Source organism: Actinophytocola algeriensis, from assembly GCF_014203735.1.
In the GTDB taxonomy this organism is placed as follows: Bacteria; Actinomycetota; Actinomycetes; order Mycobacteriales; family Pseudonocardiaceae; genus Actinophytocola; species Actinophytocola algeriensis.
In genome coordinates this window covers 545,033-660,375 of the sequence record NZ_JACHJQ010000006.1, presented here as the reverse complement: position 1 = coordinate 660,375, position 115,343 = coordinate 545,033, and the positions used below count along the sequence as shown (strand labels likewise).

At 71.7% G+C, this 115,343-nt stretch carries 103 protein-coding genes (2 of these 103 running past the window's edge); 55 read left to right on the top strand and 48 right to left on the bottom strand.

Features of this window, described 5'->3' with window-relative positions; translation table 11 throughout:
* Window positions 1-306: the 3' portion of a M23 family metallopeptidase gene (locus FHR82_RS29940; RefSeq protein WP_184813900.1), read on the top strand. It extends 225 nt beyond the left edge of the window; the window shows 306 of its 531 coding nt (coding positions 226-531); its start codon lies off the left edge, out of view; it ends in the stop codon at window positions 304-306.
* A gap of 32 nt (window positions 307-338) precedes the next feature.
* Here the strand turns inward: FHR82_RS29940 and FHR82_RS29935 are convergent, their stop codons facing one another.
* The 5 genes from FHR82_RS29935 to FHR82_RS29915 are packed head-to-tail and all read right to left on the bottom strand — an operon-like array spanning window position 339 to window position 7,340.
* On the bottom strand, window positions 339-3,017 hold the full coding sequence (locus FHR82_RS29935) for an AfsR/SARP family transcriptional regulator (protein ID WP_184813899.1): 2,679 nt from the start codon (window positions 3,015-3,017) through the stop codon (window positions 339-341).
* A gap of 48 nt (window positions 3,018-3,065) precedes the next feature.
* Window positions 3,066-4,490, bottom strand: a complete 1,425-nt coding sequence (locus tag FHR82_RS29930) for a CocE/NonD family hydrolase (RefSeq protein ID WP_184813898.1) — start codon at window positions 4,488-4,490, stop codon at window positions 3,066-3,068.
* Entirely contained in the window at window positions 4,487-4,789 is a 303-nt protein-coding gene (locus FHR82_RS29925) for an AtuA-related protein (protein WP_184813897.1), read from the bottom strand. The genes FHR82_RS29930 and FHR82_RS29925 overlap by 4 nt, the downstream gene beginning before the upstream one ends.
* The gene (locus FHR82_RS29920) at window positions 4,776-6,047 is read right to left on the bottom strand and encodes an acyclic terpene utilization AtuA family protein (protein WP_184813896.1); all 1,272 of its coding nucleotides are present in this window, start codon (window positions 6,045-6,047) and stop codon (window positions 4,776-4,778) included. The genes FHR82_RS29925 and FHR82_RS29920 overlap by 14 nt, the downstream gene beginning before the upstream one ends.
* A gap of 9 nt (window positions 6,048-6,056) precedes the next feature.
* A complete protein-coding gene (locus FHR82_RS29915) occupies window positions 6,057-7,340 on the bottom strand; it encodes a CitMHS family transporter (protein WP_184813895.1) in 1,284 nt (427 codons plus the stop codon).
* A gap of 89 nt (window positions 7,341-7,429) precedes the next feature.
* On the opposite strand from FHR82_RS29915, the gene FHR82_RS29910 reads away from it, so the two are divergent.
* The 11 genes from FHR82_RS29910 (at window position 7,430) to FHR82_RS29860 (ending at window position 20,958) form a co-directional block, all read left to right on the top strand.
* Window positions 7,430-8,380 carry a LysR family transcriptional regulator gene (locus FHR82_RS29910; protein ID WP_184813894.1) on the top strand — a complete coding sequence of 317 codons (951 nt, stop codon included), beginning with the start codon at window positions 7,430-7,432 and terminating at the stop codon, window positions 8,378-8,380.
* 95 nt (window positions 8,381-8,475) lie between these two features.
* Window positions 8,476-10,521 carry a molybdopterin oxidoreductase family protein gene (locus FHR82_RS29905; protein WP_376706451.1) on the top strand — a complete coding sequence of 682 codons (2,046 nt, stop codon included), beginning with the start codon at window positions 8,476-8,478 and terminating at the stop codon, window positions 10,519-10,521.
* On the top strand, window positions 10,518-11,960 hold the full coding sequence (locus FHR82_RS29900) for an FAD-dependent oxidoreductase (RefSeq protein WP_184813892.1): 1,443 nt from the start codon (window positions 10,518-10,520) through the stop codon (window positions 11,958-11,960). Before FHR82_RS29905 ends, FHR82_RS29900 begins: the two co-directional genes overlap by 4 nt.
* Window positions 11,961-11,982: 22 nt before the next feature.
* Entirely contained in the window at window positions 11,983-13,506 is a 1,524-nt protein-coding gene (locus tag FHR82_RS29895; RefSeq protein WP_225943920.1) for an MFS transporter, read from the top strand.
* A gap of 3 nt (window positions 13,507-13,509) precedes the next feature.
* The gene (gene nirB, locus FHR82_RS29890) at window positions 13,510-16,020 is read left to right on the top strand and encodes a nitrite reductase large subunit NirB (RefSeq protein ID WP_184813890.1); all 2,511 of its coding nucleotides are present in this window, start codon (window positions 13,510-13,512) and stop codon (window positions 16,018-16,020) included.
* Window positions 16,017-16,355, top strand: a complete 339-nt coding sequence (gene nirD / locus FHR82_RS29885) for a nitrite reductase small subunit NirD (RefSeq protein ID WP_184813889.1) — start codon at window positions 16,017-16,019, stop codon at window positions 16,353-16,355. Before nirB ends, nirD begins: the two co-directional genes overlap by 4 nt.
* A complete protein-coding gene (locus tag FHR82_RS29880) occupies window positions 16,352-17,470 on the top strand; it encodes a uroporphyrinogen-III synthase (RefSeq protein ID WP_184813888.1) in 1,119 nt (372 codons plus the stop codon). Before nirD ends, FHR82_RS29880 begins: the two co-directional genes overlap by 4 nt.
* Window positions 17,467-18,147, top strand: coding sequence for a sirohydrochlorin chelatase (locus tag FHR82_RS29875; RefSeq protein WP_184813887.1), 681 nt, complete (start codon window positions 17,467-17,469; stop codon window positions 18,145-18,147). The genes FHR82_RS29880 and FHR82_RS29875 overlap by 4 nt, the downstream gene beginning before the upstream one ends.
* 62 nt (window positions 18,148-18,209) lie before the next feature.
* On the top strand, window positions 18,210-19,421 hold the full coding sequence (locus tag FHR82_RS47685) for a CDP-glycerol glycerophosphotransferase family protein (RefSeq protein ID WP_184813886.1): 1,212 nt from the start codon (window positions 18,210-18,212) through the stop codon (window positions 19,419-19,421).
* The gene (locus FHR82_RS29865; RefSeq protein WP_184813885.1) at window positions 19,418-20,125 is read left to right on the top strand and encodes a phosphocholine cytidylyltransferase family protein; all 708 of its coding nucleotides are present in this window, start codon (window positions 19,418-19,420) and stop codon (window positions 20,123-20,125) included. The genes FHR82_RS47685 and FHR82_RS29865 overlap by 4 nt, the downstream gene beginning before the upstream one ends.
* Before the next feature lie 110 nt (window positions 20,126-20,235).
* Window positions 20,236-20,958, top strand: coding sequence for a glycerophosphodiester phosphodiesterase (locus tag FHR82_RS29860; RefSeq protein WP_184813884.1), 723 nt, complete (start codon window positions 20,236-20,238; stop codon window positions 20,956-20,958).
* Window positions 20,959-20,960: 2 nt separating this feature from the next.
* On the opposite strand, the gene FHR82_RS29855 is transcribed toward FHR82_RS29860, so the two are convergent.
* A complete protein-coding gene (locus tag FHR82_RS29855) occupies window positions 20,961-21,491 on the bottom strand; it encodes a hypothetical protein (protein ID WP_184813883.1) in 531 nt (176 codons plus the stop codon).
* Window positions 21,492-21,579: 88 nt separating this feature from the next.
* Window positions 21,580-23,127, bottom strand: coding sequence for a cellulose binding domain-containing protein (locus tag FHR82_RS29850; RefSeq protein WP_184813882.1), 1,548 nt, complete (start codon window positions 23,125-23,127; stop codon window positions 21,580-21,582).
* A gap of 172 nt (window positions 23,128-23,299) precedes the next feature.
* On the opposite strand from FHR82_RS29850, the gene FHR82_RS29845 reads away from it, so the two are divergent.
* Both FHR82_RS29845 and ddaH read left to right on the top strand, forming a co-directional pair.
* Complete coding sequence (locus FHR82_RS29845) at window positions 23,300-23,776, top strand: SRPBCC family protein (RefSeq protein ID WP_184813881.1); 477 nt, start codon at window positions 23,300-23,302, stop codon at window positions 23,774-23,776.
* Between the two features lie 620 nt (window positions 23,777-24,396).
* The gene (ddaH, locus tag FHR82_RS29840) at window positions 24,397-25,164 is read left to right on the top strand and encodes a dimethylargininase (RefSeq protein ID WP_184813880.1); all 768 of its coding nucleotides are present in this window, start codon (window positions 24,397-24,399) and stop codon (window positions 25,162-25,164) included.
* Here the strand turns inward: ddaH and FHR82_RS29835 are convergent.
* Complete coding sequence (locus FHR82_RS29835) at window positions 25,118-26,284, bottom strand: aminoglycoside phosphotransferase family protein (RefSeq protein WP_184813879.1); 1,167 nt, start codon at window positions 26,282-26,284, stop codon at window positions 25,118-25,120. The two genes, ddaH and FHR82_RS29835, sit on opposite strands and share 47 nt — an antisense overlap.
* Before the next feature lie 64 nt (window positions 26,285-26,348).
* Between FHR82_RS29835 and FHR82_RS29830 the strand changes: the two genes are divergently transcribed.
* Window positions 26,349-27,434, top strand: coding sequence for a trans-sulfuration enzyme family protein (locus tag FHR82_RS29830; protein ID WP_311771338.1), 1,086 nt, complete (start codon window positions 26,349-26,351; stop codon window positions 27,432-27,434).
* Between the two features lie 261 nt (window positions 27,435-27,695).
* Here the strand turns inward: FHR82_RS29830 and FHR82_RS29825 are convergent, their stop codons facing one another.
* The 4 genes from FHR82_RS29825 to FHR82_RS29810 form a co-directional block, all read right to left on the bottom strand.
* Window positions 27,696-28,748 (bottom strand): DUF2332 domain-containing protein, encoded by a 1,053-nt coding sequence (locus tag FHR82_RS29825; RefSeq protein WP_184813878.1) that lies wholly within the window; start codon window positions 28,746-28,748, stop codon window positions 27,696-27,698.
* Window positions 28,745-29,434 (bottom strand): DNA alkylation repair protein, encoded by a 690-nt coding sequence (locus FHR82_RS29820; RefSeq protein ID WP_184813877.1) that lies wholly within the window; start codon window positions 29,432-29,434, stop codon window positions 28,745-28,747. The genes FHR82_RS29825 and FHR82_RS29820 overlap by 4 nt, the downstream gene beginning before the upstream one ends.
* Window positions 29,431-30,072: a TetR/AcrR family transcriptional regulator gene (locus tag FHR82_RS29815; protein ID WP_184813876.1), complete on the bottom strand. Its 642-nt coding sequence runs from the start codon at window positions 30,070-30,072 to the stop codon at window positions 29,431-29,433. Before FHR82_RS29815 ends, FHR82_RS29820 begins: the two co-directional genes overlap by 4 nt.
* Window positions 30,073-30,134: 62 nt before the next feature.
* Entirely contained in the window at window positions 30,135-31,559 is a 1,425-nt protein-coding gene (locus FHR82_RS29810) for an MFS transporter (protein ID WP_184813875.1), read from the bottom strand.
* Between the two features lie 167 nt (window positions 31,560-31,726).
* Here FHR82_RS29810 and FHR82_RS29805 point away from each other — a divergent pair, with 167 nt between their 5' ends.
* From FHR82_RS29805 to FHR82_RS29770, 8 genes are all read left to right on the top strand, one after another.
* The gene (locus FHR82_RS29805; protein WP_184813874.1) at window positions 31,727-32,101 is read left to right on the top strand and encodes a hypothetical protein; all 375 of its coding nucleotides are present in this window, start codon (window positions 31,727-31,729) and stop codon (window positions 32,099-32,101) included.
* Window positions 32,102-32,517: 416 nt separating this feature from the next.
* Complete coding sequence (locus FHR82_RS29800) at window positions 32,518-34,248, top strand: non-ribosomal peptide synthetase (protein ID WP_184813873.1); 1,731 nt, start codon at window positions 32,518-32,520, stop codon at window positions 34,246-34,248.
* The gene (locus tag FHR82_RS29795) at window positions 34,245-35,003 is read left to right on the top strand and encodes a thioesterase II family protein (protein WP_184813872.1); all 759 of its coding nucleotides are present in this window, start codon (window positions 34,245-34,247) and stop codon (window positions 35,001-35,003) included. Before FHR82_RS29800 ends, FHR82_RS29795 begins: the two co-directional genes overlap by 4 nt.
* Window positions 35,004-35,005: 2 nt before the next feature.
* Window positions 35,006-36,211 carry a cytochrome P450 gene (locus FHR82_RS29790; RefSeq protein WP_311771337.1) on the top strand — a complete coding sequence of 402 codons (1,206 nt, stop codon included), beginning with the start codon at window positions 35,006-35,008 and terminating at the stop codon, window positions 36,209-36,211.
* A 100-nt stretch (window positions 36,212-36,311) separates the two neighbouring features.
* Window positions 36,312-36,722, top strand: coding sequence for a DUF6098 family protein (locus tag FHR82_RS29785; RefSeq protein WP_184813870.1), 411 nt, complete (start codon window positions 36,312-36,314; stop codon window positions 36,720-36,722).
* Window positions 36,723-36,759: 37 nt separating this feature from the next.
* Window positions 36,760-37,692, top strand: coding sequence for a TIGR03557 family F420-dependent LLM class oxidoreductase (locus FHR82_RS29780; protein ID WP_225943918.1), 933 nt, complete (start codon window positions 36,760-36,762; stop codon window positions 37,690-37,692).
* Complete coding sequence (locus FHR82_RS29775) at window positions 37,689-38,768, top strand: carboxylate-amine ligase (RefSeq protein WP_184813868.1); 1,080 nt, start codon at window positions 37,689-37,691, stop codon at window positions 38,766-38,768. Before FHR82_RS29780 ends, FHR82_RS29775 begins: the two co-directional genes overlap by 4 nt.
* Window positions 38,758-39,759, top strand: a complete 1,002-nt coding sequence (locus FHR82_RS29770) for an iron-containing redox enzyme family protein (protein WP_184813867.1) — start codon at window positions 38,758-38,760, stop codon at window positions 39,757-39,759. Before FHR82_RS29775 ends, FHR82_RS29770 begins: the two co-directional genes overlap by 11 nt.
* Here the strand turns inward: FHR82_RS29770 and FHR82_RS29765 are convergent.
* Window positions 39,756-39,959 carry a CDGSH iron-sulfur domain-containing protein gene (locus FHR82_RS29765; RefSeq protein ID WP_184813866.1) on the bottom strand — a complete coding sequence of 68 codons (204 nt, stop codon included), beginning with the start codon at window positions 39,957-39,959 and terminating at the stop codon, window positions 39,756-39,758. The genes FHR82_RS29770 and FHR82_RS29765 overlap by 4 nt on opposite strands.
* Complete coding sequence (locus FHR82_RS29760) at window positions 39,937-40,593, bottom strand: HemK2/MTQ2 family protein methyltransferase (protein ID WP_184813865.1); 657 nt, start codon at window positions 40,591-40,593, stop codon at window positions 39,937-39,939. The genes FHR82_RS29765 and FHR82_RS29760 overlap by 23 nt, the downstream gene beginning before the upstream one ends.
* 139 nt (window positions 40,594-40,732) lie before the next feature.
* On the opposite strand from FHR82_RS29760, the gene FHR82_RS29755 reads away from it, so the two are divergent.
* On the top strand, window positions 40,733-41,581 hold the full coding sequence (locus FHR82_RS29755) for a DUF2382 domain-containing protein (protein ID WP_184813864.1): 849 nt from the start codon (window positions 40,733-40,735) through the stop codon (window positions 41,579-41,581).
* Between the two features lie 49 nt (window positions 41,582-41,630).
* Here FHR82_RS29755 and FHR82_RS29750 read toward each other — a convergent pair whose 3' ends face one another.
* From FHR82_RS29750 to FHR82_RS29730, 5 genes are all read right to left on the bottom strand, one after another.
* Entirely contained in the window at window positions 41,631-42,029 is a 399-nt protein-coding gene (locus tag FHR82_RS29750) for an STAS domain-containing protein (protein ID WP_184813863.1), read from the bottom strand.
* 199 nt (window positions 42,030-42,228) lie between these two features.
* Window positions 42,229-42,624: a response regulator transcription factor gene (locus FHR82_RS29745; protein WP_184813862.1), complete on the bottom strand. Its 396-nt coding sequence runs from the start codon at window positions 42,622-42,624 to the stop codon at window positions 42,229-42,231.
* Window positions 42,621-44,039, bottom strand: coding sequence for a PAS domain-containing sensor histidine kinase (locus tag FHR82_RS29740; RefSeq protein ID WP_184813861.1), 1,419 nt, complete (start codon window positions 44,037-44,039; stop codon window positions 42,621-42,623). Before FHR82_RS29740 ends, FHR82_RS29745 begins: the two co-directional genes overlap by 4 nt.
* A 37-nt stretch (window positions 44,040-44,076) precedes the next feature.
* Entirely contained in the window at window positions 44,077-44,475 is a 399-nt protein-coding gene (locus FHR82_RS29735) for an ATP-binding protein (protein WP_184813860.1), read from the bottom strand.
* Between the two features lie 111 nt (window positions 44,476-44,586).
* Entirely contained in the window at window positions 44,587-45,186 is a 600-nt protein-coding gene (locus tag FHR82_RS29730) for a response regulator transcription factor (protein WP_311771336.1), read from the bottom strand.
* Window positions 45,187-45,363: 177 nt separating this feature from the next.
* Between FHR82_RS29730 and FHR82_RS29725 the strand changes: the two genes are divergently transcribed.
* The 6 genes from FHR82_RS29725 to FHR82_RS29700 all read left to right on the top strand — a co-directional run bounded on the left by FHR82_RS29725 (window position 45,364) and on the right by FHR82_RS29700 (window position 50,929).
* On the top strand, window positions 45,364-46,836 hold the full coding sequence (locus FHR82_RS29725) for an FAD-dependent oxidoreductase (protein ID WP_184813859.1): 1,473 nt from the start codon (window positions 45,364-45,366) through the stop codon (window positions 46,834-46,836).
* Window positions 46,833-46,994, top strand: a complete 162-nt coding sequence (locus FHR82_RS47680; RefSeq protein ID WP_184813858.1) for a hypothetical protein — start codon at window positions 46,833-46,835, stop codon at window positions 46,992-46,994. The genes FHR82_RS29725 and FHR82_RS47680 overlap by 4 nt, the downstream gene beginning before the upstream one ends.
* A gap of 98 nt (window positions 46,995-47,092) precedes the next feature.
* Window positions 47,093-48,499 (top strand): sensor histidine kinase, encoded by a 1,407-nt coding sequence (locus tag FHR82_RS29715; RefSeq protein WP_184813857.1) that lies wholly within the window; start codon window positions 47,093-47,095, stop codon window positions 48,497-48,499.
* Window positions 48,496-49,143 (top strand): response regulator, encoded by a 648-nt coding sequence (locus FHR82_RS29710; RefSeq protein WP_184813856.1) that lies wholly within the window; start codon window positions 48,496-48,498, stop codon window positions 49,141-49,143. The genes FHR82_RS29715 and FHR82_RS29710 overlap by 4 nt, the downstream gene beginning before the upstream one ends.
* 68 nt (window positions 49,144-49,211) lie before the next feature.
* Window positions 49,212-50,273 (top strand): alpha/beta hydrolase family protein, encoded by a 1,062-nt coding sequence (locus FHR82_RS29705; RefSeq protein ID WP_184813855.1) that lies wholly within the window; start codon window positions 49,212-49,214, stop codon window positions 50,271-50,273.
* Window positions 50,270-50,929 carry a DedA family protein gene (locus tag FHR82_RS29700; RefSeq protein WP_184813854.1) on the top strand — a complete coding sequence of 220 codons (660 nt, stop codon included), beginning with the start codon at window positions 50,270-50,272 and terminating at the stop codon, window positions 50,927-50,929. The genes FHR82_RS29705 and FHR82_RS29700 overlap by 4 nt, the downstream gene beginning before the upstream one ends.
* Window positions 50,930-51,144: 215 nt before the next feature.
* Here FHR82_RS29700 and FHR82_RS29695 read toward each other — a convergent pair whose 3' ends face one another.
* A complete protein-coding gene (locus FHR82_RS29695) occupies window positions 51,145-52,344 on the bottom strand; it encodes a D-arabinono-1,4-lactone oxidase (RefSeq protein ID WP_184813853.1) in 1,200 nt (399 codons plus the stop codon).
* On the bottom strand, window positions 52,345-55,017 hold the full coding sequence (locus FHR82_RS47675; protein WP_184813852.1) for an ATP-binding protein: 2,673 nt from the start codon (window positions 55,015-55,017) through the stop codon (window positions 52,345-52,347).
* 163 nt (window positions 55,018-55,180) lie between these two features.
* Between FHR82_RS47675 and FHR82_RS29685 the strand changes: the two genes are divergently transcribed.
* The 3 genes from FHR82_RS29685 (at window position 55,181) to FHR82_RS29675 (ending at window position 58,308) form a co-directional block, all read left to right on the top strand.
* A complete protein-coding gene (locus FHR82_RS29685) occupies window positions 55,181-56,050 on the top strand; it encodes a LysR family transcriptional regulator (protein ID WP_184813851.1) in 870 nt (289 codons plus the stop codon).
* Window positions 56,051-56,134: 84 nt separating this feature from the next.
* Window positions 56,135-57,202, top strand: coding sequence for a tartrate dehydrogenase (locus FHR82_RS29680; RefSeq protein ID WP_184813850.1), 1,068 nt, complete (start codon window positions 56,135-56,137; stop codon window positions 57,200-57,202).
* 137 nt (window positions 57,203-57,339) lie between these two features.
* Window positions 57,340-58,308, top strand: a complete 969-nt coding sequence (locus tag FHR82_RS29675; RefSeq protein WP_184813849.1) for a cation diffusion facilitator family transporter — start codon at window positions 57,340-57,342, stop codon at window positions 58,306-58,308.
* Between the two features lie 131 nt (window positions 58,309-58,439).
* Here FHR82_RS29675 and ligD (FHR82_RS29670) read toward each other — a convergent pair whose 3' ends face one another.
* The 5 genes from ligD (FHR82_RS29670) to sigJ are packed head-to-tail and all read right to left on the bottom strand — an operon-like array spanning window position 58,440 to window position 62,867.
* Window positions 58,440-59,315 (bottom strand): non-homologous end-joining DNA ligase, encoded by an 876-nt coding sequence (gene ligD, locus FHR82_RS29670; RefSeq protein ID WP_184813848.1) that lies wholly within the window; start codon window positions 59,313-59,315, stop codon window positions 58,440-58,442.
* Entirely contained in the window at window positions 59,312-60,229 is a 918-nt protein-coding gene (ligD, locus tag FHR82_RS29665; protein ID WP_184814152.1) for a non-homologous end-joining DNA ligase, read from the bottom strand. Before ligD (FHR82_RS29665) ends, ligD (FHR82_RS29670) begins: the two co-directional genes overlap by 4 nt.
* 14 nt (window positions 60,230-60,243) lie before the next feature.
* Entirely contained in the window at window positions 60,244-60,822 is a 579-nt protein-coding gene (locus FHR82_RS29660) for a DNA polymerase ligase N-terminal domain-containing protein (protein ID WP_184813847.1), read from the bottom strand.
* Complete coding sequence (locus FHR82_RS29655; protein WP_184813846.1) at window positions 60,819-61,928, bottom strand: Rv2629 family ribosome hibernation factor; 1,110 nt, start codon at window positions 61,926-61,928, stop codon at window positions 60,819-60,821. The genes FHR82_RS29660 and FHR82_RS29655 overlap by 4 nt, the downstream gene beginning before the upstream one ends.
* Window positions 61,929-61,988: 60 nt before the next feature.
* Window positions 61,989-62,867: an RNA polymerase sigma factor SigJ gene (gene sigJ / locus FHR82_RS29650; RefSeq protein ID WP_184813845.1), complete on the bottom strand. Its 879-nt coding sequence runs from the start codon at window positions 62,865-62,867 to the stop codon at window positions 61,989-61,991.
* Between the two features lie 590 nt (window positions 62,868-63,457).
* On the opposite strand from sigJ, the gene FHR82_RS29645 reads away from it, so the two are divergent.
* From FHR82_RS29645 to FHR82_RS29585, 13 genes are all read left to right on the top strand, one after another.
* On the top strand, window positions 63,458-63,916 hold the full coding sequence (locus FHR82_RS29645) for a carboxymuconolactone decarboxylase family protein (protein WP_184813844.1): 459 nt from the start codon (window positions 63,458-63,460) through the stop codon (window positions 63,914-63,916).
* Window positions 63,917-63,919: 3 nt separating this feature from the next.
* Window positions 63,920-64,522 carry a hemerythrin domain-containing protein gene (locus FHR82_RS29640; RefSeq protein WP_184813843.1) on the top strand — a complete coding sequence of 201 codons (603 nt, stop codon included), beginning with the start codon at window positions 63,920-63,922 and terminating at the stop codon, window positions 64,520-64,522.
* Window positions 64,523-64,595: 73 nt separating this feature from the next.
* Window positions 64,596-66,236, top strand: a complete 1,641-nt coding sequence (locus FHR82_RS29635) for a glycoside hydrolase family 84 protein (RefSeq protein WP_184813842.1) — start codon at window positions 64,596-64,598, stop codon at window positions 66,234-66,236.
* Between the two features lie 24 nt (window positions 66,237-66,260).
* The gene (locus FHR82_RS29630; RefSeq protein ID WP_184813841.1) at window positions 66,261-68,072 is read left to right on the top strand and encodes an MBL fold metallo-hydrolase; all 1,812 of its coding nucleotides are present in this window, start codon (window positions 66,261-66,263) and stop codon (window positions 68,070-68,072) included.
* Window positions 68,069-69,712 (top strand): hypothetical protein, encoded by a 1,644-nt coding sequence (locus FHR82_RS29625; protein ID WP_184813840.1) that lies wholly within the window; start codon window positions 68,069-68,071, stop codon window positions 69,710-69,712. Before FHR82_RS29630 ends, FHR82_RS29625 begins: the two co-directional genes overlap by 4 nt.
* Before the next feature lie 89 nt (window positions 69,713-69,801).
* On the top strand, window positions 69,802-71,127 hold the full coding sequence (locus FHR82_RS29620) for an extracellular solute-binding protein (RefSeq protein ID WP_311771335.1): 1,326 nt from the start codon (window positions 69,802-69,804) through the stop codon (window positions 71,125-71,127).
* Between the two features lie 14 nt (window positions 71,128-71,141).
* Complete coding sequence (locus tag FHR82_RS29615; RefSeq protein ID WP_184813838.1) at window positions 71,142-72,080, top strand: carbohydrate ABC transporter permease; 939 nt, start codon at window positions 71,142-71,144, stop codon at window positions 72,078-72,080.
* Entirely contained in the window at window positions 72,080-72,973 is an 894-nt protein-coding gene (locus FHR82_RS29610) for a carbohydrate ABC transporter permease (RefSeq protein ID WP_184813837.1), read from the top strand. Before FHR82_RS29615 ends, FHR82_RS29610 begins: the two co-directional genes overlap by 1 nt.
* Window positions 72,970-73,965: an ROK family protein gene (locus tag FHR82_RS29605; RefSeq protein ID WP_184813836.1), complete on the top strand. Its 996-nt coding sequence runs from the start codon at window positions 72,970-72,972 to the stop codon at window positions 73,963-73,965. The genes FHR82_RS29610 and FHR82_RS29605 overlap by 4 nt, the downstream gene beginning before the upstream one ends.
* Window positions 73,962-74,531, top strand: coding sequence for a D-sedoheptulose-7-phosphate isomerase (locus tag FHR82_RS29600; protein WP_184813835.1), 570 nt, complete (start codon window positions 73,962-73,964; stop codon window positions 74,529-74,531). The genes FHR82_RS29605 and FHR82_RS29600 overlap by 4 nt, the downstream gene beginning before the upstream one ends.
* Window positions 74,531-76,945, top strand: a complete 2,415-nt coding sequence (locus FHR82_RS29595) for an alpha-mannosidase (RefSeq protein ID WP_184813834.1) — start codon at window positions 74,531-74,533, stop codon at window positions 76,943-76,945. The genes FHR82_RS29600 and FHR82_RS29595 overlap by 1 nt, the downstream gene beginning before the upstream one ends.
* Complete coding sequence (locus tag FHR82_RS29590) at window positions 76,942-78,771, top strand: YyaL domain-containing protein (RefSeq protein ID WP_184813833.1); 1,830 nt, start codon at window positions 76,942-76,944, stop codon at window positions 78,769-78,771. Before FHR82_RS29595 ends, FHR82_RS29590 begins: the two co-directional genes overlap by 4 nt.
* Window positions 78,764-80,164, top strand: a complete 1,401-nt coding sequence (locus FHR82_RS29585) for an FAD-dependent oxidoreductase (protein ID WP_184813832.1) — start codon at window positions 78,764-78,766, stop codon at window positions 80,162-80,164. Before FHR82_RS29590 ends, FHR82_RS29585 begins: the two co-directional genes overlap by 8 nt.
* 3 nt (window positions 80,165-80,167) lie before the next feature.
* Here FHR82_RS29585 and FHR82_RS29580 read toward each other — a convergent pair whose 3' ends face one another.
* The 4 genes from FHR82_RS29580 to FHR82_RS29565 all read right to left on the bottom strand — a co-directional run bounded on the left by FHR82_RS29580 (window position 80,168) and on the right by FHR82_RS29565 (window position 84,086).
* Window positions 80,168-81,196 carry a LacI family DNA-binding transcriptional regulator gene (locus tag FHR82_RS29580; RefSeq protein ID WP_184813831.1) on the bottom strand — a complete coding sequence of 343 codons (1,029 nt, stop codon included), beginning with the start codon at window positions 81,194-81,196 and terminating at the stop codon, window positions 80,168-80,170.
* 22 nt (window positions 81,197-81,218) lie between these two features.
* Window positions 81,219-82,088: a hypothetical protein gene (locus tag FHR82_RS29575; RefSeq protein WP_184813830.1), complete on the bottom strand. Its 870-nt coding sequence runs from the start codon at window positions 82,086-82,088 to the stop codon at window positions 81,219-81,221.
* The gene (locus FHR82_RS29570) at window positions 82,085-83,470 is read right to left on the bottom strand and encodes an FGGY-family carbohydrate kinase (RefSeq protein WP_184813829.1); all 1,386 of its coding nucleotides are present in this window, start codon (window positions 83,468-83,470) and stop codon (window positions 82,085-82,087) included. Before FHR82_RS29570 ends, FHR82_RS29575 begins: the two co-directional genes overlap by 4 nt.
* Before the next feature lie 79 nt (window positions 83,471-83,549).
* Complete coding sequence (locus tag FHR82_RS29565) at window positions 83,550-84,086, bottom strand: MarR family winged helix-turn-helix transcriptional regulator (RefSeq protein ID WP_184813828.1); 537 nt, start codon at window positions 84,084-84,086, stop codon at window positions 83,550-83,552.
* Between the two features lie 511 nt (window positions 84,087-84,597).
* On the opposite strand from FHR82_RS29565, the gene FHR82_RS29560 reads away from it, so the two are divergent.
* Both FHR82_RS29560 and FHR82_RS29555 read left to right on the top strand, forming a co-directional pair.
* Window positions 84,598-87,561, top strand: coding sequence for an AfsR/SARP family transcriptional regulator (locus FHR82_RS29560; protein ID WP_184813827.1), 2,964 nt, complete (start codon window positions 84,598-84,600; stop codon window positions 87,559-87,561).
* A 194-nt stretch (window positions 87,562-87,755) separates the two neighbouring features.
* Window positions 87,756-87,932 carry a hypothetical protein gene (locus FHR82_RS29555; protein WP_184813826.1) on the top strand — a complete coding sequence of 59 codons (177 nt, stop codon included), beginning with the start codon at window positions 87,756-87,758 and terminating at the stop codon, window positions 87,930-87,932.
* Here the strand turns inward: FHR82_RS29555 and FHR82_RS29550 are convergent.
* From FHR82_RS29550 to FHR82_RS29525, 6 genes are all read right to left on the bottom strand, one after another.
* Entirely contained in the window at window positions 87,929-88,435 is a 507-nt protein-coding gene (locus tag FHR82_RS29550) for a helix-turn-helix domain-containing protein (RefSeq protein WP_184813825.1), read from the bottom strand. The genes FHR82_RS29555 and FHR82_RS29550 overlap by 4 nt on opposite strands.
* Before the next feature lie 601 nt (window positions 88,436-89,036).
* The gene (locus FHR82_RS29545; RefSeq protein ID WP_184813824.1) at window positions 89,037-90,359 is read right to left on the bottom strand and encodes an ABC transporter substrate-binding protein; all 1,323 of its coding nucleotides are present in this window, start codon (window positions 90,357-90,359) and stop codon (window positions 89,037-89,039) included.
* Entirely contained in the window at window positions 90,356-91,363 is a 1,008-nt protein-coding gene (locus tag FHR82_RS29540; RefSeq protein ID WP_184813823.1) for a branched-chain amino acid ABC transporter permease, read from the bottom strand. The genes FHR82_RS29545 and FHR82_RS29540 overlap by 4 nt, the downstream gene beginning before the upstream one ends.
* A gap of 1 nt (window position 91,364) precedes the next feature.
* Window positions 91,365-92,243: a branched-chain amino acid ABC transporter permease gene (locus FHR82_RS29535; protein WP_184813822.1), complete on the bottom strand. Its 879-nt coding sequence runs from the start codon at window positions 92,241-92,243 to the stop codon at window positions 91,365-91,367.
* A gap of 11 nt (window positions 92,244-92,254) precedes the next feature.
* Window positions 92,255-92,959 carry an ABC transporter ATP-binding protein gene (locus FHR82_RS29530; protein WP_184813821.1) on the bottom strand — a complete coding sequence of 235 codons (705 nt, stop codon included), beginning with the start codon at window positions 92,957-92,959 and terminating at the stop codon, window positions 92,255-92,257.
* A complete protein-coding gene (locus tag FHR82_RS29525) occupies window positions 92,943-93,707 on the bottom strand; it encodes an ABC transporter ATP-binding protein (protein ID WP_221464489.1) in 765 nt (254 codons plus the stop codon). The genes FHR82_RS29530 and FHR82_RS29525 overlap by 17 nt, the downstream gene beginning before the upstream one ends.
* Before the next feature lie 174 nt (window positions 93,708-93,881).
* On the opposite strand from FHR82_RS29525, the gene FHR82_RS29520 reads away from it, so the two are divergent.
* Window positions 93,882-95,105 (top strand): PucR family transcriptional regulator, encoded by a 1,224-nt coding sequence (locus FHR82_RS29520; RefSeq protein ID WP_184813819.1) that lies wholly within the window; start codon window positions 93,882-93,884, stop codon window positions 95,103-95,105.
* Window positions 95,106-95,531: 426 nt separating this feature from the next.
* On the opposite strand, the gene FHR82_RS29515 is transcribed toward FHR82_RS29520, so the two are convergent.
* Complete coding sequence (locus FHR82_RS29515) at window positions 95,532-96,389, bottom strand: alpha/beta hydrolase family protein (protein WP_184813818.1); 858 nt, start codon at window positions 96,387-96,389, stop codon at window positions 95,532-95,534.
* 137 nt (window positions 96,390-96,526) lie between these two features.
* Here FHR82_RS29515 and FHR82_RS29510 point away from each other — a divergent pair, with 137 nt between their 5' ends.
* The 3 genes from FHR82_RS29510 to FHR82_RS29500 are packed head-to-tail and all read left to right on the top strand — an operon-like array spanning window position 96,527 to window position 101,132.
* Entirely contained in the window at window positions 96,527-97,123 is a 597-nt protein-coding gene (locus FHR82_RS29510) for a QsdR family transcriptional regulator (RefSeq protein ID WP_184813817.1), read from the top strand.
* A 47-nt stretch (window positions 97,124-97,170) separates the two neighbouring features.
* A complete protein-coding gene (locus FHR82_RS29505; protein ID WP_184813816.1) occupies window positions 97,171-98,736 on the top strand; it encodes a class I adenylate-forming enzyme family protein in 1,566 nt (521 codons plus the stop codon).
* Entirely contained in the window at window positions 98,733-101,132 is a 2,400-nt protein-coding gene (locus FHR82_RS29500) for a helix-turn-helix transcriptional regulator (RefSeq protein ID WP_184813815.1), read from the top strand. The genes FHR82_RS29505 and FHR82_RS29500 overlap by 4 nt, the downstream gene beginning before the upstream one ends.
* Here FHR82_RS29500 and FHR82_RS29495 read toward each other — a convergent pair.
* The 7 genes from FHR82_RS29495 to FHR82_RS29465 all read right to left on the bottom strand — a co-directional run bounded on the left by FHR82_RS29495 (window position 101,104) and on the right by FHR82_RS29465 (window position 107,604).
* Window positions 101,104-102,288 carry an acyl-CoA dehydrogenase family protein gene (locus FHR82_RS29495; RefSeq protein ID WP_184813814.1) on the bottom strand — a complete coding sequence of 395 codons (1,185 nt, stop codon included), beginning with the start codon at window positions 102,286-102,288 and terminating at the stop codon, window positions 101,104-101,106. The two genes, FHR82_RS29500 and FHR82_RS29495, sit on opposite strands and share 29 nt — an antisense overlap.
* Window positions 102,285-103,325 (bottom strand): zinc-binding dehydrogenase, encoded by a 1,041-nt coding sequence (locus FHR82_RS29490; protein WP_184814151.1) that lies wholly within the window; start codon window positions 103,323-103,325, stop codon window positions 102,285-102,287. Before FHR82_RS29490 ends, FHR82_RS29495 begins: the two co-directional genes overlap by 4 nt.
* Before the next feature lie 95 nt (window positions 103,326-103,420).
* Window positions 103,421-103,960, bottom strand: coding sequence for an ATP-binding protein (locus FHR82_RS29485; protein WP_221464421.1), 540 nt, complete (start codon window positions 103,958-103,960; stop codon window positions 103,421-103,423).
* Between the two features lie 233 nt (window positions 103,961-104,193).
* Entirely contained in the window at window positions 104,194-104,826 is a 633-nt protein-coding gene (locus FHR82_RS29480; protein ID WP_184813812.1) for a response regulator transcription factor, read from the bottom strand.
* A 15-nt stretch (window positions 104,827-104,841) separates the two neighbouring features.
* On the bottom strand, window positions 104,842-105,411 hold the full coding sequence (locus tag FHR82_RS29475; protein ID WP_184813811.1) for a sortase domain-containing protein: 570 nt from the start codon (window positions 105,409-105,411) through the stop codon (window positions 104,842-104,844).
* The gene (locus FHR82_RS29470; RefSeq protein WP_184813810.1) at window positions 105,411-105,932 is read right to left on the bottom strand and encodes a hypothetical protein; all 522 of its coding nucleotides are present in this window, start codon (window positions 105,930-105,932) and stop codon (window positions 105,411-105,413) included. The genes FHR82_RS29475 and FHR82_RS29470 overlap by 1 nt, the downstream gene beginning before the upstream one ends.
* 214 nt (window positions 105,933-106,146) lie before the next feature.
* Window positions 106,147-107,604, bottom strand: a complete 1,458-nt coding sequence (locus FHR82_RS29465) for an RNA polymerase sigma factor (protein WP_184813809.1) — start codon at window positions 107,602-107,604, stop codon at window positions 106,147-106,149.
* A 137-nt stretch (window positions 107,605-107,741) separates the two neighbouring features.
* On the opposite strand from FHR82_RS29465, the gene FHR82_RS29460 reads away from it, so the two are divergent.
* From FHR82_RS29460 to FHR82_RS29450, 3 genes are all read left to right on the top strand, one after another.
* Window positions 107,742-108,470: an enoyl-CoA hydratase/isomerase family protein gene (locus FHR82_RS29460; protein WP_311771334.1), complete on the top strand. Its 729-nt coding sequence runs from the start codon at window positions 107,742-107,744 to the stop codon at window positions 108,468-108,470.
* Between the two features lie 117 nt (window positions 108,471-108,587).
* Window positions 108,588-109,358 (top strand): putative protein N(5)-glutamine methyltransferase, encoded by a 771-nt coding sequence (locus FHR82_RS29455; RefSeq protein WP_184813807.1) that lies wholly within the window; start codon window positions 108,588-108,590, stop codon window positions 109,356-109,358.
* Window positions 109,355-109,870, top strand: a complete 516-nt coding sequence (locus tag FHR82_RS29450; RefSeq protein ID WP_184813806.1) for a hypothetical protein — start codon at window positions 109,355-109,357, stop codon at window positions 109,868-109,870. The genes FHR82_RS29455 and FHR82_RS29450 overlap by 4 nt, the downstream gene beginning before the upstream one ends.
* On the opposite strand, the gene nrfD is transcribed toward FHR82_RS29450, so the two are convergent.
* The 4 genes from nrfD to FHR82_RS29430 form a co-directional block, all read right to left on the bottom strand.
* Window positions 109,857-110,846 (bottom strand): NrfD/PsrC family molybdoenzyme membrane anchor subunit, encoded by a 990-nt coding sequence (gene nrfD / locus FHR82_RS29445; protein ID WP_184813805.1) that lies wholly within the window; start codon window positions 110,844-110,846, stop codon window positions 109,857-109,859. The two genes, FHR82_RS29450 and nrfD, sit on opposite strands and share 14 nt — an antisense overlap.
* Window positions 110,843-111,706 carry a 4Fe-4S dicluster domain-containing protein gene (locus tag FHR82_RS29440; protein ID WP_184813804.1) on the bottom strand — a complete coding sequence of 288 codons (864 nt, stop codon included), beginning with the start codon at window positions 111,704-111,706 and terminating at the stop codon, window positions 110,843-110,845. Before FHR82_RS29440 ends, nrfD begins: the two co-directional genes overlap by 4 nt.
* Window positions 111,707-111,710: 4 nt before the next feature.
* Window positions 111,711-114,962 carry a formate dehydrogenase gene (gene fdh, locus FHR82_RS29435; RefSeq protein ID WP_184813803.1) on the bottom strand — a complete coding sequence of 1,084 codons (3,252 nt, stop codon included), beginning with the start codon at window positions 114,960-114,962 and terminating at the stop codon, window positions 111,711-111,713.
* Between the two features lie 75 nt (window positions 114,963-115,037).
* Window positions 115,038-115,343, bottom strand: the 3' portion of a protein-coding gene (locus FHR82_RS29430) for an asparagine synthetase B family protein (RefSeq protein WP_221464420.1). It continues 1,452 nt past the right edge of the window; 306 of the gene's 1,758 nt are visible here — the last part of the coding sequence; its start codon lies beyond the right edge, outside the window; the stop codon is at window positions 115,038-115,040.

Here is a 115,343-nt window from a genome sequence, read left to right as displayed (position 1 = left end):
AGTGCCGCCGGTGTCGTCGAGACCAGGCGCGACCTCGGGAACACCAGTTACGGCAAGTACATCGTCGTGCGGCACGCCGAGGGCTGGAAGACCCTGTACGCGCACCTCTACTCGTTCAACGTGTCCGTCGGGCAGAACGTCAACACCGGCACGATCATCGGCAAGGTCGGCAGCACGGGCGGATCGACCGGCCCCCACCTGCACTACGAGCAGCGCCTCAACGGCGTCGTGCAGCGGGTCGTGCTGAACGGCGTGCGCATCACGTACTACGGCAACACCACCATCACCAGCTCGACCGGCTGCTAGCGCGGGCGGGCGCGCGGCGTCCCGAGGCTTCGTCAGGACACCGTGCCGGTCAGCAGCGACGCGCGGATCGCGGTTGCGCGGTCCGCGTGTCGCCGCGCCGCGACCCGGTCACCCCTGGTCTCGTGCAGGCGGGCCAAGAGCTCCGCGACGTCGGCCTCGGACCGGCGGTCGCCGTTGCGGTGGTGCAGGTCCAGCGCGGTCGCGAGGAGCCGGTCGGCGTCCGCGAGGTCACCGCCCGCGAGGCACAGCTCGCCGAGGCTCTGGTTGGTGTAGCCGACGCAGTGCTCGTCGTCGAGCTCGCGGAAGATCGCGAGTGCCCTGGCGACGTGTTCCCGCGCGGCGTCCAGGTCGCCGCGTTGCTGGTGCAGTGACGCGATCCGCTTCAGCGCGTGGGCCTCGCGGTGCCGGTCGCCGATCGCCGCGCACAGCTCGTAGGCGTCGGTGAACCAGCGCTCGGCGGCCGCGAGACAGCCGAGCGCGAGCCACACCGAGCCCGCCGCGAGGCGGGCGACCGCCTCGCCGTGCTGGTCACCGACCTGCGCGAACAGCTCGAGCGCGGCGTGGCAGTGGTCAAGGGCCTGTTCGTGCTCGCCGAGCACCCGCAGCACCGTGCCCAGCCCCGCGCGGGCGACCGCGGCTCCCTGCGAGTCGCCGACCTGGGCGAACAGCTCGTGCGCTGCGGTGAACGCGGACCTGGCGTCGGCGTACCCGTCGCGGTACAGCGCGACCTGGCCCAGGTTGCGCAGCACGATCGCCTCCCCGCGCCGGTCCCCGGCCCGGCGGGCGGCGGCGAGCGCGATCCGGTGCGTGCGCAGCCAGTCGTCCTGGTTGCCGCGCAGGTCGAAGTACGGTGCGAGCGTGGTCGCGAGCCGCCACGTGAGGTCGTCGGCGCCCCACGCCTCGGCGAGCGACACCATCGCGACGCACGCGTGCCGTTCGGCGTCGAACCACTTCGTGGGGGCGGGCGTCGCCGGTGCTTTCTCCGGCAGCACACCGAAGTACGGCATCCCGGCCGCCGCGGCCGCCGCCCGCCCGAGGTACCCGTCGAGCACCCGGCCGACCGCCGCGCTGTCCTTCTCGGACAGCTCGGCCGCGTAGCAGCGCAGCAGGTCGTGCAGCCGGTACCGGGGCGCGCCGGTGTCGTCGGACCCCACCAACTCGACGAGGTGGTTGTCCACCAACAGGTCCAGCACCGGGTCGTACTCGTCGTACTCCTCGTTGCCCAGCAGCGCGCCGACCACCCAGCCCGGCCAGCGCACCGGGCCGAGCAGCCCGAGCAACCGGAACGCGCGCGCCGCGTCGGGTGGCAGCGACGCGTAGGTGAGGCCGACGCTGGCGCGGACCGCGAGATCGCCGACGGCCAGCTCGTCGAGGCGGCGCCGCTCGTCCCGCAACCGTTCGGCGAGCGTGCGCAGCGTCCAGCCGCGCCGGTGGGCGAGGCGGGTGCCCGCGACCCGGATCGCGAGCGGCAGGTGGCCGCAGAACCGCAGGATCGCCGCCGCGCTGTCGGGTTCCGCGCGGGTGCGGGCGGCGCCGACGATGCCGTCGAGCAGCCGCACGGCCTCCGCGTCGGGCAGCACGTCCAGCTCGACCGGCCGCGCGCCGACGAGGTCCGGCAGCATGACCCGGCTCGTGACCAGCACCGCGGACCCGCCCGCACCGGGCAGGAGCGGCGCGACCTGGGCGGCGTTCGCGGCGTCGTCGAGCACGAGCAGCACCCGGCGGGCGGCGAGCGCGGACCGCAGCATCGCGGCCCGTTCGGCGACGCCGCGGGGGAACTCGTTGTGGCCAAGCGCTCGCAGCAGCTCGGCGAGCACGTCGGCGGGCCTGCGCGGGGACGCGGACGTGCCCGCGAGGTCGAGGTGCAGCTGACCGTCCGGGAAGGACGCGCGCACCAGGTGGGCCACCCGCACCGCCACGGCCGACTTGCCGACCCCGGGCGGTCCGGACAGGACGACGACGGTGGGCCGGTCGCGGTTGCGGACCTGCTGGACGAGGTCGTGGACGAGATCATCCCGACCGGTGAAGTCCGGCAGGTCGAGCGGCAGCTGGCAGACCGGGGAGAGCGCGGCGAGCAGCGCGGCACCGGGTGCGGCGTCCAGCTCGTCGCGGAGGATCTGCTCGGCCTCGGTGTAGGCCTGGATGGCGTCGGCGCGGCGGCCCGCGGCGGTGAGCGCGTGGATGAGGAGCTGCCACAGCTCTTCGCGCAGCGGGTGGTCGCGCAGCATGCCGCGCAGCTCGGCGGCCGCGGCGTCGTGCTCGCCCCGGTCGATCCGCTCCCGCAGCCGGTTCTCGCGGGCGGAGAGCCACAGCTCGGTGAGCCGGGCGGCGGTCGCGCCGAACACGTGGCTCTCCGGCAGGTCAGCCAGGAACCGGCCGCGCCACAGGTCCGGGTCGCGGGTCTCCTCGAACCGGCAGAGGTCGATCTCGCCGGGCTCGGCCCGCAGCAGGTACCCACCGGGCCGGTGCTCGATGCGGTTGTCGAGCAGGCGGCGCAGGCTGTGCACGTAGGTCCGCACGTTGGCGGCCGCCGAGCGGGGCGGCGCCTCCGGCCAGAGCACGTCGACCAGCACGTCCGTGCTCACGGCGGTGTTCGGTCGCATCAGGAGGGTGGCCAGCAGGAGCCGGGGCTTGGGTCCGCCGAGCGCGACAGGACGCCCCTCGACTTCGGCTTCGAGAGGCCCGAGCACCCGGAACACGACCCTCGCCATCGAGGGGGATCGTATGCCGGGATTCCGCGGAACGGAACAGTCCGTGCGCTATCGCTTCCGCAGCGTGGCGATCTCGAGTGTGCCGCGCGTGATCTTGACCTGGCCGGGAGGGGCGTCGGAGTCGATCTCCGGGTGGTCGTCGCTCGCCACGGTGATCTCCAGGTGGTGGCCCTCCGCGAGGCGGTGGTGGACCGGCCACAGGTGGACCTCCAGGTCGTACGGCCTGCCGGGGCGGACGGGGACCGGGTGTTCGTGGCCGTGGCGGTGGCTCGCCTTCAGCCAGCCGTTCGTGATGCGGGTGCTCGTGCCGTCCGGGGCCACGTCGGACACGATCACCGCCACGTTGCCGTCGGCGGCCGGGAAGGTGGCGCGGATCGTCGCGTTCACCTCGCCTGCCAGCACCAGGTCCTCGCGTACCGGCCGCATGCGGAAGACGAGGCTCTCGCCAGGGTCGCGGGGGCCGGGGTCGGTGTTGACCGTGTACGCGCCGCCGGGAGTCAGGGGCAGGTGCCGGGTGCGGCCGGCGGGCCAGTCGTCGTACTGGTGCCAGCCGCCGTGCGGGGTTTCGAACGACGTCACCTTCTTCGCGGGCAGCGGGGCGTCGCGGCCGGCGAGCCAGTGGTCCCACCACGCGAGGAACGCGCCCGTGCCGATGTCGGCGTACTGACCGGCAGGCATGCCGTGCTCCCACGGGCCCGCCACCAGCCACACGTTGTCCTGGCGTGCCTGGAAGTTCTGCACCATGCCGTCGCGGTACCGGTCGTACCAGCCCGCGATCTCCAGGGTCGGCACGTCCAGGTCGGACCAGCGTGCCTTGACGCTGCGTTCGCGCCAGAAGTCGTCGTAGGCCGGGTGCCGCGCGTACGTGACGAGCGTGTCCGGGGCCGTGTTCTGCTGCCACTCGCGGATCCGCGCCGAGTAGATGCCGCCGCGGTAGATGGTGTTCTCGTACCAGTCGCTGATGCCGTCGACCGGGATGATCGCCGCCAGGTGCGGTGGTTTGTTCACCGCCACCAGCAGCGACGAGTGGCCGCCGTAGCTCACGCCCATCTGCCCGACGCGGCCGGTGGACCACGGCTGGACGGCAAGCCACTCGATGAGGTCGTGGTTGTCGCGCTGTTCCTGTGCGCTGAACGGGTCGAGCCGGCCGGGGGAGTCGCCGGAACCACGCACGTTGCACACCGCCGCGACGTAGCCGCGGGTCACGTAGAACCGCGCCGCCTCACCGAGCGCCGCGAGCTGGTCGTAGGCGTTGAAGTCGTACACGATCACCGGGAACCGGCCCGGTGCGGCGGGGCGGTGGAGGTCGCAGGCCAGGTGGCTGCCGTCGCGGAGCGGGACCTCGGTGCGTTCCGTGTGGACGGTGTAGGTGGCTGGGCGGTCGTAGGCGAAGAACGGGTCGTCGGGCAGCGGCGGGGCGGTGTCCACAGGGGACAGCAGGGTCGCCGCGAGTGCCAGCGCGAGTGTCTTCATCGGATCTCCAGTGCGAGCAGCCGTGAGCTGAGTGACTTGCCGTGCGTGTCCAGCGCGAGCGAGGTGGTGACGCCACCGTCGACGATCTGGTGGCACACGAAGTGCAGCGCGGGCAGGTTCGGCAGCTCGTGCCGCACGACCTCGCCCGCGATGTACTCCGCCAGGTGCGCGCGGACCCGTTCGGCGGTCACCACACGAGCCAGCCGGGCGTAGTCGGCGTCGTCGCGCGGGAAGACCGACAGGGTCGCCGTGTTGCCCTTGTCGCCCGCGCGGCAGTGGGCCAGCTCATGCAGTAGCACCGGGTACCTCCAGGAACGTGACGGACGGCCGGACCGCTTCGCGGGGGATCGTGGTGGACGCGATGCCGATGACCTCGGTGACGTGCGCGCGGAACCCGCCCCCACCCGCGGGACCGTTGGTGTACAAGGACTCCACCTCGTCACCGACCCGGTCCAGCAGGGCCGCGTCGTGGCTGATCGCCGCGACCCGGACGCGGCAGTCCGTCTCACCGCCCAGCACCTCCGCGCGAACCGGCACCCCGGTCAGGCGGCGGGTGACGATCTCGGCCGCCAGCGCACCGCGTGCCGCCGCGTTCGGGCCCGCGTAGGAGATCTCGGCCTCCACCTTGGACCCGGCACGGTAGCCGACGCTCACCTTCAACGTCTCCGGGCGCGACGTGCCCCGGGCGCCGGAAATCCTTGTGTCGTCGGTGATCCGCACGCCACGCACGTCGAGCGTCACATCCGGGGTCAGGTAGGCGGCCGGATCCGTGATCTCGTACAGCAACTGCTCGCGCACGGTCTGCCGGTTCAGCAGGCCGCCCGTGCCGGGGAGCTTGCCCAGTGCCGCGGTGCCGTCGAAAGACACGTCCGCGTACGGGAAACCGAGCGCGTGCAGGTCCGGCACGTCCTGGTAGCCGGGGTCGGCGAAGTAGCCGCCGGTCAGCTGGCCGGCGCACTCCAGCAGGTGGCCGACCAGCGTGCCGGCGGCAATCGACGGCACGTCGTCGAGGTCCCAGCCCAGCCGGTCCGCCAGCGGCGCGACGAACAGCGACGGGTCGGCGACCCGGCCCGTGATCACCACGTCGGCGACCAGCGCGGGCAGCACCGCGTCCGCGCCGAGGTAGGCGTTGGCGGACACGATCTCCCCGTGCTCCCGCAGTGGGCGGCCGGTCTCCCAGGCGGGCGCGTCGAGGTCCACTTCGGACAGCACGTCGTCGCCGGTGACGACCGCGACCCGGCCGGACAGGCCCAGGGTGGACATGATGGACGCCGTGACCCGGCCCGCGGCCAGCGGGTTCGCCGCGCCCATGTTGGTGATCACCCGTACGCCGTGGGAGAAGGCGAGCGGCAGCAGCCGGGTGAACCGGGCCGGGAGGCGGCGTTCGTAGCCCAGCGCCGGATCCGCGAGCCTGCGCTGCTGTGCCTGCGCGACCGTGCGTTCCCCGAGGCACTCGAGCACGAGGTCGGCGAGCGCGCCGCGGCGCAGCAGGTCCCCGGCCGGTTCGATCCGGTCGCCGGAGAACCCCGCCCCGCAGCCGATCCTGGTGGTGTGCAAGCGAATCCCCTAGAAAGAAATGGCGCCGGTGACGAGCGCGACGACCGTCATCACCAGCGTCGTGCCGAACGCCCACTTGAAGATGAACCGCTGGTGCGCGCCCAGCTCCACGCCGCTCATGCCGAGCAGGATGAACGTGGACGCGGTCAGCGGCGAGAGCGGGAACCCTGTGGTCATCTGCCCGAGGATGGCCGCGGTGCCGACCTCGGCCGCGCTGCCGCCGAACGCCGTCGCGGTCTCCGCGAGCACCGGCAGCACCCCGAAGTAGTACGCGTCCGGTGTGAACACGAGCGACAGCGGCATGCCCGTGACGGCGACGAGGACCGGCAGCGCGCCACCCGCGCCGTCCGGGATCACACCGACGAGCCAGGTCGCCATCGCCTCGATCATCCCGGTGCCGCCGAGGACACCGGTGAACACGCCTGCCGCGAAGATCATCGTCGTGACGAGCACGACGTTGTTGCCGTGCCTGGCGAACAGCTCCTGCTGCCGCTCCCACGACGGCACGTTCACGATCACCGCGATCACGAACGCCAGCACGAACACGACCTCGAGGTCCATCAGCTGCGCCAGCAGCACGCCGACCAGCGCGAGCGTCAGCACCACGTTGAACCAGAACCGGAACCGGTCGAGCCCCGTGCGCGGCCGCGCCTCCGGCACGACCTCGTCCAGTTCGAGCACGCCCAGCCGCCTGCGTTCCGACCGTCCGATGAGGAACGCCGCGACCAGCACCCACAGGATGCCCCCGACCATCGCGGGGATCGCGGGCACGAACACGTCGGCGGAGGAGAGGTTCAGCGCCGCCATCGCGCGTGCGGTCGGCCCGCCCCACGGCACCATGTTCATCACGCCCGCGCCGAGGCAGATCACCCCCGCGAGCACGACCCTGCGCATGCCGAGCCGTTTGTAGATCGGCAGCATGGCCGACACGGTGATCAGGAACGTGGACGCGCCGTCGCCGTCGAGTGCCACCAGCAGCGTCAGCACCGCCGTGCCGACGGTGATCTTCAGCGGGTCGCCCTTGGCCCACCGCAGCACCCGCGCGACGGCCGGGTCGAACAGCCCCCGGTCGACCATCAGGCTGAAGTACAGCACCGCGAACGTGATCATGATCGCGACCGGGGCGACCTTCAGCAGGCCGTCGGCGATCAGGGTGCCGAGCTGCCCGCCGTGGCCGGTGACCAGCGCGACCAGGACCGGCAGCGCGGTGAGCGCGATGAGCACGGACACCCGGCGGGACAGCACAGCCACCAGGAACAGTGCGATCGTGACGAAACCACTCGCGGCGAGCATCGTTGACCTCCTGCGATCGTGACCACACCATCCCGGCATCGCCTATCGCGATCAAGCATCAGTATTCGATAGATTGATGCATTGTGCGCATGGATCTGACCGTCCAGCAGCTGCGCGTCGTGGTCGCGGTGCACGACGCGGGCAGCTTCACGACCGCAGCCGGAGCGCTGCTGGTCGCGCAGTCGTCGCTGTCGCGGACGGTTCTCGAGGTCGAGCGCAGGCTCGGCGTCGCGTTGTTCGACCGCACCACGCGCAGGCTCGAACCGACCGCGGAGGGCCGGGAGTTCGTCGCGATCGCACGGTCCACCGTGGCCACGTTCGACGCGAACCTGCGGCACTTCGCCGGGTTCCTCGACGGGCAGCGCGGTCGGGTGCGGGTCGCCACGCTGCCGTCGCTCGCCGCGATCCTGCTGCCCGCGATCGTGTCCGCCTACCAGCGCGAGCACCCGGACGTGCTGCTGTCCATCGAGGACGCACTCGCCGTCGAGGTGCTCGACCGGGTGCGGTCGGGTGTCGTCGACTTCGCCGTCACCGTGGTGTCCGCGACCACCGACCCGATCGACGACCTGCACGTCACGCCGGTCGCGACCGACCGGTTCTGCTGCGTGTTCCCGCCAGGGCACGCGTTCGCCGACTGCACCGAGGTCTCGTGGGCGCAGCTGGCGGGGGAGGCGTTCATCGCGTTCGACCGCACGACGAGCATCCGCCAGCACCTGGACCGCGCGCTCGGACAGTCCGGCCGACGACCGCACAACGCGATCGAGGCGCGCAACATCAGCGCCGTCGCCGGGTTGGTCGCGGCGGGACTCGGGGTGTCGGCGGTGCCGGGGCTGGTGCTGCCGCTCGTCGGGTTCGCCGGGCTGGACCACCGGCCGCTCGGCGACCCGAGGACCGAACGCCGCATCGCGGTGGTCCGGGTGCCGCACCGGCCGCTGTCACCAGCCGCGACGGCGTTCCGCGACGCCATCACCGAGGCCAGCCGGTCGGGCGTGGCGCTCCCACCGGAAACCGCGTGGACCTCACCGCCTCCGGGCTCCTGAGGCTGGCGCAATGTCGCACGCCTGAAACATTCGCGAACGTGGGAGTAACACGGGCTGCCTAGCGTCCTCCTCAGCCGATGCGAGGAGGACAGCGCGTGACGACTGTGGCGGCCACGATCGGCACCACCGACACACACTGCCCGTACTGCGCTCTCCAGTGCGGTATGCGTCTCACCGGGACCGTCGTCGCTCCCCGTGACTTCCCCACCAACCGAGGCGGTCTCTGCCAGAAGGGCTGGACCGCGGCCACACTGCTGGACTCACCGTCCCGTCTCACCACGCCACTGGTCAGGGTGGACGGTGAGCTGCGGCCCGCGAGCTGGGACCGTGCCCTGGACCTGGTCGCGAACCGGATCATCGACCTGCAGGCCGGCCACGGCCGGGACGCCGTCGCGGTGTTCGGCGGCGGTGGGCTCACCAACGAGAAGGCCTACCTGCTCGGCAAGTTCGCCCGCGTCGCCCTCGGCACCTCGCAGATCGACTACAACGGACGGTTCTGCATGTCCTCGGCCGCGGCCGCCGGGACGAGAGCGTTCGGGATGGACCGCGGCCTGCCGTTCCCGGTCGAGGACCTGCGGAACGCGAACGCCGTGCTGCTGGTCGGCGGCAACCCGGCCGAGACCATGCCGCCGTTCGTGCAGCACCTCCGCGGCGCCGAGCTGATCGTGGTCGACCCGCGCCGGTCGGCCACCGCCGAGCTGGCCACGCTGCACCTGCAGCCCGCGCCGGGCACGGATCTCGCGCTGGCGCTGGGCATCCTGCACGCGGTGGTCGCCGACGGCCACCTGCGCCACGACTACCTCGCCACCCGCACCACCGGCTTCGACGACGTGTGGCGGATCGCGGCGGCGTGGTGGCCGGAGCGGGCCGAACGGGTGACCGGGGTCGCCGCCGCGGACCAGCGGGCCGCCGCCGCGATGCTGGCCGCGGCCGGCGACGCGTACGTGCTGACCGCACGGGGGACCGAGCAGCACGCACGTGGCGCCGACATGGTCAGCGCCTGGATCAACCTCGCGCTCGCGCTGGGACTGCCCGGCACACCGGGGTCGGGGTTCGGCTGCCTGACCGGGCAGGGCAACGGGCAGGGCGGCCGCGAGCACGGGCAGAAGGCCGACCAGCTCCCCGGCTACCGCAAGCTCGACGACCCGGCCGCTCGCGCGCACGTGGCCGCTGTGTGGGGTGTCGACCCGGACGACCTGCCCGGTCCCGGCCGGTCCGCGTACGAACTGCTCGACTCCGCGCCGAAGGGCCTGCTGGTGTTCGGCAGCAACGTGGTCGTGTCCGCGCCGCACGCCTCGCGGATCGCCGCCCGGCTGTCCGACGTGGACCTGCTGGTGGTGGCGGACGTGGTCATGTCCGAGACCGCCGCCATCGCGGACGTGGTTCTGCCGGTCACGCAGTGGGCCGAGGAGGACGGCACCATGACCAACCTGGAGGGCCGGGTCCTGTTGCGGCGCAAGGCGGTGACCGCGCCCGCCGGGGTGCGCACCGACCTGGAGGTGCTGCGTGGTCTCGCGTTCCGGCTCGGGCAGCCGGAGGAGCGGTTCCCGGTCGAGGCGGAGCAGGTGTTCGACGAGCTGCGGCTGGCGTCGGCGGGTGGGATCGCCGACTACGCAGGCGTGTCCTACGACCGGCTGCGGGCAGGGGAGGCACTGCACTGGCCCGTGCCCTCGACCGACCACCCGGGGACGCCGCGTGCCTTCCTCGACGGGTTCGCCTTCCCGGACGGGCGGGCGCGGTTCGCCACGGTCGACCACAGTGGACCCGCCGAGCCGCCGGACGACGAGTTCCCGTTGCAGGCCACCACGGGCCGGGTGCTGCAGCACTACCAGTCCGGCGCGCAGACCCGCCTCGTGCCGGAGCTGATGGCGGCCGTGCCCGAGCTGTACGTGGAGGTGCACCCCGACACCGCGGCGCGGGCCGGGGTCGTCGACGGCGACCTCGCCGACGTCACCTCCCGGCGCGGCACGGTCCGGGCACGGGTGCGGTGCGTGCCCACGATCCGCGTCGACCTCGTGTTCCTGCCGTTCCACTTCCCCGGCGACGCGCGGGCGAACCTGCTCACCAACCCAGCGCTGGACCCGACCAGCCGCATGCCCGAGTTCAAGGTGTGCGCCGTGCGACTGGAGGCCACGTCATGAGGCGCATCGTCATCGTCGGGTACGGCATGGCCGGGGCCCGGCTCGCGGAGGAGATCCGCAGACGCGACACCGAGAACGTCGCGGTGACCGTGCTGGGTGCCGAGCGGCACCCCGCGTACAACCGCATCCTGCTGTCCAGTGTGGTCGGTGGCGGCATGACCCCGGAGATGGTCCGGCTCCACGACGACGACTGGGCCGCCAAACACGACATCGACCTGCGCCTGGGCACCGCGGTCACCGGCGTCGACCGCGCGGCGCGGCGGGTTGCCGTCGACGACGGGTCCACTGTGGACTACGACGCGCTGGTGCTCGCCACCGGCAGCCGCCCGTGGCTCCCGCCGACCGAGGGTCTCGTCGTCGACGGCGTGCCCGCGCCGGGCGCGGTCGCGTTCCGCACCCTCGACGACTGCGAGCAGATCGTCGCCGCGTCCCGGCCCGGTGCGCCGGTCGCGGTCGTCGGTGGCGGGCTGCTGGGGCTCGAGGCCGCCAGGGGACTGGCGAGCCGCGGCAACCTCGTCACCGTCGTGCACCCGGTCGGCCACCTGATGGAACGCCAGCTCGACCGCGGCGCGGGCGCGGTGCTCGCGGCCCGGCTCGCGACGCTCGGCATCGAGGTGCGGCTGAACGTGAAGGCCGCCCGGTTCGTGCCCGGCGACGGGCTCAAGCTCGACGACGGCACCCACGTGCCCGCCGACCTCGTCGTCGTGTCCGCGGGCGTGCTCCCGGAGACCACGCTCGCGCAGGACGCGGGCCTGGCCGTCGAGCGCGGCATCGTCGTCGACGACCTGTTGCGCACGAACGATCCCCGCGTCCACGCCATCGGTGACTGCGCGCAGCACCCCGGCACGATCTCCGGGCTCGTGCAGCCCGCGTGGGAGCAGGCCGCCGTGCTCGCCGACCTGCTCACCGGCGCCCGCCCGGCCGCCCGCTACCGCGGCACGCCGGTCGTGACCCGGTTGAAGGCCAAGGACGTCGACCTCGCCGCGCTCGGCGACGTGCACGCCGACGTGGACAGTCCGGACGCCGAGGTCCTGTGCCTGTCCGACCCGGCAGGTGGCCGGTACGCGAAGCTCGTCCTGCGGGACGACCGCGTGTCCGGCGCCATCCTGCTCGGCGCGCCCGACGCGGCCGCCGCGATCACACAGCTGTACGACCGGGGGATCCCCGCGCCGTCCGACCGGCTCGCGCTCCTGCTCGGCCGCGCGCTTCCACCCGGTGCGTCGGCCGCGCACAGCCCGGCAGACCTACCGGCGGCGACAACGGTGTGCCGCTGCAACACCGTCAGCAAGAGCCAGCTGGTGAAGGCCTGGCGCGGCGGTGCCCGCGGCGTGGCAGGCCTCGCCCAGTCGACCCGCGCGACCACGGGCTGCGGCGGCTGCCGCGACACCGTCACCGCCATCGCCGACTGGCTCGCCACCGCCGATGAAGGCACGGCCTGAAACCTCCCGAGGAGACCGCGACTTGACCGCCACGATCGAATCGACGCCAGCTGTCACCCGCCGCAGGGGCCGCTGGATCGACGACTGGAACCCCGACGACGAGGCGTTCTGGGAAGCCACCGGCAAACGGATCGCCCGCAAGAACCTGATCTTCTCCATCTTCGCCGAGCACCTCGGCTTCGCCATCTGGGTGCTGTGGTCGGTGGTCGTGATCAACCTGGCGAACGCCGGGCTGCCCATGACCCTGTCGGAGACGTTCTGGCTGACCGCCATGCCGAACCTGATCGGGTCCGCGTTGCGGATCCCGTACACGTTCGCGGTGCCGCGCTTCGGCGGTCGCCTGTGGACGGTGGTCAGCGCGAGCCTGCTGCTGATCCCGGCGCTGCTGCTGGCGGTGCTCGTGCCGAGCGGGTGGCTCGCGAGCCAGGCACACGACACGCAGTTCTGGGTGCTGCTGGCCTGCGCGGCCACCGCGGGTGTCGGCGGCGGGAACTTCTCCTCGTCGATGGCCAACATCTCGTTCTTCTACCCCGAGCGCAAGAAGGGTTTCGCGCTCGGTCTCAACGCCGCCGGTGGCAACCTCGGGGTCGCCGTCGTGCAGCTGGTCGTGCCGCTCGTGGTGATCATCGGAGTTCCGGCCGCCGCGGCGAAGCTGCCGCAGCACGAGGTGCACCTCGCCTACGCCGGGCTGATCTGGATACCGTTCGTGGTGGTCGCCGCGCTGTGCGCGTGGTTCTTCATGGACAGCATCACCCACGCGCGCGCGGACGCGAAGTCCTATGTGTCCGCGTTGCGGCACGGGCAGACCTGGATCATGTCGATCCTCTACATCGGCACGTTCGGCTCGTTCATCGGCTACTCGTTCGCGCTGCCGCTCGTCATCAAGAACACCTTCCCGGAGTTCCTGGCGCAGAACCCGTTCATCGCCACCTACCTGGCGGGTCTCGGGTTCGTCGGCGCGCTGATCGGCTCGGTCGCGCGCCCGTTCGGTGGCTGGCTGTCCGACCGGATCGGCGGCGCGCGGGTGACGCTGTGGTGCTTCATCGGCATGGGTGTGTTCACCGCGCTCGCGATCGTCGGCGTCAACGCGCACAGCTTCGCGTTGTTCTTCGGTTCCTACATGGTGATCTTCATGCTGTCCGGTGCGGGCAACGGGTCCACGTACCGGATGATCCCGGTGATCTTCGGTGAGCTGGGCCGCAAGGAGGTCGCCGAGAAGGGCACCGACAAGGCCGCGACCGCGTTGAAGTTCAAGCGGGAGGCCGCCGCGGTGATCGGCATCGCCGGTGCGATCGGCGCGTTCGGCGGCTTCCTCATCCAGGTGATCTTCCGGCAGGCGAGCCTCGGTGTCACCGCGAAGGTGACGGCCGCGGAGACCCTCGCCGAGAAGCAGGCGGTGGCGGCTGCGGGCGACGACTGGTCGACCTCCGCGCTGTACGTGTTCCTCGCCGCCTACGTCGTGTTCGCGTTCATGACCTGGTTCTACTACCTGCGCAGGAGCTTCGCGGTCACCCGCGTCCCGAGCCTCGCGCACGCGGGGGTGTAGCACATGAGAACACTGGTGGTGGCCGGCAACGGGCCCGTCGGGCACCGGCTCGTCGAGTCGTTGCGTGAGAAGGACCTGACCGGTGAGTGGCGGGTGGCGGTGTTCGCCGAGGAGTCCCGGCCCGCCTACGACCGCGTCGCCTTGACGTCCTATGTGGACACCTGGGACCCCGTGGCGCTCCAGCTCGACGGCGCCACCTACGATGGCGACGACCTGGTCGACCTCCACCTCGGCGACCCGGTCGTGTCGATCGACCGGGAAGCGCGGCAGGTCCTCACCCGCGGCGGGGCGTGCGTGGACTACGACGCGCTCGTGCTCGCCACCGGCTCCTACCCGTTCGTGCCGCCGGTACCCGGCCACGACCTGCCCGGCTGCCACGTCTACCGGACCATCGAGGACCTCGACGCGATCCGCGCCTCTGTCCGGGCCGCCGCCGAGAAGGCCGGTCAGGGACGGCGTGCCGCGCTGGTCGTCGGCGGTGGCCTGCTCGGCCTGGAGGCGGCGAAGGCCTTGCGGGACATGGGACTCTCGCCACACGTCGTCGAGCTGGCGCCGCGGCTGATGCCGCTGCAGGTCGACGACGGCGGTGGCGGGCTGCTCCGCATGCTGATCGAACGGCTCGACGTGACGGTGCACCCCGGCACCGGCACCCAGTCCATCGAGGCCGACCGCGGCAGGCTGCTCGCCAAGCTCGGCAACGGCACCGAGCTGGACGTCGACCTCGTCGTGTTCTCCGCCGGGGTGCGGCCCCGCGACGAGCTGGCCCGCACGGCCGGGCTCGCGGTCGGGCAGCGCGGCGGTGTCGCCGTGGGCACCGACTGCGTCACCAGCGACCCGGACATCTACGCGATCGGCGAGTGCGCGTGCGTCGACGGCACCGTGTACGGGCTCGTCGCGCCGGGCAATGCGATGGCCGAGGTGGTCGCCGACCGGCTCCTCGGTGGGCAGGCCACGTTCGCGAGCGGTGACACGTCGACGAAGCTGAAGCTGCTCGGGGTGGACGTCGCGAGCTTCGGTGACGCGCACGCGAGCACGGAAGGCGCCCTCGAGGTCGTGTTCAACGACGCCGTCGCGGGCACCTACAAGAAGCTCGTGGTCTCCGACGACGCGAAGACGCTGCTCGGCGGTGTGCTCGTCGGTGACGCCGCGCAGTACCCGCTGCTGCGCCCGCTCGTCGGCCGCGACCTGCCGGGCGACCCGGCCGCCATGATCGCCCCGTCGGGCGGGGCGGCCGCGGTCGGCATCGGTGCGCTGCCGGACGAGGCGCAGGTCTGCTCCTGCAACGCCGTCACGAAGGGCGCGATCAACGGCGCGATCACCGAAGGCTGCACGGACGTGCCGGGGCTGAAAGCATGCACCAAGGCGGGCACCACGTGCGGTTCGTGTGTGCCGATGCTCAAGCAGCTCCTGTCGGCGGCCGGTGTCGAGCAGTCCAACGCGCTGTGCGAGCACTTCCCGCAGAAGCGCGCCGAGCTGTTCGAGATCCTGCGGTCCACCGGCATCCACACGTTCAGCGAGCTGGTTTCCCGGTACGGCACCGGAAGCGGCTGCGACATCTGCAAGCCCGCGGTCGCGTCGATGCTCGCGTCGCTGGGCAACGGGCACGTGCTCGACGGCGAACAGGCCGCACTGCAGGACACCAACGACCACTTCCTCGCGAACATCCAGCGCAACGGCACCTACTCGGTCGTCCCGCGCATCCCCGGCGGCGAGATCACGCCAGAGAAGCTGATGGTGATCGCCCAGGTCGCCCAGGACTTCGGGCTGTACACCAAGATCACCGGCGGGCAGCGGATCGACCTGTTCGGCGCGACCGTCGACCAGCTGCCGGAGATCTGGCGGCGGCTCGTCGACGCCGGGTTCGAGTCCGGGCACGCGTACGGGAAGGCGCTCCGCACGGTGAAATCGTGCGTCGGCGACACGTGGTGCCGCTACGGCGTGCAGGACTCGGTGCGGCTCGCGATCGAGCTGGAGCTGCGGTACCGGGGCCTGCGGGCGCCGCACAAGATCAAGTCGGCGGTGTCCGGGTGTGCGCGCGAGTGCGCGGAGGCCAGGTCGAAGGACTTCGGCGTGATCGCGACCGAGCACGGCTGGAACCTGTACGTCGGCGGCAACGGCGGCTTCACGCCAAGGCACGCGGAGCTGTTCGTGTCCGACGTGACCACCGAGGAACTCTTCCGCTACATCGACCGGTTCCTCATGTTCTACGTGCGCACGGCCGACCGGCTGCAGCGCACCGCCGCCTGGGTCGAGTCCCTGGACGGCGGCATCGACCACCTGCGGGCGGTGATCGTGGACGACAGCCTCGGCATCTGCGAGGACCTCGACGCGGCGATGGCCAAGCACGTCGAGTCGTACGCGGACGAGTGGGCCGGCGTGCTCGACGACCCGGCGAAGCTGGCGCGGTTCACGTCGTTCGTGAACGCGCCGGGCACCCCGGACCCGACGATCTCCTTCCGCGAGGAGCGGGGCCAGCCGGTGCCGCTCGGCATGCCGACGGCGGTGACCCGGTGACCGCGCTGGAGGTGTGGACGCCGGTCTGTGCGCTGACCGCGCTGATCCCCGGCCGAGGGGTGGCCGCGCTGCTGGCGCACGGCGAGCAGGTGGCGATCTTCCTGACCGCGGACGGCACCGTGCACGCACTGTCCAACGTGGACCCGTTCAGCGGCGCCGCGGTGCTGTCCCGCGGACTGGTCGGCGACCTCGGCGGCGTGCCGGTCGTGGCGTCACCCATGCACAAACAGCACTTCGACCTGACCACCGGGTCCTGTGTGGACGATCCGGCGGTGTCGGTCGCGGTGTACCCGGTGCGGATCGAGGACGGCACCATCCTGGTCGGCGGGCCATGACCGCCCCGCTGGCCGGCTACACGGTGGGCGTCACCGCGGCCCGCCGCGCCGACGAGCTGGGCGCTCTGCTCGCGCGCCGGGGCGCGAGCGTCCAGTTCGGGCCGGCGATCCAGCTCATCCCGCTGGCCGACGACGAGGACCTGCTGCGCCAGACGCAGGCCGTGATCGACGTGCCGCCGGACGTCGTGGTCGCCACCACCGGCATCGGGTTCCGCGGCTGGGTGGAGGCCGCCGAGGGCTGGGGACTCGGCGACAGCCTCCTGGCCGCGCTCGGCACGGCGACGGTACTGACCCGCGGCCCGAAGGCGAAGGGCGCGGTGCGCGCGGCGGGGTTGGTCGAGGCGTGGGCGCCGGTGTCGGAGGGCAGTGCGGAGCTGCTGGAGCACCTGCTGGCGGCCGGGGTCGCGGGTAAGCGGATCGCGGTGCAGCTGCACGGGGAACCGTTGCGGGACTTCGTCGAGGCGCTGCGGCGCGCGGGCGCCGAGGTGGTGGAGGTGCCGGTGTACCGGTGGACCGGGCCCGCCGACCCGGCACCGCTGTCGCGGCTCCTGGACGGGCTCGTCTCCGGTCAGGTCGACGCGCTGACCTTCACCAGCGCTCCCGCGGCGGCGAGCGTGCTGCGGACGGCCGCCGAGGAGGACCGGCTCGAGCAGGTGCTGGACGCGCTGCGGTACCGGGTGCTCGTGGTGTGCGTCGGCCCGATCACGGCGAGCCCGCTCGCGCGTGTCGGGGTGCCGGTGATCCAGCCGTCGCGGGCCAGGATCGGTGCACTGGTGCGGGAGCTGGCGGTGGCGCTGCCCGCGCGCGCGACGCGGGTGAAGGTCGGGGAGTGTTCGCTCGAACTGCGTGGCCAGGCGGTGCTGGTGGACGACGAACCGCGGCCGGTGCCACCCGCGCCGATGGCGGTGCTGCGCGCGCTGGCGGAGGACCCGGGGCGGGTCCTGTCACGACGGGTGCTCGCCGGTGTGCTCCGCAAGCACTCGGGCCGGGAGGACACAGTGGACGCGCACGCGGTGGAGACCGCGGTCGGCCGGCTGCGTGCCGCGCTGGGCGCCCCGAACCTGGTGACGACGGTCGTGAAGCGCGGCTACCGGCTGGCGGTGGAGCACTCGTGACGTGCGTGCTCGTCGCCCATGGCACCCGGGACCCGGCTGGGGCCGCGGTGGTGGAGTCGCTCGCCGCGCTGGTCCGGCGGCACCTGCCCGACGTGCGGGTCGCGTTCGCCGACGTCCGGGGGCCGTCCGTCACGACCGTGCTCCGCGACTGCCCTGGCCCCTCGGTCGTCGTGCCCGCCTTCCTCTCCGCCGGGTACCACGTCCGCGCCGACATCCCGGAGCAGATCGCCGCGTCCGGCACCCCGGCCGTGCTCACCCCGCACCTCGGCCTCGACCTCGTGTCCGTCGCGCGGCACCGGCTGGTCCAGGCCGGGTGGGTGCCGGGGCAGCCGGTGGTGCTCGCCGCGTCCGGGTCGTCCGATCCCCGTGCCCGCGCCGAGGTGTACGACGCCGCCTGGCGGCTCGGGGCCGCGCGGGTCGGGTTCGTCGCCACCTCGTCGCCCGCGCTCGACGAGGTGCTCGAACCCGGGGTGGCCGTCGCGAGCTGGTTCCTCGCGCCCGGTCTCTTCCACCGGCGGGCGGTCGCGGCGGGTGCGGAGGTGACCGCGGCCCCGCTCGGTGCCCACCCGGCGGTGGCCGAGGCGGTCGTCCGCCGGTACCGGCACGCAACGATTCGTGAACGTTGGGTTTCCCGCACAGGTACAGGACTTGGACATCGGGCGTCGCAGCCCTCATGATGTAGGTGGCCGGAGGAGTCTTGGCCACCCCCATCGCCACACACTCTCTTGGAGTCCTGCCCGTGGGCTTTTTCGGCATCCGCAAAAAGGCCGGTGACGTTCGCCGCCTGCTCGACACCCCAACGGGGCCCATGCCCGCCGGCTATGAGCCGGGCACGGCTGTGCCCGGGGCCGTCGCCGTGTACTTCGCCGATGATCCGCGGAAGGTCTACCAGCTCAAACAGTGGCTGCCGGTGTTGGAGCGGCTGGACCGCGAGCACCCGGTCACGATCATCACGCGGAACCGGAAGACCTACGAGGAACTCGACACCCCGCTGCGGACCGTCCTCGCGCCCACGTTCCCCGACCTCGTGCAGCTCTACGAGGCCAGCGACTTCAAGGTCGCCGTGTACGTGAACAACTCCGTGCACAACTTCCACTCGCTCATGCAGCGGCACATCGTGCACGTGCACGTGAACCACGGCGAGAGCGACAAGGTCTGCATGGTCTCCAACCAGGTCAAGGCCTACGACCGGGTGTTCATCGCCGGTGAGGCGGCCCGGCGGCGGCACCGCGTGGCGCTGATGGAGTTCGACGAGTCGAAGCTCGTGCCCGTCGGCCGCCCGCAGCTCGACCTGCGCCCGGCGCCCGTGCTGCCGCCGAGTACACAGAGGACTGTCCTGTACGCACCGACGTGGGAGGGGGAGAACGCCTCCAACAACTACACGTCCGTCGACGTGTTCGGTCCCGCGATCGTCGAGTCGGTGCTCGCCGTGCCGGACGTCCGGCTCGTCTACAAGCCGCACCCGCGGGTCGCGGTCAGCCCCATCCCGGACATCGCGGCCGGGCACCGGGAGATCGTCCGCCGGATCGCCCGCGCCGGTGGTGAGCACGTCGTGGCCGAGCAGGGTGACATCCTCGCCGTGTTCCCCGGCTGCGACCTCATGATCACCGACGTGTCGTCGGTCGGGCTGGACTTCCTCTACCTGCGGCAGGACCAGCCGATGTTCATCGCCGACCGGTACGACGACCGGGAGAAGCTGCACACCGACGCACCCATCAGCCGTTGCGCCGACGTGATCGACTCGGCCACCATCGGCAGGCTCACCGAGACGGTCGCCCAGCGCCTGGCCCACGACGAGTACCGGGAGGCCCGCGCCGCCGTGCGCGAGCTGTACTTCGGCGACCTCGCCCCGGGGGAGAGCACGACCCGGTTCCTCGCCGCGATCGACGACGCGGTCCGCGCCCGCGACGCACACGTTTCACAGACCACTCTCGTGGAGGTGCCCGCATGAACGTCGTGATCCTGGCCGCCGGGATGGGCACCCGGCTCGGCATGCCCCACCCCAAGCCGCTGACGCCGCTCGCCGACGGGCGCAGCATCATGCGCCAGCAGTTGGACAACCTGTCCGCCGGGCTCACCGACCCCGAGGTCACGATCGTCGTCGGGTTCCACGCCGAGGAGATCATGCGGGCGGCACCGGACGCCCGGTTCGTCTACAACGAGCGGTACGAGCACACCAACACGTCGAAAAGCCTGCTGAGGGCGCTGCGGCTGTGCCGCCCGGGCGGTGTGCTGTGGCTCAACGGCGACGTCGTGTTCGACCCGAAGCTCCTGGCGCCGGTGGCGGCGGCGATCGCGGCGGACCGGAGCTTCGTGTGTGTCAACACGGAAGCTTGCGGTGAAGAAGAAGTGAAGTACACCGCTTCGGTCGACGGACTCATCCAGAAGCTGTCAAAATCGGTGGTTGGCGGCTTCGGAGAGGCTGTCGGCATCAACTACATCGCGTCGGCCGACCGGGCGACGCTGGTCGAGCACCTGGAGGGCTGCACCGACACCGACTACTTCGAACGCGGCATCGAGTCCGCGATCGAGACGGCCGGCATGCCGGTGCTGGCGTTGGACATCTCCGAGTTCTTCGTGGTGGAGGTGGACTTCGCCGGGGACCTCGAACGTGCCAACGTGGAGGTGGGCAAGTCCGTCACCTCGGCGGCCTGAGCGGTTCCGGAGCGGAGCGACCCGTTCCACGCCGCGGGCGCGCCGGGTTTCGGCGCGCTATGGACGGCAGACTCTTCGGTCCCGGGCCGGTGCTCCTGGGACATCGTGGTTTGGGCAGGGGCACGGTCGACGGCATCCGCGAGAACACGCTCGAGTCGTTCCTCGCCGCCGCGGCACTCGGCATCGACTGGGTGGAGGTGGATGTCCGGCGCACGTCGGACGACCGCCTGGTCGTGGCACACAACCCGGCGAACGCCGACGGCGTGTTCTACGCGGACATCACCGGCACCGAAGCCACCGGCGACGGCGCCCTGGACCTGCACGAACTGCTGGCGGCGCTGCCCGGCGGGGTCGGCATCGACTTCGACGTGAAGACGTCGATGGAGGACGCCACGCGTGACCGCGCCGCCACCACCATGGCCCAGCTGGCCGTGGTCGCCCGCCGGGAGGCCCGGCGGCGCCCGACGCTGATCAGCTCGTTCGACGCGGGCGCGCTCGACATCGCCCGCGAGCTCGCGCCCGGCGTGGCACGTGGCCTGCTGACGTGGGTCGAGTTCCCGATCGGCCAGGCGGTCGCCATGGCCGCGCACCTGGACGTGCAGGTCCTCGCCCCGCACTGGGGCTCACTGCGACCCAACGAGCGGGAACCGATGGAGCTGCAGCGGCCGCTCGACTACGTGGTGGACGTCGTGCACACCAGCGGCCGGGAGTTCCTGGCGTGGTGCCCGACGGTGGCCTTCGCCCAGCGGCTGCTGGATGCCGGGGTCGACGCGCTGTGCGTCAACAACGTGCCGAAGGCCATCGCCGCGCTGCGGGAGCTCGCGACGGTGTGACGTCAGCGGGTCGCCCACTGGTGCAGGCGGTGGGCGATCTGCTCGACGGGCTCGGCCGAGCGTTTGCCGTCGACGACGAACGCCGTGCCGCAGCGGCGGCGCAGCGACCGGACCCGCCAGTGCGGGCGGGCGGGGAAGAGGGTCTCGCCCTGGCTGCTCATGATCCGCACGACCGGGCCCTTGGCGGTGTCGATCCCGTCGACGGCCTGCCACGGCAGGAACACGGTCTCGGGGTGGCGGCCCAGACCGGTCCTGATCCACAGGCCGGTGTGGTCGGCGGCGAGCTGCGGGCCCAGCAGACCCTGGTACTCGCGCACGATCAGGACGGTGAAGTAGAGCTGGAGCAGCAGCGGCGCCGCGATGACCGCGAGCAAGGGCGAGCCGAGGATGATCGTGAACGCCGAGATCGCCACGATCAGCGCCACCAGCAGCGCGACCGCCACCAGCAGCATCGCGTACAGCCCGGTGGTCGCCGAGTTCGAGCGCACCACCACGGGTGCGTTGCGGGGGACTTCTCTCGTGAAAGTGACCACGCCGGCTTCGACGCGGGCCGCGACCTGCTGGTTTCCTCCCGGGTAGGAACGGGGGCGGCCGGGTCGCGGCCGCCCCCGTCCCGCCTCCTCAGAACCCCGCGGTGATGCGCGTGAAGTCCCAGTTGTTCTGGGCGATCCCGCTGCAGTTGCTCACCACGCCGCCACCGGGACATGGCCGGTCGCGGTTGACGGACCAGAACGCCAGCCTGCCGAGGCCGCGCGACTTGGCCCAGTCGCGGATCGAGGTCCAGGTGCCCACCGACGTCATCTCCTGCTGGTCGGACAGGCCGTTCATGCCGGAGATGCCCATGTGGCTGTACGCCTGGGCGTCGGTCCAGCCGAAGGAGGACTTGAGCTTGTTCTTCAGGCCCTCCGCCGCGTTGATCGTGTCGGTGCCGATGTTCCCGCTGCCGAAGTCGAACGGCATGATCGTGAACACGTCGATGCCCGCGTTGATCGCCGCCGCGCGCTCGATCAGCTGGTTGCCGTAGTAGTTCGGGCCGGTGGTCGTCGTGCCGAACGTGACGATCGTCTGGATGCCGGGGTTGTTCTGCTTGACGATCTTCAGCGCGTCGAGGATCCGGTTGCGCACGGTGTCGTTCTCGAACTCGTCGGAGTTCTCGATGTCGATGTCGATCGCCTTGAGGTTGTAGGCGTTGATCACCTGCTGGTACGCGCCCGCGAGTGCCTGCGCGGTCGAGCAGTTCGGGCCGAGCTTGTTGCCGCTCCAGCCACCGAACGACGGCACGATGTCACCGCCCGCGGCACGGATCGCGTTGATCGCCTGCTGGTCCACCCCGCCGGTCAGCGGGCGGGTCGAGTCCCAGGCCGGCGTGCAGCCGCCGCCGGAGAGCACGAACGCCATGGTGAACCACTTGACGCCGGTCGCGGACATGACCGTGGCCGGTGCGGGCGGGTCGCCCCAGCCCATGTACAGGTACGGCGCGCCGCGGCCGCCCGTCGGTTGGGTGCAGCCGGTGGTCGTCGCGCTGACCGGACCGCTCTTGCCCGACTCGCCCGCGCCGTTGTACGCGGCGACCGTGTAGGTGTGCGAGGTGCAGGAGCCGAGGCCGGAGATGGTGGCCGACGTGCCGGTCACGGTCGCGCGCACGGTCGTGCCCTCGTAGACGCGGTAACCGGTGACGGTGCCGGACGAGCCACCCCACGACAGGGAGATCGCGGAGTTGGTGGTCCCGGTGACCGACGGCGTGCCTGGGGTCGACGGAGCGCCGGGGTTCCCGCCGCCGCCGTCACACGGGTCGCCGTTGAAGCGGCAGTTCTGGATGCCGGGGAAGTTGCCGGGGCTGCCGTTGAAGCCGAAGCTGGTGGTGGCGCCCGCGCCGAGGGTGGGGGCCCAGGACGGGTTGCGGAACGTGTGGTGCTGTCCGCTCGCGGTGTGCACGGCGTCCCAGACGCTCGGGATCGAGTAGCCGCTCGGGACGTCGAACTCGATGGTCCAGCCGTTGATCGCGGCGCTGGACGAGTTCTTGACGGTGACCTTTCCTTCGAACCCGGTGCCCCAGTCGGACACCTTGGTGAACGTGGCCGTCAGCCCGGGCGCGGCGCTCGCGGGCGCCGCCGTGACCAGGCCGAGTACCAGAGTGGCCGTAGCCAGACCGGTGAGCCATCTTCGCATCGTGGACTCCTTCGCGCAGGTACGAAGAGCACCCCGTGGATCTCCCGCACCCAGTGTGGTCTAGACCATGCGGTAACATCAAGGTCTGGACCAATACAGCGGGACAAAGCGGACTTCTCCCGACGTGCGGAGTGGCTTGCCGGGCCCGCGAACCGCGTGCGACCGTGGCTTCGTGGAGCCCACTATCTCGCGGAGCGTCGAACTGGCCGTCGACCCGGAGGTCGCATGGGCCATCGTCACGGACCTGCCCAGCATGGGTGAGCTGAGCCCGGAGAACGTCGGTGGCCGCTGGGTGGGCGGTGCGACCGGCCCCGCGGTCGGCGCCCGCTTCCGCGGTGTCAACCGCGGCCCCGGCAAGGAGTGGTGGACCCGGGTGCGGGTGATGGAGTGCGAGCCACCGCGCTGGTTCCTGTTCGACGTCCGCTCGTCCTTCGGCATGCGGGTGTCCCGCTGGGCCTACGAGATCACCCCGACCGCGAACGGCTGCCGCCTCACCGAGCACTGGTACCGCGTCGGCAACAAGTTCGTCCAGCGCTACCTGGGCCCGATCGTCACGGGGAAGCCGGACCGCCCTGGCTACAACGCCTACTCGATGGAACAAACCCTCGCCGCGGTGGCACGGAAGATCGAGGCACGCACCCCGAGTTAGCCCCAAGACGCGAGGTCAGCTGTCCAGAGAGGCTGTCTGGTGGTGTGCCCTCCGGGGGCTCCTCGCCGGAGGGGCAGGTCTCTGGGATGGCTTGGGGTTTCGTTGTTTGGCTGCGGTTGGGTGCGGGTCTGCCTGCCATCCCGTCGACCTCCCTACGGGCTATCACACCGGCTCAAGGGGGCGGTTCCAGCGTTTGCCGCCGGTTGGGTTGTTTGGTGCCCCCTTGAGCCGGTGTGATCGGGCTTCGCCAGGTCGACGGGATGGCAGGGAGCCCCTTGTGGCGGGCTTCCGCCCGTGCTCGGTTGGCCTTCGTGCCGTGAAAGGCGCTTTCAGGGCGTGGCCCGGTGTCATGAAGGGGCCCTTCGTCACATCGGGCGTGATGAAGGGGTCCTTCATCACGGTGAGCGCAACGAAGGGGTCCTTCATCACGCCGGGTGTGCGAAGGGGTCCTTCATCACGGTGAGCGCAACGAAGGGGCCCTTCATCACACCGGACGTTACGAAGGGGTCCTTCATCGCGCCGGACGTTACGAAGGGGTCCTTCATCACGTTGAGCGTCCCGAAAGGGGACTTTCGCGGCTGACGGGCGGCGGGTCGGGGCGGGTGGCTAACCTGGACCGCATGTCCATCACGGTCTTGGTGCGGCGGCCCGGCCCACGGCTCGCCGAGGGCCTCATCTCGCACATCGAACGGCTCCCCGTCGACCCGGCGCTGGCGTCGCGGCAGTGGGAGTCCTATGTGGAAGCGCTCGAAGCGGAAGGCTGGCACGTGGTCGAGGTCGAACCGGCCGACGACTGCCCCGACGCGGTCTTCGTCGAAGACCCCGTTGTCGTGTATGGGAAGACCGCCGTCCTCGCCCGGTCCGGTGCGCCGGAACGACGAGGGGAGACCGACGGCGTGGCGGCGGCCCTCGACGGCTACGACATCCGGCGGATCGAGGCCCCGGGCACGCTCGACGGCGGCGACGTCCTCAAGATCGGCGAGACGATCTACGTGGGCCGCGGTGACCGCACCAACGACGAGGGCATCCGGCAACTCGCCGCGCACCTCCCCGAGGCGACCGTCGTCCCGGTGCCCGTCACCAAGGTGCTGCACCTGAAGTCAGCCGTCACCGCGCTGCCGGACGGCACCGTGATCGGCTACCCGCCGCTCGTGGACGACCCGACCGTGTTCGACCGGTTCGAGCCCGTCCCCGAGGAAGGCGGCTCGCACGTGGTCCTCCTCGGCGGCAACCGGGTCCTCATGGCCGCGAGCGCGCCCGAGTCCGCCGCGTTGTTCCGCGCCAGGGGCCTCGAGCCGGTCGTCGTCGACATCAGCGAGTTCGAGAAGCTCGAGGGCTGCGTCACGTGCCTGTCGGTGCGGCTGCGTGACACCGCAGCGCTTCCCTGACGCACGAGGCCGGGTCGCCTTCGTGGTAGATCCGCTCGGACGTCTCGATCCCGTCGAGGAACTCCTGGTACCGCACCGCGAAGTACAGCCGGGACAACGGTTCCCCGACCGCGAGCGCGCGGGCCGGGTCGCTGTCCGGGCACGCGGTGCGCCACGCCGCCACCCACGCCGCGTGGGCGGCCGGGGTCCGCGCCGGGTCCCCGAACTCGGTGACCCGCAGCCCGTCGAGCACCGGGGTGCCCGCGTGCGCGTCGGCGAAGTCGAGCACCGAGGGCGGGCCGCCGTCCTCGCTGCGCCAGTTCCCCGAGTGGAAGTCGCCGTGCACGATCGTCGTCGGCAGGCCGCAGTCGGCCAGCTCCGCCCACCCCGGCCGCATGGCCCGCGCGGCGGCGACCTCGTCGGCGGTCAGGCCGAGATCGCGGTCGAGCAGGGCGTCGATCTCGGTGGCGTAGTCGCGGTGCTGGAGCCAGGCAGGCGGCGTCAGCGCCGCCTGGGCGGCGACGTACCGGTGGATGCCCGCGGCCAGCACCGCGTCGGGTGCGTGCCAGCAGTCCTCGCCGGGCAGGTGCGCGAGCAGCAGCCGTCCTTCCGCCGCGCCGAGGACCTCCGGCACCAGCGTCGCGTCGACGGTGGCGAACTCCGCCATCACCACGGCCTCGTCCGCGGCGAACGCGGGCAGTGCCTTGCACCACACCGGACCGCGGTCGGTCGGCAGCCGGAAGAGCGCCGCCAGGTTCCACGTCTTCCGCTGTGCGATCGGGCCGGTCACCGCGATCCCTTGCCCCGCAAGGGTGTCGCGCGCCCACGTGAACAGCGCGCGCAGACCGTCGGCGGTCGCGTAGTGCGCCCGCAGCGGGTCGTCGCCGTCGAGGTCGGCCGGCGGCAGTGACGCGGTCGTGCCGGGTGCCTCCACGTGGTAGGTCACATGCCCGCCCTTCGGCACACGACCGCCATCGACCCGCATGAGCCGCAGCACGTACGCGGGCACCCCGAGCACCACGCCCAGATGCGTGGTGACCGTCTCGACCTCAGCCCACCACGGAGCGTCCACAGCGAACGGTCCCACCGCCCCCACGGGTGCGCCGCCGGACGTGACCACGGCGGTGACGGATTTCCCCACGGCACGCAGTGTCCCGGCGCAAACCACGCGCCGCGACCGAGTTTCGGGTTCTACATTGGCACCCGTGACCACACCACGAACGGAGACCGTCTGCGTCGGCGCCGGCCGCGCGGACCAGCCCGGCGCGCCGCTGAACGTGCCGCCGGTGTTCGCGTCGAGCTTCCGCGCCGGCGGCGAGTACGACTACGCCCGCAACGAGGGCACCCCGACCTGGGACGCGCTGGAGCAGGTCGTCGGGCGGCTGGAGGGCGGGACGGCGACGGCGTACGCGTCGGGCATGGGTGCGGTGGCGGCCGTCGTGGACCTGCTGCCCGCCGCGTCGCGGGTGGTCGTGCCCGCCGACTCCTACACCGCCGTCCGCGCGCTGGTGGCGGCCCGCGGTCACACCGTCGACCTGCGGGACATCACCGACACCGACGCCGTGCTCGCCGCCGCGGAGGGCGCCGCGCTGCTGTGGCTGGAGTCGCCGACCAACCCGCTGATGGACGTCGCCGACCTGCCCGCGCTGTGTGCCGGCGCGCGGGCCGCAGGGGTGCCGGTCGCGGTCGACAACACGTTCGCCACGCCGCTGCTGCAGAACCCGCTCGCCCTGGGTGCGGACATCGTGATGCACAGCGGCTCCAAGTACATCGGCGGCCACGCCGACCTGCTGATCGGCCTGACCGTCGCCGCGGACGAGGAACTGGCCGCGCGCCTGCGCACCAACCGCGTGCTCGCGGGCGCCACCCCCGGCGGGATGGAGGCGTTCCTCGCCGTGCGCGGCGTGCGGACCCTCGCGCTGCGCGTCCGGCAGGCCCAGGAGTCGGCCGGGGTGCTCGCGGAGCGGCTGGAGCAGCACCCGAAGGTCAGCCGTGTCCGGTACCCGGGGCTGCCGTCCGACCCCGGCCACAAGCGGGCGGCGGCGCAGATGTCGGGGTTCGGCGCGATGCTGTCGTTCGAGGTCGCAGGCGGCGCCGCCGAGGCCGACGCGGTGTGCGCGGCCCTGCGCGTGGTCAACGCGGCGACCAGTCTCGGCGGCGTGGAGTCGACGGTCGAGCGGCGCGCGAAGCTCGCGGGCCAGGAGCACGTGCCGCCGTCGCTGCTGCGGCTGTCCGTGGGCTGCGAGCACGTCGAGGACCTGTGGGCGGACCTCGATACCGCGCTCGGGTGACGCCGCGCCTCGTCGTCGTGCTGTTCGACGGGGCGTCCTCGGCCCGCGCGCCGGGCACGCGGCCGGGCTGCGCTACGTGACTGGCGGCCGGGGTGAGCCGCTGGTGCTGCTGCCCGGCTGGCCGCAGACCTGGTGATCGCGGTCGACCTGCCAAGGAACACGGGGGAGCGACGAGCGCGTGGTGAACTTCCCGTCCTCCGGTCACTTCGTGCCGGAGGAGGACCCGGACGCGGTCGTCGGCGCCCTCACCGACCTGATCGGCTAGGAGTCCGCCAGCCACGCCAGCAAGCGGCCCCGCGACCAGCAGCGGCCGACGGCCTCGGCTCGCAGGGCAGGCCCGTCGGACACCGCCAGACCGATGATGCTGTGACCGGAGGCGGGGCGGTCGCCGAGTGTCGGGATCGTCGGCGCGACACCGACACCCTCGGCGGACACCCACGCCACCGGCCGGTCTGCCGCCGCCTCCTCGATGCGGCGCAGGAAGCGCGGCCGGCTCTCGGGCGCGACGTGCGACAGCGCCCACGTGGTGATGACGACAGGCAGGGCGTCCTCGGGAACCTGGGCGAAGGCGTCAGGCAGCATCTCGACGGCGGTACCGCGCAGCAGCAGCGGCGGGCTCGTCGCCGCCAGCGCCAGCTCCGCGTCGAGCCGTGCGATCCGCGCGGGCTGGTCCGGGGGCAGGCAGGCTCGCAACCACCGGGCGTCGTCCGCGTCGGTCACGTCGACCGGATCGGGGTCGATGCCGATCCTGGCGACGACCTCGGGTACCGCCGCCGCCGGAACGGGCCGGTCGCCGACGACCGAGGCCGACACCCGCACCGGAGATGAGAGTTCGCCCAGCGACTGTCCGTTGTCGTAGGTGATGCCGACGCGGTCGACGGTGAGGTTGAGCCCGGCCGAACAACCCACGTCGATCAGCCCGACCGCGTTCGCGCCCACCCGGCGCGCCGCCTCGGCGATGACCGGGTACAGCACCGCGTGGCGGCCGGTCTCGTCGGCCCGCGTCCTCCTGGCGGTGGCCACGACCGCGTCGGTCATGCGCAGCAGCGTGCCGACCGCGGCGCGGGCGGCGGCGTCGCCGTCCCCGGCGGCGTAGGCCGCGGCGAGTGCCGGGGCCCGCCCGGCGAGGGCGAGGTCGTGCAGCGCGGCGAGGACCACCGTCGGGTGCCGCCTGCGCGCCGGTACCGCCTCGATGGCGCGCAGCGCCGCACCGGACTCACTCATGCCGACCGCGACGCGCTCGTACAACGGCGACGTCCCGGCGGCGTCGACCTCACCGAAACGCCGGTACACCTCGGCGAGCGTGCGTTTCACCGGCCTGGGCCGTACTTGCTCCGCTGTGCCGGGGCGAGTTTCTCGACGGCGTACCGCAGCGCGGGGCGCCGCATCCGCGCCGCGTGGGTTTCCAGGAAGGACAGCAGCGCGGGCTCGTCGAGCACGCCCGCGTACTTCAGCGCGATCCCGACCGGCTTGGCGACCACCACGTCGTCGTCGCCCAGCAGTGCCTCCGCGAGCCGGAACAGGTCGGGCAGGTGCGCAGGCGTGCCGTACCGCGCCCAGTACAGCGGCGCGGTGATCGCCGTCCTGCGTTCGTGGGGGTTCGCCGAGCGCGCCAGCGTGAACAGCGGGTCGTGCGGGCGGTCCATCAGGTACTGGCCAACGACCCGCGGCGCGGCGCGGTCGACCATGTCCCACGTGTCGATCCGGTCGTGCCGGGCCAGGTACAGCTCGCACAGTGCGCGCCGGTCGTCGGCGGGGAGCCGCGCGGCGCGGGCCTTGATGTCCAGCACGCACACCGCGGCCAGCCGTGCCTCGTACTCCGGCTCGTCGAACAGGGCCGACACCTCGTCGAGCGGCATCCCCGAGTGGGCCTTCGCGACGTCGAACAGCGTCTTCATCCGCACCCCGATGACCGGGTAGCCCTCCGGAAGGCGAGCGGTCGTCTTCTCCCGGTCCTCCGCCGTGGCGTGTGCGCGGAGGTCGGCCTGCAGCGCGCTCATGCCGGCACCCACTGCCGGGCCCGTTCCTCGAGGGTCGGGGCGTGGCTCGGGAGGCTGGTCGTGACCGGCGGAACGCGCAGGCCGTCGAGGATGATCGTCAGGTAGCGCTGGCGGAGGTCGTGGTCGCGGGCCGGGTCGCCGACGCCCACCGCGGCCAGCTGGCCGAACAACGCGCCGAGGTCGCCGACGTCCAGGTCCGCGCGGACCACGCCGGCCTGCCTGGTCCGCGCGACGAGTCGCTCGTTCAGCTCGCCCGACCGCCGAGCCATCTCGTACAGCTCGGGCGACGGGGTGAACGTGCCCGCCAGCGCGTTGGTGATCGAGTGGGTGTCGGCGGCGACGACCTCGCGCATGAAGGTCGCGAACGACTCCCACGGGTCGCCCCCGGAACCGCTCGCCTCGACCGCCTTCTCGACGATCGAGGTGTAGAGCGTGAGGCCGTCCGCGCACAGCTTGCGCAGCAGGTCCTCCTTGCTGGGGTAGCGCCGGTACAGGGCGCTGATGCCGACGCCGGCCCGCTCGGCGACCGCGGCGATCGGCGCCGTCGGGTCGGCGACGAACACCTCGCGCGCGGCCTCGACGATCAGCCCGTCGTTGCGGGCGGCCTGCGCCTTGCGGCCGCTGAGCGGAGCCGGCATCGGAACCTCCTTGAAACGTGTCGTCAGGTTAGAGCGTGTTCTTTCGGGTTCGGGGAGGCGGACTAGTGCGCGGCGGCCTTTGCCTTGCGGGGCAGCAGGAACCCGAGCGCGAAGGTGACCGCGGTCAGCCCGATCGCGACGAGCGTGACGACCTTCGCCGCGTCGACGAACACCGCTGCCCCCGCTACCCCGGCGTCGGCGGCGTTGGAGAAGAACACCGTGCCGAGCACCGCGATGCCCAGCGACGCGCCCAGCTGCTGCACGGAGGTCAGGACCCCCGACGCGGAGCCGACCTCGTCGTCGGACAGGTCGCCGACGATGATGTCGAACAACGGCACGAAGATCATCCCCATGCCCGCGCCGAACACCGCGAGCGGCGCGATCGGCGGGCCGTCGACCGACAGCGAGAAGTACAGCCAGGTCAGGCCGGCCATCATCAGCCCGAGCCCGAGGTGCAGCACGCGCCGCCCCATCCCGGCGAGCGCGCTCGCGCCGACCGCGGAACCGATGAACGCGCCCACCGCCCACGGCGCCATCGTCAGGCTCGCCTCGAGCGGCGAGTACCCCAGACCCAGTTGCAGGAAGAGGCCGACGGCGAGCGAGAACCCGGTGATCACCCCGAAGAACGCGAGGACGAACACCACGCCCGAGGTGTAGGACCGCCTGGCGAACACGGACATCCGGACCAGGACGGTGTCACCGCCGCGCTGGGTCGTCGCGAACGCCGCGAGCACGAGGACCGATGCCGCCAGCATGCCGAACGTCCACAGCGGCCAGCCCAGCTCGTGGCCCTGCGTCAGCGGGTAGACCAGCAGGAACATCCCGGCGGCCGCGAGCAGCGCGCCACGCACGTCGAGCCGCTGACCGCGGGCGGCCGGCGGGCTGTCCGGCAGCACCCGGCTGCCGACGACCAGGGCGAACAGGCCGAGCGGGATGTTGATCGCGAAGATCATCCGCCAGCCGGTGCCGAACAGGTCGGCGTCCACGAGCAGCCCCGCGACCACCGGCCCCAGGACGGTCGCGAGCCCGATCACCGGTCCGAGCAGGGCGAACGCCTTGCCGACCTCGCCGCCGAACAGCTCCCGGATGAGCCCGAACGACTGCGGCACCATCACCGCGCCGAACAAGCCCTGCAGCACCCGTGCGGCGAGCAACATCTCGGGCGAGAAGCTGACCGCGCACAGCGCCGACGCGGCGAGGAACCCGACCACGCCGACGATCATCATCCGCTTGCGGCCGTACATGTCACCGAGCCGACCGCCCACCAGCAGGCCGACGGCCATGGCCAGCGTGTAGCCGGCGGCGATCCACTGCAACGTCGAGGTCGAGCCGCCGAGGTCCGCCCGGATCGCGGGTGCCGCGATGGTGCCGACGGTGGAGTCGAGGAGGTTGAGCAGGTCGGCGCCGAGGATCGCGAACAGCCCGAGCCAGCGCCGCGGGTGCGCGGCGGTCGCGACCGGGGCGGGCGCGTCGAGGGTGGCGGTCACGGGGACTCCTTAGGGAACGGAATGCTTGATTCCGTTCCAATGTAGCAGAACGGAACGCTTCATTCCAATAGGCGGCGAACGCCGACCGCGCTCCTGATCGCCGACCGCGACGAACCCGGTCCACCCAACGTTGTCTCTCTCGTTGACGATGTTGTAGCGTGCGCGGCATGACGAGGCACTACCTCGGGGTCGTCGGGGTGGCCGACGCGTTCGGGGTCAGCAGGCACGCGGTGCACAAGTGGCGCGAGCGCTACCCCAGCGACTCGCGGCACCCGTTCCCCGAGCCGGACGTCGTGGTCGACGGGGCGCCGGGGTGGCGGTCCGACCAGCTGGCCGTGATCGCCACGTGGCGGGACGGGTTGCCGGGGCGCGGGGCCGGTGGCGGCCGTCCGGTCGCCGCACGGCAGGACTACCTGCGCGCGGCGGCCGCGCGCGGGCTGGACCGGGACGAGGCCGAGCGGGCGCTCGCCACGTTCGTCGAGGAGTTCCCCGAGATGGACGAGCCGCAGGTGTGCGCGTGGCTCATCGAGAAGTTCTCCTGAGCCGCGGTCCCGGCGCGGGAAACGTCACCAAACGTCACAGGAACCGTCCGGTGCGGACCGTCTCAATGGCCCAAGATGACACCCGCATTTGCGCGGTGTCGCTGAGCGGATGCGCGCACCGATGCCTCGCCCGCTGTCTCGCTGCAGGTAGTCGACCCGCGACGCTGCGAGGATAACTCCCTTGTAAATAGCCCATTCGTCCCACAACGCGTAGCGGCCAAGTAGCCGTGCGTCCTCAAACGGGCAATGATCAATTACCAGTTTTCGATCAAACTGATAAAAAATTCTCCGTCGATCGTCGTCGCTGGTCCCGGCGTTGAAGGGTCTGCCGCAGAGGTTTCGTCACGCTCTGCTTAACGATTCGTTGGGATTTTGGCCCTAGAATCCCGCCGGATCCGATCTGGGATGGAGAGCCGATGACCATCACCGCGCGACCCGGCGTCGCCCCGCACACCGGGGCCGGACTCGTTCTCGACGCCGTGGACCGGTGGGCGGCGCAGCTGCCGGCAGCGACCGCCGTCACCGCACCCGACGGGGTGCTGACCTTCGCGGAACTCGACAGGACCGTCCGGGACCTCGCCTCCGCACTGCGCGCCGAGGGCGCCGGGCCCGGTGTGGCGGTCGGACTCGCCTTCGGACGGTCGGCGCTGACCGTCCCGGCGCTGCTCGCGGTGTGGCACACCGGCGCCACCGCGGTACCGCTCGACGACCGCCACCCGGCCGACCGGCTGGCGTTCATCCTCGAGGACGCGGGAGTGCGGCTCCTGTTGGGCGAACTTCCCGCCGGTGTCGCGGTTTCCGGCCTCCGTGTCGTGGACCGGACGGCCACGGCCACCGGCCTGCCGGCCACAGCCCCGGCACCCGGCGAGTGCGCCTACATCGTCTACACGTCCGGCACGACCGGCAGGCCGAAAGGCGTCGAGATCGGCTACGGCGCGCTGGGCACGTTCCTCGCCGCCCTCGCCACGCTCGGCCTCACCCCCGGCGGCGTCGGGTTCAACCCGCTGTCGCCCGCGTTCGACGGCTGGTTCTGGTGCACGCTGCTCTACCTCGTGCACGGCCAGGGCGTCGCCATCGTGGACACCGCGGGCGATGGCACGGACCTCGCCGGTGCGCTCGCCTCGGTCGCGCCGAGGACCGTCTGCATGAGCCCGTCGCTGTACGCGGCGTGCCCGGACGACATGCCGAGCGTCGACGTGGTCGTGGTGGCGGGGGAGGCCGCCACCCCCGCGCTGGTGCGCCGGTTCGCGGGCAGGCACCGCGTGCTGAACGTGTACGGCCCCACGGAGGCCACGATCGCGGCGACGTGGGCCGACAGCGCGGCGGGCGACGACGTGCTCACGATCGGCCGCGCGCTGCCCGGCTACCGGACCTACGTGCTCGACGCCGACGGTGAACCCGTCGCACCGGGCGGTGACGGCGAGTTGTGTCTCGGCGGGCCAGGGGTCGCGCTGGGCTACCGCAACCTGCCGGACCTCACGCGCACGCGGTTCGTGGCCAACCCGTTCGACGAGGGCCGGATGTACCGCACCGGGGACCGCGTGCGCCCGCGTCCCGACGGGCAGCTGGAGTTCCTCGGCCGCGTCGACGACCAGGTCAAGATCCGCGCGTTCCGCATCGAGCTCGGCGAGGTGGAGCGGACCGCGGTCGACGCGGAGGAGGTCCGCGCCGCGTCGGCGTTCGTGCTGGCCACGGGTGACGCGCTCGGTCTCGCGGTGGTGCCGGAGCCCGGCGTCGACCCGGTGGCGGCCGCCGAGGCGGCGACCGGCCGCTGTCAGCACCTGCTGCCGGACTACATGGTGCCCGCCGTGGTGGAGGCGGTGGCCGAGCTGCCGGTGACCGCGCACGGCAAGGCGGACCGGAAGGCCCTCGCCGAGCTGGTCGCCACCGCGCGGGCGGCGGGCGGCCGACCGCCCGCCACCGAACGGGAGCGGCAGGTGTGCGAGGTGTGGAGCAGCGTGCTGCCCCGGCCGGTGTACGACGTGGACGCGAACTTCTTCGCCTCCGGCGGCCATTCGCTGCTCGCGTCGCGTGCGGTGGTCGCGCTGCGCAAGGTGACCGGGCTGCGTCTGTCCATCAAGGACCTGCTGACCCACCCGACACCCGCCGAGCTGGCGAGGAAGCTGGATCGGCTGGCCGAGTCGTGAGCGGAGCGAACCAGCGAACACCGGGCTGGCTCGTTCCCTTCGCGCCGATCGGGGCACGGCCGGTGCTGGTGTGCCTGCCGCAGGCCGGTTCCGGGTGCGGGGTGTTCCGTTCCTGGCAGGAGACCCACGACGACCTGACCGTCGTCGGTGTGCAGCTGCCCGGCCGCGAGAACCGGTTCACCGACGAGTTCCCCGGCACGTTCGCCGACGCGGTCGCCGAGATCGTGGCCGCGCTCGTCGCGGCCGTCCCCGCCGGGCTGCCGATCGTCCTGTTCGGACACAGCCTCGGCGGGCTGCTCGGCTACGAGGTGGCGAGGGCGCTGCCGGAGACGCACACCCCGAGCGCGCTGGTGGTCGCCGCGTCGCGGCCGCCGCACCTGAGCGGGCGCGCGGCCGGCAGCATGGGTGCCGACGGCGGCCTCGAGACGTTCGCGAACCTGTTGTCCGCCACGGAACTCGACGGTGACCTGCGTGAGCTGGTGATGGAGCTCCTCACCCAGGACGCGGAGCTGTCGGCGACCTACACCGACCCTGGCGGCGCGCCGGTGCCGTGCCCGCTGCACGCCTGGGGCGGCGCGGCCGACGAGATCGTCACTGCCGACCACATCGCAGGGTGGGCGGGCTACACCGAGGTGGTCTTCCACACGCGGCAGTTCGCGGGTGGCCACGGCTTCTGCCTGGACGAACCCGACGCGGCCGCCGCGCTGCGTGCGTTGTTCTCCCCGGCGTTCTCCCCACCGCGGCAAGGAGTGTGAGGGTGCGGATCGACCTGAAGGACCCGGGTCTGTTCGAACGGAACGAGTTCGGCGAGGTTTTCGCGTGGCTGCGCGCCAACGAACCAGTGTACTGGCACGAAGAACCGGACGGGCCGGGGTTCTGGGTGCTGACGCGGCACGCCGACGTCATGCACGTCTACGGCGACGACGACCTGTTCAGCTCGCAGCGGGGGATGCGGCTCGACAGCACCCCGGAGGCGGTCGAGGCGGTCGCGGGGCGGATGCTGATCGTCACCGACCCGCCCGGCCACACGCAGCTGCGGCAGGTCGTGGGCCGCGCGTTCGGCCGCGCGGCGATGCCGCGTATCGAGGAGGTCGTGTCGCGGACCGTGGCGACGGTCGTGGCCGAGGCGGTCGACCAGGGCGAGGTGGACTTCCTCGACGTGGCCAAGAAGATCCCCAACCACGTCGTGTGCGAGCTGATGGGGTTGCCGCGCGAGCACTGGGAATGGGTCGGTGACACCACGACCGAGGCGTTCGACGCGCAGGCCGACGAGGACCGGGTCGCCGCCTACGGCGAGCTGTTCCTGCTGTTCACCGAGCTGCTGATGGAACGGCGCGAGGACCCGGGCGACGACTTCATCAGCATGATCGCGCAGGCGCGGCAGCGGGAGCGCGGCGGGGTCGAGGGCCGCGAGCTCACCGACGAGGAGGTCATCTTCAACTGCAACGGCGTGCTCGCCGGTGCCAACGAGACCACCCGCTACTCGATGGCGGGTGCCGTGCTGGAGCTGGTGCGCGACCCCGTGCACTGGCACTGGCTGCGCACCGCGGGGCCGGCCGGGATCGCGTCCGCGGTCGAGGAGGTACTGCGGTTCACGTGTCCCGGCGTGCACGCGCTGCGCACGGTGACCAGGCCGACCGAGCTCGGCGGAGTCCCCATCAAGGCCGGTGACCGGGTGACGATCTGGAACTCCTCGGCCAACCGGGACGAGACGGTGTTCCACGACCCGGACCGGTTCCGCCCGGACCGCACCCCGAACAAGCACGTCACTTTCGGTGCGGGCAGGCACTTCTGCATCGGTGCCCGCGTAGCGCGCCTGGAGCTGACCGCGTTCCTCACCGAGCTGCTGTCCAGAGTGGACCGGATCGAGCAGGTGGGTGAGCCGCGCTACAACTCGTCGAACTTCACGTGGGGGCTGCGGACCCTGCCCGTGCGCCTGGTGCCCTCGGCGGCAGGAGGGTGAGTGGCGGCTTGCGGTGGCCGTCCGCCTTCGAGGCGCCGGCCCGGTGGCCGGGCCAGGGAATAACCCGGCCGCGCGTGGGCACTCCGGGACTATGACCGCCATGCCGACCCTCGACCGGCTCAGTGAGCTGACCTTGCTGATCGACCACGGTGAGGCCGTCTACCTGCGGTACTCGCCCGGACCGGAAGCCGACGCGACCCACCCGAGCAAGGACCACGAGAGCGGGCTGCTCATGTCCGGTGTCTCGGCCAACCCGCTGTGGCCGCCGAGGTGGTGGACCCGGCCGGCGGAGGACTGGGTGGCCCGTGCCGTGTGCCAGTACCTCCGCGAGCTGGACGAGGGCGCGCGGCCCTGGGTGCTGACCGGCCGGGTGGTCGACTTCGGGCCGGACAACGAACCGCTGCTGACCGAGGTCCGGCCCATCGCGTGGCTGTCCGACGAGCTGCTCGCGGCCGCGCGCCTGCGCTACCAGCAGCAGCTCGACGCGGGTCAGGCAACGCACTCCGGTTGATCTCCTGGTTGACGGGTACTCGCGCCGCATGGTGAGCATGGGATATTTCCTGTCCTGCGAGGAGTTCGGGCCGAAGGAACTCGTGCGGCAGGCGAAGCAGGCGCAGGACGCCGGGTTCGAGCGCCTCTGGATCTCCGACCACTTCCACCCGTGGAACGGGGAGCAGGGGCAGAGCCCGTTCGTCTGGTCGGTCATCGGGGCGTTGTCCGAGGCGGTCGACCTGCCCGTCACCACCGCCGTGACCTGCCCGTCCGTCCGCATCCACCCCGCGGTGCTCGCCCAGGCGGCGGCCACCGCGGCGGTGCAGCTCGACGGCCGGTTCGTCCTCGGCGTCGGGTCCGGCGAGGCACTCAACGAGCACATCCTCGGTGACCCGTGGCCGAACGCGGCCGTGCGCCTGGAGATGCTCGAGGAGGCCGTCGAGGTCATCCGCACGCTGCACGGTGGCGGCAGCCGCAGCCACCACGGCAAGCACTACACGGTGGAGAACGCCCGCATCTACACGCTGCCGGACGAACCGGTGCCGGTGTACGTGTCCGCGTTCGGGCCGAAGGCGGTCGAGCTGGCGGGCCGGATCGGCGACGGGTTCGTCTGCGTCATGCCCGACGCGGACCTGGTGCGGGCCTACCGCGATGCGGGCGGCAAGGGGCCCGCGCAGGGCGGGTTCAAGGTGTGCCACGCGCCGACCGTCGACGAGGGGCTGGACACCGCGTACCGGATCTGGCCCAACGAGGGGCTGCCCGGTGAGCTGGCCCAGGTCCTGCCGCAGCCGGAACACTTCGAGCAGGCGAGCACGCTTGTGACGCGTGACATGCTGTCGCTGCCAACCGGTCCGGCTCCGGAGCCGTATGCAGAGCGGGTCCGGTCCTTCGCGGACGCCGGGTTCGACGAGGTGTACGTGGCCCAGATCGGGCCGAGGCAGGACGAGTTCTTTCGTTTCTGGCGCGAGGAGGTAGCCCCGCGGCTGTGAGCACGTTCGGTGTCGAAGAAGAGTTCTTGCTGGCCGACCCGGAGACGGGCCGGGCGGTGCCTGCCGCTCCAGAAGTCCTGAAGGCGGCACGGGAGGAGCCCGTGCCGGGTGCCGTGCACGCCGAGTTGTCGCAGACGCAGGTGGAGGCGGCGACCGTGCCGTGTGCCTCGCTCGACGACCTCGAGCACGAGCTCATGGCCGGCCGGGCACGGCTCGCCGCCGCGGCACGCAGCTGCGGGGTGTGGCTCCTGCCGAGCGGCACGTCACCGCTGGGCGGTGCCGCGGTGCCGGCCGACGGGGCCCGGTTCGCGAGCATCACGGCCCGGTACGCCGACGTCGTGCGCGACTACCAGGCGTGCGGCTGCCACGTGCACGTCGGTGTGCTCGACCGGGAGACCGCGGTCGCCGTGTGCAACCACCTGCGGCCGTGGCTGCCGACCCTGCTGGCGCTGTCGGTGAACTCGCCGTACCACGAAGGCCGCGACACCGGCTACGCGAGCTGGCGGATCGTGGAGCAGTCCCGCTTCCCCGGCGCGGGCGTGCCACCGTGGTGCCACGACGCGGCCGACTACGACGAGCGGGTCGCGCGGCTGGTCGACAGCGGCGTGCTCCTCGACGAGGCCCAGTCGTTCTGGCTGGCCCGGCCGTCGCCGACGTGGCCGACGGTCGAGCTGCGGGTGGCCGACACGGCTGTCGACGTGTCCGGGGCGTTGCTGCAGGCCACGCTGTCGCGGGCGCTGGTCACGACCGCGCTCGGCGACCTGTCGCTCGGCCGGGAGGCGCCGCGGCTCGACGACCAGGTGCTGGCAGCCGCCGTGTGGTCCGCGGCGCGCTACGGACTCGGTGGCGTCGGCGTGCATCCCGTGCGGGGATACCGGGTACCCGCCACCGAACTGCTCGACGAGCTGATCGTGCGGGTCGCGCCCGCGCTGGCCGAGGCGGGTGACCTCGCCGCGGCGCGCGAACTGTTCGCGGGGGTGCTGAGGCGCGGCACCGGTGCGGAACGGCAGCGCGCGGTTGGTGAACCCCTCGACGTGGTGCGACTGCTGGCGATAGGAGTGTCCTATGAGGACTGATGCGCGTCCGGTGCTGGCCGCGGTGCTGCCCCGTGCGCGGGGGCCGCTGTCCGGTGCTGTCGTGTCCCTGTTGCGGGACGGCGTCCTGCCGTCACTCGACGTGACCGGCGTGGCAGGCGCCGACCCCTTCGGCGCCGACCTCGCGGTCGCGCTGCACACCTGTTACGAGCTGCACTACCAGGGTTTCGTCGACGTCGACGAGGACTGGGAGTGGTCACCGGAGCTGCTGGCGTTCCGGCGTGAGCTGGAGCGGGTGTTCGAGTCGGCGCTGCGCGCGGCCGTGCCCGCGTCCGACGACGTGACCACCGTGCTCGACGAGCTGCTGGTCGAAGCGGTGCCGGGTACCGGCGTCTCGCACTTCCTGCGGGACGACGGCGAGTGGTGGCAGTTCCGCGAGTACGTCGTGCACCGGTCGATCTACCACCACAAGGAAGCCGACCCGCACGCGCTGGTGATCCCGCGCCTGTCCGGGCGGGCGAAGGCGGCGCTGGTGGCGGTCGAGTTCGACGAGTTCGGCGGCGGGCACGCCGACCGCGTGCACGCCCAGCTGTACCGGGACCTGATGGCGGCGACCGACCTGGACGCCGGCTACCTGCACTACTTCGACGACGTGCCGGCCCCGGTGATCGCGGTGGTCAACATGATGTCGCTGTTCGGCCTGCACCGCAGGCTGCGCGCGGCGATGGTGGGCCACTTCGCGGCCGCCGAGATCACCACCGCGCCCAGCGCGGCCCGCATGGTGAAGGCGATCCAGCGCCTTGGCGGCGGCGAGGACGTCACCCACTTCTTCGCCGAGCACGTGGAAGCGGACGCGGTCCACGAGCAGGTGCTGCGCCACGACGTCGTCGGCGACCTCCTCGACCGCGAACCGGACCTGGCGGCGGACGTCGTGTTCGGCGTGCGGGCGACGGAGTTCCTGGAGGCACGCTTCGGCGAGCACGTGCTCGCCGCGTGGCAGGGAGGCAGGACCTCCCTGCTGCGGCCGATCTAGCTTTTGTCCGTACGCACGCGTCTGCGGTGGCTCGTGTCGCACAGCGGGTAGCGCTTGCTGCGGCGGCACGTGCACACCGCGACCACGAACCGCTCGGACACCACGGTTTCGCCGTCGTCGGTGGTCAGTTCGACGGGCCCCTCCACCAGCAGGGGCCCGTCGGGTACCACCCGGACCTTACGTGGTCGCCTGTCGGTCACCGCGGATCACCACCAGCTCCTCAGTGGACTGTTCCGGCGTGATGAAACCCTGCGCCACCAGCTGGTGGCGCCGCCCGCGCATCACCGGGCCGAAGGGCACGTCGGCGCGGGCGACCACGGTGGCCTTCAGCCCGCCGCCTCGCAGCTGCGCCAACGTCTTCTCCTCGTCGCACAGTCCGGAATGGACCACCAGGAGCGTGCCGCCGGGGGCCAGCAGCAGGGGAGCGTTGACGCACAACCGATCGAGCTGCACCCGGCCGTCCAGTCCCGCGTCCCACGCGCGGTGGCGGCCGCGCGGCCGCCCTTCGCGACCGGGCACGTACGGCGGGTTGGCGAGCACCAGGTCGAAGGTGCGGCCCGCGACCAGCGCGAACGCGTCACCGTGCCGGATCTCCGCGCGGACACCGCGCAGCACCGTGTTGACGCGTGCGGCCCACACGGCTCTTCGGCACACGTCGATGGCTGTGATGGATCGCGGCCGCACGGTCGCGGCCGCGATGGACAGCGCGCCGGTGCCACAACCGACGTCCAGCACGGCGGCGCCGGGCCGGATTCCGGCCTCGGCGAGCGCTTCCGCGAGCAACCACGTGTCGTCCTGCGGCCGGTACACCCCCGGCGGGCGAGTCAGTGACATGGCGTGAGAGTGCCTCTCCCTGACCCGGGCAAACCTCGTCACCCGTACGGGTGAGATGTCCTCCGGCGGCGCATATCCGCTGTTCAGTCGGGCACGCCGAGCGGCACAGCTCGACCGTCGACAATGGAGGGTGAGAATCGTGATCGGACAGGACATGGTCAACCAGTTGTACGACTGCCAGGTCGTCGACCCGAGGGGCGAGAAGATCGGCTCCGTCAAACGGATCTGGCTGGACGGGCAGACCGGTGACCCGCTGTGGGCGTCCGTGCACACCGGACTGTTCGGGTTGAAGGAGTCGTTCGTCCCGTTGCAGCGCGCGGAGTTCCACGAGGATCAACTGCAGGTGTCGGTGGACAAGGAACAGGTCAAGGAGTCGCCGAGGATCGAGGCGACGAACGACAACATGACCGACGACGAGCAGGCCGCGCTGTACCGCCACTACGGGTTCGGCCCGCAGGCACGCGGGGAGCACGACCAGCGGCAGCGTTCACAGCAGCAGCCCAGGCGCCCTGGCTCGAGCATGCAGCCCGGGGAGTACCCCGGCCGTGGCCGGGACACCCGGCAGGGAGCCGGCCGCCAGGAGAACACCGGTGGCGACGCGATGACCCGCTCGGAGGAGCGGCTGCGGGTCGGGACCGAAGAGGTGGAGACCGGCAAGGTGCGGCTGGTGAAGCACGTGGTCACCGAACAGCAGCAGGTGCAGGTGCCGGTGTCGCACGAGGAGGTCCGGCTCGAACGCGAGCCGATCACCGACGCCAACCGCGCGGACGCGATGCGTGGCGCGGACATCACGGAAGCCGAGCACGAGGTGACGCTCCACGCCGAGAAGCCGGTGGTGAAGAAGGAAACCACGCCGGTGGAACAGGTGCGGCTCGCCAAGGAGACGGTGTCCGACACCGAGACGGTGTCCGACACGGTGCGCAAGGAGCAGGTGGACCTCGAGGAAGGTCGCGAAGGACGCCATGGCCGCGAAGGCCGCCGTCGCTGAGGTCGAGTAACCGGGGCCCCGAGGTGGGCACGGGGTCCCGGTGGGCGGGTCAGACGCGCGTGAGCGCGGACATCGCGTTGGGCAGCGTCACGTAGATCTCGAGCTCGTCGGTCACCTCGGTGAGGGTGAGCACGCGCCGCACGGGATGGGTCGGGGCGACCAGTGCCAGCCTGCGGTGTTCGTCGGTGCTGCGTTCGTTCGCCTCGCGCAGGACCTGCACGCCGACCAGGGCGAGGAACGGTACTTCCGACATGTCCACCAGGACGTTCGGCACCTGCCGTCGCTCGGTGTCGGCGATCGCGTCGCGGAGCATGGGCGCGGTGTACAGGTCGATCTCGCCGATCGGGTGAATCTTCTCGAGGTCGTCCCGCTCGTGAATCTGCAGAACAGAGAAGTGCTGGTGCGCGCTCTCCCGCCGGACGACCGCTCTGCGCGTGTTGCGGCTCATCGGATCTCCCTGTGAAACGGTTGATCGTTAGCGCCAGAAAGTAAAGAACCACCACAGCGTTGGTGCTGGTGATGCGGTGTGCCGTCACCGTCTGCCCACGTCGGCAGAGGACTCTGCGATTCAGCGTCTCTTGGTCTCGGCTGTTCTCTCAACCTCCACCCAGCATCGCACGGTGTGGAAGAGGTGTCCACCCAACCCATCACGCCTGGACAGCGGCCCCCGCGCGGCGCACGGCCGCCACGATCTCGGCGTTCGTGACGCCTTTGATCAGGTATTCCCGGACGCCAAGGCGTTTCAGCTCGTCCACCGTGCCCGAGTCGTCGTAGGCGGAGAACGCGAGCAGTTGCGTGCGGGGCGACCGGACCCGGATCTCCCTGGCCGCGTGTGCGCCACCCCCGCCGGGCATCCGGACGTCGAGCACCGCGACGTCCGGACCGTGCGTCTCGGCGAGGGAGACGGCCTGTACCGCGTCCTCCGCGATGGCCACCACCTGCAGGTCTGCCTCCGCGTCCAGCACTTCGGACAGCGCGAGGCGGATCATCGGGTCGTCGTCCGCGACGAGGACCCGCAGCGGCACGCGTACCTCGTACGTCATGCCCCTCCTTCCACCTCGGCGAGGGCGTTGGGCAGCCAGAACCGCACGGTCGTGCCTTCGTCCGGCACGCTGTCCACCGACCACCAGCCGCCCGCGGTCTCGGCCCGCTCCCGCATCTCGATCAGCCCGAAATGCCGGTTCGGGTGGCCGGTGGCCGGGTCGGGGAAGCCGCGGCCGTCGTCGCGCACTTCGGTCAGGGTGCCGCCGTCCGTGCTGGTCAGCGCGATGTCGACCCGCGTGGCGCCCGCGTGCTTGCGCACGTTGCTGAGCGCTTCCTGGCAGATGCGGAAGATGGTGATCGCGGTCGCCGTCGGCGGCTCGACGGCCAGGTCGGCGGACAGGTTCGCCCCCAGCCCCCAGCCCTCGACGGCGTCCCGCAGGTAGCCGGTGAGCGCGGGCACCAGCCCGTGCTCGTCGATCGCGGTCGGCCGCAGGTGCACCACCAGGTTGCGCAGCCTGCTGACCGACGCCCGGACCGTCTCCTCCAGCTGCGCCATCACCGGGCGCTGCTCGTCCGGCAGCCGCCCCGCGAGCAGCTGCAGCCGCATGCCGACCGCGACCATCGCCTGGATCGAGTCGTCGTGCACGTCCCACGCGATGCGGCGGCGCTCCAGCTCCTGCGCTTCGACGAAATGGGACAGCAGTCGCCGCCGCTCGAGGAGTGCCTGCTCGGCGATGCGGCGTTCGGTCATGTCGCGGGTGACCTTGCCGAAGCCGCGGAGTTCTCCGTTGTCGTCGAAGAGCGCGGTGATCACGACGTTCGCCCAGAAGCGCGTGCCGTCCTTGCGGACGCGCCAGCCTTCGTCCTCGAGGCGGCCGTTGGCGATGGCCTCGCGGAGTTCACGTTCGGGTTTCCCGGCGTCCTCTGCCGGATAGAAGACGGAGAAGTGCTTGCCGATGATCTCGTCCTCGGTGTAGCCCTTGATGCGTTCCGCGCCCGCGTTCCAGCTGATGATGTGGCCGGTCGGGTCCAGCATGAAGATGCCGTAGTCCCGCACACCCTGTACGACCAGGCGAAACCGTTCCTCGCTCGCCCGCAGCGCCTCCTCGGCGTGGTGGCGCTCGGTCATGTCGCGGGTGACCTTGCCGAAGCCGCGGAGTTCTCCGTTGTCGTCGAAGAGCGCGGTGATCACGACGTTCGCCCAGAAGCGCGTGCCGTCCTTGCGGACGCGCCAGCCTTCGTCCTCGAGGCGGCCGTTGGCGATGGCCTCGCGCAGTTCCCGCGCCGGTTTGTCGCTGTCTTCCGCTGGGTAGAAGACGGAGAAGTGCTTGCCGATGATCTCGTCTTCCGTATAACCCTTGATGCGTTCCGCGCCCGCGTTCCAGCTGATGATGTGCCCTGCCGGGTCCAGCATGAAAATGGCGTAGTCCCGGACGTTCCGCACCAGCATTCGGTACCCGTCATCGGGCTGCATGTCCCAACTCTGCACCACTGGCAGGAGGTCCCGCTCGTCAGGCAGGGTCGCCGTTCGGAAGTGTGGCCAGCTCACACCACACCACCTTCCCGCGGCCGCGACGAGAGGCCCCCCAGGCGGACGAGATCTGCTCGACCACCCGCAGACCGAGCCCGCTGGTGGGAGTCACCCGGTGCGACACCGGGAGCAGGGGGCTGTCGTCACACACCTCGGCGCGAACCCGGTCACCGCCGTTGACGAGCCGCACCACGGGCGTGCCGTGCCCGTGCAGGAGGGCGTTGGTGACCAGCTCGGACACGGCCAGCACGAAGTCGTCGTGCGAGCAGCGGGTACGCCACGCGGCCAGCGTCGACCGCGCGAACTGCCGCGCGAGGGCCGCGCTGGTATCCCGTTCGGCCAGTCGGAGCTCGGCCACCGCCGGTGCACGTGTCTCCACGGTTCCACCTTCCGCCAGACAGGGGAGCGGAGCGAGATGCGGATGACGGGCGTGAGGTAGTGCAGGTGCACCAACGCGGGCGGTGCGGGCGCGGGCGACCTTGGCCCGAGGTCAGTCCAGCAGGCCTTCTCGGCGCGCGATGGCCACCGCTTCCAGTTTCGAGCGGGCGCCCAGTTTTTCGAGGACGCGCTGCACGTGGTTGCGGGCCGTGTTGTGGGCGATGCCCATGCTGGCCGCGACCTCGGCGGTGCTCGCGCCGTTCGACAGCAGGTCCAGCGCCTGCCGTTCCCGCGTGGTGAGCGTCGCGCTCGGGGTGCGGCCGGTGAGCCGGTTCAGGACGCCGGCCAGGAACTCCGTCCCGAACACCGCCTCGCCCTCGGCCACCCGGCGGACCGCGTCCTCCAGTTCGTCGAGGCCTGCCGACTTCAGCACCAGGCCCGCCCCGCCCGCCTCCGCGACCCGTGCGGCGACCGTCGCCGTCGCCTCGCCGGTGAGCACCAGCACGCGGGCGCCGGAGGCACTCAGTGCGCCGATCGACCCGATCGCGTCGCCGTCCGGCAGCCTGCGGTCCAGCAGCACCACGTCCGGTTCGTGTTCACGGACCGCGTCCGCCGCCGTGGCGATCGAGTGGGCCCGCGCGACGATCTGGATGTCGTCGGCGCGCGCCATGGCGAGGGTCATGGCCTCGGCGACCATGTCGTGGTCCTCCACCAGGACGACACGAGTGGGTTTGGCGTCCGTCGGCGGACTGGTTCCCGGTGGCAACGTTCTCCCGCCCTGAGATCTCGTCGGTTCGCCCAGTCAGTGTCGCCCAGTCTTCCTCGTCCATGTGCCGACTACCCACCCGGTGTCCGTTTAGCCATCCGGTGACCTGGATATTCCGCCCGCATGACCCGCTCACTGTGGCTCGACACCACGCAGGGGACGGCCCGCAGGCAGCCGCCACTGCCCACCGCCGCCGACGTCGTGGTCCTCGGTGCCGGCATAGCGGGCCTGACCACCGCGTACCTCCTCGCCCGGACCGGCCGGTCCGTCCTGGTGCTGGAGGCGCACGAGATCGGCGGCGGGGTCTCCGGCCACACGACCGCGAAGCTCACCGCGCAGCACGAGCTGATCTACCACCGCATCGGCGACGCCGCGGCCCGGTACGGCGGGAGCCAGCTCGCCGCGCTGGAATGGGTCTTCGCCACGGCGGCGGACAACGGCATCGACTGCGACCTCGAGCGCACCGACAGCCACGTCCACACGACCGATCCCGCCCAGTTGCCGGAGCTGCGTGCCGAGGTCGCCGCCGCGGTGGCCGCCGGGCTCCCGGCCGAGTACGTGGACACGATCGACCCGCCGCTCGGAGCCGTGGGTGCCGTGCGGTTCCGCGGGCAGGCGCAGTTCCACCCGCGCAAGTGGCTGCTCGGCCTCGCCCAGCTGACCGAGGCCGACGGCGGGCAGATCATCGAGGGCGTCCGCGCCACCGGCCTCCGCGAAGGCGACCCGTCGATCGTGCGGACCACCGCGGGCTCGGTGCGGGCGAAGGACGTGGTCGTCGCGACGCACTACCCGATCTTCGACCGCGGCCTCTTCTTCGCCCGGCTGGAACCGACGCGTGACCTGGTCGTCGCCGGGCCCGCGAGCCGGGAGGTCACCGGGACGTACCTGGACGCCAGGACCCACCACTCGGTCCGCGCGGTGCCCACACCCGACGGCAGGCAGGTCGTCGTCGGCGGCGAGCACTACCGGGTCGGGGACCACGTCGACGTCAACGCCCGCTTCGCCAAGCTGGCGGCGTGGGCCCGTGAGCACGTGGGGCTGACCGAGGTCCGCTACCGCTGGTCGGCACACGACATGTCCACTGTGGACAGTGTGCCGTACGTGGGCCGCTACCACCCGAGGGCGTCGCACCTGTGGGTCGCGACCGGCTTCGGCCAGTGGGGCATGACCGGTGGCACCGCGGCGGGCATGCTGCTGCGCGACCTGGTGGCGGGGGAGGACAACGAGTACGCGGACCTGTACGACCCGAACCGCTTCTCGGTGCGGGCCGCCGCCGGGATGGTGACCGCCAACGCGACGGTGGCGAAGTTCCTCGCGGGCGACCACGTGCGTGCGCTGGCCAAACCCGGCCTGGCGAACCTGCGCCCTGGCGAGGCCAGGGTGACCTCGACGGTCGCCGCCTACCGCGACGAGAGCGGGGCCCTGCACGCCGTGCGCGCGCACTGCACGCACCTCGGCTGCCTGGTGGCGTTCAACAACGCGGAACGCACCTGGGACTGCCCGTGCCACGGCTCCCGGTTCGATGTGGACGGTCAGGTGATCCAGGGTCCGGCGGTGCACCCGCTGCGCCGGGTGAACGGAAAGGAAGAACGATGACCGAGCCGATCCTGCCCAAGCCCGAGCCACTTCCCGAGCCCGGCGAGCCGACCCCGGACCCCGGCCCGACGGACCCGCCCCAGCCGCCGGTGCCCCCCGGCCCGGACCCGAGGCCACCGTCCGAACCCGACCCGCTGGGACCTGCTGGTCCGAGCTGACCGGCACCCGCAGCCCCTGCCGGACCGCCGGTGTTGACGTTCGGTCACGATAGGGTGCGGGGCATGGCTGACCTCGTCCACATCGCCGCGGAGGGCCGGTGAGCCGGTGGCGTGGGACCGCCATTCCCTTCCTGCTCATCGCCCTCCCGCTCGCCGTCGAGCTCGGCGGGTGGCGGTGGGGCGAACTGGTTCTGAGCCTCGCCGTCGTCGGCGGGGCCGTGGTGGCGTTTCGGCGGTTTCCCCTTCTCGTCGTGTCGCTCTCCGTAGTCGGGGCCGTGGTCCCCTCACTCGTGCTGTCACCCATCGCCACCAGTCCGGTCCGGGGGTGGCCGTTCGCCGCCGCCGCCGTGTTCGGGTATCTCGCCGGACGGCGGCTCGGCCAGGCACGGCCGGTCGGGGCGGTGCTCGCGGGCGGCCTGCTCGCCGGGCTCCCGGTCGGCGTCGCCGTCGACGTGTTCGAGCGCGGCGAGTTCGGGGTGCTCTTCGGGCTCTACGACTGGTTCGTGCTCGTTCTCGTCCTGCTCCTCGTCTTCGGGTTGCCCTGGCTCGCCGGGCGGTACCGGCGCCAGCGCATCGAACTGCGCGCCGCCGGGATCGCGCGGGTGGCGGCCGTGGAACGCAACCGCATCGCACGCGAGATGCACGACTCCCTGGGGCACGAGCTGGGACTCGTCGCGCTGCGCGCCGCCGCGCTCGAGGTCGCGCCCAGCCTCGACGACGGCTTCCGCGCCAAGGCCGGGGAGGTGCGGGCCGGGATCGCCGCCGCCACCGAGCGCCTGCACGAGATCGTCGGGCTGCTCGGGGAGCCAGAGGACACCGACCTCACCGCGCTCGTCGCCCGTGCCACCGCTGCCGGGCAGGCGGTCGACCTGACGATGGCCGTCGCGCCGCCGGACGCGGTGGCCGGGGTCGTGTACCGGGTCGTGCGGGAAGGGCTCACCAACGCGGGACGACACGCGCCAGGGGAGCCCGTCAGCGTGCTCGTCGAGCGTGGCGCGGCCGGGACCACCGTGACCGTCGAGAACGGGCTTGCCGGCACGGGAGCCGGGCGGGGCAACGGGTTGGGGCTCGCCGCGCTGCGTGCGGAGGTCGCCCGGCTCGATGCCGGGGTGCGGGACGGGCGGTTCGTGCTCACCGCCGTCGTGCCGCACGACGTCACCGTCCCGCGGTCCAGGGAGCGGCCTCGGGTGTGGCGCCTCGTCCGGGTGCCGCTGGCCGCCGCCGGGGTCGTCGTCGTGCTGGGGATCACCGTGTACGGCCTCGTCGGTGCCGACAACCGGCTCGACGACGGTGTGTACGAGAGGCTCTACATCGGACAGCCTCGCGAGGATGTCGACCTGCCCAGCTTCCAGATCCTCGGCGACCCGGAACGCGCACTGCCGGCACCACCGCGCGGCGCCGACTGCGCGCACTACTGGGCCACGGTCCAGACCGACGACCGCCTCTTCTACCGGCTGTGCTTCGTCGACGGCAGGCTCGTGCTCAAGGAAACGGTCCCGCGATGATCCGGGTTCTCCTCGCCGACGACGAACCGCTGGTGCGGGCCGGTATCCGGGCCGTGCTCGCGGCGGACCCCGAGTTCGAGGTCGTCGCCGAGGCCGAGAACGGGCGGGTGGCCGTCGAGTTGGCCGCCGCCCACCGGCCGGACGTCGTGCTGCTCGACATCGTGATGCCGGTGCTCGACGGGCTCGGTGCGGCCGCCGAGCTGGCCCGCACGCTGCCGGACGTCGGTGTGCTGATGCTGACCACGTTCTCCGCCGACGAGCACATCGCCGCCGCTCTCGCCGGCGGCGCACGCGGGTTCCTGCTCAAGACCGGCGACCCTCGGGACCTGTTCGCCGGTATCCGCGCCGTCGCCGAAGGCGCCGCGTTCCTGTCGCCGAAGGTCGCGCACCGGGTGATCCAGCAGGTCAGCGGCGACCGGCTGGCCAGTGCTGCGCGGGCGCGCGGGCTGGTCGCCGGGCTGACCGCGCGGGAGAAGGAAGTGCTGGCGCTGGTGGGCGCCGGGCTGCCCAACGCCGAGATCGCCCGCAGGCTGCACGTCGTGGAGGGCACGGTGAAGGTGTTCGTCACGTCGATCCTGCGCCGCCTCGGGGTGGCGAACCGGGTGCAGGCGGCGATCGTCGCCCACGAGGCCGGGCTCGTATGACTTTCGGCTAGTGCGGCCGTTGCCGATCGGCCGATGCCCCGGCCGGTCGCCGTGACGACGCTGGTGGCATGAAGACGTTGATGATCGCCGTGGCGCTGGCGGCCGGGCTCATGCCGGCCGCCGGAGCGTCACCAGCCCTCCAGCTGCCAGGGCCGACCGGGCACCACCCCGTCGGGACGCGGGAGGTGCACCTCGTCGACCGCGACCGCACCGACCCGTGGACGGGACAGCCGCGCGAGCTGATGGTGTCGCTGTCGTACCCCGCGGCCCGTGACGGCAGGCGGGTCATGCAGTTCCCGCCCGAGATCGCCGCGTTCTACGACCGGCAGGCAGGCGCGCGGGACGGTTCGTTCTCCGGCATCCTCACGCACTCGCGCACCGGCGCGCGGCCGCTGCCGGGACGCGGGCCGGTGATCCTGTACTCGCCGGGCGGCAACCAGTCGCGGTTCCTCGGCACGACGCTCGTCGAGGACCTCGTGAGCCGAGGTTACGTCGTGGTGAGCGTCGACCACACGCCGACCGGCCCGGTGCGGTTCCCCGACCGCTACGAGCCGCCGAAGTCCGGTGTGGACGGTGGTGAGGCGGTGCGGGAACGCGTGCGGGACATCGGTTTCGTGCTCGACGAGCTGGCTGCGTTCCCGTCACTGGACCTGTCCAGGGTCGGGATGCTCGGGCACTCGATGGGCGGGTTCGCGGCCGCGGAGACGATGGTGACCGACGCGCGGGTGGACGCCGGGGTGAACCTCGACGGCAGCATGCCGCCGAGCGCGGGGCAGGCGGCGGTCCGGGGCGTGACGCGGCCGTTCATGTTGATGGGTGGCGGGTTGAGCAGGGGGGTGCCGCACAACCACGCGCACAGCGACGACTGGGGTTCGTTCTGGGCGGCGTCGACCGGCTGGAAGCGCGACGTGTACCTGCCGGAGGCCGAGCACATGAGCTTCACGGACGCGCAGGTGTTGCTGCCGCAGCTCGACGGTGATCACACGAGCGCCATCGGCACCGTCGGTCCGCGCGAAAGCCTTGCGGCGCAACGGATGTACGTGGCCGCGTTCTTCGACCTGCACCTGCGCGGGAAGCCGACCACGGTGTTCGACCGGGCCGCGCACCCGGACGTGCGGATCGTCCCGTGATCGCGGACTTCCTCGACTGGCTCGCCGCGCTGCCACCCGCGGGGGTGGTGGCGGTGGCCGGTCTGCTGGTGTTCGGCGAGACGACGCTGGGGCTCGGGTTCGTCGCCCCTGGTGAGACGGGGCTGTTCGTGCTGGGCACGACCGCGGTGTCACCGCCGCGGTTCGTGGTGATGTGGCTGGTCACTTCGGTGTGCGCGGTCGGGGGCGACGCGGTCGGGTACTGGCTCGGGCGGCGGTACGGGCCGAGGCTGCGGCAGACGGCGGTGGTGCGCAGGCACGGGGCCAAGGCGTGGGACCGGGCGAGTGACGTGCTGCGGCGGCGCGGGGCGTGGGCCGTGCTCGTGGCGATCTTCCTGCCGGTGCTGCGGACGCTGGTGCCTGCCGCGGCGGGTGCGTCGGGGCTGCCGTTCCGGCGGTTCCTGCCCGCGGTGGCGGTGGGCGCGACCGCGTGGTGCGCGCTGCACATCGGCATCGGCGCGGCGGCCGGGGAGGCGGCGCGGCAGGTGGAGGACTGGGTGGGCCGCGGCAGCTGGGCGCTGGCGGCGGTGCTCGTGGCCGGGGTGGCCGTGGTGCTGCTGGTGCGGCGCCGCAGGGGCGGTGGCCTCCGGCCCCCGGTTGCCGGCGTACGGGAGGGGGCCGAGAGTTCCGGCGATTGACGGTCCTGCCGGTGGAGGCGGACGTGATGAAGGGGTCCTTCGTCGCGTCGAGCGCAACGAAGGGGTCCTTCATCACGCCGGACGTTACGAAGGGGTCCTTCATCGCGCCGGACGTTACGAAGGGGTCCTTCATCGCGCCGAACGTTACGAAGGGGTCCTTCATCGCACCGAGCGTCCCGAGGGCCCCCTCGTGGCATCGCAGCAGAGACAGAACGTCACGTCAGGCGGTCCAGGAACGGGTTCGTGAACTTGCCCTTCGGGTCGTGGTGGGCGCGCAGCTCGAGGAAGTCCGTCCACCTCGGGTACAGCGTGCTGATCTCGCTGGTGTGGAACAGCTTCCCCCAGTGCGGGCGGGCGCCCAGCGGCAGCAGCACCGCCTCGATGTCGGGCAGCAACCCCGTCACGCCGGGGACGTCCAGCTTCCACGTGAAGTGGATGCCCAGCACGTCCCGGCCACCGGCCGGGGACAGCCACAGGGTGTCCGCTGCCACCGTGCGCAGCTCCGTGATCTGCAGCAGCGGTGCGATCCTCGGCCCCATCTCCCGCAGCCTGGCCAGCGCTTCCGGCGCCGAATCACGCGGCAGCAGGTACTCGCTCTGCAGCTCCGCGCCGGCGCTCGGCTTGTGCCCCAACCTGAAGTGCGGCAACCGGTCCAGCCACGGCCCCGGCACACCGCCCTGCTCGGTCACCGCCGCCACCGACTCGCCCGGCAGCATGTGCACCGGGCCGTCGGCCGGGGTGTACGGGAGTGCCACCGGGTCGAGGCTCTTCACCCACACCTGCGCGGGCCCGACCCAGTCGGTGAACACGCTGACGCTGTACCCGCTCGCGAACACCTCCGCCAGCTCACCGGCCACAGTGGACCACGGCACTGACGGGTAGACCTGTTGCCGCACCTCGAAAGCCGGCCGCACGTCCAGTGTCACCCGCGTGATCACGCCGAGCGCGCCGAGCGCCACCACGCTGCCTGCGAACTCCGGATCGCCGCGCCACAACGTGCGCAGCCCGCCTGAGGACGTCACGAGCTCCAGCCCGGCCACCGCCGTCGACAGGCAGCCGTTGCCGTCGCCGGAGCCGTGGGTGGCGGTGGCGATCGCGCCCGCCACCGAGATGTGCGGCAGTGACGCCATGTTCGGCAGCGCGAGCCCGCGCTCGGCCAGGAACTCCGCCAGCACCCCGTACCGGACACCGGCGGGCACCGACACCTGCTGTCCGGTCACGACGATCTCGTCGGGCATCTCCTCCAGCGACACCAGCGTGCCCTGACCGTCGGCGAGGTCGTTGAACGAGTGCCGCGAGCCCAGCGCGCGCACCCGGTCCCGGTCCGCGACCAGCTGCCGCAGCGCGTCGACCGACCGGGGGCGCGCCACCTCCCGTGCCTGGTATGCGATGTTGCCGGCCCAGTTCTGCTCCACTTAGGACTGCTCCCGTCTGTGTGCCAGTGCGGCCGCCTGGATCCTGCTCCTGACCCCGAGCTTCCGCAGGATGTTCGAGACGTGCACGCTCGCCGTCTTGGTGCTGATGAACAGCTCCGCCGCGATCTCCGCGTTCGTTTTCCCTTGCCCCACCAGGGAGAAGATCTCCGCCTCGCGGGCGGTCAGGCCGAGCGCGGGCGGTGCGGTCGGCGGCGCGAGCCGGGCTCGCTCGCTCAGCGCGGTGATCACACCGGCCAGTGGCGCGGCGGCGAGAGCCGCCGCCGTCGAGGCCGCCGACGCCAGCAGCTCGGCCGCTCTGGCGCGGGATCCCTTGGTGGCCAACAGGGACTCGGCCGCGCGGAACCGCGCGTAGGCGGTCAGGTACCGGTCCGGACCGCCGTCGACCGCCGCCCACGCCGCCGGGTCCAGCCGGCCGCGTTCCGCCTCCGCCAGCGCCACGGCCCGCAGTGTGCGCGGCAGCGCCACCGCACCCCTGGCCTCGAGCGACTCCCGGTGTGCCCGGCCCGCCGCCAGCAGTTCGTCGGCGGTCGCCTCGTCCTCGACGCAGGCCGCCAGCCACACCCCGGTCGCCACGAGCCGTGCCACCAGCCACATGTCGTGCGCCGACAACGCGATCTCGAGCCCGCCGCGGACCGCCGCCAGCCCGTCCGCGTGCCTGCCCTCCGCACCCGCGAGCCGTCCCCGCAGGTGGGCCAGCTCGGTGCCGTACTGGGCGTCGTCCTGGCCGTCGAGCACCGCGCCCGCCCGGTCCAGCAGCGCGGTCGCCGCGGCGAGTTCTCCGCGCCGCAGCAGGACCTCCGCGCGCGGCAGGTCCACGAAGATCCAGTTGAACGGGTCGGCGGCCGGGTCGTCGGGATCGGCGGAGGTGTCGAGCGCCTCGTCCCACCGGGACAGCTCGGCGAGCGCCCGGACCGCGTTGCCCACGATCGGCAGCAGGTAGATCGCGAACCCCAGCTCACCCGCCCGCTCGATGCCGTCGCGGGCGAGCGCGAGCGCCTCGTCGTGCCGGTCCGCCCAGATCAGGCTCTCCGCCGTGTTCACGTACCCCACTCCGACGAACCTCGGCACCCCGGTCCGCGCGCCGAACTCGCGGTGCCGCGCCAGGAACCCGGTGCCCTCGTCGACGTGCCCGAGCATGACGTGCCCGGTGCCGAGCACGGTCAGCGCGCGGTTGCGGGGCACCAGGTCGTCGGCGTCCTCGCTCGCCTGGGGCAGGATCCGCTCCGCGTGGCCCACCGCGTCCAGGTACCGCGCGCCCAGCATCGCCAGCATCATCTGCCACGACTCCACCCGCAGCCGGGCGGGCGAGTGCGGCGGCAGCAGCCGCACGGTCTCGGCGCTCGCGTGCCGCGCCAGCTCCCAGTTGCCGGCGCTGCGGGCCTGGTAGGAGAGCTGTTCGTAGGCCTGCGCCACGCGTTCCGGGTCGCGCAGGGCGGCCAGGCGCTGCCGGGTCAGCTCCACCGCGCGCTGGTTGTGGCCCGCGAGGCTCGCGGCCTCGGCGGCCCGTTCGAGCAGCGTGTCGTGGTCGATGCCGGTCACCGCCTCGGGACCGGCGACGTCCGGCCAGCGGCGCAGCGCCCGCTCGTAGTGGGCGTGCGCGGCGGCCGGGGCGTGGCCGTCGGACGCGCCGGTCGCCGCCCGCACCGCGGCGGCCAGCGCGGGTTCGGCCTCGCCTGCGGCGTCCCAGTGGTGCGCCAGCTCGGCGGCCTGCGACATGGCCAGCTCGGGGTGCGCGGTGAGGCTGCGGGCGACCGCCGCGTGTGCCTGCCGCCGCTCACCCGGCAGCAGCTCCCGGTACAGCGCCTCGTGGATCAGCGCGTGCCGGAACGCGTACGCGTCGGGTTCGACGATCACCAGCTGGCCGTGGTCGACCAGGTCGCGGACCGCGACGTCCAGGTCCCGCGGCACCAGCGCGGCGAGCAGGTCGTGCGGCACCGTCCTGCCGACCACCGACGCGAGCCGCGCCAGGTGCTGAGCGGGTCCGGACAACCGGGCCATGCGGGTCACGATGATCTCGCGGACCGTGCGCGGCACGGTGTTGCCCGCGGCCAGCAGCTCCTCGGTGAAGAACGGGTTGCCCTCCGCGCGGGCCATGAGCGTGTCGACCAGCTCGTCCGGCGGCGCCGCGCCGAGCACGCCGGCGGCGAGTGCCGCCACCCCGGCGCGGTCCAGCGGCGGCAGGTGGATGCGGGTGGCGTGCGGGGACCTGGACAGCTCCGCGACCAGCGCCGCGACCGGGTGGTGTGCCGGCACCTCGTCGGCCCGGCAGGTGGCGATGATCAGCACGGGCGCGGCGGAGAGCGCCCGGTGCAGGAACAACAGCAGGTCACGGGTGGCGGCGTCGGCCCAGTGCAGGTCCTCGAGCACCAGCACCACCCGCTCACCGGCGGCGCGGACCGCGTCGGCGATCCTGCGGTACTCGGTGGCCCGGTCGCCCGCGGCCGTGCTCATCGCGCCGGTGAACAGGTGGGGGAGCGCCTCGACGAACGGCGCGTACGGGATGTCGGCCTCGAACTGCAGGCAACCGCCCGTCAGCACGGTCGCACCGGTCCCCTGTGCGAAGGCCCGGACCAGCCGCGTCTTGCCCACCCCCGCGTCGCCGTCGACCAGCACGAGCCGGATGTCCGACTGCGCTTGATGTTCGTTCCGCAAGCTCCACGACTGTGCCTGATGTTCGTTCCGCAAGCTCCACGAAGAGGCCCCGCAGGCCGCGAGGGCGGCGAGCTCGGCTCGCCGCCCCACCAGTTCCGGCACCGACACCCGCGCCACGCGGTGCAGTATGTCCTAGATGACGGTCCGCCCATAGCCTCCTCCTATGGATGTGCGCCAGCTGCAGTACTTCCTCGCGATCGTCGATCACGGCAGCGTGCACCGGGCGGCTCAGGAACTGTTCGTGGCGCAGCCGTCGGTCTCGCAGGCGTTGCGGGCGCTCGAACGCGACCTCGGCACCGACCTGTTCCACCGCACCGGCCGCAGGCTCGTGCTCACCCCGGCCGGCGAGCGGCTGATCGACCCGGCCCGCGAGGTGCTGCGCGGTGTCGAGCTGGCGCGCGCGACGGTCGAGGCCGTGCACGGGCTGCGGTCCGGGCGGCTGGTGATCGCGTCCATGCCGTCGCAGGCCGTGAGCCCGCTCGCGCCGATGATCAGCCGGTTCCGCGCCGAGTACCCGCTGGTCGAGGTGTCCGTGCGGGCGGCGGCGACGCCGCCGGAGGTGATCGCGGCGGTCCGCGCGGGGTCGGCCGAGCTGGGGGTCCTCGGCGCGCCCAGCCTCGGGCCCGAGCTGGCCGGGCTGACCGTCCACCAGCTGGAGACGCAGGCGTTCGTGCTGGTCGCGGCCACGGAGGCGGACCTGCCCGCCGCCGGTGCGCCGGTGTCTTCGGACGCGCTGGCCGGGCAGCGGCTGATCGTCGGCCAGCCCGGTACCGGCATGCGCCGCGTCGCCGACGAGATCCTGCGCCGTTCCCGGGGGTCGCGGATCGCGGTCGAGATCGAGCACCGGGAGGCGGTGCTGCCGCTCGTGCTGGCGCGGGTCGGGGTCGCGGTGCTGTCCGAGTCGTGGCGGGAGCTGGCGCGGTCGGCGGGTGCGGTCGTGCGGGACCTCGCGGGCGACGAGGTGCTTCGGGTCTGCCTGGTGCACCGCGACGGCAGGCTCAGCCCGGCCGCCGCCGCGTTCCTGCCCGGATAGGCCCGCTCTGATAGGCACTGCCTGTCAGTCCGACAGGGAACCGGTCTTGGCCACGATCGGTCGCCGTCGGATTCACTCCATGTCATGACCGACCACCGCATCGCCCTCATCCCCGGCGACGGCATCGGCGCCGAGGTGCTGCCACCCGCCGTCGCCGTCCTCGACCGCGTCGGCGCCCGCCACGGCGTCACGTTCCGCTACGACGAGTTCGACTGGTCGTGCACGCGCTACCTCGCCGAGGGCGCGATGATGCCCGCCGACGGCCTGGACCGTATCCGCCACCACGACGCGATCCTGCTCGGCGCGGTCGGCTGGCCCGGCGTGCCGGACCACGTGTCGCTGTGGGGGCTGCTCATCCCCATCCGCCGCCAGTTCCGGCAGTACGTGAACCTGCGGCCGATCAGGGTCTTCGAGGGCGTGCCGACCCCGGTCCTCGGCGCGGTGCCCGGCATGGACTTCGTGGTGGTGCGGGAGAACGTCGAGGGCGAGTACTCGGAGGTCGGCGGCCGGTTCAACCGCGGCTTCCCCGACGAGATGGCCGTGCAGGAGGCGATCTTCACCCGGCCGGGCGTCACCCGGATCCTCGACTACGCGTTCGACCTCGCGGCGACGCGCCGCGGCCACGTCACGTCCGCCACGAAGTCCAACGGAATCGTGCACACGATGCCGTTCTGGGACGAACTGGTCGTCGAGGCAGGAGCGCGGCACCCGAACGTGGAGTGGCGGCAGGAACACATCGACGCGCTCGTCGCGAAGGTCGTGCTGGACCCGTCGCGGTTCGACGTGATCGTCGGTTCGAACCTGTTCGGCGACATCCTCTCCGACCTGGCGGCCGCCGTCGCGGGCAGCATCGGCATCGCGCCCGCGGGGAACATCGACCCGTCCGGCGAGTTCCCGTCGATGTTCGAGCCCGTGCACGGCTCGGCGCCGGACATCGCGGGCCAGGGCGTCGCGAACCCGCTCGGTGCGATCTGGTCCGCGTCGATGATGCTCGACCACCTCGGCCACCCGGAAGCGGGCGCGGAAGTCCTCGCGGCGGTGACCGCTGTCCTGGCGAACTCGCCGGTGCGCACCCGGGATCTCGGCGGCACCGCGTCCACGGACGAGTTCACGACGGCGGTGCTCGACACTCTTCCGCCTCCCCGCACGTGAAAGTGTTGGTCCCGACCCGGCACCAGCGGCGGACCGGAGGCGGTTGGTGGCTGAGTGCCGTCACGTTCCCCTGAGGTGGCTGCTGATCAGTCCAGGACTCACCCGCGAAGGTCCGCAGGGCGCGTTAGTGTCCTGGTGTGGCGGAGGAGAAGTCCGAGAGCAAGCTGACCGTGCTGGTGGCGCTGGGTGCGAACTTCGCGATCGCGGTGCTGAAGCTGATCGCGGGTGTCATCACCGGTTCCGCCGCGATGCTGGCCGAGGCGGGGCACTCGGTGGCGGACACGTTCACCGAGGCACTGCTGCTCACCGCGCTGCGCCGGTCATCACGGCCGGCCGACCGCGCGCACCCGTTCGGGTACGGCAAGGAGCGGTACTTCTGGTCGCTGATGGCCGCGGTGTCCATTTTCACCTCCGGTGCGCTGTTCGCGTTCTACGTGGGGTTCAAGACCGTGTTCGGCGAGCCGGAGGAGCAGACGAGCCCCCTGGTCGGCTACGCCGTGCTGGGGCTCGCGTTCGTGCTGGAGGGCACGTCGTGGCTGCGCGCGGTGAAGCAGCTGCGCACGGAGGCGGCGGAGCAGAACCGCTCCGTGCGCCGCTACCTGAACCTGATCGACGACCCGACGGTCAAGACCGTGTTCTACGAGGACAGTGCCGCACTGGTGGGCATCCTGCTCGCGTTCGGTGGCCTCGCACTGCACGACGTGACCGGCGACTCGCTGTGGGACGGGTTGGCGTCGGTGCTGATCGGCGTGCTGCTGGCGGGGGTCGCGTACCTGCTGGGGCGCACCAACCTGGGGCTGCTCATCGGCAGGCAGGCCGACCCGGCGATCGTCCGCGGTGCGCGGGAGATGCTGGCCGCCGAGCCGGAGGTCGAGGTCGTGGTCGACCTGCTCACGATGGTGACGGGCACCGACCAGGTGCTGATGTGCGCCCGGCTGGACTTCGCGGACGACCTGACGGCGGCGGACCTCGAGATCGCGTGCGTGCGGATCGCGGGGGAGCTGCGTGCGCGGTTCCCCGACCTGGACGAGATCTTCCTCGAACCGGTGCCTCGGACGGATCCTGAGCTGCGGGCGCGCGTTCTGGCTCGGTACGGCGACGTGTAGTCGCTTGTCCACTGTGTGCTTTGTCTTCGCGGTTTCTGCACGGTGTGGTGTGGGGCGCCCCCGCGCGCCTTTCGCGGCGCCGCCAGCCCATCCGGCTCGCCATCACGGTCGGCGGCCGGACCCGGTGAGCGTTAGTCCGCCAGTGCCTTGCGTGCCTTCGACACCGAGGCCGCGTGGTCGTCCATGTCTTGCCACGGGTCCTTCTTGCGGCGGCGGGCGATTCGGGCCGGGGTGAAGCCGTCCGGTTCCGTGCGGCTCAGCTCGTCCCACGTCAGCGGGGTTGCCACACCGGCCGTCGGGCGGGCGCGCAGCGTGTACGGGGCCACGAACGTCTGCCCGTAGGCGTTTCGGTTGACGTCGAGGAAGATGCGGTCGCCGCGTTTGTTCTTGCGTTGTGCGGTGGTCAGCAGGTCCGGGTCGCGGGCGGCCACGTGGTCGGCCAGCGCCAGCGACAGTTCCCGGGTCTCCTCGTAGTCGGCGCTCCGGTCCAGCGGCGCCGCCACGTGGAAACCGCGCCCGCCGGTCGCCTGCACGTACGGGGTCAGGCCGACCTCCCGGTACAGGGACGCCAGGCGGCGCGCCACGTCCCGCAGCACCCGGACCGGCACGCCCTGCGGTGGGTCGATGTCGATCACCAGGCGGTCCGGGTGCTCCAGCGCATCCATTGTGGACAGCCAGATGTGGAACTCGATCGTCGCCTGGTTGGCCAGGTACACCAGGGTGGCCGCGTCGTCGCACACCACGTGGTGGATCGTGCCGCCCTGGCGTTGCGGTACCTCCTCGACCCGCACCCAGTCCGGGAAGTGGTCCGACGCGTCCTTCTGGAAGAACCCGCCGCCGCCGATGCCGTCGGGGTAACGGCGCATCGTCAGCGGGCGTCCCGTCAGGTGCGGCACCATCTGGTCCGCCACCTTCCGGTAGTGCGCGATCACGTCCCCCTTGGACAAGCCGGCATCCGGGAAGAACGGCTTGTCCAGGTTCGACAGTTCGACATCGTCGGGGTTCATGACGTCTCCCGCACCACCTCGGTTGGTGACTTGTCGTTGCGCAGTCCCGTGAACCGGGGGTGCCGCAACCTGCCGTCCGTGGTCCACTCGGTGAACCCGATCTGTGCCACCAGTTCCGGCGCGACCCAGTGCGCGGCCGGTTCGCGCACCCGGTCCGCGAACGGGCTGGCGTCGGTCTCCAGCGCACCCATCCGCTCCCGCAGCGAGCGCAGCACCTTCTGGTTGTACCCGGTGCCGACCTTGCCCGCGTACCGCAACCGGTCGCCGTCGTAGTAGCCGACCAGCAGCGCGCCGAACCCCGACCGTGCCCCCTTCGGGTCGGTGAACCCGCCGACCACGAACTCCTGGTCGCGCACGCACTTGAACTTGAGCCAGTCGGTCGACCGGCCCGGCTGGTACAGCGAGTCGGCGCGTTTCGCGATCAGGCCCTCCCAGCCGCGTGCGCACGCCCGCTGGTAGTACTCCTCGCCGTGGCCGAGGCGATGTGCCGACAGCCGCAGCGGGTCGGTGAACCTGAACGCGTGGCGCAGGAGCCGCTTGCGTTCCCGCAGCGGCGTGCTCCGCAGCTCCTCACCTTCGAACGACAGCAGGTCGAACACGTAGTAGAACACCCGCACCCCGGTCGCTTCGATGCGTTCCTGGCCGGTCAGGTGGATGCGTGGCTGCAGTGCGGCGAAACTGGTCTGCGAACCGTCGAACGCGACGATCTCACCGTCCGCGACGAACCGCGGCGCACCGCGCGACGCCAGCGCCTCTGCCAGCTCCGGGAAGCTGCCGTCGATCCGCTTCTCGTTGCGGGACCACAGCTTCACCGCACCACCGTCGCGTTCGGACAGTGCGCGCACGCCGTCCAGCTTGCGCTCGAACAGCCAGTTGTCCGAGGAGAACCGGCGATCGGTGAGGGTGGCGAGCATGGCCTTCGGCGCGTTCACTCGAAGTCCTCGTTCACGTGCCCGGACAGCACCGACTCCGGCTTCGTGCGTGCCGGTTTCGCCCGCCGGTCCGCGCCGTCGTCGTCCTTCTTGACGAGGATCCACTTCTCCTGCCTGCCGGTCCCGGTCCGGGTCAGCGAGAACGCGCCGGACAGCTTCTCGCCGTCGAGCCACACCGTCAGGTGCCCGTCCTCGACCGCCTTGGCCATGGCGACCGGTTCGTCCGAGCTGACGCCCGTCAGGTTGCGGTAGGTGCCGGTGTCCCAGACGACGACCGTGCCCTTGCCGTACCCCTCGCCGATCCGGCCCTCGAAGCCGGCGTAATCCACCGGGTGGTCCTCGGTGCGCACCGCGAGCCGCTTGTCGCGCGGGTCCAGTGACGGTCCTTTCGGGACGGACCACGAGACCAGCACGCCGCCGACCTCCAGCCGGAAGTCGAAGTGCAGTGTGGACGCGTCATGGCGTTGCACGACGAACAGGTCGCCGCCGTCCTTCTTCCCGCGACGGCCGGCAGGCTCGCCGGACGCCGCGGTGTCCCGTTTCGACCGGTACTCGGTCAGCTTGTCCTTGCTCATGGCCGGTGACGCAGCAGCACACCGATGCCGTCCCGCACCAGCACGGGCTCGCCCCGCACGTCAGCCGCGCTGACCAGCTCGGCGCCGACCATGAGCGCGGCGGCGGGCAGCGCCTCGTCGGCCCGCACCCGGTCGATGTGCTCCGCGCCGACGGCACGCAGCTCGTCCTCGGTCAGCGCCACCGACCTCGGCTCGTCGCTCGTCCACAGCGTGGCGTCGTGCAGTGTCGGGTCGCTGATCACGACCGCGGCCGCGTTGCCCTCACGCAGCGCGCTGGTCGTCTCGGCCAGTCCCTGCACGGCCAGTCCGCGGTCGGCGGCCAGGGCGGCGCGGAACTCCTCGACGATCGAGTCCTGCTCGGTCCGCGCCCGTTCGGTGGCGAGGCTCGCGACGATCCGGTCGAAGTCCGCGGACCCGCCCTCGCGCCGCCCCGACGGCTCGGCCAGGATCTCCCGGCAGCGCGGCGGCAGCTCCTCCCGCAGCTCCGCGACCACGTGCGGCTCACCCGCGACGACCAGCAGCCGGGCACCGACCTCGTCGACCAGCCGCGCGAGTTCCTCGGCGACCTTGCGGACGTTGCGGTGCACGGTCTCCTCGGCGCTGTGCTGGATGTGCAGGTGCGACCAGCCGCCGCCGCGGACCTTGTGCACCGGGTGGTCCTCCCCCTCGGTGGCGTGCTCGCTGCGCACCAGCCCGTCGGCGTCGACCGCGCGCACGTCCGCGCCGACCTTGTCGACCCGCGCGGCGACGTGCGGCACCTGACCGGTGTCAAGTTCGACGAGCGGTAGCAGGTACGGACAGGTCCCCACCCGGGTGACGGGTGCGGGTGGCGGGCCCGCGAGCGTGCGGTCCAGCAGCACCTCGCCACCCGCGGCGATCAGCAGCCTGCCAGCCCGGCCCTCGGCGGGCGGCGCGTTCCGCACGGCGTCGTCCAGTGCGGTCAGCGAGTCCTCGTCCGCGCCCTTCTCCGCCAGTTCCGCGCGGGCCGCACGCCAGCGCAGCTCCTGCTCGTGTGCGGCGTTCTCGGTGTCGTGTGACCCGTCCAGGTGAACGGTGGCGAACGGGCCCCGGTGCGCCAGTACCTCGCGCAGCTCACCGATGTTCATGGTGCGCCTCCTTCCGGTCCGGTGCACCGGGTACCCACTCGCCCTGGCGTCATTCCAGTGTCATTCCAGCACCAGGTGGGCCACCCTTTCGGGGTCCGCGAGGATGTCGATCTCGACGATCCGCCCGTCGACCACGGTGAACCCGAACACGACCTGCGGGCGGCCATCGCGCCGGACGACCATGCCCGCCGCGCCGTTGACCAGCGCGGGCTCCGGGATCCCGGCCTGCCCGGACGCCCGGAACGTGAACGCCTGCCCGGCCACGGCCGCCGCTCCGCGCACGATCCGCGTCGTACCGGGGGGCATGGCGCCGCCGTCGGCCCGCAGCACCACCTCGGGATCGAGCACGGCGACGAGCCCCTCGAAGTCGCCGTCCCTGGCGGCCGCGAAGAACGCGTCGACCACCGCGCGCTGGCGGGTGAGGTCGGGGTCCGGCGTGGTCGGCGCACCCTGCACCCGTCGCCGGGCCCGGCTCGCGAGCTGCCGCGTCGCGGTGGGCGACCGCCCGACGATCGGCGCGATCTCGTCGTAGGGCAGGGCGAACATGTCGTGCAGCACGAACGCGAGCCGCTCGGCCGGGTCGAGCGTGTCCAGCACGACCAGCAGCGCGAGCCCGACGGAGTTCGCGAGCAGCGCCTGGTGCTCGGGGTCGAACCCGTCGGCCCGCCCGACCACGGGGTCCGGCAGGTGCGGCCCGGCGGGCTCCTCCTTCCGCGACCGCCGCGACCGCAGCATGTCCAGACACACCCGCCCCACGACGGTGGTCAGCCAGCCGCCGAGGTTCGCGACGTCCCCCGTGTCCGTTCTGGACAGTCGCAGCCAGGCCTCCTGCACCGCGTCGTCCGCCTCGGTGAGCGACCCCAGCATCCGGTACGCCACGGCCCGCAGATGCGCACGGTGCCCCTCGAACCGCTCGGCGAGCCAGTCGTTGTCGTCCATCAGTCCTCCGTCATGTCGTCATAGCACTGACGGATCTCACGCGCTCAGTGTGACCGCTGGTGCGGTGTCCACCGGCGTTTGCCGGGCCCGGCCAAGTCGACGGTGATCGCTGTGCCGGGATGGGGCTGGTATGCCGTGAAAGGCGCGTTCAGGACATCGCCAGCGCTGTGAAAAGGCGCGTTGAGGACGTTGAGCGCCCTAAACGCGCCTTCACGGCATGGCCAACGCCGTGAAAGCGCCTTTCACGGCACAACGGGATGTCGTGAGGGTGCGGGAGACGCCGGGGGCGCCGGGGGGCGCAAGCCCCGAACCACACCAGGCAGACCGACCCATGCCAAGCCACCGAAGATGCCAACCCAGGGAGCCATCCCGGAGACCTGCCCCTCCGGCGAAGAGCCGCCGGAGGCAAAAGCCCGTCCGGCGAGGACAAACCACGAACCCACCCCGGCCAACGCAAGTGGACACATAGCTCGGGGGCGGTGCGATGCCCTGAAAGACGCTCAGGACATCGGGTGACCAGCGGCGGTCACATCCGCGCCGTGGGATTCGTCAGGGCTGGTGACAGTGACCGATGTTCCGAGGAGGAAACCGTGCAGGCACGGATGAAGAACCCCGCCACGGTGTTGCCCGAGGTGGCGACCGGGGTGAAGCACCTGGTCAAGGCCGCCAACTCGACCGGGCTGCCCGGCACCACGCTCGAGCTGGTGCACCTGCGTGCCAGCCAGATCAACGGTTGCAGCGCGTGCGTCTGGATGGCGTCCCAGGGCAAGAACGCCGCCGCCGGCGGGGAGAAGCTGTGGGCGGTGAGCGCGTGGCGGGAGGCGCCCTGCTTCGACGACGCCGAGCGGGCGGCGCTCTCGCTCGCCGAGCACGTGACGCGGCTCGCCGACCTGAACGCCGACGCGGTGCCGGACGAGCTGTGGGCCGAGCTGACCAAGCACTACGACGAGGAGCAGCTGGCCGCGTTGACCCTCTGGATCGCCACGACCAACTTCTTCAACCGGCTCAACGCCACGGTCAAAGAGCCCGCGGGAACGGTCTGGAGCTGAACCATGCGCCACGACATGACGATGATGTACGCCATGCACGACGCGCTCCGGCGCGATCTCGGTGCGATCGCCACGGCGGCCGCGCGGCGGACCCCGCTGCTGCGGACCGCCGCCGGCTGGGAGCTGTTCAAGAAGGCCCTGCTCACCCACCACCTCGCCGAGGACGAGGTGTTGTGGCCCGCCATGCGGGTGGCGCTCGCCGACAAGGACGACCTCACCCTGCTCGACGCCATGGAGGCCGAGCACGCCCGCATCGACCCGCTGCTGGAGGCGATCGACGCCGCGCTTCTCGACGATTCGCGGCTCGACCGGCTCGGGGACCTCGCCGACGCGCTCGCGGTCGAGCTGACCGCGCACCTCGCCCACGAGGAGAAGGAGGCGATCGACCTGATCGACGCGACCGTCTCCGAGCAGGACATGGCCGCGTTCGGTGCCGCGCACTCCAAGCGGTACGGATCGGACGTCTCGCGCGTCCTGCCGTGGCTGCTCGACGGCGCGGCCGACGAGACCGCCGAGCTGATCGTCGGTGGCCTGCCAGAACCGGTGCGCAACGCCTACCGCGACGCGTGGCTGCCCGCCCACCGGGCCGCGCGGCTGTGGCCGTGACGGCCGCGAAAGGACACGGTCGCGACTCGCCGACCGGTTGACGATCACCGGGGAGCCCCTACCGTAGGCAGGCATGTCGTTGATCATTCCGCCGCCTCGGCGGCTCACTCGGCACGGTGGTGGGGTTCCGTTCGGCACGGTCGCGCTCGTCGGGGTGACCGGCGCGGACCGTGCGGCCGAGACGGTCGTGCGGTCCGCGCTCGCCGCCGCCGGGATCCACCGGGTCGGGGTGCCCGACCCCGACCTCACGATCCGGTTCGCGCGCGGGCCGGGCAGACCGGAGGCCTATCGCGTCGTCACCGGACCCGGTGACGTCCTGCTCGAAGGGAGCGACGAGGCCGGAACCTTCTACGCCGCGCAGGTTTTCGCGAGGCTGCTGGACGACGGGCTGCCGTCGGTCACCGTCGAGGACCACCCCGCGATGGCCTGGCGCGGGTCGATCGAGGGCTTCTACGGCACCCCCTGGACGCACCGCGAACGCCTGGCACACCTCGACTTCCTCGGCGCGCACCGCATGAACACCTACGTGTACGCACCCAAGGACGACCCCTACCACCGGGACCGCTGGCGCGAGGCGTACCCGCCCGACGAGCTGGCACGCCTCGCCGAGCTGGTGGACCGCGCGGGCGCCAACCACGTCCGCTTCGTGTTCACCGTCTCGCCGGGACTGTCCATCCGGTACAGCGAACCCGCCGACCTCGACGCCCTGCTCGCGAAGTTCGCCGCCGTCCGCGCGCTCGGTTGTGCGGACTTCTGCGTCGCCCTCGACGACATCGATCCCACGGTGTGGCACGACCCGCGTGACGAGGCAGCGCACGGCCACCTCGGGGCCGCCCACGCGTGGCTCGTCAACCGGGTGCGCGAGTGGGCGGGGGTGCCGGTCCAGTTCGTGCCCACCGAGTACCACGGGCTGGCGGCGACCCGGTACAAGAAGGAGGTCCGCGACCTGCTCGCCCCCGACACCGCCGTGTGGTGGACCGGGCACGACGTCATCCCCGCCACCATCACCGTCGAGGAGGCGCGGCAGGCGCGGGAGCTGTTCGGTCACCCGATCCTGGTGTGGGACAACTACCCGGTCAACGACTACATCGCGGGCCGCGTCCCGCTCGGCCCCTACGACGGCCGCGAGAACGGGCTGTCCGCGCACGTCGATGGCGTCCTGTCCAACCCCGCCAACCAGGTCGCCATGAGCACGGTCGCGCTGTCGGCCTTCGCCGAGTACGGCTGGGACGACACCGGGTTCGATGCCGCCGCCGTGCACCGGCGTGCGCTCGCCGCGCTCGGTGACGACGAGGACCTGGCCGCCTTCGCCGACCTCAACACCCGCGACGACCGCCTCCACCACGACCAGGCGCCGATCCACGCGGCCGCGCTCGCGGTGATCCGGGACGACCTCGCGCGTGGCGACCGGGCCGCCGCGATCACCCGGCTCACCGAGCTCGCCGACCGGCTGATCGCCTTGCCAGGGCGGATCGCCGACGCGCGGTTCGCGGTCGAGGCCGAGGCGTGGCTGGCGGCGACGCGGCTCTGGGGCGAGGCGCTCGCCGCGCTCGTGCCCGTGCTCGAACACGGCACCGGTCACGACCACGTGCGGCGCCTGGCGGCGTCGGCCGCGGCCGTGCGGGACGACCGGCATCCGCATCGGACAACGGGGGTGCTGGTCGGCGACGGTGTGCTCGACGTCTTTCTCATGGCGGTGCTGGACGCGTACTGACACTGTGTGGCAACGTTGCCACACATGCGGCCGGCCGATGGTGTCCACCTGTTCCGCGACACCTGCAACGTGTACGTGCTCGTCCGTGACCGGGACGCGGTCCTGATCGACTTCGGGGAAGGCGCGGTGCTCGACCACCTCGCCGACTTCGGTGCTGACCGGGTCACGGACGTGCTCGTCACCCACCACCACCGCGACCAGGTGCAGGGCCTGCACCGCGCGGTGGCGCACGGCGCGCGGATCTGGGTGCCACCCGTCGAACGCGACCTGTTCGACAAGGTCGACGCCCACTGGCAGCAACGGCCGATCCACAACTACTACGACCTGCGGCAGGATCGGTTCTCGCTCCTGGAACCGGTCCCTGTCACGGGCACCGTGCCCGAGTACCGCACGCGCCGCTTCGGCGGGTTCGACATCACGACCGTCCCGACGCCGGGGCACACCCTGGGCTCGGTGTCCTACCTCGTCGACGTCGACGGCAGGCGGCTCGCGTTCACCGGCGACCTGATCCACAGCGCGGGCAAGGTGTGGTCGCTCGCCGCGACCCAGTGGTCCTACACGGCACTGGAAGGCGTCAAGGCGACCGTGTTCTCGCTCTACGAGCTGGGCGCCCGCGCGCCGGACCTCGTGCTGCCCTCGCACGGCGACCCCATCGACGAGCCGAGGGCGGCGTTCGACCTGCTGGAACGGCGGCTGCGCGCCTACCACGACTCGCGGCACGACCGGCCGTGGGACGCGCGTGGGCAGTGGGAGCACCCGTTCGAGCGGCTCACGCCCCACCTGCTGCGCAACACGACGAGCTTCGCGACGAGCTACGTGCTGCTGTCCGACACCGGCGGCGCGCTGCTGATCGACTTCGGGCTCGACATGATCGTCAACCTGCCGACCGGCGACGACCGGTCGTCGCGGCGGCCGTGGCTGCCGTCGCTGGGGCCGCTGCGCCGCGACTTCGGCGTCGACCGGGTCGAGGTCGCGATCCCCACGCACTACCACGACGACCACGTCGCCGGGTTCAACCTGCTGCGCGAGGTCGAGGGCACCCAGGTGTGGTCGGCGGGCGCGGTCGCCGACGTGCTGGCCACGCCGTCGCGGTACGATCTGCCGTGCCTCTGGTACGACCCGATCCCCGTCGACCGCGTGCTCGAGACCGGGCGGCCGGTCCGGTGGCACGAGTACGAGCTGACGCTGTACCCGCTGCCGGGGCACACGCTGTACGCGGTGGCGATCGCCTTCGACGTGGACGGTCAGCGGGTCGTCGCGACCGGTGACCAGCAGACGACCACGTGGCAGCCGGGGGAGCGCGCCGAGGTGCTGAACCTGCAGTACAAGAACCGCTTCCGCATCGACGACTTCACCAGGAGCGCCGCCCTGTACCGGAAGCTGCGCCCGGAGCTGATGATCAGCGGCCACTGGGAACCGCGCCGGGTCGACGACGCCTACCTGGACCTCCTCGAGGAGAAGGGTGCCGAGCTGGCGCGCATCCACCGCGAGCTGCTCCCGCTGTCCGATGTGGACTTCGACGCGGAAGGGGTCGGCGCGTGGCTGCGGCCCTACCAGGTGACTACCGGGCCGGGCGTTCCGTTCGGGGTGGAGGTCGAGGCCCGCAACCCGTTCGCCGACGCCGACGAGGTCACGATCGCGCTCGTCGTCCCGGCGGGCTGGCGTGCCGAGCCGGCGACCGCGACCGCCGAGGTGCCCGGTCGTGCGACGGAGACGTTCGAGTTCACGGTGACACCGACGGGAACAGCGTGCAGGAGGGCGCGGATCGGCGCGGACCTGACCGTCGGCGCGACCCGGTTCGGCCAGCACGCCGAGGCACTGGTGGACGTCCGATGAGGGTCGACACGCGACGCGCGGTCGTCACCGTGGAACACGACGGCCTGCTGTGGTTCCAGCTCCGCCTGCTGTCCGCACTGGACACAGTAGACGGTCCGGACGAGACGCTCGGTGTGACCGTGACCGAGCGCGGCAACCGGATCGAGGTCCGCTGCGCCAGCTCCCGCTGGGACGAACGCGTCACCGTCCTCGAGTCCCACCCCGGCCGGCTGGAGATCACCACGACCGTGCGCGGGCAAGGTGATCTGCTCACCGCCCACCTGCTCGGCGGCCACCGGCCACCCAGCGGGTTCCTGCCCAGCGGGTCCGCGGTGGAGACCGTGTTCTCGCCCAACCCCGACCACCCGCGCCGCGTAGTGCGCCCGGCCGCCGAACCCGCGGTCATCGGCGTCACCGGCGACGGCGCCGAACCGGGCGTCGGCCGCTGGCTGTTCTGCCCGGCACCGTGGTGCTACGCGGTCTCCCGCGACGGCCGGTGGGCGGCACTCGGCATTGCCGCCCCGATCGACGAGCAGACGTTCACGTCGTTCCACTACACCGGCGGCACCGACGGGTTCTCCCTGCGCCTTGACTACGAGGGCCACACCCGCGTCGACGGCGAGTTCACCACCCCTGCCGTGGTGATCCAGTTCGGCCACGAGACGCCGCAGGCGGCGATCCGCGCACACAGCGACCTGCTGCGCGACCGCGGTCTCGCCCCACCGGTCCCGACGGCGACCCACCGGCACTGGCTCGAACCGATCTTCTGTGGCTGGGGCGCCCAGAGCGCACTGCCCGGCGTCACCCAGGAACGGTCCACACAGGACAATTACGACCGCTTCCTCGCCCACCTCGCCCGCCACGACGTCGTCCCCGGCACCGTCGTCGTCGACGACAAGTGGGCGGCGCGCTACGCCACCTCCCGTGCCGACGACACGAAGTGGCCGGACCTGCGTGGCTGGATCGCCGAGCGGCACGCGGCGAACCAGCGCGTACTGCTGTGGTGGAAGGCATGGGACCCCGACGGGGCGCCTGCCGAGGCGTGCGTGACGCTGCCCGACGGCACCCCGGTCGCGCTCGACCCCGAGCACCCGCTGGGGGAGAAGACCGTCGTCGACGCCGTCACCCACATGCTCGGCGACCTCGACGCGGACGGCCTCAAGGTCGACTTCCTCGCGAAGACCCCGAGCGGGACCGCGTTGCGGCACACGGGCAGCCGGTGGGGTGCCGCGCTGCTGCACCACCTGTTGGGCCTCGTGTACAAGACGGCCAAGTCGGTCAAACCAGACGCGCTGATCGTCACCCACACGCCGAACCCGGCCTTCGCGGACGTCACGGACATGATCCGGCTCAACGACATCCGCATGCTCGACGCGATCGACCCGGACGGCCCGGTCGTGCCGCACATGCGGTACCGCGCCTCGGTGGTCACCGCCGCGCTGCCCGGCATGCCGGTCGACAGCGACGGCTGGTGCCTGCCCGACCGCGCGGAATGGCGTGCCTACCTCGACATCCAGGCAGAACTCGGCGTGCCGGCCCTCTACTACGCCGACCGGATCGACCTGTCTGGCGAGGAGCTGACGCCTGCCGACCTCGCCGAGGTCGCCCGCGTGTGGGCGGCCTGCAGGCGCACCCTTGACGAGCCCGGTACACCGTCCTAGGTTGTGGCAACGATTCCATGTGGAATCGTTGCCACATCTTTCCCCTCAACGACGCGGAGGAAGTCCGGATGTCCATGCGATTCCCACGGGTGGCAGCGTTATCGGCGGCGACGGCGCTGGTCCTCGCCGGTTGCGGCGGCGTCGGCGGTGGTGACGACGAGGGCGCGGGCGGCGCGGTCACCCTCACGACGATGGGCTTCGGCCTCGGCGACGAGATCGCCACCGTGCGGGCGGACCTCGCGAACAAGGCCATCGAACCGGCGAAGGTGAAGGTCAGCGAGAACGCCTTCGACCCGCAGCAGTTCCTCTCCGCGGTCGCGTCGGACAACCCACCGGACCTGGTGTACATGGGTCGCGAGAAGCTCGGCACCTACGCCGCGCGCGGCACCATCGAACCGCTCGAGAACTGCGTCGAGAAGGAGGGCATCGACCTCGACCAGTTCCGCGACCCGGCGCTGGCGGAGATCACCCTCGACGGCAAGCTCTACGGGCTGCCGGAGTTCTACAACAACCGCGTCATGCTGATCAACGACCCCTCGGTGCAGAGCGCGGGCCTCACGCCGGACGACGTCGACCCCAGCGACCGCACCAAGCTCGCCACCGTCACCGACCAGCTCACCAAGCGGAACGGCGACAAGCTCACCCGCATCGGCTTCGACCCGAAGATCCCCGAGTTCCTGCCCGTGTGGGCCAAGGCCAACGGCGTCGACATGATCAGCGAGGACGGCAGGACGGCCAACCTCGACGACCCGAAGATCATCAGCGCGCTGGAGTACACGGTCGGCCTGATCGACAAGCAGGGCGGCTGGGGCTCGTTCAAGGCCTTCCGCGACTCGTTCGACCTCTTCGGTGACAAGAACCCGTTCGCGACCGACCAGCTCGCGGCGTTCCCGATGGAGGACTGGTACCTCAACGTGCTGGCCGACGTCTCGCCGGACGCCAAGTTCACGGTGAAGCCGTTCACCGACGAGCAGGGCAAGGCGATCGACTTCGTGACCGGTTCCGCGTGGGCCATCCCGGCCGCGGCCAAGCACAAGGACCAGGCCTGCAAGTGGATCAAGACGATGACCGACTCGCAGACCTGGATCGCGGCCGCGGAGGCCCGCGTCGAGAAGCGCAAGTCCGAGGGCAAGCCGTTCACCGGCGTGTACACCGGCAACGAGGTGGCGGACGAGAAGATCTTCGGCGAACTCGTGCAGCTGGGTGACACCCCGGTCTACGACAACGCCGTCAAGGGCGTGCTGGAAGCCCAGGAGTCCGCGTTCTCGCTGCCCGCCTCGCCTGCGAGCTCGGAGTTCGAGACGGCGTGGAAGGACGCGGTGAACCGGGTGCTGTCCGGCCAGCAGTCGCCCGCCGACGCGATGAAGCAGGCCCAGGAGGAAGCCCAGTCCGCGCTCGACAACGCGGCGAAGTAATGCACCCGCTGGACATGTCCAGGAAGTCCCGCGTCCGCCGCTGGGCGCGGGGTTTCCGGGACCGGGACACGTGGGCGGCCTACGGGTTCATGACCCCGTGGCTCATCGGGTTCGTCGTGTTCCTCGGCGGTCCGATGATCATCAGCCTGGTCCTGTCGTTCACCGACTACGACGGGCTGCGGGAGAGCAGCAACGTCGGGTTCGCGAACTACGAGCAGTTGCTGAGTGACCCGAAGATCCGCAGGAGCCTCGCCAACACCGTCATCTACGCGATCATGATCGTGCCCGGCACGATGATCGTGGCGCTGGGCCTCGCGATGATGCTCTCGCGGGTGGGGCGGCGCTCGGCCGGTGTCTTCCGGACCCTGTTCTACCTGCCCGAGGTGACGCCGAAGGTCGCGGTCGGCGTGCTGTTCCTCATGCTGTTCAACGGCCAGGTCGGCCTGGTGAACGGGGCGCTCGGGCTGGTCGGGATCGACGGCCCGGACTGGAGCACCGACCCGGCGTGGGTCAAACCCGGCCTCGCGCTCATGCACATCTGGTCGGTCGGCGGCACGGTGATCATCTACCTGGCCGCGCTCAACAACGTGCCGCGCGACCTGTACGAGGCCGCGGAACTCGACGGGGTGTCGGGATGGCAGCGGTTCCGGCACATCACCGTGCCGATGATCAGCCACGCGCTGTTCTTCACGCTCATCGTGCAGACCATCAACGCACTGCAGACCTTCGACGAGGCCTACGCCGCGTTCTACGGCAGCTCCGCGTCCGCCACGTACTCCTCCGACGCGGCGCTGTTCTACCTCGTGTACCTGTTCCAGCAGGCGTTCCAGTTCCTGCACATGGGTTACGCGTCCGCGATGGCCTGGCTGCTGTTCGTCGTGATCATGGTGATCACGGTCATCCAGATCAAGGTCAGCAAGCGGTTCGTCCACTACGAGGGCGGTGACCGCTGATGGCCATCACCGCACCGCCCGCGGCACGGCCGGCGCCCGTGTCACCCGTACGGCCGCGCCCCGAGCGGCGTGGCGGGAACCGCGTGGTCTTCTGGATCGGGCTCACGGTCGCGTCGGTGGCGTTCCTGTACCCGTTCTGGTGGGTGCTGACCGCGTCGCTCAAGCCGCGCTCGCAGGTGTTCGACAACCTGGTCCTGCCGAGGAACTGGGCGTTCGCGAACTACCTGAAGATCTGGGACGCCGCGCCCGTGTGGACGTGGTTCGTCAACAGCGTCACGGTGGCGCTCGCCGCCGCGGTGGCGGTGACGATCTCGAGTGCGATGGTGGCGTGGGCGTTCGCCTACTACCGGTTCCCCGGCCGCAACGGCTGGTTCGGGCTGGTGCTCGCCACGATGATGCTGCCGGGCGCGGTCACGATGATCCCGGTCTACCTGATCTGGAACTCGGTCGGGCTCGCCACCACGCAGGTGCCGCTGTGGGCGTCGAACCTGTTCGGCAGCGCCTTCTACATCTTCCTGCTGCGCCAGTTCTTCCTCGGCCTGCCGAGGGACCTGTTCGAGGCGGCGCGCATCGACGGCGTCGGCCACTGGGGCCTGTTCTGGCGGATCGCGGTGCCGCTGTGCAAGCCCGCGCTGATCGTGACGTTCGTGTTCGAGCTGAAGGCGAGCTGGGCGGATCTGCTCAAGCCGCTGATCTACCTGCGGGACGTGGAGCTGTTCACGCTGCCGCGCGGGCTGAAGGCGATCTCGGACCGGTTCGGGCAGGCCGGCGAGCAGCAGTGGGAGATCGTCCTCGCGGGCAGCGTGATCACCGTGCTGCCGATGGTGGTCGTGTTCTTCCTCGCCCAGCGGCACTTCATCCACGGCATCGCCACCCAGGGGCGCAAGGGATGACGGCTACGGGGGTGCTGGCGCTCGACATCGGGGGGACCAAGCTCGCGGCCGGGCTGGTCGACGCGACGGGGCGGGTCCGCTCGTTCCTCGTCGCGCCGACCCCGGACGGCAGGCGGGCCGCGCTCGACGTGCTGTTCGCACTGGGGCGCAAGGCGGTCGCCGACGCGGGCGCGGACTGGCCGGAGGTCGCCGCGGTCGGCATCGGCTGCGGCGGGCCGCTCGACGCGGAAGGAGGTGTGCTGCTGTCGCCGCCGCACCTGCCGGGCTGGGTGGACGTGCCGGTGGCCGGGCTGGTGGCGGCCGCGTTCGGCAAGCCCGCCGTGCTGGACAACGACGGCACGGCGGCCGCGGAGGCCGAGCACCGGTTCGGCGCCGGGGTCGGCACCGCGCAGATGGTGTACCTGACGCTGTCGACCGGCGTCGGTGGCGGCGCGGTCCTCAACGGGCAGGTGTACCGGGGCGCCACCGGGAACGGCGCCGAACTGGGGCACGTGGTCGTGGACTGGCGGGGCCGCGCGTGCCGGGGCTGCGGTGGCCGGGGATGTCTCGAGGCCTACGTGTCCGGCACGTCGATCGCCGAACGGGCACGGGAGGCGCTGGACCCCGCCAGCTTCCGCCGGGGGTCTGGGGGTTCTTTCTCCGGAAGCTCACTGTCCGGTGTGGACGCCGTGACGGCCGCCGAGGTCGCCGCGCACGCGGCGGCAGGCGACCCGCTCGCGGTGCGGGTGTGGCGGGAGACCATCGACGCGCTCGGCACCGGGCTGACGTCGATCGTGAACATGCTGGAACCGGAGCTGGTCGTGCTGGGCGGCGGGGTGACCCGCGCGGGCGACGCGCTGATCGCCCCGGCGCGGGCCGCGGTGCGCGCCGCCGCGATGACCCCCGGCGGCCGGTCCGTGCGGGTCGAACGGGCCGCGCTCGGTGACCAGGTCGGGGTGGTGGGTGCCGCGGCGGTGGCGATGCGGAAGTTCTTCAGGAAAGGAACGGTGTGAGTCTCTCCGACCAGCTGGCCGAGCACGTCGGGCTCGCCTCCCGAGTGGCGGAGCTGTTGCCCGAGTTGTCCTCGGTGGCCGACCTGCTCATCAGGACCTACGAGCGGGACGGGCGGCTGTTCACGTTCGGCAACGGCGGCAGCGCGGCCGACGCGCAGCACCTCGCCGCCGAGCTGATCGGCCGCTACCAGCGGACAAGACGGCCCCTGCCCGCGCTCGCGCTGACCGTCGACCCGTCGGTGCTCACCTGCATCGCCAACGACTTCGGCTACGACGACGTGTTCGCCCGGCAGGTCGCCGGGTTCGTCCGCCCCGGCGACATGGTCATCGCGTTCTCCACCAGCGGGCGCTCCTCGAACGTGGTGCGCGGGCTCGCCGAGGCGAGAAAACTGGGCGCAACCACGGTGTTCTTCGGCGGCTCCGGTGGCGGGCCCGCCGCGGAGCACGCCGACCACGCGCTGGTGGTCGACTCGAAGCAGACCGCCCGGATCCAGGAAATGCACCTGCTGCTCCTGCACCTGCTCAGCGAGCGGGTCGACGCATGGGCCGCCGGGGAGGGGGAGTGATGACCGCACGGGAACTGCACATGATCGGCAACGCCCACATCGACCCGGTGTGGCTGTGGCAGTGGCCGGAGGGGTACCAGGAGGTGCGGGCCACCTTCCAGTCGGCGATCGACCGCATGGAGGAGTACCCCGAGTTCGTGTTCACGTGCGACTCGGTGCTGTACCTCGCGTGGGTGGAGGAACACGACCCCGACCTGTTCGCGCGGATCGGCAAGCGGATCGCCGACGGGCGCTGGCAACAGGTCGGCGGCTGGTGGATCGAACCGGACTGCAACCTGCCCGGCGGTGAGTCGTTCGTGCGCCAGGCGCTGTACTCGCAGCGGTACCTGAAGTCGCGCTTCGGTGTCACGTCCACGGTCGGCTGCAACGTGGACCCGTTCGGGCACAACGCGGCGCTGCCGCAGATCCTCGCCAAGTCCGGGATGGACGCGTACGTGTTCATGCGGCCCGGGCCGCACGAGATGGCGTTGCCTGGACCGTACTTCTGGTGGGAGTCGGCCGACGGCACGCGGGTGCTGACCTACCGGATCCCGCACGAGTACTGCAGCTCCGGCACCGACCTCGGTTACCAGATCGACAAGTCGCTGGCGCAGCTGCCGCCGGACGTGCCAGACCTGATGGTGTTCTACGGCGTCGGCAACCACGGCGGCGGGCCGACCAAGGCGAACCTGGACTCGATCCGGCGCCTCGACGCGACCGGCGGGCTGCCGCGGCTGCGCTGCTCGTCGCCGCGGGAGTTCTTCGACCGGCTCGTCGCGTCCGGTGTGGACATCCCGGTGCACGCCGGCGAGCTGCAGCACCACGCCGTCGGCTGCTACTCCGCGCACTCCGGGGTGAAGCGGTGGAACCGGCGCGCGGAGAACCTCCTGGCCCGCGCCGAGAAGTGGGCGTCGGTCGCCGCCGCGTTGTCCGACGTGGAGTACCCGCTCGCGGACCTCACGAGTGCGTGGAAGCTGGTGCTGTTCAACCAGTTCCACGACACGCTCGGCGGCGCCGCGATCGAACCGGCCTATGAGGACAGCCGCGACCAGTACGGGCACGCGGTGTCGCTCGCGGGCGAGGCGTTCAACCGGTCGGTGCAAACGCTTGCGCGGCGCATCGACATCCAGCAGGAGCCGGACATGACGCCACTGGTCGTGTTCAACCCGCACCCGTGGCGGCTGGTCGCCGACATCGACTTCGAGTTCGGCGGGTTCGCCGCGTTCGGCGCCCGGGCCGTCGACGACGAGGGCAACCCCGTCGCCGTGCAGCGCACCCGGTCGAAGGCGACGGTCAACGGGTGGCGGCGCAGGCTCACGCTCGCGGCGGACGTGCCGCCGCTCGGCTACCGCGTCTACCGCATCCACCCCGCCGGCGACACCGAGGGCGCGCCCGCGATCACCGCGACGGACACCCGGCTGGAGAACGAGTTCGTCGCACTGGAGATCGATCCGTCGACCGGCTGGTTGTCGTCGCTGCGGGACAAGGTGTCCGATGTGGACGTGGCCGGTGGCGGCGCGCACGGTGTGGTCATCGACGACCGGTCCGACACGTGGGGCCACCGGGTCCGGGCGTACGACAAGGTCGCGGGCACGTTCGCGCCGCGGTCGGTGCGGCTCGTCGAGCACGGCCCGGTGCGCGCGGTGGTACGGGTGGTCAGCGAGTACGGGTCGTCGACGCTCACCGAGGAGTACGTGCTCGGCGTCCGCGACCGGCACGTCGAGGTCCGGGTCACCCTGGACTGGCACGAGAAGCAGAAGCTGCTCAAACTCCGCTTCCCGACCGCGCTGTCGTCGGCCGAGGCCACGTTCGAGATCCCGTACGGCCACCTGGTCCGGCCGGCGAACGGCAGCGAGGAGGCCGCGCAGGCGTGGGTCGACGTGTCGGGTGAGCTGCCCGGTGGGCGGCGGGCCGGGCTCGCGGTGCTCAACGACGGCAAGTACGGACACGACGTGCTGGGCGGCGACATCGGTGTCACCGCGGCCCGCAGCCCGGTCTACGCGTGGCACGAGCCGAAGGAACTGGACCCCGAGGAGCTGTACACGTTCCAGGACCAGGGCCGCCAGGAGTTCACCTGCCGGCTGGTCCCGCACGGGGGTGACTGGCGTGCCGCGTCCGTGGTCCGGCTCGCGGCCGAGCTGAACCAGCCCGCGTTCCCGCTGCTCGAGTCCTACCACGACGGTGACCTGCCCGCGGTGCGGTCGTTCATGGCCGTGTCGGACGGCAGCGTCGTGCCGACCGTGCTGAAGGCCGCCGAGGACGGGGACGCGCTGGTGGTCAGGGCGTACGAGACCGCGGGGCGTGCGTGCGACGCGACGATCGAGGTGCTCGGGCGGACCGTGACCGCGTCGTTCGGGCCTGCCGAGATCAAGACGTTCCTGGTGCCGCACGACGTCGACGCGCCGGTCGTCGAGACCGACATGATCGAGTGGTGACGCCGCCGTTCGAGGTGACGGTGCTCGGCCCCGCCGACAGCACCGTAGACAGCACCGCGCTGATGGTCACCCAGCACGTGACAGCCTACGACGGCGGCCGGTTCGCGGTGCGGCTGACGGTGACGGCCGCCGCCGCCGTCACCGCCGGGCTGCGGGTGTCGTTGCGGCTCGGACCGGTCGCGGACCCGGGGTGGCTCGTGCCGGGCGTGTTCTACGGCGAGAACCGGGTCGCGGGCTGCCGGGTGCGGTACCCGCGGTTCACCGTGGACCATCCTGACCCGGCCGCGTTGGAGTCGGACGCGTGGTCGTTCCGGGCGGACCGGTGCGCAACGCCCGCGGTGTTCGCGTGGGACGACGAGGGGGGCGCCGCGCTGGTGACCACCGAGTGGTCGCCGCTCGGGCAGGCCGGTGTCGGCTTCGCGGTGGACGAGGACGAGGACGGTGGGCATCCGGTGCTGCGCCTGCACTTCCCGTACCGGGAGGAGCCGGTGGTGTACGACGGCTCGCCGGTGCCGCGCCCGGCGGACCTCCCGTCGTACACGTGGAAGCCGGGCGAGACGGCGTCGCTCGACTTCGACGTGTACGTGCTCGGCGGCGACCGGCACTCCTACACCGACGTGCTGCGGGACGTGCACGGCAGGACCGCGGCCCGGGACCTCGACGCGGTGCCGTGGGTGTCGCTCGCGGAGGCGGCCGACCTGACGGCGTGGGGCCTGTACCGGTGGCACTACCGCGACGAGGACGCGGTGCTGCTGGAGACCGCCGCGTTCGACCGGGACGCGCTGGGGGAGCGCGGCGACCGGCAGGCGATGCACGTGTCCTGGCTCAGCGGCATTCCGCACGCGTACGCGCTGCTGCGCCACGGCCGCCGCGTCGGCGACCAGGCCTGTGTGGACGCGGCGAGCGCCGTGCTGGACAACATCACCGCGAACCTGACACCCGGCGGCACGTTCTGGGGCCAGTGGACGCGGGAGGGCGGCTGGAACGCGGGCTGGACCCCGGACCGGCGGCGGGTGCACGCCCGCACCCTCGGTGAGGCGACGGTGTTCCTGCAGCGGGCGGTGGCGCTGGGCCGGGCACCCGCGCTGTGGACGGCCGCGGTCGGCTCCAATGTGGACGTGGCGTGCGCCGGCCAGGCGGCGGACGGCTCGCTGGGTTCCGGCTACGACGTGGAGACCGGTGCGGTGATCGACCGCCACGGCACGAGCGGCCTGGCCTGGATCCCCGCGCTGGTGTCGGCCGGGCGGGTGACGGAGGCACAGCGGGCGGGCAGGTTCTACGCACAGGCGGTACGGGACGAGTTCCTGTACGGGGCGCCGGAAGACGTCGACCTGGCGCCCACGTCGGAGGACGGCTACCTGGCGATCATGGCGTATGTGTCGCTGTACGAGGCGGATGGCGACCGCGAGTGGCTCGACCTGGCGCGCCGGGCCGCGGACTGGACGCTCACGTTCCGGTACACCTATGACGTCGACTTCCCGCGGCACACCCTGCTCGGCCACTACGACTTCCGTTCGCGGGGCGCGGACCAGGCGTCCCCGGCGAACCAGCACCTGCACGCGTACGGCCTGATCTGCCACCGGGAACTGGTGCGCCTCGGCGAACACACGGGCGACGAGTACTACACGAGGTCGGCGGAGGAGACCCTGGCGTGCTTCCGCCAGTTCGTGGCCCGCGAGGACGGCGACTTCAACGCCTACCGCGGGATGGTGACCGAGCGGTACTTCCAGACCGCCTGCTACCAGCCGAAAGGGATGCTGCTGACGCTGTCGCACGCGTGGTGTGTCGGGGTGCTGCTGCTGGCGTGCGAGGAGAGCCTTGGCTGAGCTGATCGTGTACGGGGCGACCGCGGCCGGGGTGTGCGCCGCGGTGGCCGCCGCCCGGCACGGGGTCGAGGTGACGCTGCTGGCACCGGGCAGGCACGTCGGCGGCATGGTGTCCGGTGGCCTCGGCTACACGGACCTCGGCGACTCGAGGGTGATCGGCGGCATGGCGGCGGAGTTCCGCGCCGCGGTCGCCGACCACTACGGCACGGACCGGTACGCGGGCCCGGAACCCCATGTGGCGGAACAGATCTTCACCCGGTGGCTGGCGTCATCGAACGTGACCGTCGAGTTCGACGCGCCGGTACCGGCGCTGACCGACGCCCATGTGTACGTCGACGCCAGCTACGAAGGCGACCTGCTGGCGGCGGCGGGCGTCACGTACCGGGTGGGCCGGGAAAGCCGGTCGCTGCACGGGGAGCCGTTCGCGGGCCGCACCGAACCGGCGCCGGGCAAACACCAGTTCCCGCCGTACCTGCACCCGTTCGACGCGTCCGGCGGGTTGCTGCCGCTGATCGATCCTGGCCAGGAGGTCCCGGCAGGCGAGGGCGACGGCCGTGTCATGGCCTACGGCTACCGGGTGTGCCTGTCGACGGCACCCGACCGTGTCCCGTTCACCCGCCGCGACGGTTTCCGCGAGGAGGAATGGGAACTGGCCCGCCGCTGGCTGGCCACGGGCTCGCCCGGTGAGGTGGTCGGCCTGGTGCGGAACCTCCCGAACGGCAAGTGCGACGGCAACTCCATCGGCCCGCTGTCGCTCAACCTGCTGGACGGCAGCCACCAGGACTACCCGACGGCGTCCGCGGGCCGCCGCGCGGAGATCGTGCGCCGGTTCCAGGAGTACACACAGGACTTCCTGTACTTCATGTCCACGCGGGGACTGCTGGACGGCTGGGGTTGGGCGGCGGACGAGTTCGGCGGCGGGCTCCCGCACCAGCTGTACGTGCGCGAGGCGCGCCGCATGGTGGGTGAGTACGTGCTGACACAGCACGACCTGACGAGCGCACCCCGGTACGACACGGTGGCGATGGGTTCGTACCACATGGACATCCGCGAGGTCCGCCGCACGTGGCGGTGGGTGTACGAACACCCGGACCCGATCCCGTCGGTGTACAACGAGGGCTACCTGTCGGTTCCGGTACAGCCGTATCAGATCCCGTACCGGTGCCTGGTACCGCGGTACAGCGAGTGCCGCAACCTGCTGGTGCCGGTGTGCGTGAGCGCGTCGCACCTGGCGTTCAGCTCGGTCCGCATGGAGCCGCAGTACGAGATGCTGGGCCACGCCGCGGGGCTCGCGGCGGTACAGGCGCTGAGGAAAGGTGTTGCCGTACAACGGATCGACGTCGCCGCCCTGCAGGACCAGTTACGCGACGAGGGTCAGGTACTCGGCCTGTAGTGGCTACCCGCTCACCTTGCGCGTCGATCCGCGGCGTTCGAACGTCGGCGTCAGCCAGTCCGTCTTCGGCGGACCGGTGAACTCGCCGGAAAGCCGGGCCAGCAACAGCTCCGCCGCCCGCGCCCCCATCGCCACCACCGGCTGCGACACCGCCGAGACGGCGGGCTGCACCATCGTCATCCACGGCAGGTCGTCGAACGCCACCAGCGAGATGTCCCGGGGCACCCGCAACCGCCGCCGCTGCAGCTCCTGCCACACCCCCGACGCCATGAGGTTGTTCGCCGCGAACACCGCCGTCACGTCCGGCTGGGCGTCCAGCAGCGTCGACAACGCGGTGGCCGCGTCCCCCGACCCGAACCCGACCCGCGCCACGAGTTTCTGGTCGAACCGGACCTTCGCCGACCGCAGCGCCGCCTTGTACCCGGCGAGCCGGCCGACGCCGGTGGTCCACTCCAGCTCGTCGATCAGGAACGCGATCCGCCGGTGCCCCAGCTCGAGCAGGTGCGTCGTGGCCGCGCGGGCACCGTGTTCCGAGTCGACCAGCACCGCGTCGCACTGGGTCTGGGCCATCTGCCGGTCCACCTCGACGACCCGCACGCCCTGTGCGGTCAGCAGCGCGCCCGCCTCCGGGGAGAGCGGCGTGACGATCGCGCCCGGTACGCGCATCGCCAGCAGCGTGCGCGCGCCCTGCAGCTCGCGGTCGCGGTCGCCGTCGTCGTTGACCAGCACCATCTGGTACCCGGCCTCGCCTAGCACCTGCTCGATCCCGGCGGCGAGGTCGGCGTAGAACTGGTTGCGCAGGTCGGAGATGACGACCCCGACGAGCCTGCTCGTCCGCCGCTTGAGGCTGCGGGCGATGTCGTCGGGCACGTACCCGAGCCGGTCGGCGGCGGCCAGCACCCGCAGTTTCACCGACGCCGCCGCGTACCCCTGCCCGGTGAGCGCCCGTGACGCGGTCGACGGCGACACCCCGGCGGCCCTGGCGACGTCGCCAATGGTCACCCGCCGGGGCACCCCGTCGACGTGGCTCACGACCCGTCCTCGCAGGCTCCGCTCACGCAGCGACCTCCTGCCAAGGCCGGGCCGAGCTGTCGACCACCTCGGCGAGCCGCTTGAGCCGGTCGACCGCACGCGACCGCAGCAGCGGCGTCGGGTCGGCGAGCGTGTCACTCCAGATGGCGCGGCCGGCGAGGAAACCGGACGCGCCCGCGTCGCACGCCGTGCGCACGGCGTGGGGGAAGTCCTCGATCGTCACGCCCTGCGACAGCACCACCCACGGCACCGGCACCGTCGCGGTGATCCGCTCGCACACCCGCGCGACCTCGCCCCGGTCGCCGACCCCGCGTCTTGGCACCTGCGCCTTGTACAGCGAGGGCCGCAGCGCCCCGAGCTCGGCGGCGGCCTCCAGCTGCAGCTTGTCGAAGTCGTCGTCCGAGGTCGGCCGCACCACGCCTTCGAGCACCGAGAGCAGCCCGGCGCCCGCACAGCGCCGCACGAACTCCTCGGCCATCGCGAGCCGGGCGTCCCGGTGCTCGTCCGGCCGCCACACCAGCAGCAACTTCATCGCGACCACACCGCGCTCACGGACGTGCGCCGGGTTGATGTCCTCGTCGAGCGACGTCCGCACCACCGGCCCGCCTTCGGGTGGGTGCTGGAGCCGGTCCGCGGCGAGGATCAGCCCGCACGTCGGCGGCAGCAGCCGCTCCGCGAGCACCTGGTCGAACCCGAAGGTCCGGTCGATCAGGAACCCGCTCGCGTGCTGGCCCAGCTCGGCGGCGACCGCGAGCTTGAACTTGGTCAGGTCGCTGTCGGGGACCGGCGCGGGGGTGTGCGCGCCGAGCATCGCGCGCAGGCTCTCCCGCTGGTCCATCGCCACCATGGCCAGGCCACCGGACGGCCGCGCCAACTCGGTCAGGCTTGTCATGCCACCTCCCGTACCCGGGGCAGGAATGCGCCCCGGTAGATCGCGTCGTATCGGTTGGCGAGGAAATCGTCGCGTGCCAGGGCATCGCTACGCAGCACCGGAGACGACATGCCCAGCGCGGTGCCCGCCAGGAGTGCCGCACCGGCGCACGCCGCGTCCGCGGTCGCCGTCGACCGCACCGGACCCGGCATGACGTGCGCTTTCACCGCCATCCACGCGGCGCCCCTGCTCGGCCCGCCCAGCACGGTCACCGCGTGGAGCTTGGTGTCCGTGTGTTCCGCGTGGTGCTCGGCGAGCCACCGTGCGTGGAACGACGCGCCCTCGAGCGCGCCGACGAGCACGTCCGGCAGTCCCTGCCCGGGCGCGAGATCGTGCACCGAGAGCCTCCGGTGCGGATCCGGGGCCGGTGCGCCGAGGCCACCGAGGTAGGGGAGCACCACGATCCCGGTCGGCCGCCGGTCCACCGACGCGGCCGCCTTCTCCAGGCCCGCGACGTCACCTTCCGGTGACGCCAGCGAGCACAGCCACTCGAGAAGGCGGCCACAGTGCGGGAAACCGGACACCATGGCCCACCGCGTGCCGTCCACGGTCCGGTTCCACGACGTGCCGGAACCAGCCGCGGCGCGGGGGGCCACCCGCTCGGACACCGTCACCACCGCCTCTGCCGTTCCCAGAGAGTCCACCACATCTCCCGGCTCACGCGCGCCCGCCGCATGTGCGGCAACCAGGTGATCGTGCCCCGCGACCACCACCGGTGTGCCTACTGGGAGTGGTCCTGTCGCCGCCGCCCCGACGTGCTGGTCCGGCAGCTGCCCCGCGCGGACCCCGGCCAGGTCGAGGAGGTCGTCGTCGTACCGGTCCCGCAGCTGGTCGTAGGCCCCGGACCGCCCCGCGAACGTCCGGTGCGACAGCGCCGTGCCCGCGAGGACCGTCGCCACGAGCTCGGGAATTCCCACCCACACCCGCATCCGGTCAAGGAGTGCCGGCTGGTGGCGCCGCAACCACAACCACGAAGCGAGCGGCGTCCTCGCGGAGACGTCCACCCCCGTGGTCGCGAAGATCGCTTTCCGTCCCACCCGGTCGGCAAGCCACCCGGCCTCACCCGACGCCCGCGTGTCGTGCCACCACAGCAGCGGTCCCATCGGCAACAGGTCGTCGTCCAGGGGCAGTCCGCCCTCGGCCACCCCGGTCACCCCGACCGCGTCCGGCGCACCGGATTCCTCGACGCATAACCGCAGGTCAGCCAGGATTCCGGCGACGAGGTTGCCGGCGTCGGCGGGGGTGGGCCGCCGCCGTTCGACCACGGCGGTACCGTCTGTCGTGTAGACGCCGACCTTGCAGTTGGTCGTCCCGACGTCGACGCCGGCCAGCAGCCCGGACACACTTTTCCCTTCCCCAGAGATGTGGCAACGTTGCCACATCTCCGCGCCATCCTCGCCACCGGGGTGGCCAAAGGTCAAGTCAGTCCACAGTGGATGGTGCGGTGTCCCCCATTCGCGCGGCAACCGCCCGCTGGTTCACCACCAGCCGAAGGCAAAGATCCCGCAACTGAGCCACATCATCGGCACTGAACCCGTGAAACACCGCCGCCATGGCGAGCCGCGCGGGTTCCCGGAAGTCGTCGAGCCAGCCCAGCCCACCCTCGGTGATCGACACGAGCACCGCGCGCCGGTCGGCCGGGTCGGGTGCCCGGACGACCATCCCGGCCTTCTCGAGTGTGTCGACCAGCCCGGTCACGTTCCGCGAGCTGACCCCGGCGGCCCTGGCCAGTTCCCCGACCCCGGCTGGTTCGCCGTTGCTGAGCCGCAGCAACAGGTCCACGGCGCCGGAGCTGAGTGCCCGCCCCTCGGCGCCGGCGGCCCGCAGTCGCTCGACGGCATGCGCGGCGGCCCGCACGGCGGCGGCCGCCTCGAAGGCGGTGGTGTCCTCGGCGAACCGCCCCATGGTTTCCCGCACCGCGGGGTCGTAGAGCCCACGGTCGTCGTGTACGTACTTCATAGTCGGGCTTGAGACTAGTACGTGCTTCCGCAACAGGCAACCGCGTGCGACGCCGGCCGGGTCGGCCGGCACGATAATGTCGAATTCCGTTTGCGCGGAGCCGCTCCCGCCGGGGATAACGAGCCCTCCGGTATCACGGAAAATTTTCGAGGTCGCGACAATTGGCGCTATTTACGGCGGTTGTCATCGTGGGGACCGGCAAAAGCCGGTGATCCGCGTCAGCTGCCGCGCGGCGCGCCCCACGCGGTCCGGCTGATCCGATCGGCGCGCCAGACGCTCCGTCGTCGCGTTATCCCTGGTAGGAGTGGGCGATCCGGTGTCGTCCCGTGCATTCATCGCGCGCGGGTGCACGTGAATCCCGCGTCTCCTGGGCGTCGTATGAGTTTCCCCGAGTTGTCGACGACTGGTCACACAACAATTGTGTCACGTACCGGACGGCGCCCCTTCGAATTAGTAGCATCCGACGGGGTAGGTGCCAGCTTTGTATGGGGCGAAAGCTGGGTGACGAGAGATGCTGGGAATTCTGGGCACGACCGCGCTGATGTTGGACGGCAGTGCGGACGACACGTGGGGCAAGCCACGGGAACGCGCCGTGCTGGCGACCCTCGTCGTGCACGCCAACCAGGTCGTGCCCGTCGACAAGCTGCTGAAGTGGGTGTGGCCGCAGGACAAGCCGGCCCCCGCCAACCCGGGACCGACGTTCCACACGTACGCGACCAGGATCCGCCGTGCGCTGGAACGGCTGCCGTCACCACCGAAGCTGCGTGCGGCGCAGGGCGGCTACCGCCTGGAGGTGGACCGGTCGTCCATCGACATCCACCGCTTCCGGGACCTGGTCGCCGATGCGCGCACGTGCGCGGACGCCAACCCGGCGCGCGTGATCGACCTGGTGGAGCGCGCGGTGTGGCTGTGGCGCGGAGAGCCGCTGGCCGACCTGGCGAGCGAACCCGCGCGAGCCTTCCGCGAACGTCTGCTGCACAACGAATGGCTCGCGGCGCACACGATCCGGGTGCGGGCACTGATCGACCTCGGGCGGTACGACGAGGCCGTGACCGCGCTGGACGACCTGCTCGCCGACTACCCGAACGACGTGCACCTGGCGAAGCTGCGTCTCACCGCCCTGTACGGCTGGGGCCGTATCCCGGAAGCCACCCGGTTCTACATCGCGACCCGCAAACGGTTGCGCGGCGACGGTGAGGACCACGCGGCGGAGCTGCTCCGGCAGCACCACTCCGAGCTGGCCGGCGGACAGCCGGTCCCGAACCCGCCGCGGCCCACCGAGGTCCCCCACCAGCTGAGGCACGACCTGCCGGACTTCATCGGTCGTTGCGAACAGCTCGCCGCACTCGACGAGGCCGCCGCGGGACAGAGCGGCGTGGTGCTCCTGGAAGGGTCGGGTGGCGTCGGCAAGACCGCGCTCGCCGTGCACTGGGCACATCGGGTCCGGTCGCGTTTCCCGGACGGCGAGCTGATGGTGGACCTCTTCGGGTTCTCCGAACGCGGTGCCGTCGTGGAGCCCGCGGCGGTCGTGGACGACTTCCTGATCGCCCTGGGGCAGCGTCCGGACCAGCTGCTGGACCAGCGTCAGCGGGCCCAGCTGCTCAGCCGGTTGCTGGCGGGCAGGCGCACCCTGGTGATCCTCGACAACGCGAGGGACACCGACCACGTGCGTGATCTCGTGGCCCTGCTGTCGTCCTGCATGGTGGTGGTCACCAGCAGGCAACGGCTGTCCCGGTTGCGCGTGGCCACGGGCGCGCGGCGGATCGCAGTGCGCCCGATGAGCCCGGCGGAGTCCGCGGAACTGCTGTCGACCCACACCAGCGCGCCCATCCCCGACGACCACCGGCTCGTCGAACTGTGCGGTGGCCTGCCGCTGATGATCACGGTGCTCGCGGACGAGCTGGCAGGCAAGTCGGTCGAGCAGCTGGACGAGTTCGCGGTGCGGCTGAACCGCAGGAACCTGCTGATGACGGTGGGGGAGCACGGCGAGGGGCCACCGCCGGGTGAGGCCTGTTTCTCCTCGTCCTACCGGGCTCTCGGCCAGCCGGAGCGCAGGCTGTTCCGGTTGCTCGCACTGCACCCGGGCCCGGACATGTCGGTCGACGTCGCGTACGCCTGCGACGGGCGGACGCCCGCGCAGACGACGCGCAGCCTGCTCGCGCTGGCGGGTGCGCACATGATCGAGCAGGCGGACGAGCTCGACCGCTTCCGGATGCACGACCTCGTGGCCGACTACGCCGCGTACCGGCTCGACCGGGACGAGCAGGCGGAGACCCGCGAAGCGGCACGGGACCGGTTGTTCGGGTTCTACATCGCCGCGGCGACGGAAGCGGCGTGCCTGCTGTACCCCGGTTACCTGACCCCGCCGAACCAGCCGACCTCGGACCGGCTGCCGTTCCTCACGCCGACCGACGCGTTGAACTGGTTCCACCGGGAGCGGACGAACCTGACCGCGGTCATCCGCCACGCGCACGAGACGGGCCACCACGACCACGTGTGGCGGCTGACCGATCCGGTCGCGACGTTCTTCGACCGGTCCGGCTGCACGATCGAGAGCCGTGCGGTCTACTCGCTCGCCGCGTCGTCCGCCAGGACGATCGGCGACCCGGGTGGGGAGACCTCGGCGCTCGTGGGGCTGGGCATGGCCGAGATCACGATCGGCGCGTACGTGCCTGCGAGGGAACACCTCGAGGCCGCGCTCGTGGTGGCGGAACGGGCCGACCTGGACCGCGGCCGGACCGTCGTGCTGCACCAGCTCGGGCAGCTGGCCGCACGTCAGGGGGAACCCGCCGAGGCGCTGCGCCTGTTCGAACGCGGTCTGGCCATCGCCGAGGCCGTCGGAGACCACCAGGGGGTCAGCTGGTTCCACGTCGCCATCGGTGGCGTGCTGCGCACCATCGACCGGCATCGCGAGGCGGTGGAGCACCTGCACGAGGCGCGGTGGCAGGCGCGCAGGCTGGGAGAGAAGTCCGCGGAGACCCACTGTCTGCTCGAACTGGGTTCGATCTCCCGCGAGCTCTGCGACTACGAGGTGGCGGCGGCGCACTGCGAGTCGGCGCTGTCGATGGCGGAGAGCGTCCCCGACCTCGCCGCCGTGGCGCGGGCCTGTGTGGCCCTGTGCCGGACCAACAGGGACCGGCGGCGTTTCGACGCCGCGATCCGCTTCGGCCGGCGAGCGGTCGAAGTGCTTCGCGGCAGCCAGAACCTGGCCGGTCAGGCCGACGCGGCCGAGGTGCTGGGCGACGCGTTGCACGCAGGCGGCGAACTCGACCAAGCGCTGAGCATCTGGCGCCAGGCCGCCGACCTCCACGACTACACGGGTGCACCCGGTCGGGCGACGGGAGTGCATGCCAAGATAAACGAGGCGTTCCAGGTCGCGGAGCGGACGGTTCCCTTGGCACGCGCGGACTCGGCCGGTCACGACTTCGTGACCGACCCGCCGCAGTGGGTGGTGCCACCCGAATCCGTCACCTGAAAGAGTGATGCACGAAAATGTGAACGCGCTGATCAGCTGTTGCGTGGCCGACCGATTTACGTAGCGTCAGTTGACCACGGCACAGGGACAGGGCTAACTTCCGGATCCTCATGATCATGTGGACGGCGTGGCAGGCAAGCACTCCACGTCGTCTCGGTCCCTCTCCGGAAGGCTCCAAAACAGTGATTGGCGCAGTGTTCTATGTGGTCGCGGCCGTGGTCGCACCTGCTTCGGATTCGTTGGCGGCGGACCAGCTCGCGGAGCCCTCGGTGGTGAGTCACCAGGCCGTCGAGTCCAAGCAGGCCGGGGAGATCCACGCGGACTACCTTCCCTACTACGGCATCCGCCCGACATACCTTCCGTACTACTAGTCCACACCGGATGGCTCCGGGGTGAACTGAGCCAGGTACGTGGCCAGCTCGGCGTGCGTGCGGCCGAGGAACGCGGCGAGTTCGCGCACCGCGGCGGGTGTCAGGTCCACGATCCCTTCCGGGTCGTCGTTCAACCGGTTGCGGGCCCAGGGAAATATCGGCCGGTAGGTGTTGTTGGTGTCCGCGAGCAGTTGGCGGAGGTCCACTCGCAACACGAGGTTCTGGACGTTGATGCGAGCGCGCTGCAGCGCCTGCCCGAGGACGACCGAGGCGCTGACCTGCAGACCTTCGGCCAGCTCTATCAGCCGTAGCACGGTGAGCTGACGCAGGCCGTGTTCGTAGGCCAGCAGTGTCCGGTCGCCGATGCGTGACGGCAGGCGCTTCACGAACTGCGCGCGGCTCCAGCCGTGCGCCTCCCGCGTGCGCCTCAGCTCATCCCCCAGCGCGCGCCCGATGGCGGCGCTCGTCGCCTCGTCCTCCGTGTTCAGTTGGTACTCGGTCACGCGGCGCACCGGCGGGTCGCGAGAGGACAGGCGAAACCACGACGCCACTGTGAACTTCTCATCGGTACTGGTACCCCCTTCCCGTCGTCGTCGACGAGGCGCCGGATGCCCCCTGGTGGACCGGTCGCAGTTCGCCGAACGAGACAGTAAGTCGGAACGGATAATTGCGGGTTGACTAGTAATCGGTACGACGTCGTTCCCACCGGGTGTTTGTTATGCGACACACGTTTCTGGGAGGGTGCGACGCGCCCTTTTCCAGATTAGAGCCGCCCGCGAAGAATTGACGACTCAACGTCACCCATGGTGTCGCGAAGGGGGTTTGAGGCCTGTAATGCGACGCTGAGTATGAGTATTCACGCGGAAGGCGCCGCGTCTGCCACCCGTTTGGCCTAGCCGAGCACGGTAGTCGAACGCGCTGTGTGACAACTCGTGGACTTATACGCAACGTCGGCGTCAATCACTATGTGGTCGCCCGGATTGTGGACCATTATATTTCTGATGGCGCCGTTCGCGATTTTTATTGCTGTGGCCGAACATGTCGAACGGCGGCGTGGCTTCCGCGTTGCCGCGGTTGCCTGCGCCGCCGTTCGAGGGGCCGCGGTTACTCCGCGGGTTTCACGTCCGGGATGCCGTTCGACGGGGGTGCGTCGCCTGCCGCCGAGTCGTCCTCCTTGATGGGGGTGTCGCCAAGGTCGGTCACCAGGACCGGGGTCAGGTCCTCGCCGATGCCGTTCTGGATCTCGACCACCGACATGCCCGAGATGCCCAGGTGGCTGTCGCCGGTGTAGCGGAACGGGGCTATGCCAGGGCCTTCGAAGGAGGCGCCCGACTTCTCGATGGCTTCGACGATGCCCTCACGGGTCGGGTCCTGGCCCGCGGCCTGCAGCGCCTGGACGAACGTGTACGCCTGCGACATGCCGTAGACGCGGTAGTTGGTCAGCTCACCGTCGGCACCGTGTTCGTCCCAGACCTTCTGCCACAGCTTCATCCACGGGTCGTCCGGCGCGTCCATGCCGGGGAGGTACTCGGTGGACATCACGCCGTTCAGCAGTGACGCGCTGTCGGTCACGGCGCCCTCCGAGAAGCGGGCCAGCAGGGAGCCGACCAGTGCCGGGTCCGAGCCCACGTTGCTGTAGAACCACTTCGGCTTGAAGCCGATCTTCAGGGACACCAGCTGGCTGAGCGCGGTGTACGACGGGACGTTGAAGCCCAGCACCAGATCGACACCGGCCGCCTGGAGCTGCGCGATCTGCGGCGCCACGTCGGTGTTGCCCGGCGTGTACTTCGCGACCGCGACGATCTGGCTGTCCAGGTACCGCCGTGCGCCCTTCTCGCCGTCGCGGCCGAAGTCGTCGTCCTGCAGGAACAGGCCCACCTTGGCGTCCGGCATGTTCTTGGCGACCCAGTCACCGATGATCTTGCCCTCGATCTCGTAGTCCGGTTGCCAGCCGAACGTGAAGGGCTTCTCCTTCGGCCAGTCGCCCCACTGCAGCGAGCCGGACGACACGAAGAGGTCAGGGACCTTGGCGTCGTTCAGGTAGTCCACCACGGCACTGTGCGTCGGGGTGCCAAGACCGCCGACCATCGCGAAGATCTCGTCGTTCAGCACCAGCTCGTTGGTGACCTGGCTGGTGTTCGTCGGGTTGTAGCCGTCGTCCTTGACCACGAACTCGATCTTGCGGCCGTTGACGCCGCCGTTCGCGTTGACGTAGTCGTAGTACGCCTGGTGGCCGCTCGGGATCTCGCTGTACCCGGGCGCCGCGACGCCGGTCAGCGGGAAGTGCGCGCCGATCTTGATCGTCGTGTCGGTGATGCCTACGGTCGAGCCCTTCTCCTCGCCCTCCGGCCTGCCGCCCGCGCCGCAGGCGGTCGCCGTGACCGCCATGGCGAGGAGTAACGCCGTACCTGTGTACCAGCGCTTCATGAACTTCGCCTCCAGTGAATGAGTTTCCGCAGCCCGCCGGCGAGGCCGGCCGGTGCGAGCAGCACGACCAGGACGGTGACCAGGCCGTAGATCAACGGCGCCAGCTGCGCGGCCTGCACGTCGGTGAGGCCGAGGTCCGTGCCGGCCCCGGTCACCACCTGCGGCAGGAACGTCAGCAGCGCCGCCCCGACCAGCGCCCCGACAAGACTTCCCAAACCACCGAGCACCACCGCCGACAACAGCAGCAGTGACAAGGTCAACGTGAACCCGCTCGGCGCAGCCAGTCGCGCCGACAACGCCAGGAGCCCGCCCGCGAGCCCAGCACACCCCGCGCTGACGACGAACGCCTGCACCCGCGCGCGGCCCAGGTTGATGCCGGCCAGCTCGGCCGCCACCTCGTCGTCCCGCACCGCCTGCCAGTTGCGGCCGACGCGGCTCCGCGACAGGTTCGCGAGCAGCACGAACACCACGATCACGCCGAGCCAGCCCAGGTAGGCGAGATACCTGATCTGCGTCAGTTCCTGGCCCGTCACGAAGTACGCCGCGTCCGCGAGCCAGACCGGGATCTCCGGCATCCGCACGTTCAGGCCCTGCTCGCCACCGAGCCACTCGCTGAAGTACAGCGGGATCCCCGGTATGGCGACGGCGAGCGCGAGTGTCGCACCCGCCAGGTACGGCCCGTGCAACCGCGCGGCGGCGACGCCGACGAGCGCGCCGACCACCACCGTGATCACCGTCGCCAGTGCCAGGATCACCAGCAGTGGCAACGTTCCCTCCCGCGACTGCAGCATGAGCGCGGTCGAGTACGCGCCCACCGCCATCAGCGCGCCGTGCCCGAGGGACAGCTGACCGTTCAGTCCGGTGAGGATGGTCAGGCCGGCCGCCGCGATCGCGTAGTAGGCCATGGCGGCGAACTGCGCGTTGCGGAACTGGCTGGTGGTCTCCAGCACGAGCACGACGACCACCAGCGCGCCGAGCGCGAGGAGCAGATGCCTGCGCACCATGTCAGACCCTCCGCTCACGGACGCTCGCGAACAGGCCGCCGGGTTTGAGCAACAGCACCGCCATCAGGATCACCAGCGCGGCGAGCGGTACCAGCTCCGAACCGACGTACCCGCTGACCAGGCTCAGCGACAGCCCGAGCAGGAGCCCGCCGACCACGGCGCCGACCGGGCTGTCGAGCCCGCCGAGCACCGCGGCGACGAACCCGTACACCACCACACCGTCCATGTAGGACGGGTGGACCAGGCCGCCGCCCGCGATCAGCAGCCCGGACAGCGAGCCGACGAGCGCGGCGAGCGCCCAGCCGAGCGTCAGCATCCGCCCGACCTTCACGCCGAGGAGGCGTGACACCTCCTGGTTGAACGCCGACGCCCGCATCCGCAGCCCCAGGTCGGTGCCTCGGAACAGCAGCACGAGCCCGACCATGACCACGGCGACCGCGACGACCGTGAACACCCCGAACCCGGTCAGTGCGATCGTCGTGTCGCCGATCTGGAAGCCGCGCAACCCGAACGGCGCCGGGAACGACCGGTACCGCGAGCCGAACACGATGGCCGCCAGTGCGTGCAGCACGATGAACAGCCCGAGCGTGAGGATCACCGCGTTGATCTCGGACTTGCCGGACACGAACCGGACCACGAACCGTTCCACCACGGCGCCGAGCACGAGACCCGACAGCAGGGCGGCGGCGAACCCGAGCCAGTACGAGTAGCCCGCGTCGATCAGCACCAGTGCGATGTACGTGGTGATCATCGCCATGGGCGCCTGCGCGAAGTTCACGATCCGCGTCGCCCGCCAGATCAGCACGAGCGCCAGCGCGAACGCGGCGTACACCACGCCCAGCGTCACGCCGGTGAGCACGGTGGTCAGCAGTTGCTGCACGAGGCCCCCTGTCAGAATCCGAGATAGGCGTGGCGGAGGCCGTCATCCGCGGCGAGGGTGGCCGCGTCGTCGCGCACCACCACCTTGCCGAGGTTGAGCACGACACCGTGGTCCGCGATGGACAGTGCGCTCCGCGCGTTCTGCTCGACGAGCACGACGGTCAGCCCGTCGTCGCGCACGAGCCCGCGGAGCAGTTCGAAGATCTGCACGACGACCTTGGGCGCGAGGCCCAGCGACGGTTCGTCGAGCAGCAGCACCTTCGGCCGCGACAGCAGCGCGCGGCCGATCACCAGCATCTGCCGCTCGCCGCCGGACAGCACGTGCGCGAGCCCGGTCCCGCGCTCGGCGAGCACCGGGAACAGGTCGTAGATCCGGCGCAGGTCGGCAGCGGTCGTCTTCCGCCGCGACCCGAGTGCGCCGAGCCGCAGGTTCTCCTCGACGGTCAGCTCCGCGAGCACGCCCCTGCCCTCCGGCACGTGCGCGAGCCCGAGCGCGGGCAGGTCCTCGGTGGACACGCCGGTGAGCGGGCGGCCGTCGAGCGACACGGTCCCGGACCGCGCGCGGACCAGCCCGGAGATGGTGCGCAGCAACGTGGTCTTGCCCGCGCCGTTCGCGCCGAGCACCGCGGTGATCTCGCCGTGCCCCGCGGTGAGGCTCACGTCGTCGAGCGCGGGCACCGGCCCGTAGCCCGCGGAGAGGTTATCGACTGTCAGCACCGGTCACCACGTCCTCGCCGAGGTAGGCCGCCTGCACAGCCGGGTCCGCCTGGATCTCGGCGGGGGCGCCGCGGGCGATCACCTTCCCGAAGTCCAGGACCACGATGTCGTCGCACACGCTCATCACGAGGTCCATGTGGTGTTCGACCAGCATCACCGACATGCGGTCGGTCAGCCCGCGCACCAGTTCGCCGATCTCGGCCATCTCGGCCGACGACAGCCCGCTGGCCGGTTCGTCGAGCAGCAGCAGGTCAGGCTCGCCGACCAGCGCGCGGGCGAGCGCGACCCGCTTGCGGACCGGGTAGGGCAGGCTCGCCGGGTAGCGCGCCGCGACGTCGGCGATGTCGAACTCCTCGAGCGCCGCCATCGCGCGGTCCCGCAGCGCGCGCTCGTCCTTCGCGCGTCTCGGCAGGCCGAGCAGGGCGGGCCAGAAGCCGGTCGTCGCGTGCCGGTCCGCGCCGACGAGCACGTTGTCCAGGACGGTCATCCGGTCGAACAGGCCCAGCTCCTGCAGGCTGCGCGCGATGCCGAGGCCCGCGAGCTGGTGGGGGCGCAGCTTGCGCAGCTCCTCACCACGCCAGGTGAGGGTGCCGGTGTCGGGCCGGACGAACCCGCAGGCCACGTTGAACAGCGTGGTCTTGCCTGCCCCGTTCGGCCCGATCACGCCGAGCACCTGGCCCGCTGCGACGGACAGGGAGACGTCGGAGAGCGCGACCAGCCCGCCGAAGTTCACCGACACGCCGGACATCTCGAAGGTCTCTGCCACGCACGGCTCCCAACGCTGGGGTTCAACGTGGGTAGAACTTTGGTCCCACCGCACGATCGAGAACATGGGCGCGGCGCACAAAATCAGTGGTGCGAACCGACCTGAACCGGACTCCCGGACTGGTCATTCTGTGCAATCGCGTGCAACGCTGCCGACATGGACGCCGTCAGAGTGCCCACGCTCGAGCCCGCCATGGAGCGTGAGATCGAACGGGCATGGGCCTCGTTGCTCGGCCAGGCAGACGCCATCGCCGACGACATCACGCTGACCCTGCTCGCCCGCGACCCGTACTGGTCGGAGCAGCGGCCGGACCGCCAGGCCGACCTGCGGTCGAGCACCCGCGAGCACATCCGCCGCGGCATCCAGACCATGGCCGGGGTCCCCGACCCGGACCAGCGCGCGATCGACGTCTGGCGGGAGACCGGCAGGCTCCGCGCACGGCAGGGCGTGCCGATGGACCGGGTGCTGTCGGCGTACACGCTCGGCACCCGCACGCTGTGGGAGGCGCTGCTGCGGCAGGGCTGGGACCACGAGGTGGAGATCGGCGAGCACCTGCTGCTGTTCGCGGGCCAGAAGCTGTGGGCGGCGCTGGACGTGCAGAACGCGATCCTCGTCGAGTCCTACCGGCGGGAGTCGACGCGGTTGCAGCGGCGGGACCTGCAGCGTCAGCAGAGCTTCCTCGACGGGCTGGTCGAGGGGCGTGGCGCGGACCCGGAGTTCGCCAGGGAGGCGCGGGAGGAGCTGGGCCTCGGCGCCGACGACGCGATCCTGTGTGTGGTCGCGCCCTTCCTGGATCCGCTGGACGAGCCGTTGCGCGCGCCGGAGGACCGGTTGGAGCGGGGCGGGGTGGTGTCGCACTGGCACGTGCGTGGGGGCAACTACTTCGGGCTGGTGTCGCGGTTGTCCGTGCAGGAGGTGTGCGACCAGCTCGCGCCGTGTGTGGCCGGGCGGGTCGGGGTCGCCGCCTGTGCTGACGGGTTGGCCGGGTTCGCCACCGCCTACCAGCTGGCTTCCCGGGCCGCCGAGTCCCTGCCCCGGGGTGCGCACCGGCTGGTGGCGCTCGCCGACCGGTTGCCCGAGGTGCTGCTGGCCGGGAGCCCCGAGGTCGTGCCGGTGCTGGTCGCTTCCACCGTCGGGCCGCTGCTGGCCCAGCCGCCTTCGCTGGCCGACACCCTGTTGGAGACTCTCGCTGCCCTGCTGGCCCACGACGGGTCGCCCACGCATGCCGCCCAGGCGTTGTACTGCCACCGGAACACGGTGATCTACCGGATGAAGCAGATCGAGTCGATCACCGGCCGCAGTCTGGCCGACGCGCATGACAAGTTCGAGTTGATGTTGGGGTTGCTGGCCGCTGGACGGGGGTACGACGGGCGGAGTTGATCTTGTCTGTGGACGACCTTTCGGCTGGTTGTCGGCACAACTAGTGCTGCTTGCTTTACGTTGGCCGGGGTGGGTTCGTGGTTTGTTCTCGCCGGATGGGGTTTGCCCCCGGCGCCCCCGGCGTCTCCCGCGCCCTCGCGACGTCCCGTTGTGCTGTGAAAGGCGCGTTCGCGGCGTTGGTCATGCTGTGAAAGGCGCTTTCAGGGCACTCAACGTCCTGAACGCGCCTTTCACGGCACTGGGGATGCCGTGAACGCGCCTTTCGCGGCCAACCGGCCGCCGCCCCGACCCGTCATGTGGATTTCGGGAGGGGCCACGGCTGCGGTCGATCTGGTTGGGCGTGGTGTGGTTGTGAGGGTGCGGACAGCGACGCCCAGCGTCCCCATCCGCACCCTCACGGCATTCGCTGCCCCTCAGCGCGTTGGGTCAGGCCGCGTGCGGGCAGGTGTTCCGGTACTCCTCGATGTCCGAGTCGTTCGGCGCCGGGCACAGGAACTGCTCGTAGCGGGTGTCGTTGTCCACGAAGCGCTTCAGCCACGAGATCATGTACTTCGCGACCGTGGTGTTCGACGTGTTCGGGAAGAAGTGGCTCGCGCCGTTCATCTCCATGTACGCCTTCTCCGCGGAGGACGGGATGGAGTTGTAGAACGGGATGGCGTGCGAGGACACCGATGCGACCGAGTCGTTCTCGCCGCCGATGATGAACGTCGGCACGCGCAGGGTCGACCAGGACTTCTGCGAGTTCCACGGCGCGAGCGGGATGGCCGCCTGCAGGGTCGGCTGGTCCTGCGCCGCCTCCAGGGAACCGCCGCCGCCCATGGAGTGGCCTGCCACCGCCAGGCGGGAGGCGTCGATGCGGGAGCGGACGGTGCTGCTGCTGGTCAGGTACGACAGCGCCGCTCGCAGTTGGTCGCCTCGGCTCGCCGGCTGGTCGTAGATCGAGTTCGTGTCGATGGTGATGACCACGAAACCCTGCGACGCGAGCCGTGGGCCCAGCCACGCGATGCTGGACTGGCTCGCGGTGAAGCCCGGCGAGATGGCCAGCGCGCCGAAAGTGCCCTCCGACGTGCTGGTCGGGTAGTAGATGGTGCCGCCGCCGAAGCCCGATACCAGGCTCGACACCGTCGTCTGTGACACCGAGAACGGGCCTCGCGACGCCTCGATGCTGTTCTCCGTGGGGTCCGGGCCCCGCTCGTACGGGTTGTCCACTGCCTGCGCCGTCGGCGCGATCGCGAGTGCCGCGACCGCCGACAGTCCACACAGGATTCGTGCGCCTCTTCGCATGTGCCCTCTCCGTTCGCCGTTGAACACGTTCGGTGACCGACTGTGGCAAACGGACGCCAGGTGCCGCATCGGTGCAATCACCGGTGTGTGGTGGGATCCGGCACGATGTGCCCCTGGCGGACGTACCATCGGCGGTCGTGAGCCCCACCGCCGACGAGATCGTCCGTTCCGCAGCGCACTGGATCGATCGCGGCATCCGCATGGACACCCGTACCTTCGCCCACGAGCTGGGCATCTCGCGCAGCACGCTGTTCCGCCGTGTCGGCAACCGGGAGGACCTGCTCGGCGAGGCGCTCTGGTACCTCGCCGACCACACCATGGCGGCCGCGGTCCGGACGTGGGAGCGGACCGAGGGATCCGCTGTGCGCGATGCCGACGGTGAGCTGCGGTGCCTCGCCGTGATGCGGGAGTACCGCTCGGCCATCGCGGGCAACAAGGGGTTCCGGCGGTTCCTCGACGAGGAGCCGACCGTCGCCATCCGGATCCTCACCGACCCGCACGGCCGGGTGCAGCCGAGGGTGATGGCGGCACATGTCGACCTGTTGCGCCGCGACGTCGAGGACGGCGGGTTCGTGCCGGCGGTGAGCCTGGAAAGCCTGTGTTACGCCATCGTCCGGCTCGGTGAAGCCTTCCTGTACTCCGACGTGCTCGCCTCGCGGGCACCCGACCTCGGGGCCGCGTCGACGCTGCTCGCGGCGCTGGTGGAGGGCCGGGTGCCGACGACCCCCTTGTGAAACACAAGTACACGGTGTTTCATCATGGGTGACCGAAGGAGGCGCCGATGCCCGTCCGGACGGACGTCAGTTGGCCACCCGGGCTCCCGGGATCGCTCGTATATCCCGAAGTCGCGGCCGGCGCCATCCTCGCGGGCGCGGCGCGCCGCTACGGCGACCGGGTCGCCTTCTCCCGCGGCGCCGAGGCCGTGACCTACCGCCAACTGGGTGAGCGGGCGGCGCAGGCCGCGCACGGGCTCCTCGCGCGCGGTGTCCGGCCCGGTGACCGGGTGGCGCTGCGGATGCCGAACTGCCTGGAGTACCCGGTCGCCTACTACGGCACGTTGCTCGCGGGCGCGGTGTTCGTGCCGGTGAACCCGCTGCTGCCGGAACCCGCCGCCGCCAAACAGATCGCGGACGCCGGCGCGGTGCTGACCCTGAGCCCCTCGGACGTGCCGGGGTTGTGCACGGGACAGCCGGCGGCGCCACCGGTCGTCGACATCGACGTGTACGGCGACCTCGCGCACCTCGCCTACACCGGCGGCACGACCGGCGAGTCGAAGGGCGTGCGCCTGCCGCACCGCAACGTCGTGGTGAACACGCTGCAGTACGCGTGCTGGGGATCCGGTTCGGTGCCCGCGCTCGACGCGGACGGCGGTGTCGTGCTCGACCAGGTCGCCTCCGAGGACGAGTACCCGAGCCGCCTCGGCACGTCGGTCGCGATCAACCTGACGCCGTGGTTCCACGCGATGGGCACCATCGCCGGGCTGAACGCCCTGCTGCTGCTGGGTTACACGACCGTGCTGCACGACCGGCTCGACCCTGGTGCCTACCTCGCCGACGCCGAACGGCTGCGGATCACGTCGATCGGTGGCGCACCCGCGTTGTTCGCGGCGCTGCTGAACCACCCGGCGATCGCCACCACCGACCTGACGACCGTCAGGACGATCTCGTCCGGTGCCGCCCCGATGCCGCTCGAGATGATCAACCGGATGCGTGCGCTGGCACCGGATGCCGTGGTGACCGAGGGCTACGGGCTCACCGAGGTCACCATGGGCGCCACGCTGGGCCCGGTGCACCGGTCGGGTGTGCGGAAGGTGGGCACCGTCGGCGTGCCGACCTTCGACACGCGGGTGCGGATCCTCGACTCGGCCGGCGCCGAGGTGCCGGCCGGCGAGCGCGGCGAGGTCTGCGTCAAGGGCCCGCAGGTCATGGCGGGCTATCACAACCGGCCCGACGCGACCGCCGAGGTGATCAGGGACGGCTGGCTGCACACCGGTGACGTCGGCGTGCTCGACGAGGACGGCTACCTGTCCATCGTCGACCGCATGAAGGACATGCTGCTGTACAAGGGCTACAACGTCTACCCGCGTGAGCTGGAGGAGATCCTGGCCGCACAGCCGGGGGTGCTCGCGGCGGCCGTCGTCGGCAAGCCGGACCCGTCCGTCGGTGAGCTGCCGGTCGCGTTCGTGGTGCCCGCGTCCGAGGCGGTCACCGCGGACTCCCTGATGTCCGTGGTGAACGAGCAGGTGGTCGCGTACAAGCGTTTGCGGGACGTCGTCTTCGTCGACCAGATCCCGGTGTCCGCGGCGGGGAAGGTGCTCAAACGCGAGCTGCGGAGCCGGTTGTCGTGACCGCCTACCCGCTGCGTGGCAGGGATGCCGTGCTCGGCGGGCTGCGGTCGGTGGTCGGCGGCGCGGTGCTGGTGCGCGGCGCGGAAGGGCTCGGCAAGTCGGCGCTGCTGACGGCCCTGCGTGCCGCGACGGGCACCCGCGTCCTCGGTGTGCCGGGCCTGCTGGCGGAACGTGCGCTGCCGTTCGCCGCGCTGCAACGGATGTTCGGTGCCGCGGTGGTGGACGGTCCCGCGGTCCACCGCATGCTGACGACGGTGTCGATGCCGACGCTGTGCTGGGTGGACGACGCACAGTGGCTCGACGAGGAATCCCGTGCCGCGCTGGCGTTCGCCGCCCGGCGGCTCGCGGGGCACCCGGTGGGTGTCGTCCTGGCGTCCAGGACCCCGTCCGAGCTGTTCGAGTCGGTGGAGCTGACCCCGTTGACCGACGACGCGGCGGACGCGCTGCTGCGCGACCGCGGGGTGCCGGCCGGGGTGCGGCCACAGCTGGTCGAGCTGGGTGGTGGCAACCCGGCGGACCTGGTGGCACTCGCGGAGTCGCTGACCGCGGCGCAGGCGGCCGGCCGGGAACCGGTGTCGCCGGTCCTCGTGTCGCGGCTGTCCCGATACGCCGCACGGCTCGCGGAACTGTCCGAGGCGGACCGGATCCGGCTGCTGGCGAACGCCGCCGAGGCACCCGCCGACATGAGCAGGGCGACCCGGTCGACGTGGTACGCGGCGGCCTCGCTCGCCGACCGCAGGGCCGCGCACGCACACCTGGCGTCCACGCTGGAGGGGCCGGACCGCACGTGGCACCGCGCGATGGCGACCGCGACCCAGTCCGCGACACTGGCCGACGAGCTGGCGGCCGCCCCGGCCGCCGACCACGCGACGGCCGCCCGGCAGCTGGAACGGGCGGCGGCGCTGACCGCCGACCCGGCGTTGCGGGCCACCCGGCTGCTGGCCGCGGTCGACGCGGCGTGGCAGGCGGGCAGGCCGGGCTGGGCGCGGCTGCTGCTGTCCCGGGTGGACACCCGGCCGGGTGAGGTCGCGTTGCGGCACGGGGAGATCGAGCTGCGCGACGGCGACCCGGCCGTCGCCACCCACGAGCTGACCACGGCCGCGGCGTTGCTGCCCGACCCGGCGCCCGCGCTGCTGTTGGCAGGCGAGGCGCGCAGGCTGGGTGGTGACCTGCGCGGCTACCGCAGGCTCGGCCTCGAGCTGGCTGGCGGGGGCGGCCTGGTCGACGCGCACTTCCGCGGGTTCACCGCGATCTTCGCCGGACGGCACGACGACGCGGCGGAGCCGCTCGACGAGACCGTGCGGCGGGGCATGGCGGCCACCGACGTGGCCGGTGCGGTCTGGGCCGCCGAGGCCGCCTTCGCGCGCGGTCACGTCGAGCAGGCCCACGAGTGCGCGGCCGCCGCGGTCGGCCGGGCCCGGCTCGGGAAGCGGCACGCGGAGCTGCCGTGGGCGCTGGTGTTCTTCTCCCTGTCCGCCATCGTGCTCGACCGGATCCCCTGCGCCAAAGCGGCGTCCCGGGACGGGCTGTCCGCGCCGCACAACCTGCGCATGGAGCACCTGACGCTGCTCGGGCTCGCCGCCGCGCTACTCGGCGACCGGGCAGCGGAACTGGACGAGGCGGCGGGCGGCATCGCCGAGCGCGGGCTGGGCAGGCCGGCCGCCGTGGCCGCGTGGGCGCACGCCTGCCTCGACCTCGCCGAGGACCGGCCCGACGACGCGCTCGGCAGGCTCGAGGACCTCGCCGCGGGCGTGGCGGGGGACCAGCCCGCGATCCGGGTCCTCGCCACGCCGCAGCTCGTCGAGGCGGCGGTGCTCGTGGCGCGCCCGGAGCGCGCGCGGGCGGCGCTCGACATCTTCGACCGCTGGACGCGTACCGGTGGCAGCCCGACCTGGCTGGCGCTGTCCCACCGCTGCCACGCGCTGACCACATCGGACACCGCCGAGGCGGAGTTCCACTTCCGCCGAGCGATCGACTGCCACCGGCGCGCGGGCAGCGGCATGGAGCTGGCCCGCACCCAGCTCGCCTACGCGACGCTCCTGCGCCGCCACCGGCGCACCCGCGACGCACGCGACCAGTTCCGCGACGCCTTGCGGGGCTTCGAGAACGTGGGCGCGCCGAGGTACGTCGAACGTGCCCGTGCGGGCCTGCGGGCCACCGGCGAGACCGTCGCCGCGCCGCACCAGTCGCTCGCCGGGCTCACCCCGCAGCAGGCGGCGATCACGCGGCTCGTCGCGGCCGGGGAGACGAACAAGGAGATCGCGCGGCGCCTCGTGATCAGCCACCGGACCGTGGACCACCACCTGCGCAACATCTTCACCACGCTCGGGGTGCGCTCCCGCGTGGAACTGGCACGCCGTGTCGTCGTCAGCGAACGAACGCGCTCAACCCCGTGACCGCGCGGCCGACGATCAGCTGGTTGATCTCCCTGGTGCCCTCGTAGGAGTACAGCGCCTCCGCGTCGGCCATGTACCGCGCCACGTCGTTCTCCAGCAGGATCCCGTTGCCGCCCAGCACTTCCCGCGCGAGCGCCACCGTCTCGCGCATCCGCGTGGACACCACCGACTTCGCGAGCGCGGCGTGCTCGTCCTTGTTGACGCCGCGGTCCTGCAGGCCGGCCAGGCCGACGACCATCGCGAGCGACGACGTCACGTTGCCGAGCATCGTCGCCAGGTGGTCCTGCACCAGCTGGAAACCCGCGATGGGCCTGCCGAACTGCACCCGCTCGCCCGCGTAGCGCAGCGCGGCCTCGTAGGCACCCATCATGCAGCCGACCGCGCCCCACGCGACCCCGCCGCGGGTCTGGCGCAGCACGTCGCCGGTGTCGCGGAACGAGTTCGCGCGCCGCAGCCGGTTCTCCTCCGGCACCACGCAGTCGGCCAGGACGATGTCCGCGTTCTGCACGGTCCGCAGCGCGACCTTGCCCCCGATCTTCGTGGCGGTGAAGCCGGGCGTGCCCTTCTCGACGACGAACCCCTTGACCTGGTCGTCTTCTTCGTCGCGGGCCCAGACGACGACGAGGTCGGCGAACGTGGCGTTGCCGATCCACCGCTTCGCGCCGTTGAGCAGCCACGTGTCGCCGTCGCGGCGGGCCGTGGTCTCCAGGCCACCTGCCACGTCGGACCCGCCGTGCGGCTCGGTCAGCGCGAACGCGCCGATCTTCTCCATGCGTGCCATGGCAGGCAGCCACCGCTCGCGCTGCTCCGGTGAGCCGCAGCGGTCGACGCTGCCCATGGCGAGTCCGGTGTGGACGCCGTAGAAGGTGTTCATGGACGGGTCGACGCGGCCGATCTCCAGCGCGATGAACCCGGTCAGCAGGCGGGTGCCGCGGTGCGCGGCCATCCCGTCGTACATCAGGCCCGCGGTGTCGAGGGCGCGGAAACCGTCGATGACCTGGAACGGGAACTCGGCGCGCTCCCAGTACTCGGTGGCGATCGGCGCGACCTCGGCCTGCAGGAACTCCCGCACCCGCAGGACGATCGCGCGTTCCGCGTCGGAGAGCTGCTCCTCGAACCCGTAGAGGTCGCCGGTGTGCGCTGCGAAGCCGGTCATGGCACCAGGATCAACCGGATCGGGTCGCCGGTCTTGTCGGTGAGGGCCCGCACGGCGGCGGGTGCCTCGGCGAGCGGCATGGTGCCGCTGATCGACCGGGACAGGTCGAGGCGGCCGTGGCGGGTGAGGTCGATGAGCCGTTCCACGTCGCCGGACGCCGAGCCGTAGTGGCCGAGCACCTGCAGCCCGCGGACGCTCAGCGCGATGCTGTTCTTCACGGCCAGTGGCTCCGGGGTGAGCCCGACGAGCACCAGCCTGCCTTTCCTGGCCAGGGTTTTCAGCGCCTGGCCGCGGACCGCGGCGACACCCGCCATGTCGTAGGCGACGTCGAGCCCGTTCCCGCCGGTGGCGGCGAGCACCTTGTCGCCGAACTCGGGATCGGCGGGGTCGAACGCGAAGTCCGCGCCGAACTCCAGCGCCCTGCCGCGTGCCGACTCGAGCGGATCGACCGCGACGATCGGGGCCGCGCCCAGCAGCCGCAGCAACTGCACGGCGTGCGCGCCCAGCCCGCCGACACCCCACACGCCCGCCGGACGCCCGGGTTCGGCGCGCCCGGTGCCCGCGACCGCGCCCCATGGCGTGGACACCGCGTCGGGCACGATCGCGGCCTGTTCGAAGGGAAGCGAGTCGGGGATCGCGACGAGCGTGTGGTGGGTCGCGGTGGCGTACTCGGCCCAGCCGCCGTCGTAGTCGACGCCGCGAGTGCGCACGGCGAGGCACGGCTCGCGGAACCGGGTGCACTGTGGACACACGCCGCACCGCTCACCGGCCGCGAGCGTGACCCTGGCGCCGGGCTGCCACGTGTCCGGTACGTCCGGTCCGACGACGTCGATCTCGCCCGCGACCTCGTGCCCCAGCGTCACTTCCTCGCCCGACGGGAACGCCGGTTTCAGGCTGCCGTCGATGAGGTGCACGTCGGAGAGGCAGACACCGGCGGCGCGGACGCGGATGCGCACCTCGCCGGGACCCGGCTCCGGCACCGGCACCTGCTTCATCTCGAACGTCCCGGCTTCAGCGTTCAACCGCCCGGCAAGCATGGTCACAAGGCCACCCTAGTGCGCCGGGACCGCCCCTGTAGGCGGCGCACAACCCGCGTGTTCGCCCAGCACAACCCGCGTGTCGCCCGCAGTGCTCAGATGCGCATCGGCGGGTCGCCGTGGTCGCGGCGCAGGCCCTTCAGGATGCGTTCCATGACGTCCGGGGACAGGTCGTCCGCCGAGGCGATCTCCGCTGGTGGTGGCGCGGCGGCCGCCGCGGCGCGGGTGGTGCCGCGCCGGGGGAGCGGGACGACCGTCGCATCCATGCCCTGAGGCAGCGGGACCTCGCACCACAGCAGCTGCTTACCCGTCGACAGGAGCTGTGCGCCGCTGTTCGCGCCCGCCAGTGATCTCGGCACGTCGAGGGCCGGAGTGGCGCGGTCGTCCTCGATCTCGACCGCCAAGGAGCTGCCGGACAGGCGCAGCCGGAAGAGCAGCATGGTCGGTGTCGAGGTGGGCTTCGCGTCGCCCACCACCGCCCTGACCAGCGCCTCCGCGGTGCGCCGTACCTCAGTCACCATCGACTCGACGCGCCACTCCGTGAGCGTGAACCGCACGAAGAGGTCGGCGCAGTTCACGGCGCTCGGCAGCGCGACGAGTTTCAGGTCGTCCACCTGCACCGTCTGATCGCGCACGGATTCCTTCACTTCCCAACCTCGGGAGACCCGGTGATCTTGCCGCGAAACCCCGCGTGGAGCAACGTCCACGCAGGCAGCAGATTACTGCCATCGCGCAACACCTTCACACCGGCGTGTCGGCCGGTTACCACCGGGTATCCCCCGCATCGTTCTGACCTGCGCAGAAGGGTTGCGGGGGAGCGTACACGCGGCTTCGTCACACTTACAGTGACCACAATGAACACAAGCCCCTAGATCAGGCCCTCCTTCAGGGCGTACGCCACCGCGTGCGCCCGGTTCTTCAGCTGGAACCGGTTCGTGACGTCGTGGATGATGCTCTTCACCGTGCGCTGCGAGTAGCAGAGCTTCTCCGCGATCTCCTGCGTCGACAGCCCGGACGCCACCAGCCGCAGCACCTCCCCCTCGCGGTTCGTGATGCCCGCGAGCTGCAGCCCACGCGGCTCGAGCACGTGCCGCTGCAGCCGCGACACCCGGTTCAGCAGCCGCCCCAGCAGGTCCGGCGGCAGCGCACCCTCACCGGCCTCCGCCGCCTTGACCAGGCGCACCAACACCTCGGGCGTCGCTTCCGCGCGGCGCGCGACCGCGCACACGCCGGCCTCGATGGCCGTCAGGATCTCGGCCTCGGCCATCTCGCCGGAAACCAGGACGATCCGGGTGAAACCGCCGCCCTGCAACACGCGCAGCAGCTGCGCGGCGCGCTCGTCGAACCGGTCGGCGGCGACCAGCGCGACCGTCGCCGCCGGGTCGGCGTCGTCACCGGCGAGCCAGACCTCCTGGCGGGTGCGCAGTGCCGCGGACACCCCGTTCTGCAGGATCGGGTCGGTCGCGCGGACCAGGACCTGGGTGCGGGTGGTTGCCATCATTGCTGTCTCCCCACATCAGCCGAGCTGGTCGGCGTAGACGATGACGTTGTCGAGGTAGCTGCGCGCGGCACGGTCGAACCCGCCGCCGCAGGTGATGAGCCGGAGGACCGGCGCGCTCGCGCCGTTCCAGATCTTTTCCGTGGGCAGCGCGGTCTTCGCGGTCTGCTCCTTGCCGGTGACGACGAACGTCACCGCGCTCGTGCGGTAGTGGACGACCACCTCGTCGCCCGCCGCCAGTTCGTTCAGCCGGAAGAACACGTCCGGCCCGTTCGCCGCCGAGTCCACGTGCGCGAGCACGACCGACGGCCCCGCCTCGCCGGGGCGCGGGCCCGGCGAGTACCACGCGGCGAGCCCGAAGTCCGGCGTCTGCACCGCACCGTCCGGCTTCAGCCCGACCGGCACCAGCGCCGCGTCCACGCCGATCGCCGGGATGGTGACCCGCAGCGGGTCGCCGGGATCGGCGGGCGGCGGGGTCGTCACGGGTGGGGCGGTCGCCGCCGTCGACACCTCGCGCAGCTGCGTGCCGACGAGTACGACGGCGACGACCGCGACCAGCACGGCCGCCACCCAGGTCACGACCTTCATCACGAACGCCGTTCGCTGCGCTGGATCACCAGCCACGCACCGGTCGCCGCGAGACCGAGCAGCGCCAGCGCGGGCAGCGCGATCAGCCACCAGTCCACCGGGTCGGCCGGACCCGCACCGGTGTCGATGCGGTTCGGGGTCGGCACGCCCGACGGCGGGTTCTTCGGCTGCTCGACCGGGGGCACCGGGGTCGTCGTGGTGACCGGCGGCTCAGTGGGCTCCGGCGGGTCGGTCGGGTCCGGGTTCTCCGTGGGGTTCGCGATGTCCGTCGGCCCGGTCGGGAAGGTCGGGTCCGGGTCCGGGTTCTCGGTCGGGTTCGCGACGTCGGTGGGCAGCTCGTCCGGCGTCGGCAGCGTGATCTCGCAGGTGATCGGCTTGCACGGCTCCGGATCGGGCTCTGTCGTCGCGGTCGGCGCCACGATGTCGGTCGGCCCCCCGAACGGCGGCGCGGCGACCGCCACTCCGGCACCGGACAGCAGCGTGCCCAACAGGATCGCGGTCGTCAGCACGGTCTTCTTCATCGGTTCCTCCTGGTTGACGGTGTGTCGCCAGGTATGAGCCGAGGAGGTGGGAAGGCCTTACAACTTTTCCGGAGAACTTTTTTGGGGCCGATGACGAGGCGTTGCCGATCTCATGAAGGACCCCTTCATCACGTCGGCAGCGATGAAGGGGTCCTTCATGGCGTTGAGCGCAACGAAGGGGTCCTTCATCGCACCGAGTGTTACGAAGGGACCATCACCCGATGACAGGGCAGTACACGGCGGTCTCACCGGAGCGGCTGCCGGTGTTGCCCTCCGCGTCGGAAGCCGTGACCGTCCACGGCACGTCGCCGGAGTTCGAGAACGGGCCCAGAGTGGCCCGCCACGCACCGCGGATGAACTGCATCGCCGTGCTGCCGGGCACACCGGCCGGGTCCGTCCAGCGCAACATCATCGTGGTGACGCCGACGTTGTCGGTGGCGGACGCGGTGATCGAGGTCGTGGTCGGCTGCCCGCACTGGATGACGTAGATGTCGCCGCCCGCGGCGGCGCTGCCGACCACCGGCTGCGTGGTGTCGCGGGGTGGCTCCGGCGGCTCAGGCGGATCCGGTGGCACGGGCGGAGGCTGAGCCACGTTCGTCGTTGTCGTGGTGGTGCGCCGCGTGGTAGTCGTTGTCGTGGTGATGGGCGTCGTCGTCGTGGTGGTCGTGGGGGCTGTGGAGGCCGCCGTGGTGGTCGTGGTGCGGTCGCCGGACGTGGTCGTGGACGGGACCGTGTTCTCGAGTGCCAGTGGCTCGCCTTCGAGGGGCTCGCCACTGCGCCAGTACGCGACCACGGAACCGGCGGCCAGCAGTGCCAGCACCGCGACCCCCGCGGCGACCACGCGCCCGCGGCGGGACTTCGGTGGCCGAGGGGCCATGGGCGTCACGACGGTCCGGTCCGAGGACACGAGCTGTACCTCGGCCATCACGCGGTCCTTGAGGAACAGCGGCGCGGGCAGCAGCGGCACCCCGGCGAGCAGGGCCAGCGGGCTGACCGCCACCCGTCGCCGCTCCGAGCAGACCTCGCACGCGTCGACGTGCCGGGCGACGCGTTTGCGCATGAGCGGGGAGAAGCGGCCGTCCCAGTCGGCGAGGAGGGTGTCGAGCTCGGTGCAGTCCCTGCGGCCGAGGCGGGCGATGAGCAGCGCGCCGAGCGACCGTTCCACCTGGTCGCGGAGCCGGGTGAGCAGCACGTACGCGTGGTTGGCGCTGACACCCATGGCCTCGCCGAGCTCCGCGCCGTCCAGGCCCTGGCGCAGGTGCAGGTCGAGCAGTGCGCGGTCGCGCTCGGACAGGCCCGCGGCCGCCGACCACACGAGGTCGGCCAGCGCCTGTTGTTCTGCCGCGCGGTGCGGCCCCGGGTCGGTGTCCGCCATGTCCTCCACCTCGTCGAGCACGACGCGGCCGCGGACCCGGACCCTGCGCAACGCCACGCTGCGTGCGATGGCGTACAGCCAGGGCCGGAGCCGTTCCGGGTCGTTGAGCTGCACGAGGCGTTCGACGGCGAGGACGAAGGTGTCCTGGACGGCGTCCGCGGCCTCGTCACGGTCGCGGAGCACTGACCAGCAGAAATCGTGCAACCGGTTGGCGTAGCGGTCGTAGACCGCGGCGAACGCCTCCCGGTCGCCCGCGAGCACACCGGCCACCAGCTCGGTGTCAGTGCGTTCACTCACGGATGACCTCCGGGGTCAGTACGTACGACGTGCATCGACAAGGAGCCCCCGAAGCGAGGAAACCTTACGACTTTCCCCTGTGTGGCCGTACCGCCATCCGTCGCACCAAAAGCTGCCCGAAAGGGCATGCTGACCTCGTGCTCGAGACCACAGAACACGGCGACACCGCCGTCCTCACCCTGTCCCACGGCCCGGTCAACGCGCTCGACCTGGAGCTGCTCACCGCGCTCCCCGGTGCGCTGGCCGGGGTCGCCGACGCGGCCGCGGTCGTGCTCACCGGCGCGGGCGGCTGCTTCTCCGCCGGGGTCGACCTGAAGCGGATCGGCGACGGCGGGCCGCCGTACGTCGCGGAGTTCCTGCCCGCGCTGAGCACCGCCGTGCTGGCGCTGTTCGACCACCCGCGCCCGGTCGTCGCCGCCGTCAACGGGCACGCGCTCGCCGGTGGCTGTGTGCTGGCGGCGGCGTGCGACGTGCGGCTGATGTCCGGCGGCACCATCGGGCTGACCGAGCTGGCGGCCGGGGTGCCGTTCCCGACCGTGCCGCTGGAGGTCATGCGGCACGCCGTGGGCCCGGCCGTCGGCCGGCTCGTGCTGGCGGCGGAACGGTTGCCGCGCGAGGAGGCGCACCGGATCGGGCTGGTCGACATGTCCGATGACCTGCTGCCCGATGCGCTCGCCCGTGCGACGGCGCTCACGGCAGCACCGCCCGAGGTGTACGCGCTCGCGAAGCGGCAACTGCACGCGCCTGCGCACGAGCGGATCGCGGCCCGGCGCGAACAGGACGATCCGGGCGTCGAGCAGCTGTGGAGCGCACCGTCCACACGAGATCGACTGAGGGGATTCCTCGCCCGGCTCGCGGGGAGGTAGTGTTGACGCGTCCGCTCGACCCAGGGAGGTGAGTCCCATCAACGCTGTTGCTGGCTGGGTGCTCTCACCTCGTACGGCCTAGGAGAGCCGGGGGAGCGCCCATTGCGAAAGGCGCTCATGACCTCTGATCTCAGTACTGACCTCGTCGCACGGCTGCGCGCCGCGGGCTGCGTGTTCGCGGAGGACGAGGCCCGGCTGCTCCTCGAAGCGGCAGGCACCCCACTCGAACTCGCCACGATGGCCGCCCGGCGTGCGGCCGGGGTACCGCTGGAACACGTGCTCGGCTGGGCCGCGTTCCTCGGCCTGCGCATCGCCGTCGACCCGGGCGTGTTCGTCCCCCGGCGGCGCACGGAGTTCCTTGCCCGGCAAGCGATCCGCCGCGCCCGCCCGGGCGCGGCGGTGGTGGACCTGTGCTGCGGCTCCGGTGCGGTGGCGGCGGCGATCGCCGTGGCCGTGCCGGACGTGGACCTGTCCGCCGCCGACATCGAACCGGCGGCGGTCCGGTGCGCGCGCCGCAACGTCCACGGCGCGGTGTACGAGGGGGATCTCTACGACGCCCTGCCGCACCGGCTCCGGGGCCGGGTCGACGTGCTGGTGGTGAACGTGCCGTACGTGCCGTCGGATGAGGTGGCCATGCTGCCGCCGGAGGCCCGCGTGTACGAACCACTGGTGGCGCTGGACGGCGGCGCGGACGGGCTGGACGTGCTGCGCCGGGTGGTCGCGGGGGCCGGGGAGTGGCTCGCGCCGGGCGGCCACCTCCTGTTCGAGATGAGCGCCCACCAGACCCCGGCGGCGGTGGATCTGCTGCACGTGGCCGGTCTCACGCCGGAAGTGGCAACGGACGACGACCTCGCGGCGACAGTGATCATCGGGAGGTGCGCTGGATGAGCCAGCTGTTCACGTTGCTCGGTGTCGTCCTCGGTGCCGCGGCGACCTACTCCGTCACGGCGCTGAACGAACGGACCCGGTGGCGGCGGGCCCAGGAGGCGCGCTGGGACGACCGGCGGGTGAACTCCTACATCGACTACGCCAACGCGGTGAAGAACTGCGTCCACGTCTCGTCCCGCATGGTGGCGTTCCGCGGGCTGCCCGCCGGCGGGCAACCGCTCGATCCGGAGACCGGGCTCGCCCAGCTGGCGGAGGCGGAGCACGAGCGGTCGGTGAAGTGGGAGAGCATCCAGCTGCTGGGGAGCAACTCCGTGATCGAGGCGGGCCGCGCCTGGCACCAGGTCGCGTGGCGGCTGGAGAAGATCGCCCGCGGCGGACCGGCCGACGACCACGACGTGGTCGCCGTGTTCACCGCCCACAACGAGGCGCGGGGCGAGTTCTTCCGTTGTGCGCGCGCCGATCTCGGGCTCAGGGAGCACAAGATCAGCGTTCCGGTCGCTACTGGTCCCTGAGCCGTTCGCGCTGTGGCCGGACGGTGTACTTCGGGTCCTCGGCGGACTGGACGCCCGCATGGAAGACGCCGAACCGCGTGCACGCCGAACCCGCCAGGCTCGCCAGGCCGCCCAGGACCGCCGCCGTGCGGGACCTGCGGCCGAGTACGCCGCCGGCCACCGCGCCGGCGACCGTGAGGATCTCGGCCGCCTTCATGAGGCTGCCCCCTCGGCCGGTGTGCAGTGGTTCGGCGGCCAGGCCCATGCCGCGTGCCATGCGTTTCGCGGCCGCCACCTCCAGTGCGGCGCCCAGTACGGCCGCCCGCCGGGCTGGGCCCGCTTCCGACACGGGTGCCGTCACCATGCCCAGGCCACCCGCCGCGGCGGCCGCCGAGCCGACGAACACGAACGGCAGTTCCCGATGTCCGCCATGCCACGCCGGGACTGCCGTGTTCGCCATCAGCGGCGCCGTGTACGCCGCCACCGCCGGGCCCACCACGCCCGCGGCCAGTGCCGCGGCGCGCCCCGCGCGGGGCATGACGCCCGTCCACTCGGACACCGCCGCCGCGCCTGCGGCCGGGCCGTACGCCATGAGGAGCCACGTGCCGATGCTCATCGGCGACGTCGGTTTGACCATGCGCAGCATGTACAGGAACCGTGCCGGGCGGCCCAGGTCGTGCACCAGCGCGAACAGCGACCCCGAGATCCCCACGAGCGCACCGGTCTTCGCGCCGCGGGCCAGCCCCGGCCGGTTCGTGAGCTGCGCGCCCGCCGCCAGCACCGACGACGCGCCGGCCAGGCCGCCGAGGAAGAGGTACCCCGCGATGTCGCGGGCCTCCCACGTCGGTTTCTTCAGCACCGGCCTGCCGTAGTAGGACTGGAACGACGCGTCCGGCACCATCGGCTGTTCGCCGCGGCCACGGCGGCCACGGCGGCGCCGGCCGGTGACCGCGGTGCGGTCCGGGGGTGCGGTCGCGTCGGCGCGGACGTCGGTCATCGCTTCCTCCCGAGGAACGTGGCCGCCAGGCCGACCAGCAGGGTCGCCGCCGCGGCGCCCGCGCGACGCCACATCGCAGGCAGGTCGCGGGTCGTCACCACCGGCGCGGGCGGCAGGCCGTACACCTCCGGCTCGTCCAGCAGCAGGAAGAACGCGCCGTTGCCGCCGACACCGTCGGCCGGGTCGCGGCCGTACAGCCGCGCGTCGCCGACGCCCGCCTCGTGCAGCTGTGCCAGCCGCTCGTCGGCCCGTGCCCGCAGCACGTCCAGCTCACCGAACTGGATGGAGTCCGTCGGGCACGCCTTGGCGCACGCCGGTTCCTGGCCCGCGCCGAGCCGGTCGTAGCACATCGTGCACTTCCAGACCCGCCCGTCGTCCTCGCGCTGGTCGATCACCCCGTACGGGCACGCGGGCACGCAGTACCCGCAGCCGTTGCAGATGTCCTCCTGCACGACGACCGTGCCGAACTCGGTGCGGAACAACGCACCCGTCGGGCACACGTCCAGGCACGCGGCGTGCGTGCAGTGCTTGCACACGTCCGACGCCATCAGCCAGCGGAACTCCGACCGGTCGTGCTCGCCGGGCATTCCCGGCATCCCCAGGTCCACAGTGGACCCGATGTTCTCCTGGCCGCCCGGTGGTGTGCGCTGCTCGATGAACGCGACGTGCCGCCACGTGTCCGCGCCGAGGCCACCGGTGTTGTCGTAGGAGTCGCCGGTGAAGTTCAGTCCGGCCGAGCCGGCCGGGCCGGGGACGGCGTTCCACTCCTTGCACGCCACCTCGCAGGCCTTGCAGCCGATGCACACGCTCGTGTCGGTGAAGAACCCCATCCGGGGCTGGGTGTCCCGCGTGTCCGTCATCGCCTCACACCTCCGTCCCCGTGCGCTCCGTGACGCCCGCCTTGTCCTGGTAGGACCGCACCAGCTCAGGCAGCGCGGCACCGCGTGGCCGCCGCCCTGGCCGGATGTCGGCACTGAACGTCTTGACCTCCTGGATGTGCGAGCTGGGGTCGAGCGTGATCGCCGACAGCTCGTTGGCCGCGTCGCCGGTCGCCATCCCGTTGGGACCCCAGTGGTACGGCAACCCGATCTGCTCGACCACCCGGCCCTGCACCCGGAGCGGGGTCATCCTGTCGGTGACGAGCACCCGCGCCTCGATCGCGCCGCGTGCTGTCACGATCGTGGCCCAGCCACGGTTCTCGAGCCCCTTCGCGGCCGCCAGCTCCGGCGAGATCTCGCAGAACATCTCCGGTTGCAGCTCGGCGAGGTACGGCGTCCACCGGGACATGCCGCCCGCCGTGAAGTGCTCGGTCAGCCGGTACGTGGTCACCACGTACGGGTAGACCTGGCTGCCCGGGTCGTCACCGCTCGGCTGGTACCGGTTGTGCTCGTGCGGGAACAGGATCCGCGCCGGGTTGCGCTGCTGGCTGTACAACGCGTTGGGGAACGGCGAGTCCTGCGGTTCGTAGTGCGTCGGCATCGGCCCGTCCAGCACGCCGGCGGGCGCGTACAGCCAGCCCTTGCCGTCGGCCTGCATGATGAACGGGTCCACACCGGACAGAGCCGCGACGCCGGACGCGCCTTCGGCCGGCCGGTAGCCCGGCGCCTTCTCCGGCTCGAAGTCCGGCACGTCCCGGCCGGTCCACCTGCCTCGCGCGGCGTCCCACCACACGAGCTTCTTGCGTTCGCTCCACGGTGTGCCGTCCGGCCGTGCCGACGCGCGGTTGTACAGGATGCGCCGGTTCGCGGGCCACGCCCACGCCCATTCGGCGGCGATCCAGTCCTGCTCGGTCCACGGCTTGCGGCGCGCGGCCTGGTTCACGCCGTCGGCGTACACGCCGCAGTAGATCCAGCAGCCGCACGCGGTCGAGCCGTCCGCCTTCAGCTGTGTGTAGGCGGACAACGGTTTCCCGTCGGCGTCGTGCCCGTTGATCTCCGCGAGCACGGCCGCCGCCGACGGTTCGGCGAGCGGGCCCTCGACCGGGTAGTCCCACGTGAGGTCCAGCACCGGCCGGTCGATCGGGTCGGTGCTGTCGGCGAGCTTCGCGCGGATCTTCCGGCCGAGGTGGTACATGAACCACAGGTCGCTGCGGGCGTCGCCCTCCGGCAGGACCGCGGCGTGGTGCCACTGCAGCCACCGGTTCGTGTTGGTGAAGCTGCCGTCCTTCTCGGTGTGCGCGGCGGCGGGGAAGAAGAACACCTCGGTCGCGTTGTCCTCGCAGGTCAGCTCGCCGGTGTCGACCTCGGGGCCGTCCTGCCACCAGGTGGCGCTCTCGGTGAGCGAGAAGTCCCGCACCACCAGCCATTCCAGGTTCGCCATGCCGAGCCGCTGCATCTTCGCGTTGGCCGACCCGACCGCCGGGTTCTCACCCATCAGGAAGTAACCCTTGCAGCGCCCCGCGAGCTGCTCCATCACCGTGTCGTAGGTGGAGTGGCTGCCGGTCAGCTTCGGCAGGTAGCCGAAGCAGAAGTCGTTGTCCTTTGTCGCTTTGTCGCCCCAGTACGCCTTGAGGAGGCTCACGAGATAGGCCTCCATGTTGGCCCAGAAGCCCTTCCGCGCGCGGTCGGCCTCGATGAACGTCTCGAGGGTCTGCTGGTGGTGCGCGTAGGGCATGGGCAGGTAGCCGGGCAGCAGGTTGAAGAGCGTGGGGATGTCGCTGGAGCCCTGGATGCTGGCGTGCCCGCGCAGTGCCTGGATGCCGCCGCCGGGACGACCGACGTTGCCGAGCAGCAACTGCAGCACGCACGCGGCCCGGATGAACTGGGAGCCGGTCGAATGCTGCGTCCAGCCGACCGCGTACACGAACTGGCTCGTGCGTTCCGGGCCGGAGTTCTCGACCAGCGCGCGGCACACCTTCTCGAACGATGCCGTCGGGATCCCGCAGATCTCCTCGACCTTCTCCGGGGTGTAGCGGGCGTAGTGGCGCTTGAGGAGCTGGAAGACGCAGCGCGGGTGCCGGAGCGTCTCGTCCCGCTCCGGGTCGCGCCCCTCCACGGCCGGGCCGCCGGAGCCGTGCTGCTCACTGCGGCCAGCGGCCCGCACGTCCCCTCGGTCGCCTTCCCGTTGCCCCGGCGTCTCGTCGCGCTGCCCGGTGGCGGGCGCGACCGGTGCGCCGTCGTAGGTCCACGTGTCGAAGTCGTACTTGCGGGCCTCCTCGTCGAAACCGGAGAACAGCCCGTCGAGGTCCTCGGTGTCGCGGAACTCCTCGCCGACGATCGTGGCCGCGTTCGTGTACGGCACCACGAAGTCGTGGAAGTACGCGTCCGTCGACAGGACGTGGTTGATGATGCCGCCGAGGAACGCCACGTCGGTGCCCGCCCGGAGCGGCACGTGCAGGTCCGCGAGTGCGCTCGTCCTGGTGAACCTCGGGTCGACGTGGATCACCGTGGCGCCGCGGGCCTTCGCCGCCATCACCCACTGGAACCCCACGGGGTGGCACTCGGCGAAGTTGGAACCTTCGATGACGATGCAGTCGGAGTGCTGCAGGTCCTGCATGAAGCCGGTCGCGCCGCCGCGCCCGAACGACGTGCCGAGCCCGACGACCGTCGAGCTGTGGCACACCCGCGCCTGGTTCTCGATCTGCACCACGCCGAGGCCCGTGAGGAGCTTCTTGATGAGGTAGTTCTCCTCGTTGTCGAGCGTGGCGCCGCCGAGGCTTGCGATCCCCATCGTCCGGTTCGTCTCGCTGCCTTCGTGTTCGGACTGCCATGTCTGCTTCCTGGTGGCGATCACCCGCTCGGCGACCATGTCCATGGCGGTGTCGAGGTCGAGCGGCTGCCAGTCCTTCGCGTGCGGCGGCCGGTACAGCACCTGGTGGCGGCGGCTCGACCCGGTGGTGAGCTGCAGGGTCGCGGATCCCTTGGGGCACAGGCGACCGCGGCTGATCGGCGAGTCCGGGTCACCCTCGATCTGGACGACCTTCTCGTCCTTCACGTACACGTTCTGACCGCACCCGACCGCACAGTAGGGACAGATCGACTTGGTGACCCGGTCCGCGGTCGCGGTCCGTGCGGTGAGCTCGGCGCTCCGGCGCGACTTGGCGGCCTCGCCGCGGCCGGTCCGGTCCCTGCCGGTGACCTGGCGGTACACCGGCCACGACTCGAGGATACGACGCATGAGCGGGCGGTACCCGGCGCCCGCGACGCTAAACGCCGTGGCCGCCGCGGTCACCCGCGACGGCGATTCCGCGGGTCAGAGGCCGTACGAGCGCAGCCACAGCTCCAGGGTGAGCAGCAGCCACAGCTTGCCGCCCTGGCGGGGGAGGAGGGTGCCTTCGCGGCGCAGCCAGGTCTCGATGGTGTCCGGCCGGAACAGTCCCCTGGCACGGGCGGTCGGGCCGAGCAGCAGGTCGTGGCCGAGGTCGCGCAGCGGACCGTGCAGCCACTGCTGGACCGGGACCCGCATGCCGCTCTTCGGCCGGTCCACGATCGTGGCGGGCAGGAGGTCGCGCACCGCTTCCTTGAGGATCCACTTCTCGGCGGTCCCGTTGAGCTTGTA

What these genes read in the sequence shown, in the direction of transcription:
- nrfD (WP_184813805.1), bottom strand. Translation starts at nt 110,846, where the DNA reads ATGACCGACGTCCGCGCCGACGCGACCGCACCCCCGGACCGCACCGCG.
- FHR82_RS29630 (WP_184813841.1), top strand. Translation starts at nt 66,261, where the DNA reads ATGCGGCCGGCCGATGGTGTCCACCTGTTCCGCGACACCTGCAACGTG.
- FHR82_RS29440 (WP_184813804.1), bottom strand. Translation starts at nt 111,706, where the DNA reads ATGACGGACACGCGGGACACCCAGCCCCGGATGGGGTTCTTCACCGAC.
- ligD (WP_184813848.1), bottom strand. Translation starts at nt 59,315, where the DNA reads ATGAACCCCGACGATGTCGAACTGTCGAACCTGGACAAGCCGTTCTTC.
- FHR82_RS29635 (WP_184813842.1), top strand. Translation starts at nt 64,596, where the DNA reads ATGTCGTTGATCATTCCGCCGCCTCGGCGGCTCACTCGGCACGGTGGT.
- FHR82_RS29515 (WP_184813818.1), bottom strand. Translation starts at nt 96,389, where the DNA reads ATGCGAAGAGGCGCACGAATCCTGTGTGGACTGTCGGCGGTCGCGGCA.
- FHR82_RS29640 (WP_184813843.1), top strand. Translation starts at nt 63,920, where the DNA reads ATGCGCCACGACATGACGATGATGTACGCCATGCACGACGCGCTCCGG.
- FHR82_RS29470 (WP_184813810.1), bottom strand. Translation starts at nt 105,932, where the DNA reads ATGAAGAAGACCGTGCTGACGACCGCGATCCTGTTGGGCACGCTGCTG.
- FHR82_RS29615 (WP_184813838.1), top strand. Translation starts at nt 71,142, where the DNA reads ATGTCCAGGAAGTCCCGCGTCCGCCGCTGGGCGCGGGGTTTCCGGGAC.
- FHR82_RS29910 (WP_184813894.1), top strand. Translation starts at nt 7,430, where the DNA reads ATGGATCTGACCGTCCAGCAGCTGCGCGTCGTGGTCGCGGTGCACGAC.
- FHR82_RS29785 (WP_184813870.1), top strand. Translation starts at nt 36,312, where the DNA reads ATGCCGACCCTCGACCGGCTCAGTGAGCTGACCTTGCTGATCGACCAC.
- FHR82_RS29745 (WP_184813862.1), bottom strand. Translation starts at nt 42,624, where the DNA reads ATGACGTACGAGGTACGCGTGCCGCTGCGGGTCCTCGTCGCGGACGAC.
- FHR82_RS47680 (WP_184813858.1), top strand. Translation starts at nt 46,833, where the DNA reads ATGACCGAGCCGATCCTGCCCAAGCCCGAGCCACTTCCCGAGCCCGGC.
- FHR82_RS29495 (WP_184813814.1), bottom strand. Translation starts at nt 102,288, where the DNA reads ATGACCGGCTTCGCAGCGCACACCGGCGACCTCTACGGGTTCGAGGAG.
- sigJ (WP_184813845.1), bottom strand. Translation starts at nt 62,867, where the DNA reads ATGGACGACAACGACTGGCTCGCCGAGCGGTTCGAGGGGCACCGTGCG.
- FHR82_RS29770 (WP_184813867.1), top strand. Translation starts at nt 38,758, where the DNA reads ATGAGGACTGATGCGCGTCCGGTGCTGGCCGCGGTGCTGCCCCGTGCG.
- FHR82_RS29475 (WP_184813811.1), bottom strand. Translation starts at nt 105,411, where the DNA reads ATGAAGGTCGTGACCTGGGTGGCGGCCGTGCTGGTCGCGGTCGTCGCC.
- FHR82_RS29560 (WP_184813827.1), top strand. Translation starts at nt 84,598, where the DNA reads ATGCTGGGAATTCTGGGCACGACCGCGCTGATGTTGGACGGCAGTGCG.
- FHR82_RS29710 (WP_184813856.1), top strand. Translation starts at nt 48,496, where the DNA reads ATGATCCGGGTTCTCCTCGCCGACGACGAACCGCTGGTGCGGGCCGGT.
- FHR82_RS29780 (WP_225943918.1), top strand. Translation starts at nt 36,760, where the DNA reads ATGGGATATTTCCTGTCCTGCGAGGAGTTCGGGCCGAAGGAACTCGTG.
- FHR82_RS29800 (WP_184813873.1), top strand. Translation starts at nt 32,518, where the DNA reads ATGACCATCACCGCGCGACCCGGCGTCGCCCCGCACACCGGGGCCGGA.
- FHR82_RS29605 (WP_184813836.1), top strand. Translation starts at nt 72,970, where the DNA reads ATGACGGCTACGGGGGTGCTGGCGCTCGACATCGGGGGGACCAAGCTC.
- ddaH (WP_184813880.1), top strand. Translation starts at nt 24,397, where the DNA reads ATGTCCATCACGGTCTTGGTGCGGCGGCCCGGCCCACGGCTCGCCGAG.
- FHR82_RS29685 (WP_184813851.1), top strand. Translation starts at nt 55,181, where the DNA reads ATGGATGTGCGCCAGCTGCAGTACTTCCTCGCGATCGTCGATCACGGC.
- FHR82_RS29545 (WP_184813824.1), bottom strand. Translation starts at nt 90,359, where the DNA reads ATGAAGCGCTGGTACACAGGTACGGCGTTACTCCTCGCCATGGCGGTC.
- FHR82_RS29625 (WP_184813840.1), top strand. Translation starts at nt 68,069, where the DNA reads ATGAGGGTCGACACGCGACGCGCGGTCGTCACCGTGGAACACGACGGC.
- FHR82_RS29455 (WP_184813807.1), top strand. Translation starts at nt 108,588, where the DNA reads ATGACCTCTGATCTCAGTACTGACCTCGTCGCACGGCTGCGCGCCGCG.
- FHR82_RS29865 (WP_184813885.1), top strand. Translation starts at nt 19,418, where the DNA reads ATGAACGTCGTGATCCTGGCCGCCGGGATGGGCACCCGGCTCGGCATG.
- FHR82_RS29930 (WP_184813898.1), bottom strand. Translation starts at nt 4,490, where the DNA reads ATGAAGACACTCGCGCTGGCACTCGCGGCGACCCTGCTGTCCCCTGTG.
- FHR82_RS29935 (WP_184813899.1), bottom strand. Translation starts at nt 3,017, where the DNA reads ATGGCGAGGGTCGTGTTCCGGGTGCTCGGGCCTCTCGAAGCCGAAGTC.
- FHR82_RS29760 (WP_184813865.1), bottom strand. Translation starts at nt 40,593, where the DNA reads ATGTCACTGACTCGCCCGCCGGGGGTGTACCGGCCGCAGGACGACACG.
- FHR82_RS29520 (WP_184813819.1), top strand. Translation starts at nt 93,882, where the DNA reads ATGGACGCCGTCAGAGTGCCCACGCTCGAGCCCGCCATGGAGCGTGAG.
- FHR82_RS29660 (WP_184813847.1), bottom strand. Translation starts at nt 60,822, where the DNA reads ATGAGCAAGGACAAGCTGACCGAGTACCGGTCGAAACGGGACACCGCG.
- FHR82_RS29490 (WP_184814151.1), bottom strand. Translation starts at nt 103,325, where the DNA reads ATGCTTGCCGGGCGGTTGAACGCTGAAGCCGGGACGTTCGAGATGAAG.
- FHR82_RS29680 (WP_184813850.1), top strand. Translation starts at nt 56,135, where the DNA reads ATGACCGACCACCGCATCGCCCTCATCCCCGGCGACGGCATCGGCGCC.
- FHR82_RS29595 (WP_184813834.1), top strand. Translation starts at nt 74,531, where the DNA reads ATGACCGCACGGGAACTGCACATGATCGGCAACGCCCACATCGACCCG.
- FHR82_RS29505 (WP_184813816.1), top strand. Translation starts at nt 97,171, where the DNA reads ATGCCCGTCCGGACGGACGTCAGTTGGCCACCCGGGCTCCCGGGATCG.
- FHR82_RS29480 (WP_184813812.1), bottom strand. Translation starts at nt 104,826, where the DNA reads ATGATGGCAACCACCCGCACCCAGGTCCTGGTCCGCGCGACCGACCCG.
- FHR82_RS29575 (WP_184813830.1), bottom strand. Translation starts at nt 82,088, where the DNA reads ATGACAAGCCTGACCGAGTTGGCGCGGCCGTCCGGTGGCCTGGCCATG.
- FHR82_RS29610 (WP_184813837.1), top strand. Translation starts at nt 72,080, where the DNA reads ATGGCCATCACCGCACCGCCCGCGGCACGGCCGGCGCCCGTGTCACCC.
- FHR82_RS29565 (WP_184813828.1), bottom strand. Translation starts at nt 84,086, where the DNA reads ATGAAGTACGTACACGACGACCGTGGGCTCTACGACCCCGCGGTGCGG.
- ligD (WP_184814152.1), bottom strand. Translation starts at nt 60,229, where the DNA reads ATGCTCGCCACCCTCACCGATCGCCGGTTCTCCTCGGACAACTGGCTG.
- FHR82_RS29815 (WP_184813876.1), bottom strand. Translation starts at nt 30,072, where the DNA reads ATGCCGGCTCCGCTCAGCGGCCGCAAGGCGCAGGCCGCCCGCAACGAC.
- nirB (WP_184813890.1), top strand. Translation starts at nt 13,510, where the DNA reads ATGAGAACACTGGTGGTGGCCGGCAACGGGCCCGTCGGGCACCGGCTC.
- FHR82_RS29880 (WP_184813888.1), top strand. Translation starts at nt 16,352, where the DNA reads ATGACCGCCCCGCTGGCCGGCTACACGGTGGGCGTCACCGCGGCCCGC.
- FHR82_RS29850 (WP_184813882.1), bottom strand. Translation starts at nt 23,127, where the DNA reads ATGCGAAGATGGCTCACCGGTCTGGCTACGGCCACTCTGGTACTCGGC.
- FHR82_RS29525 (WP_221464489.1), bottom strand. Translation starts at nt 93,707, where the DNA reads ATGTCCGGCGTGTCGGTGAACTTCGGCGGGCTGGTCGCGCTCTCCGAC.
- FHR82_RS29740 (WP_184813861.1), bottom strand. Translation starts at nt 44,039, where the DNA reads ATGCAGCCCGATGACGGGTACCGAATGCTGGTGCGGAACGTCCGGGAC.
- fdh (WP_184813803.1), bottom strand. Translation starts at nt 114,962, where the DNA reads ATGCGTCGTATCCTCGAGTCGTGGCCGGTGTACCGCCAGGTCACCGGC.
- FHR82_RS29450 (WP_184813806.1), top strand. Translation starts at nt 109,355, where the DNA reads ATGAGCCAGCTGTTCACGTTGCTCGGTGTCGTCCTCGGTGCCGCGGCG.
- FHR82_RS29900 (WP_184813892.1), top strand. Translation starts at nt 10,518, where the DNA reads ATGAGGCGCATCGTCATCGTCGGGTACGGCATGGCCGGGGCCCGGCTC.
- FHR82_RS29540 (WP_184813823.1), bottom strand. Translation starts at nt 91,363, where the DNA reads ATGGTGCGCAGGCATCTGCTCCTCGCGCTCGGCGCGCTGGTGGTCGTC.
- FHR82_RS29820 (WP_184813877.1), bottom strand. Translation starts at nt 29,434, where the DNA reads ATGAGCGCGCTGCAGGCCGACCTCCGCGCACACGCCACGGCGGAGGAC.
- FHR82_RS29725 (WP_184813859.1), top strand. Translation starts at nt 45,364, where the DNA reads ATGACCCGCTCACTGTGGCTCGACACCACGCAGGGGACGGCCCGCAGG.
- FHR82_RS29805 (WP_184813874.1), top strand. Translation starts at nt 31,727, where the DNA reads ATGACGAGGCACTACCTCGGGGTCGTCGGGGTGGCCGACGCGTTCGGG.
- FHR82_RS29750 (WP_184813863.1), bottom strand. Translation starts at nt 42,029, where the DNA reads ATGAGCCGCAACACGCGCAGAGCGGTCGTCCGGCGGGAGAGCGCGCAC.
- FHR82_RS29655 (WP_184813846.1), bottom strand. Translation starts at nt 61,928, where the DNA reads ATGAACATCGGTGAGCTGCGCGAGGTACTGGCGCACCGGGGCCCGTTC.
- FHR82_RS29915 (WP_184813895.1), bottom strand. Translation starts at nt 7,340, where the DNA reads ATGCTCGCCGCGAGTGGTTTCGTCACGATCGCACTGTTCCTGGTGGCT.
- FHR82_RS29705 (WP_184813855.1), top strand. Translation starts at nt 49,212, where the DNA reads ATGAAGACGTTGATGATCGCCGTGGCGCTGGCGGCCGGGCTCATGCCG.